Consider the following 91,515-nt stretch of genomic DNA (forward strand, 5'->3'; position numbering starts at 1 on the left):
GGCGCAGTTCATGGCGTACGGTACGCAGGTTTCGACTCCGCAGCCGGGCGACATGATCTATTACGACGATGCTGGTGCCGGTGTGCCGCACATCGCGATCTACGTGGGCAACGGCCAGGCCATCCATGGTGGCTGGACCGGTTACACGACGGCGCTGGCCGATGCTTACATCGGTTCGGGCCCGGTCTTCATCCGCCCCAACGGCTAAGAGCTTCAACAGGGTAGCGCGCTACCTGGACACGTTTCCACAGTCAGAGCAGTACCGCATCCCGGGCGTTCCGCCGTACGGAGGCCTGCCGGCATCTGCCGGAGGCCCCAGTTGCGAACGCCGGCCCGCCCATGGCGGAGCTGGATCAGATCTGGATTAGCGTCTTTACCTTCAGGGTCGTCCTCCGACGAGGACGACCCTGAAGTGGTTTAACGAGTAGGTACGCCGTGCGCTCTTATTTGGCGAGGTCGCCATCTGGCGAAGGCCGGAAGCAACGTTTCATCGACGCTGCGAACACTCCTGCTCAATTTCGAAGGGCGAATAATTAGCGCCGCGGGCGTGATTCCGCTTACTCTAACTCTTGTCAGTGTCGAATCACCATGGCCGGGATGCAGTCGGTCCCGCAGCCCCGGGCGTGGCCGGACGGACAGGAACGTGCATGCGCACACTCGTTCTGAACGCTGGATACGAACCGCTGGCGGTAGTGACCTTCCGCCGGGCGCTGCTTCTTGTGCTCACCGGAAAGGCGAGCATCATCGCTGAGGACGGCGAACCCGTCGTCGGGCCCAACGATATATTCGGCAGGCCATCGGTCATCCTGCTCAACCGCTACATCAAGATTCCCTACCCGCAGGACATGACAGTGACACGCCGTGGCGTGCTGCGCCGGGACAATTACGAGTGCGCGTACTGCGGGAAGACGGCCAATACCGTTGACCATGTGAAGCCGCGTTCGCGCGGGGGAATCGACAGCTGGGAGAACCTCGTTGCCTGCTGCTTGCGCTGCAACAATGCCAAGGGGGACCGGACACTGAAGCAGATGGGCTGGCATTTGCGCATCACCCCGCGCGCTCCCCGCGGCAGCCACTGGCGGATCCGTGAACTGGAGCGCCCGGCACCGGCGTGGAGCGAATTCCTCGACTCCAATCCGGCGGCTTGATGGGCCTGTCCGGATTCGACGCCGTCATCCTGGCCGGCGGCCGTTCATCGCGGCTGGGCGGCGAGCCCAAAGCCCTGCTCCGCTACAACGGCCAATCGCTGCTGCGCCGCACCTTGGATAATGTTCGAGCGGCCCGGCGCATCGCCGTCGTTGGTCCCGATGAGCTTCGCGCGGAACTGGAAGCCTTCATTGACGCCGAGCCCGAAACCGCAGTGGTTCTGACGCGTGAGGATCCTCCTTTTTCCGGCCCGGCGGCAGGAATCGGCGCGGCAGTCAACGCACTGCGCGAAGGCTTTGCCAACGACGACGACGGCGGCGCTGCCTTGAGGGCGCCCCTGACCTTGATCTTCGCGTGCGACATGCCCGCGCTGGGCACACTGCCGCAGCAACTGCTTGATGCGGCTGAACGGAACCCAGCTGTTCAGCTGGTGCTTCCGGTGGACCCCGATGGCCGCACCCAACCCTTGGCGTCTTGCGTCACCAGCGCCGCATTGGATGCAGCAGCGGCCGGATACGGCCCAGACGGGCTGGCCGGAATGCCGGTACGGAAGTTACTCGAGGGGCTGAAATCACTGCAACTCCCGCTCGAGTCGACCGCGACCGCCGACGTGGACACGTGGGATGACGCGCAACGCTTTGGCATAGCACCGCCGGCACCGTAGCCTGAACTCATTATTGAGCTGTTCCTGCACCCGCTTTGTGTGGCGCAGGGCGGAAAGAAACATCGGAGGACCAGGTGGCCGGAGCCGAAGAAATGCTTGAACCTTTCGTGGCAGAGCTGCTCGCAGCCCTGGAGATCGAGGACACCCCGGTGGACCTTGAGGCAGTCCTGGGGCTGGCCGGAGTCGCGGCCCACAGCGTGATCCGCCCGGCGGCGCCTGTGACCACGTTTATTGTCGGATATGCCGCGGGACTGGCTGCCGCAACCGGACAGGCAGCGCCGGCCGTGGCCATGCGTGCCGCCAGCCGAGTGGCGGATGAAGTTGCCCGCCGTCACGCTACCGAAGAAGCAACCGGAGCAACCGGAGCGGTAGGAAACGGAAGCGCCGGAAACGGAACTGGCGAGACCGGACAGGCGTGAGGCACGAAGAACCCTCCGTGAGCTGGGACGCTGCGCGGGAACTGGCTTATAAAACCGGGCAGGACAACCGCGCCCGCCCCGCGTCCGTGGACTTGGCGCATTGCACCGGGCTGACGTTGGCGCAGGACGTCGCGGCTGAGTTTGCCGTGCCGCATTATGCTTCCTCTGCCATGGACGGTTGGGCCGTTGCTGGTGCGCCTCCATGGGAGCTGGTACTGCCCGGCACGGCGCTCTCGCCCGGTGAGGCAGTCTCCGTGGTTACCGGTGGGCTGATACCAGCCGGTGCCGAAGCCGTACTCCGGAGCGAATACGGTGTAGCGGAAAACGCTGCGGCACAAACCATGCTCCACCGCCTCCGGGATATTCCGGCTACGGAGCCCCCGCCCGGGCGGCATATCCGTCCCGCCGGCGAAGAAGCTGCTGCGGGGGAGCGGATCATCACGGCCGGAACCAAGCTCACCCCCGCGCACATCGCCATTGCCGCAGTCTGCGGCCACGACCAGCTCCCGGTGTACCCGAGACCGTCGGCCGCGCTCTTGCTGACCGGGGACGAAGTCGTTACGTCCGGAGTCCCGGCGCCCGGGCAGGTCCGGGACACTTTCGGGCCAACCCTTCCCTCGATCATCCATGTCCTTGGGGGTGAAGCTTCCAGCTCCCGCCGGCTGCCGGACGACTTTGAGGCCACACGCCGAGCCATCCTTGAATGTGGCGGGGACGTTGTGGTCACCACCGGCGGAACCGGTCATTCACGGGCGGACCACCTGCGCCGCGTCCTGGCCGAACTGCAGTCCGAGGTCCTGGCGCCCTCCATCCGGATGCGCCCAGGCCATCCCGCCCTGATGACCCGCCTCGCCGACGGGCGGACTCTGATAGGTCTGCCCGGAAATCCGCTCGCCGCCATGATGGCGCTGCTGACCCTCGGCAGCCCCCTGCTCGCCGGCATGACCGGAAGGCAGCTGCCGGACACGGGCCGTGTTGCGGCCGGAACCCGGTTCGCCCCGTTGGATGGCAGGTACCGGTTGATCCCGTATGCGATGACGGAGGTGGGCGCTGTGCCCGCTGGTCACGTCGGGTCCGCCATGATGCGAGGGCTGGCCAATGCGGACGGTGTCATCGTGGTTCCTCCGGAGGGTGCCGCTGTTGGGCAGGAACTGCGTACCCTGCCGCTGCCTTGGTGAATTAAGCTGGCAGTAGTCAGCAAGGAGATTTTTATGGGACGCGTAACCCAGCGCCGCAAGGTGCTCAGACTCAGCCTCGACGGCCAGACCAACAGCCGGGTGGATACCCTGGCCGCAGAGGAGCCGCTGGAAATCAGGCTCGGCGGCAAAGCCTTCAGCATCACCATGCGCACCCCCGGGGATGACTTCGATCTGGTCGCCGGCTTCCTGGTTTCGGAAGGTGTGGTGTGGGAGGCTGCGCAGCTTGGCGCCATGCGCTTCTGCGCCGGCGAAGACGAACAGGGCCGCCAGACGTATAACGTCATCGAGGCTCAGCTGGCTCCCGGCGTCGCACTTCCCGATACCTCGCTGGAGCGCCACGTCTATACCTCGAGTTCGTGCGGGATCTGCGGAACGGCGTCCATCGACGCTGTCACCAAAAGCTCGCATTTTCCGATCCTGGGGGCGGACACGGCCGGCGCGGATAAGGACACAGAGAACGACGACGGCGCGCTGGCTGGCAGCGCATCGCGGCATTTGCCGTTGGAGACCCTGCTCTCCTTGCCCGATAAGCTGCGTGAACGCCAACAGGTTTTCGACCGGACGGGCGGTGTTCACGCTGCCGGGCTATTCAGCTTCGATGGCGAGCTGCTTTGCCTGCGGGAAGACGTCGGCCGGCACAACGCCGTCGATAAGGTGGTGGGCTGGGCGTTGCGGGAAGGCCGGCTGCCGCTGAATGACACTGTCCTGCAGGTTTCGGGCCGTGCTTCCTTTGAGCTTGTGCAGAAGGCCTACCTCGCCGGAATCCCCGTGTTGGCCGCGGTCAGTGCGCCGTCATCACTCGCCGTCGAACTCGCAGAGGAGTCGGGACTGACGTTGGCAGGATTCAGCCGAGGTAACACTGTGAATATTTATGCTCATCCTGGACGAATTATCGGAGTGAAGGTCGAGATTCCCCTGTGATACGGGATACATTGGGGTCATGGCTCGCCGTGCACCTATTAATGACATAAATGAAGACGCTCTGGAAGTCCAGGATCCGAAGACTGCCGCTGCCGGCGTCAAAGCGGTCATGGTCTCCATGGAACGAGGACTGGCCCAAGCCGGCGTAAGCCGAACCGTCCGTTCGATGCTCCGGGTCAACCAGCATGGCGGCTTCGACTGCCCAGGCTGCGCTTGGCCCGAATCGATCACAGGCAAGCGCAAGCCGGCCGAATTCTGTGAGAACGGTGCCAAGGCCATTGCCGAGGAAAACACCCTCCGGACCGTGGGCCCGGAGTTCTGGGCCGAGCATTCCATTAAGGACCTGGAGGAGAAGACCGAGTATTGGCTCGGCAATCAGGGACGGATTACCCAGCCGGTCGTCATCCGGGAAGGCGAAACCCACTATTCGCCCATCAGCTGGGCTGAAGCGTTCGCCCTCATTGGCGAACACGTCCGGGCGACGACGCCGGACCGCTGTGTTTTCTATACCTCGGGACGTACTGCCAACGAGACAGCGTTCATGTACCAGCTGTTCGCACGGTCGCTGGGCACCAATAACCTGCCTGACTGCTCCAACATGTGCCATGAGTCCTCAGGCTCGGCGATGAACCCCACGATCGGTATCGGTAAGGGCACCGTTTCGCTGGAAGATCTGCATGAAGCCGAGCTGATTTTCGTCGTCGGACAGAACCCGGGCACCAACCATCCGCGCATGCTCTCCGCGCTCAGGGAGTGCAGGGACAACGGCGGAAAGGTCGTGTCCGTCAATCCGCTGCCCGAAGCCGGACTGATGAAGTTCAAGGACCCCCAGAGCGTTGAGGGTCTGGTCCAGGGTGGCAGCCAGATTTCCGATGAATTCCTGCAGATCAAGGTCGGCGGGGACCTGGCCCTGTTCCAAGCATTCGGCCATTTGTTGCTGGAAGAGGAAGATCGCGTTCCCGGCTCAGTGGTGGACAAGGCTTTCATCGAGCAGCAGACCGAAGGGTTCGAAGCCTACCGCGAGGCACGCAAGTCCATTGACTGGGATGAAACCGAGAAGGCAACAGGGCTTTCACGGATGGAAATCGCCAAGATTGCCGACATGCTGGCCAAGTCCAAGGCAACCATCATCTGCTGGGCGCTGGGCCTGACCCAGCAGCCTCACTCGGTGGACACGCTGAAGGAAATCATCAACCTGCTCCTGCTGCAAGGCAACTTCGGCAAGCCCGGAGCGGGCGCTTGCCCGGTGCGTGGGCACTCCAACGTCCAGGGCGACCGGACCATGGGTATCTGGGAGAAGCCCAAGGAATGGCTTCTCGAAGCTCTGGACAAGGAATTCGGCATTGAGTCGCCACGGGAACACGGCTTCGACTCCACGGAAGCCTTGCATGCCTTCGAACTGGGCGACGTTGATGTTTTCGTGTCCCTGGGCGGGAACTTCGCGCTGGCCAACTCGGATACCGAGGCGCTCGAAGCAGGCATGAAGCGGGCCGGATTGACCGTCCATATCTCCACCAAGCCCAACCGGTCGCACGTTGTCCATGGCAAGACCTCTCTCATCCTGCCCACCTTGGGGCGGACCGATACGGATGACAAGCACCCGAAGGGGCCGCAGTTCCTGTCCGTGGAAGACTCGATGTCTGTTGTCCACTCCACGCGTGGACGCCTTACGCCCGTCTCGGAGCATCTCTTGGCAGAGCCGGTAATCATCGCCCGCATGGCACAGGCTGTCCTGGGCGACGACCACGTTGTGGACTGGCGGGCCATGGCGGAGGACTACGACGTCATCCGCGACCACATTTCGCGTGTGCTGCCGGGCTTTGAAGACTTCAACCAGCGAATCCGCAACAAGAATGGTTTTGTGCTGCCCAATCCGCCACGGGACTCGCGCTCCTTCGCCACCGACATCGGCCGCGCCAGGTTCACCGTGAGCCCATTGGAATACCTGTCGGCTCCGGAAGGGCACCTGATCCTGCAGACCATGCGCAGCCACGATCAGTACAACACCACGTTCTACGGCTTGGACGACAGATACCGTGGCATCTCCAACGGCCGCCGCGTCATCCTCGTGCATCCTGACGATCTGAAGGAGTTGGGTTTCGAAGACCGCGAACTGGTGGATGTCATCAGCACGTTCCAAGGCACGGAACGCCGAGCGGACAGCTTCCGGCTTGTTTCCTATCCAACGGCACGTGGCTGCGCGGCTGCTTACTTCCCCGAGGCAAATGTCCTGGTCCATCGGGAGTTGGTTGCACGTGAATCCAACACTCCCGGATTCAAAGCGATCACCGTCCGGTTTGTCCCGGTGAACGAAAGCGATACCGAGCTTGTTGCGGCTGCCGACCAGTCAGAGCACGCTGGGCAGACGGATGGCGTCAGCGAGATGATACTGAGCTAAGTAGGGCTGCTTCACCGTTGGTCAGAATGGTGGTTCTTTTGCAGGTTCCGTCTCGGGTGGTGGTTTTTTGGGTTTGAGGCGGTTGCGGAAGTTGTCGGGCAGGGCGTCGAGGATCCGGTCGGTGAAGGTGGGTGGTCCGGCGCCGGTGTCGCCGGGTTTGGTGGTGTAGGTCTGGTTCCCGGGCGTGGTGGTGGTGTATTCACCGGGTCTGGTTTGGGTGACTTTCCAGCCGGCGAGGGATTTGAGCCGGTGGTCCGAGCCGCAGCGCGGGCCGAGGTTGCCGAAATCGGTGCGGCCGTGGCCGCCGTTCGCATGGTAATCGATGGTGTGGTCCAGGTCGCAGTCCTTCGCCGGGACGGTGCAGCCCGGCGCGGTGCAGGTCGTGTCGCGGTGGCGGACCGCGCGGGCGAGATCGGCCGGCGGGCGGTAGGTGGTTTTGCCGTAGGAGAGGGTGGTCCCGGTCTCGGGGTGGGTCAGGATCCGGTAGAACGAGTCCGCGCCCTCGCAGAGTTTGCGGGCGGTGTCGGCGGGGATCGGCCCGTACCCGTCGAGGGTGGCCGGTTCCTCGTCCAGGCCCATCAGCGTGAACACCGGCACGGTGAGCGCGACTTCGGGCCGGATCCCGGCCGCCGGCCCGGCCTCCATGCCAGCGTGCAGCAGCAAATCGATAAAGACATCGGCGCGCAGCTGCCCGAGCGTGCGGGTCTCGGTCTTGGTTTGCAGGCTCCGGGCGGACTGGGTGAGGCGGTCGTACGCGGCGTACACTTCCTCCGCCGGCAGGTACGCGCCCAGGAACGCCATGCCGTCATCCGCCGGTTCCAGGTACACACCACGGCACTGTTCCTGGCGTTTGCGGCGCACGGTGATGGTTTCCGGGTTCAGTTTCTCGCGCTGTTTCCGCGCCGCGGAGCGCAGCTCGCCCGGCGTTTTATCCGGCGCCTCCACCAGCAGCGCCTGCTCGAAGCCGGGTTTCGCGTCGTCGGGCAGGGTGTCGCCCTGCCGGGTGATCACGCCCGCGCGTTCCAGATCCAGGTCCCCGGCGGTGAGCGCGGCCAAGGTGCCCGGATAGTGTTCGCACAGCTCCTGGGCGGTCTCGTACCGGCCGCGGGCCTGGTGCTCGGTGATCCGGTACAGGCAGGCCAGTTCCTCGACCACGGACTGCTCGGCCAGATCCTCCAGGCCGGCCCGGCCGGCCGGCGGCGTACCCGGATCCGGCGGCGGGAGTTCTTCGACGGCGGTTTGCCCGATGCGGTGGGTCAGGCGTACCAGGCCCGCGTCCAGCCAGGCTGCCAGCCGCCGGCCCGCGGCCAGCTGCTCCACCGCAGACCGATAATCCAGTTCCCCATACCCCGGCACCAACCCCGCGGCCGCCTCAATAGCCTTCGTGGCCGTGCCGTCACCGGCATCAACGGCGTTTCCCACGCCACCGTTGCTGGCCGCATCATGGGCATCATCAGCGTTGGTGCTGCCGCCGTCGCCGGCATCAGCGTCATTGGTATCAGCGGCGTCGCTGGCGTTGGTGCCGGGGTTGTTGGCGGTGGCGGTGGCGTGGAAGAGGCGGAACCAGTCTGCGGGGGTGCCTTCGGTGATCCGGCGCAGGCGCTCGGCGTAGTACTCCCCGTGCGTTTCGGAGAACAGTTCCGCGGGCAGTCCCTCGAGGTCTTCGGCGGGGCCCCAGTTCTCGGGGAACGGACCCGACGGCGGCCAGCTGGACCAGGTTTCCTCGCGTTCCCAGGCCGCGAAGTCATCGAGACCGGCGCTGGCACCCAGATGCTCCGGCTCCCCGACCCGGGCGGGCACCGTTTGGCCGGCCAGCGGGTCTTCGCCGTAGTCCTCCAGCTTCGGCGGGTCCAGGACCGGGCCGCGCGCCTCGGCGTAGATCTCCTCCATGTAGCCGGCCATCGTGGCGTGCTTGGGCGGCTTGCCGGCCGCAATATATTCACGTGCCTGTGCCAGGCCGCGTTTGCGGTCCTGGGCAGCATGGAGGTCCAGCCGCTCCAGGGCTTTGCGCAGGGCTTCCTGCCGCTGCGCGGCAGTCACGGGCCGGCCCGGCTGAAGACAGCGCACCGAAAACCCCTGCCCCGCCGGCCCCTGCCCCGCGGACTCCTGTCCGGGGGCCGGGGAACCGGAAACCGGTGCCGATTGCTCTTCCGTTGCCATGACTTCAGTCCATCATCCGGCCATGACAATACAGAGACTTATTCACATCGTCTGACGGGTCCCACGAAAGTTCTTCAAAATTCTTTTCCGCACCAGTCTTGAGCACGGCAGGAAGCACACCGGCGCCGACCACACGGCACGGCCGGCATTTCGGCAGTGGGTATCCAGCGAGCCAGTAAGCCGCGGGTACCCCGCGGACCGGTGGCGAAAACTTCTGCGTTGCCATGAGTCCAGTCCATCACCTGCCTCCGACGACCAGAGGCGAAATCAGCACCGTCCACACAAACAGCCGGAGCATTTCTGATCTTTTGGACTCTTCCCCTGTGGCCGAGCGGTTACCCGAACGGCACAGCGTCAGTGATGTGCGTAGCGTCGCCGTCGAAAGGGGAATATGGGCCTTCGATTAGAGGTTGCGGCAGGTATGGAACTCGGCATCTACAGCTTCGGCGACATCCACCCCGATCCGCTGACGGGGGAAGGGACATCGCCGCAACAACGGATGGCGGATCTGCTGGAGCGGGCACGGCTGGCAGATGAAGTGGGCCTTCACTATTTCGGGGTCGGGGAGCATCACCGCCCGGACTATGCGGTCTCTGCTCCGGTTCCCGTGCTGGCCGCGGCGGCCGCCCAGACCCAGAACATCAAGGTTGGCTCCGCGGTCACGGTGTTGAGTACCGAGGACCCCGTCCGCGTCTATCAGCAGTTTGCCACGCTGGATCTGCTGTCGGGCGGCCGTGCCGAGCTGACCGCCGGGCGCGGTTCCTTCATCGAGTCCTACCCGCTCTTCGGTGCCGCCTTGACCGACTACGACGAGCTGTACGAAGAGAAAATCGCCCTGCTGCTCCAGTTGGACGAGCAGGAAGTAATAACCTGGAGCGGAAAGTTCCGTCCCGCGCTCGACAACGCCAGAATCCTGCCCAGGCCGACCGGCAGACCAGGCGCTGGGCATTTGGATATCTGGATCGCCACGGGCGGCACGCCGGCGTCGACAATCCGGGCGGCGAAGCTGGGCAAGAACGTCATGTACGCCTTGCTGGGCGGCACCGTCCATAGCTTCGCGCAGCACGCAGAGCTCTACCGCACCGAAGCCGCAAAGGCGGGGCACGACGTCGGGCGTCTGAAGGTGGGTGTCAGCAGCACCGGCCTCGTGGCGAGGGAGGGGGCGGCGGATAAATTCTATCCCCACTGGCTGGACTCGTTGACCCGGATTGCGGCCGAACGCGGTTTTTCCAAGCCCAGCCGTGTCAGCTACAACATGCAGGCGGCGCGGTCCGGCGGTATCTATGTAGGCAATCCGGAGGAAGTGGCCGAGAAGCTGGTGTTGACCCATCAGTACATGCAGCACGACCGGCACATCCTGCAAATGGACCTCTCCTCGGTGCCGCAGAAGACCGTGCTGCAATCCATCGAGCTGCTCGGAACCGAGGTGCTGCCGCTGGTGCAAAGCGAGCTCTCGTCGGAATAAGACCTAGGCTGTATTAGTACATTCGTTCCCAGTTTCAAAAGGAGTCAGCATGTCCATGGAAGGGGCAGCGTGGAGTTCGCTGTACCGGCTCTCCATGTCGGACAAGGCCAAGCACGGGTTCTCCAAGAAGACCGTCAAACGTACCCTGGCGTTCGCCGCGCCGTACAAGGGCAAGCTGATCTTCTTTGTCATCGTCTCCATCATCTCGGCCGCTTTGGCTGTTGCGACGCCGGTCCTCGCCGGCCAGGTGATCGACGCGATCGTCGCGAAGACAAGTATTGAGACGATCGTCTGGCTTGCCGTCATCATCGCCATCGTCGCAATCGCTGACGCGGCGCTGAGCATGGTTACCCGCTGGGTTTCCTCCGGCCTGGGCGAAGACGTGATCCTGGACCTGCGCACGGCGGTGTTCGATCATGTGCAGAAGATGCCGATTGCGTTCTTCACCCGCACGCGCACCGGCGCGCTGGTCAGCCGGTTGAACAATGACGTGATCGGTGCACAGCGGGCCTTCGCCGGCACGCTTTCCGGCGTCGTCAGTAATTTTGTGGCTCTGGTGCTGACACTGATTGTCATGCTCAATACGTCCTGGCAGGTGACGCTGCTGGCGCTGATTATGCTGCCCATTTTCCTGCTGCCGGCCAGGCAGATGGGCTCGCGACTGGCGGAGATGCGCCGCGAGGCCGCCAACCACAACTCCGCGATGAGCACGCAGATGACCGAGCGCTTTTCGGCCCCCGGCGCCACCTTGGTCAAGCTCTTTGGCCGGCCCGAAGAGGAGTCCCGGGAATTCAAGGTCCGGGCCCAACGGGTGCGCAATATCGGTATCAAATCCGCGGTTCTGCAGTGGACCTTCGTAACCGCGCTGACCCTGGTCTCCGCGCTGGCGCTGGCACTGGTTTACGGTCTGGGCGGGTTCTACGCCATCATCGGCCAGCTCGATCCGGGGGACGTGGTGGTGCTGGCACTGCTGCTGACCAGGCTGTATGCGCCGTTGACCGCCCTGGCCAATGCGCGTGTGGAGATCGCCAGCGCCCTGGTCAGCTTCGAGCGGGTCTTCGAGGTGCTGGACCTCGATCCGCTGATTAAGGAGAAGCCCGACGCCGGTGCTGTCCCGCCGGGACCGGTCATCGTTGAATTCAAGGACGTCCGGTTTGCCTATCCATCTGCCGACAAGGTTTCGCTGGCGTCGCTGGAAGAGGTCGCCACGCTGGACACCCGCGGTGGCGAGGAAGTGCTGCACGGCATCAACTTCAAGGTGGAGCCCGGACAGACCCTGGCACTGGTCGGGTCTTCCGGCGCAGGCAAGTCCACCATCGCCTCACTGCTGGCAAGGTTGTACGACGTCGACTCCGGCTCCGTGGAACTTTCCGGCGTCGATCTTCGTGACCTGAGCTTCGATTCGATCCGCTCCACCATCGGGCTGGTGACCCAGGACGGGCACCTGTTCCACGACACCATCAGGGGCAACCTCACGCTGGCCCGCCCGGAGGCTTCGGACGAGGAGATCTGGGACGTGCTGCGCCGGGCCAGGCTCGAGCCGATGGTCCGGTCCCTGCCGGACGGGCTGGAGACCATGGTGGGGGAGCGCGGCTACCGCCTGTCCGGCGGCGAACGCCAGCGGATGACCATTGCGCGGCTGCTGATCGCCCAGCCGCAGGTGGTCATCCTGGATGAGGCAACCGCTGCACTGGATTCGACCAACGAAGCCGCAGTGCAGGCAGCCTTGACCGAAGCGCTCGAGGGTCGCACCGCCGTCGTTATTGCGCACCGGCTGTCCACCATCCGTTCCGCGGACCAGATCCTCGTGGTCGAGGGCGGGGAAATCGTCGAGCGGGGCACCCATCTTGAACTGCTGGCCCGCCGCGGGCGCTATGCGGAGTTGTACCGGACGCAGTTCCGCACAGAAACGACTGAAACGCCGGCCGTGCCCTGAGCAGCAAGAGCCCGCACGCCCTGAGCGGCGCGCGGGCTTTTTTATCAGTGCTATCCGGTCCGTCATTCGTTACAGTGTCATAGGTTGACCTAAGTCACAGCAGAGTTTTGGGGAGCAGGGCTCATTAATGCAGCGCGGTAGCAATCTTGGCCGTCTTGGCGGCTATAACCAAGCGGTGATCCTGGATGCGATCCGTCGCGCGCCCGAAGGCATCGCCCGGGTTGAACTGGTGGAGCGCACGGGCCTGTCGCCGCAGACCATTTCCAACGTAGTGCGCCGCCTTGTCGACGACGGACTGGTGCGGGAAGACCGCAAGACAGTGTCCGGGCCGGGCAAACCCCGGACCGTGCTGGAGCTGGAAGTTTCCAGCCGCATTGCCATCGGCATCCATCTGGATCCTGCCGTTATGACCGTGGTCGCGCTGAACCTGCACGGCGAAGTGGTGGCCAGTACGGACCACCGGATGCCTGATGTGGGTGAACCGAATGGCATCGTGCCCCGGATGGCGGACGCCGTCGAAAATTTGATTGCAACTGCAGGGCTGGACCGCGACCGGATCCTGGGCGTGGGCCTTGCCGCGCCGGGGCCCATCGACGGGATCGAGGGCATGATGGTTTCGCCGCCGATGCTGCCGGGCTGGGACCGGGTGCCGCTGCGGGTGCCGCTGGAGGAACTGATCGACCTGCCGGTGTGGCTGGACAAGGACGTGACCGCGGCTGCAGTTGCCGAGCTCTGGGCGAGTGACAGGGATGCGCCGTCCAGCTTTGCCTTCATCTATCTGGGCACCGGACTTGGTGCCGGCGTGGTGCTGCAGAACGAGGTGCAGCGGGGCTCCTCCGGAAACATCGGCGAGATCGGGCACTTCCCCGTGCAGGACGACGTGCCGCTGTGCGAATGCGGCCGGCGGAACTGCGTTGGCATGAGCCTGAATTTTGTGACCCTCATCCGGCAGGGCATCGCAGCCGGCGTCTTCCCCGAAAACCACGACGAGCAGGGACTGGACGGGACAACTGCGGCTATTTTCGAACTGACCAGCATGGCCGGAGCGGGCAACGCCGAGGCGCAGGCCATCGTGCACCGGGCAGCGCGGAATCTTGCGTTCGTCGTGGCGCAGGTGGCCAATGTGCTCGACGTCCAGCGGATTATCTTTGGCGGGCCGCTCTGGGACGGCCTGGCCGGGGTTGGTCTGCCGCTGCTGCGCGAGGAGGTCCAAAAGCACTTCGTGGCGAGGGACATCCACGAGCTCGAAGTGGTGGGGTCAGACCTCGGCGAGCAGGTTGGGGCCATCGGCGGGGCATGCCTGGTGCTGGACCAGGCCTTCTCGCCGAAGACGCGGGGACTCCTGCTGGAGACGTAATGAAACGTCACATAATGTATTTGACGTCACATACGGCGGAATTTTCCCGGGTTAATCAATTGTTCATCTGCCGGGCTTGATTTAGTCCATCGTATGGATAAACATGGTTACTGACGGCAGGCGTTCGTATGATCGCGCCATCTCTTGAAATGAACGGTTCAAGAGCGGGAGCGGCCCTGGGGAGGGGCGCGTGCCGTCAACCAAGTAGGACAACGGTGATCGCGAGTAGTTCCGGCGAACGGGAAGAAGCCCGGGGCTACAACTTCTCTTTTGAGGGTTCTCGCAGTTGAAATGCTTTGGGATGCACCAAATGCGGTAGCCGCTGGCTGCGCATCCGTGGGGGGATGCGCAGACAGCGGCTTCCCTGTTTAAGTGCCCCTGGCCGGAATCGAACCGACGACCTACCCTTTAGGAGAGGGTCGCTCTATCCAACTGAGCTACAGAGGCGCGAACCTATCCAGCTTACCCTTTTGCCGCCGTCGTTGTTTCATTTTGTTTCCGGCGTGGTCCGCGGAAAACCGCGTAGAGAGCGGCCAGGATGCTCAGGCCGAACAGCACGGATTTCGCGACGGTGAGGAAGCTGGCCAGCGATGCGTCGCCCACCGGATCGGTACTCATGATCGAGTCCAGCACCCAGTTTTCGGCCAGATCCGCAATGACATACAGCAGGACGGGCGCCCAGCAGAGCCAGCGGAGCAGTCCGCGTTTGAGCTGCTGGCCGATCAGCAGCAGCCAGGTGAAGCCGAACAGCAACGGGAAGATCGTGTCGGCGGTTTTGTGCCAGTAGTTGTATTGGCCGGCGCCGTCCTCGCCGAAGGCGGTGCGCACGTCCTGCACGTACTCGGTGCTGTAACCGGTGACCAGCGTGTCCGGCATCGCCAAGCCGCCGCTCAGCTGCTGGAACTGCGGCATGATCAGGATGAACGAGTACCCGAACAGGAACGCCGAGGCCACCGCGCCGGCGATCACAATCATGTTGGCATTGCCTGCCGCCTTGGCCGGCGTGCGGCCGGTGCTCGGATTGACGACGCCGGATGCTGGCTTTGTGGAGGAAGGGTCACCAGTGCGGGCGTCGGCTGCTGCGGGACCGTGCTTGCGGAGGCGCTGCGCGCGGGACTTGGACATATCTCCATTATGGCCCCGGGCCGGCGACGCGCCTCGTGGGCTAGGCCGTGGGCGAATCCGGCGCCGAGTGTCGGTGGGGGCTAATAGACTGATAAGACCATGGATTTTCTGACTGACCCTGCCTACGATGCTCCTGCCCCTGCCTTGCCCGATGCGCAGGAACTGCTGGCTGGGCTGAACCCGCAGCAGGAAGAGGCAGTCAAGCATGCCGGCTCGCCCCTGCTGATCATTGCCGGCGCGGGCTCCGGAAAGACCCGGGTGCTCAGCCACCGGATTGCCCACCTGATGGCCACCAAGCGTGCCCGCCCGGGAGAGATCCTGGCCATCACCTTTACCAACAAGGCTGCCGCGGAAATGCGTGAGCGGATCGAGTCGCTGGTGGGGGACCGGGCGAAGAACATGTGGATTTCCACGTTCCACTCCTCCTGCGTGCGGATCCTGCGCCGGGAGGCCAAGAACGTTGGGCTCAATTCGAACTTCTCCATTTATGATTCGGCGGACACGCTACGCCTGATCACCCTGGTTGCCAAGGGCCTGGACCTGGATCCGAAGCGCTTTCCACCGAAGTCCATCCAGCACAAGATCTCCGCGCTGAAGAACGAGCTGATCGACGACGAAGCCTACGCCGCGACGGCAAACTACTCCGATCCGTTCGAGCAGGCCGTGGCAGAGGTCTATAAGGGCTACACGCAGCGGATGCGCCAGGCCAACGCCATGGACTTCGATGACCTGATCGCCCAGGTGGTCTTCATCTTCCAGGCCTTCCCGGCGGTGGCGGATTCCTACCGGCGGCGCTTCCGGCACGTCCTGGTGGACGAGTACCAGGACACCAACCACGCCCAGTATGTATTGGTCCGCGAACTCACCGGCGGAACGGGCGGATCGGAGCAAAAATTCCCGCCCGGCGAACTGACGGTGGTGGGGGACTCGGACCAGTCCATCTACGCCTTCCGCGGTGCCGATGTGCGCAACATCGTCGAGTTCGAAAAGGACTACGTCAACGCGCGGACCATCTTGCTGGAGCAGAACTACCGCTCCACGCAGACCATTCTGACGGCGGCCAACGCCGTAATTTCCCGCAACCCCAACCGTCCGGCCAAGCGCCTCTGGACCGCGGAAGGGGACGGCGAGCGGATCATCGGCTACGTCGGCGAAAACGAGCACGAAGAGGCCCGGTTCATCGCCAACGAGATCGACCGGCTGCAGGACGCCGAGAACCTGCGCCCGGGGGACGTGGCCATCTTCTACCGGACCAACGCGCAGTCCCGTTCCATCGAAGACCTGCTGATCCGGGTGGGTCTGCCGTACAAGGTGGTAGGCGGAACCCGCTTCTACGAGCGCAAGGAAATCAAGGACGCCCTGGCCTACCTGCGCGTGCTGGTGAATCCGGACGACGTGGTCAACCTGCGGCGGATCCTCAACGAGCCTAAACGCGGCATCGGGGACCGGGCCGAGTACGCGGTGGCCGCGCTCGCCGAGCGGGACCAGTTGTCCTTCATGGAAGCGCTGCGCAAGGCCGATGACGCACCGGGCATGGCAACGCGCTCCGTCAACGCGGTGGCCGGCTTCGTGAAGCTCATCGATGACCTCACCGAAGTGGCAAACGGATCCGGGGCATCGGCCGCACTTGAAGCGGTGCTGGAACAGACCGGCTACCTGGCGGCGCTGCGGCAGAGCAATGACCCGCAGGACGAGTCCCGCGTGGAAAACCTGGCCGAGCTGGTCGCCGTCGTGCGTGAATACGAACGGGACAATGCGGACGGAACGCTCGGCAGCTTCCTGGAACAGGTGGCGCTGGTGGCGGACGCTGACCAGATCCCGGACGCGCCGGATGAGGAAAGCGCTCAGCTGGCCAAGGACCAGGGCGTGGTCACCTTGATGACGCTGCACACGGCCAAGGGGCTGGAATTCCCGGTGGTATTCCTCACCGGTATGGAGCACGGCGTCTTCCCGCACCAACGGTCCATGACGGATCCGAAGGAGCTGGCCGAAGAACGGCGGCTGGCTTATGTGGGGCTGACCCGCGCCCGCAAGCGGCTCTATTTGACCCGCTCGGAATCGCGGAGCCTGTGGGGCCAGAGCCAGTACAACCCGGCAAGCCAGTTCATCGAGGAAGTCCCGCCGGAACTCATCGACTGGAAACGTGAAGGCAGCAAGCGCCCGGCTTTCACGTCCTCCGGCAGCTTCGGCTCCAGCCGGTACAGCGGCTCCCATTGGGGTGCCGGTGCCGGCGGAAACCAGGACGTTTCGTCGCTGCCGGGCTCGGCACGGTCCATGGCGCCCGCCGCCGTGCGGGCCGGCCGGGTCCAGCCGCAGAAGGAGGTCATCGCACTGACCGTGGGCGACAAGGTCAACCACACCAGCTTCGGAAACGGTACAGTCCTCTCGCTCGAAGGCGCCGGGGATAAGACTGTGGCGAAGGTCAAGTTCGACATCGGCGAGAAGCGCCTGCTGCTGCGTTATGCCCCGCTGACCAAGTCGGACTAGGGACGATGCCCCGCCGGCGCGGGAAGGCTCCGCCGCGGGAACTCAGCAGCACATCGCCGAAGACGCCGCGGCGGCGATCCGCATTTGGTCACGCTGGCATAACAACATAGCGTTTTTCCTATGGACTTGAATGTGGCGGACGTGGATGTAGCCCAGCTGGGCACCCTGGGATTTTGGATGGATAAACCGCTGCGGGTCTCCGTGATTCTGATCGGCGGCTTCCTGCTGAACCTGCTGGTGCGGATAGTCATCCGCCGGATGTCGACGAAGATCGCCAATGGCGAGACCGCGAAGCTCGAGAAACTCGACGCCGATGCCATCGGGAAAAGCGTCAAAGACCCGCGCTACTGGCTGATGCAGGATTCGCCGATCGCGGCCGTGCGCCGGGCCCAGCGGGCACAAACCATCGGCTCGGTGCTGCGCTCCATCGCCACCGTGGTCATCGCAGTGATGACCATCCTGATGGTCATGACCGAACTCGGCTTCAACCTCGGACCGCTGCTGGCCAGCGCCGGTATCGCTGGTGTGGCCATCGGTTTCGGTGCGCAGACCCTGGTCAAGGACTACCTCTCCGGCTTGTTCATGGTGGCCGAGGACCAATACGGCATCGGCGACGTAGTGGACCTGGGGGAAGCCTCGGGGACGGTGGAGTCGGTTGGATTGCGCGTCACGCAGGTACGTTCGGTGGACGGTACGCTCTGGCACGTGCGCAACGGCGAAATCCTGCGTGTGGGCAACTCTTCCCAGGGCTGGGCGCGCGCCGTGCTCGATATCCCGGTGCCCTATGATTCCGACGTCGAAAAGGTGAGCGATCTGATCCTGAGCTCGGCCAAGGAGCTGCGATCGGACCCGGATTACCGGCGGCTCATCCTGGATGACCCCGAAATTTGGGGCGTAGAGGCGCTCACGGGAGAATCCGTGGTCATCCGCCTCGCGATCCGGACCAAACCGCTGGAACAGTGGGGCGTGGCACGTGCCATGCGTGCACGTCTGAAGGGTGATCTGGACCGGGCCGGACTACGCATTCCGCTGCTGAACCAGACCGTCATCAAGGATGGGAGCCCCGTGCTGGTGCCGGCAGGCTCGGAAAGCCACGCCGATGCCCCCGCCGATGCCTCTGCCAGCACGCCGGATGAAAGCCGTTAGGCCAAGCGGCAGCGCATGCAAACGGCCCGCCCGGCGGGCCGTGAGCGACGCGTCACAAAGTACCGCAAAGGGTTACTTTTCTACAAACCATAGAACTGTGCCCTTGATCACTAAAGGGGTACTCTAGGACAGGCGTCGCACGCCAAGGGACTAAAGTTCCCCTTGGAGCGCGAACGGATTTGCACCGAAAAAATGTCCGCCTACACAGGCACGAAGTGACGCAGATCCGCGCTCCGAGTCAGAAACGACTTCGACGTAGAAGGACACAACCCGTGGACCTGTATGAATACCAGGCGCGCGATCTCTTTGAGGCACATGCTGTACCCGTGCTTGCAGGAATCGTTGCCTACACTCCAGAAGAAGCCAAAGCAGCAGCCGAAAAGATTGGCGGCGTTGTTGTCGTCAAGGCTCAGGTAAAGGTTGGCGGCCGCGGTAAGGCCGGCGGCGTCAAGGTCGCAAAGACTCCGGACGAAGCGTTCGAATACGCCACCAACATCCTCGGCATGGACATCAAGGGCCACACGGTCAATAAGGTCATGATCGCCCAGGGCGCTGACATTGCCGAGGAGTACTACTTCTCCGTTCTGCTGGACCGGGCCAACCGCAATTACCTGGCCATGTGCTCGGTGGAAGGCGGCATGGAGATCGAGCAGCTGGCTGTCGAGCGCCCCGACGCTCTGGCCAAGATTGCCGTTGACCCCGCCGTCGGCATCGACCAGGCCAAGGCCGACGAAATCGTCGCCGCTGCCGGCTTCGCCGAGGAACTGCGCGGCAAGGTCGCCGAGACCATCGTCAAGCTCTGGGACGTCTTCATCAAGGAAGACGCCACCCTGGTCGAGGTCAACCCGCTGGTCAAGACCGGCGCCGGCGACATCGTCGCCCTGGACGGCAAGGTCTCCATCGACGAGAACGCGGCCTTCCGCCACCCCGAGCACGCTGAGCTCGAGGACAAGGACGCCGCGGATCCGCTCGAGGCCAAGGCCAAGGAACTGGACCTGAACTACGTCAAGCTCGATGGCCAGGTCGGCATCATCGGCAACGGCGCCGGACTGGTTATGTCCACGCTTGATGTCGTCGCCTACGCCGGCGAGAACCACGGCAACGTCAAGCCCGCCAACTTCCTGGACATCGGCGGCGGCGCTTCGGCCGAGGTCATGGCCAATGGCCTGGACATCATCCTGAACGACGAGCAGGTCAAGAGCGTGTTCGTCAACGTCTTCGGTGGCATCACCGCCTGTGACGCCGTCGCAAACGGTATCGTCAAGGCCCTGGAGATCCTGGGCGACAAGGCCACCAAGCCGCTGGTTGTCCGTCTGGACGGCAACAGCGTCGAAGAAGGCCGCCGTATCCTCCGGGACGCGAAGCACCCGCTGGTCACCCTGGCAGTCGGTATGGACGAAGGCGCCGACAAGGCCGCCGAACTGGCGAACGCCTGAGGATCGAGGAAAAAACATGTCTATCTTCATTAACAAAGACTCTAAGGTCATCGTCCAGGGCATCACCGGCGGCGAGGGCTCCAAGCACACCGCCCGTATGCTCCACGCCGGCACCAACGTTGTCGGTGGCGTGAACGCCCGCAAGGCCGGCACCTCCGTGACGCACGGCGAGAAGACCCTGCCCGTTTACGGCACGGTCAAGGAAGCCATCGCCGAGACCGGCGCCGACGTCTCGATCGTCTTCGTTCCGCCGGCCTTCACCAAGGACGCCGTGGTCGAGGCCATCGAAGCCGAAATCGGCCTCGTCGTGGTCATCACCGAGGGTGTTCCGGTCCAGGACTCCGCCGAGTTCTGGGCACTGGCACAGTCCAAGAAGGACGCCGACGGCAACCAGATCACCCGCATCATCGGCCCGAACTGCCCCGGCATCATCACCCCAGGCGAGTCCCTCGTGGGCATCACCCCGGCGAACATCACGGGCAAGGGCGGCGTGGGCCTGGTCTCCAAGTCCGGCACCCTGACCTACCAGATGATGTACGAACTGCGGGATCTGGGCTTCTCCACCGCCATCGGCATCGGCGGCGACCCGGTCATCGGCACCACGCACATCGACGCCCTGGCTGCGTTCGAGGCTGACCCCGATACCAAGGCGATCGTCATGATCGGCGAGATCGGCGGCGACGCGGAAGAGCGTGCGGCCGAGTTCATCAAGAACAACGTCACCAAGCCGGTTGTCGGCTATGTGGCAGGCTTCACCGCGCCTGAGGGCAAGACCATGGGCCACGCCGGCGCCATCGTCTCCGGTTCCGCCGGTACCGCCCAGGCGAAGAAGGAGGCCCTCGAGGCCGCAGGCGTCAAGGTCGGCAAGACTCCGTCCGAGACCGCCCACCTGCTGCGCGAGGTCTACCCCGAGCACGAGGAGCCCTCGAACCTCTAAAGGGTTCGTCCGCGCAAGCGGAAAGTTCCAAGCTAACGACGGCGGCGCTGTCACCTTTATCGCGAAGGTGACAGCGCCGCCGTCGTACTTTACGCAGCGTGACTCCCCGGCGTGCGGCGCTGGCTAGGCTGGAAGCAGCCGTTCCCGACGCTAGGAGAGCACATGCGCGCCACCATCATCCACGGACCCCGCGACATTCGGGTGGAAGAGCGGCCCTATCCCAAGGTGCAGCGACCCACGGACGTGGTGGTTAAGGTGACCGCGGCTTGCGTCTGCGGCTCCGACCTGTGGCCCTACCGGGGCGTCCGCGAGACGGCGGAGCCGCGCGCCATCGGCCACGAATTCGTCGGTGTGGTCGAGAGCATCGGCGATGCCGTGGCGGCACTGGCGCCCGGCGACTTCGTGATCGCGCCGTGGGTGGGCAACTGCGGCGAGTGCCCGCAGTGCCGCAACGGCGTCACGGTGGCGTGCGACCACCGGACCTCATGGGGCAGTACCGATGAGCACGGCTTCCACGTCGACGGCGGCCAGGGCGAGGCCGTGCGCGTGCCGCAGGCTGAGGCAACGCTGGTGAAGGTTCCTGGCGTGGAGCAGCCGGATGCCGAACTGACAGCCAACCTGCTGGCGCTCTCCGACGTCATGGGGACGGGGCATCATGCAGCCGTCAGCGCAGCGGTGGGGCCGGGCCGCTCCGTCGTCGTTGTTGGAGATGGCGCAGTGGGGCTGTGCGGCGTGCTGGCAGCCAAACGCCTCGGTGCGGAACGGATCATCATGATGTCCCGCCATGCGGACCGGCAGGCGCTGGCCAAGGACTTCGGCGCCACCGACATCGTCGAGGAGCGCGGAAAGGCGGGCGCGGAAGCGGTCCGTTCGCTGCTGGGCGGCGTGCCCGCGGATTCGGTGCTCGAATGCGTGGGGACCAAGGAATCGATGGATCAGGCACTGCGGTCCACGCGACCCGGCGGCAGCGTCGGCTTTGTCGGCGTTCCGGCGGGCGGCGCGGAACTGCCCATCGGTGTGCTGTTTGCCAAGAACATCTCGGTGGCAGGCGGGGCTGCGTCCACCCGTGTCTACCTGCCGGAGCTCCTGGCGGACGTGCTGGCCGGCAAGATCAACCCGGGCAGGGTTTTCGACGTCGAAATGCCCCTCGACGACGCGGCCGAGGCGTACAAGGCCATGGATGAACGCCGCGCGATCAAGGTGCTGCTCAAGCCGTAGAGCCGGGCGTCCGACTCATTTGCATCGGCATGGGAGAATGGTGTAGATGTCTGTTTTGAATTCTTCCCCCACCGCCACGTCTTCCCGGCCGCAGGTGCGTCCTGCCGTGGAAGGTGCCGAGCCCGCTGTTTCCAGCGACGGCCGACCGCTGCTGCAGTTCAAGTCGCCGCGCGTGAAGCAGCCGCCAACGCACCTGGCCGACCTCACCCTCGCCGAGCGCCAGGCCAAGCTCAAGGACATGGGCCTGCCCGCGTTCCGCGCCAAGCAGCTCTCCACACACTACTTCCAGCACTTCACCACGGACCCGAACGCCATGAGCGACCTGCCGAAGGACGGCCGTGAAGAGCTGGTCGCCGAAATGTTCCCGACACTGCTGACCAAGGTCAAGCAGCTCAAGACGGACAACGGGGACACCATTAAGTTCCTGTGGCGGCTCTTCGACGGCTCGCTGGTCGAGTCAGTGTTGATGCGCTACTCGGGCCGGATCACGCTGTGCGTCTCCAGCCAGTGCGGCTGCGGCATGAACTGCCCGTTCTGCGCCACCGGCCAGGCAGGGCTGACCCGCAACATGTCTACGGCCGAAATCCTGGACCAGATTGTCCAGGCCAACCGGGTGATCGCCGAAGGCGCGCTGGGCGGCAAGCGCAAGGACGGCGGGCACGACGCCGAGCGCGTCACCAACATCGTCTTCATGGGCATGGGCGAGCCGCTGGCCAACTACAAGCGCGTGATGGCAGCCGTGCACCGCATGGCAGCCGAGGCCCCTGAGGGCCTGGGCATGTCCGCCCGCAACATCACGGTCTCCACCGTGGGCCTGGTGCCGGGCATCAACAAGCTCGCGGACGAGGGGATCCCGGTGACGTTCGCTCTGAGTCTGCACGCTCCGGATGACGAGCTGCGTGACGAGCTGATTCCGGTCAACAGCCGCTGGAAGGTCGACGAGGCGCTGGATGCGGCCTACAACTACTACGCGGTGACCGGCCGCCGGGTCAGCATCGAATACGCGCTGATCAAGGACATGAACGACCACGCCTGGCGCGCGGACCTGCTGGCCAAGAAGCTGAACCAGCGCGGCCGCGGTTGGGTCCATGTGAACCCCATTCCGCTGAACCCGACGCCGGGATCCATCTGGACCTCGTCGGAGAAGTCAGTGGAGACCGAGTTCATCAACCGGCTGATTGCCGCCGGCATCCCGACGACGCTGCGCGACACCCGCGGCAAGGAGATCGACGGCGCCTGCGGGCAACTGGCCGCAGCAGACGACGAGAACGTCGCAGACTAAACGCAGCTAAGCTTAAGCGCTAAGCACAAAGCAGCGGCCCCACTCCTTCCATCTGGAGCGGGGCCGCTGCTGTCCGTTGCGGCGCTAACCTGTCAGTTCTCCGTCACCTGCTACCCGCGCAGCCGTTCCATCTTCGGATCGACCAGCGGCTCGGCGGCGATGGTCGCGGCGACCTTCCGGCCGAAGTAACCGATCTCCACGGAATCACCCTCCGACAGGCCTGCCGGCAGCCAGGCGTAGGCGATGGGCCGGCCAACGGTGAAGCCGTAGGCCGCGCTCGTGACGTATCCCGCGGGCTCGCCGCCGACGAACACCGGTTCCTTGCCCAGCACTACGGACGTACCGTCGTCGACGGTCAGGCAGCGCAGTTCCCTGGAGGCAGGCTCGGCCCGGCGGGCAACCAAGGCCTCGTATCCCACAAAGTCCGTCTTGTCCTTGAAGACGGAGAAGCCGAGCCCGGCTTCATAGGGGCTGTGCTCGGGAGTTACATCCGTGCCCCACAGCCGGTAGCCCTTTTCCAGCCGGAGGCTGTTGAAGGCGCCGCGGCCGGCGGCGATGATGCCGTGCTCCTGGCCGGCCTCGAAGAGCAGGTCCCACAACTTCAGCCCGTTCTCGGCCGAGGTGTACAGTTCCCAGCCGAGCTCCCCGACATAGGACAGCCGCCAGGCGGTGACAGGGATGCCGCCGATGTGGACCTCCTTGGCCCGGAAATAGCGCAGCGAATCATTGGTGTAATCGTCCTCGCTGACTTTGCCGATGACCTCACGCGCCAGCGGTCCCCACAGCCCGATGCAGCAGGTGCCGCCGGTGATGTCGGAGACATGGACCCACTGTGCCGGATCGGCCGCGGACTGCTTGCGGGCCTCGACCCGGAAGTAGTCGAAGTCGATATTGCCGTTGACGCCGAGCTGGAAAGTCTCCTCAGCGAGCCGTGCGATGGTCACATCGCTGCGGACGCCGCCGTCGTCCGCCAGCAGCAGGCAGTAGGTGACAGCTCCGGGCTTCTTGGCAATGTTGCCGGTGCTCAACCGCTGCAGCAGCGCCAGCGCGCCCGGGCCGGTAACTTCAAGCCGCTTCAGCGGAGTCATGTCATAGAGCGCGACGGCGGTACGCGTCTTCCATGCTTCCGCTGCGGAGATGGGGGAGTGGAACATGGCGGACCAGCTGTCCCGCTCCGGTGCCTGCCACTCTTCCGGCAGTTCCTGCAGCAGGGCGTGGTTGGCCTCGTACCAATGCGGACGCTCCCAGCCTGCGGACTCCAGGAAGAACGCGCCGAGTTCATGCTGGCGGACGTTGAACGGGCTGACGCGGAGATCGCGCGGAGATTCCCGTGGCTGCAGCGGGTGGAGCACGTCGTAGATCTCCACGAAGTTCTGCTGCGAGGTTTCGCTGACATACTCCTTGCTGACCTGGATCTTCTCGAAGCGGGTAGCCTCGCATTCGTGCAGGGGCGTGCTGGACTGGCCTTCGACCAGCAGCTCGGCGACGGCCTTGGCGACGCCGGCCGAGTGGGTGACCCAGACAGCCTCCGCGAGGAAGAACCCTTCGACCTCGGGCGATTCGCCGATCAGCGGGCCGCCGTCCGGGGTGAAGGAGAAGATGCCGTTGAAGCCGTCCTCAATCTCTGCGCCACGCAGAGCGGGCAGCAGATCCTGGCTGTCCTGCCACGAAGGCAGGAAGTCGGCTTCGGTAAATTCCAGCCGCGAAGGCATGCGGTGCTCGGACATTTGGTCTGCCCGTACCTGGGGCAGCTCGTCCAGATCCACGGGCATGGGGCGGTGGGCGTAGGAACCTATGCCGATCCTTTCGCCATGCTCGCGGTAGTACAGGTCCTTGTCCTGGTGACGCAGGATGGGCAGGCGGGCGCCATTGGGCAGCTCGTTCTGGCCTGCCAGTTCCGGCACTGCCGTGGTCTTGACGTACTGGTGTGCCAGCGGCAGCAGCGGCACCGGCATGCCGACCATGGCACCGATTTTGGGGCCCCAGAAGCCAGCGCAGGAAACCACGATGTCCGCCGGCACCACGCCGTCAGGCGTCTGCACGCCGGTGACCTTGCCGCTGGCCTGCTCAATGCCGGTCACCGCGGTGGAGCCGATGAACTTTACCCCCGCTTCGCTGGCCTTTTCGATCAGCAGTTGCACCGCCCGCGCGGCGGAAGCCAGACCGTCGGAGGGCACATACAGTCCGCCCAGGACCATATCCCGGTTGATCATCGGGTAGCGCTTCTCGCACTCATCCGGATCGATCAGCCGGCCCTCAAGGCCCCAGGACGTGGCGAAGCCCAGCCGGCGCTTCAGCTCCTGGAGCCGTGCCTCGGTGGTGGCGATCTCAAGCCCGCCGACCTGGTTGAAGCAGGAGCGCCCATCCGCACTGAGCGAGAGCAGCTTGTCCACCGTGTAGCCGGCGAACTCGGTCATCGTCTTGGACGGGTTGGTCTGGAACACCAGGCCGGGAGCATGCGAGGTGGAACCGCCGGCCAGATGCAGCGGTCCCTGTTCGATGACGGTGACATTGTTCCAGCCACGCGTGGCCAGTTCGTCGGCGAGGTTGGCGCCGACAATGCCGGCCCCGATGATGACGACGCGGGGTGTGTGGCTCATAGGTATTCTCCTTGGATCGCGGTTAGCGGAAGACGACGGTGCGGGTGTTGTTGAGCAGGACGCGGTGCTGGCAGTGCCACTTCACGGCGCGGGACAGGGCCTGGGCCTCGGCATCGCGGCCTACCGTGACCAGGGACGCAGGATCCAGGCTGTGGTCAACCCGGAAGACCTCCTGCTCGATGATCGGGCCCTCGTCCAGGTCTGCGGTGACGTAGTGGGCCGTGGCTCCCACCAGCTTCACACCGCGGTCATAGGCCTGGTGATACGGCTTGGCGCCCTTGAAGCCGGGCAGGAATGAGTGGTGGATATTGATCGCGCGGCCGCGAAGGGCCTCGCAAAGGTCGTCCGTGAGTACCTGCATGTAGCGTGCCAGTACCACCAGGTCGGCGTCGTGTTCTGCGACGAGGTCCAACAGACGCGCCTCGGACTCGGCCTTGGTCGCCGCCGTGACCGGCACGTGGACAAAGGGCAGGCCCGCAGCCTCGGCCATGGGGCGCAGATCCTCATGATTGGAAACAACGACGGCGATCTCCGCACCAAGGCTTCCGGCCTGCCACCGGAAAATCAGATCGTTGAGGCAGTGGCCGAATTTCGACACCATGACCAGCAGCCGCTTGGGGCTGCCGTCATGGATATCGAAGTTCATATCGAACCGGTCCGCCACATCCGCAAATTCCTCAGCCAGTGCCGCCGCCATCGCCTGGCGCTTCGCCTCGCCGTCCGGGTCCCGCCCGTCTGATTCATCGGCCGTGTACGCAGGGGCAAAAGCCGTCCGCAGGAACAGCGTGCCGCTGACGTGGTCATCGAACTGCTGATGCTCGGCAATATCGAAACCCCGCTGGGCCAGGAAACTGGTCACAGCGTGGACGATGCCGGGACGTTCCGGACACGAGAGCGTCAGGACAAACGGGGCCGCGTGTTTTCCAGCGTACGCGTGAACACCGCCAGCCGGAAGGTCGTCGTTGAGTAGTTCGGTGGTGGCCAAGGCCGTCATAGTCATTTACCTCGCAAGTTCAGTAGAGAAAATCAGGAGCCGGAGATCGGGGTCGGGCATTTATCGCTGGAAGCGCACTGCTCGTCGCATTCGTGCCTCGTGACGAGGTCGAAATGGACGCCGCCGTGCTGATCTACACCGGACCGAATGGCGCGTTCAACCACTGACGTTGCCAGCCGTCGCCTCAAGGACAGCGGATCCCGGCGCAAGTCCTTGGCCAGGGCGAAGCACATCAGCAGCATCACCAGGACAAAGGGCAAGGCCGCCACAATGGTTATTCGCTGCAACCCGGAGAGAGCTTCAGCAGGCTGATCGCCACCAGCCAGCAACATGACCGCCGCAACTCCGCCGGTCAGCACGCCCCAGAAGATGACTACCCCTCTGGAGGGCTCCTCGGCGCCGTTGGAGCTCAGCGAGCCCATGACCAGCGACGCCGAATCCGCGCCGGTAACGAAGAAGATGCCCACCAGGACCATGGCGAGAACGGCCACCGCACCCGCGATGACGTTCGGCAGCGGCAGGTTCTGCAGCAGATCGAAAAGGGCGCCGTCGAAGGAGATGGTGGGTTCGCCGTCGACCATGTCGACCAGCCCGTCGCCGGTGTCCGCTGTTTCATCCGCCTTGGACTGGACACCGAACGCCGCCCCGCCGAAGATGGCGAACCAGATCACGCTGACAATGCTGGGCACCAGCAGCACGCCGGTGACAAACTGGCGGATGGTCCGGCCTCGGCTGATGCGGGCGATGAACATGCCTACAAACGGCGTCCAGGAGACCCACCAAGCCCAGTAGAAGATGGTCCAGCCGGACATCCAGGTACGGAGAGCCTCGTCGCCGACGGCTTCAGTGCGTGAAGCCATCTCAGCGAGGTCGCGGGCGTAGTCGCCTACCGCGGCGGGAACCAGATTGAGGATGAAGAGCGTGGGGCCGGCTACGAAAACGATCAGCGCGAGGATGACAGCCAGGACCATATTGATGTTCGCCAGCCACTGGATGCCGCGGCGGATGCCGGAGATAGCGGAGGCGACAAAGCAGACAGTCAGCACGGCGACGATGGCCACCAGGATCGGGGTTGCCAGCTCGCCGACCCAGCCGTTGAAGGCAAGGCCGCTGCCGATCTGCAGGGCGCCAAGCCCCAGCGAGGCCGCTGTACCGAAAAGCGTGGCGAAGATGGCCAGAATGTTGATGAACTTCCCGACCGGCCCCTCGACGGTTTTACGGCCGAACAGCGATGTGAAGGCCGCGGAGATCAGCTGCTTGCGGCCCAGACGGTACGTCCCATAGGCCATGGCAACACCGACGACGGCATACATCGCCCAAGGATGCAGCGTCCAATGGAAGAGCGATGTAGCCATGGCGGTCTGGATTGCTTCGGGTGTTTGCCCGTTCACGCTGCCGGGCGGCGGGGCGATGTAGTGGTACATCGGCTCGGCCACCCCGTAGAACATCAGGCCGATGCCCATGCCCGCGGCGAACATCATGGAGATCCAGGAAATGGTCCGGAACTCCGGCTTCTCGCCGTCCTTGCCCAGCGGGATATTTCCGAAGCGGCCGAGCGCGAGCCACAGCACGTAGACCACGAAGAGCGAGGCCAGCAGGATGAAGAGCCAGCCGGTGTTTTCCATAACCCAGTTCAGCGCGTTCTGGGAGGTGGCCGAGAGGTTCGCAGTGCCGAGGAAACCCCACGCGACAAACGCGACGGCGAGGGCACCTGCGACCGCGAAGACCGTCTTGTCCAAGCCGCGGGGAACCCGACTGCGGCGGGCAGCGGCGTGCTCGGTTTCCGATTCGCGCAGTTCCTGCAAGATCTGCTGATCCAGTGCAGTGTGTTCTGCAGTTGCAGGTTTGGCTTGCTGGTCATCGCCCAGCGGCTCCTTGCGGATGAGCTCGGTGAGCTCATCGTCGGGACTGCCATCCTCAATTGCAAGATCGTTGTTCGCTGACATGAAAATCCTTTGCTAGATGACCAGGGCCTCTGCGGTGCACGTGCTGACGGTTTATACGTGTCCGTCTACGGTCAAACCAGGCGGAAGATTCGGAGCATCGTCTGATTCCCGGACCATGATGGTTCCGTCTACTACCTCGACCTCGTGGACCCGGACCGGCAGCTTCGCCGGCGGGGCGTCTACATTGCCCGTGCGTAAATTGAATTTGGAGGCGTGCAGCGGGCACTCCACTTCGCAGCCCTCAACCCAGCCATCGGCTAGAGATGCGTCCTGATGGGTGCACGTATCGTCGATGGCGAAGAGCTCGCCCTCCTCTGTATGGAAAACAGCGATGGGCGGTGACGTATCCAAACGAATCGCATCTCCGGGTGCCAGCTCTTTTAGTGGGCATGCCTTGTGCATGGAGCGAACCTCTTTCATAGCCGGCCGCTCTTTGGCGGCAGTTCCGTAGTGAACAACCTCGTTCACAATAGGCAACAGCCTGACCGTTGGAGGGGGTACCTGTCAAGGGTTTTTTGTGTTCCAGCCCACACGGCTCATCGGCGTCGAAAATTACGTGTTTGTGACTCTTGACACAGCACCTCGCGACCTCCATGCTGTTTCACATAGCGATGCGAGTTGCGTTAGACGCAATTGAGCAATGCTTCTTAGCCAGAAGGTGCAGGAGTGCACCTCTCCAGTGTTGTGAAAGGCCAATCTATGCAGACTCTTGTAGTCGTGGGGGCGTCCCTGGCCGGGCTCTCCGCCGCACGGGCAGCGCGGGCCCAAGGCTTTGCCGGCAGGCTCGTCATCATCGGGGACGAAGCCCCCCGCCCTTATGATCGACCTCCGCTGTCCAAGGACTTCCTGGCAGGCAAGATCGGCCTGGAGGACCTCGCGCTGGAGGAAGCCGGCGAGGACCTGAACGCCGAATGGCTGCTGGGAGTCCGTGCCGAGCGCTTCGACGCCCAGTCTCTAACAATCACGCTCAACGACGGACGCAGTATCACAGCGGACGGAGTGATCATCGCTACCGGCGCCTCGGCCCGGGGCCTGGCCGAACTGCAAGGCATGCAGAACGTTTTTACGCTGCGCACACTTGCCGATGCGCAGGCGCTGCGGCCCCAGCTGCTTCCCGGGCGTCGCCTGGTGGTCATCGGTGCAGGATTCATCGGAGCGGAAACCGCTTCCACGGCCAAGGCAGCCGGCATGGAGGTGACCGTGGTGGAAAGGTCGGTTGCGCCATTGGCAGGCCCGCTCGGCGCGCAGATGGGGGCCGCTGTGGCCGGCCTTCATGAAGCAGCCGGAGTGGAACTGCTCTGCGGGACTGGCGTTTCCTCCTTCACGATGAGCGGAACCTCGGTGAGCGAAGTTGTCCTGGACAATGGCAGGCGGCTGCCTGCCGACGTCGTACTCGTTGGCATTGGAGCGCAGCCCAACGTTGAATGGCTGGAAGGATCGGGCATCGCGCTGGACAATGGCGTCCTGTGTGATGCCATGGGCCGGACTAACCGACCCGGTGTATCTGCCGTCGGCGACTGTGCCGCGTGGTACGACCTCCGGGCCCAAAGCCACCAGCGGGTAGAGCACTGGGCCGGGGCGAACGAACGCCCGGCTCTCGCCGTGGCCGCCCTGCTGGACGAGAACGCAGTGCAGCAGCCGGTTAATCCGCCGTACTTCTGGTCAGACCAATACGGATCGCGAATCCAGTTCGCCGGCCATGCCAAGGGCTACGACAGGATCGAGATCGAGCAAGGCGACGTCGCCGAGCGCAGCTTCCTGGCCGTGTACTACGCCGGCGCCGAACCGGTCGCCGTGCTGGGTGTAGACCAGACCCGGCAGTTCACTAAGTGGCGCAAATTCCTGAACAAGAACGCCCAGCAGTACATGGTCCCGGCAGGGGAGTTCGCTGCCGCCTCTTGAGGCCGGGCAACACTTCCTGCTGCCGCAACCATTCCAGATTCCTGATTGCACCTTCCCGCTTCTCGTATTTCCAAGGAGTATCCCTATGACCGCCGAAATCATCTCGGAAAGCCTGATCTCAACGCTGCCCGGCAATACCTATGTCGACGAGGACATTTTCAGAACCGAACAGGAGCGCATCTTTGAGCAAATGTGGTTCTGCGCCGTGCGTTCGGAGGACCTGGCCAAGCCCGGAGCTTACAAGACCGTCCAGATTGGCCGTGAGTCCGTCATCGTCACCCGCAACCGCAAGGGCGCGATCCGGGCGTACTACAACATTTGCCGGCACCGCGGAGTCAAGCTGTGCATGGAGGAATCCGGTGAGGCCGGCCGTTCCTTCCAGTGTCCCTACCATGCCTGGACGTATGACTTTGATGGCAAGCTGATCGCGGCCCCCAACCTCACGAAGATGCCTGACATTGACCGGGAAAAGTATGGACTTGTCCACGTGGCCGTGCGCGAATACCTCGGCTATGTCTGGCTCTGCCTGGCCGATGAGCCGCCGTCGTTCGAGGACGACGTTGTCGGCGCCATCGAGGAGCGCCTGGGCGATGTCCAGGCTATCGAGAGCTATGACGTTGCCAGCCTGAAACTTGGCCGGCGCATCACCTACGACGTGAAGGCGAACTGGAAGCTCATCATCGAGAACTTCATGGAGTGCTACCACTGCGCCACAATCCATCCCGAGCTGACGGAGGTGCTGCCCGAATTCGCGGATGGACTGGCGGCGCAATACTTTGTCGGCCACGGCGCGGAGTTCGGTGACGACGTCAAGGGATTCACCATCGACGGCTCGGAAGGTGTGGACCGGATTCCCGGCATCGGCGACGACCAGGACCGCCGCTACTACGCGATTACGATCAAACCGACAGTCTTCGTCAACCTGGTGCCGGACCACGTCATCATCCACCGGATGTTCCCGATGGCCGCGGACCACACGATCGTCGAATGCGACTGGCTCTATCTGCCCAGCGTTGTCGAGAGCGGTAGAGATCTCACTTCGTCGGTGGAACTGTTCCACCGGGTGAACCAGCAGGATTTTGACGCCTGCGAACGCTGCCAGCCCGCCATGGGCTCCAAGATCTATGCCAAGGGCGGGGTCCTGGTTCCCAGCGAGCACCATATCGGTGCGTTCCACCACTGGGTGCAGGAGATGCTCGACGGCACCGGCACAGTCTCCGGTCCCGTTGCCGACGCCGTACCCGACGCTCCTGAATCACTCGGGGCTGTGACCCATCCGTGAACTGATATCTTGCCCGGCCTGTTTGAGATCCTCAATCAGGCCGGGCATTTCTCTGGGTTTGAAGCGGAAGGAAGGACCTGAAATGCTGACGGCCCCGATTACTGTCCCGAGATGGTCATATACGGGAACCGCGATGGCGCTGAGGCCGATCTCGAATTCTTCGGAGACGACGGCGTACCCTGAGCTGCCCACCTCGAGCAGCTCCTTCTCAAGTTCCTGCTTGGAAGTTATGGTCCGGGCGGTTTGGGCGAAGAGTCCGGTCTCCTTGAGGATCTTTTGCCGCTGCTCCGATGTGAGCGCCGCGAGGAGCACCTTGCCGCTGGAGGTGGCATGGAGCGGCGTAAGGCTGCCGATCCAGTCATGGGTGGACAGGGTGGAAGGACCCATGGCCTGATCCACGTTGACTGCGTAATTGGAGCGCAGGACGGCCAGATTTACCGTTTCCTTGTACTGGTCGGCCAGAGCTTCCAGGATCGGACGGGCTTCGCGGACCAAGCTGAGCCTGCCGGGAATGGAATTGGCCAGGCGGAGGATGCTGAAACCGAGCTGATACTTGCCGCGCTCGGAGTTCTGCTGGACCATGCCCCGCTGATCGAGCGAGGCCAGGAGTCTGGAGGCAGTGGATTTGTGCACGCCCATTTCCTCGGCAATCTCGCTCACCCCGGCAGACCCGGTCCGCGCGAGTATTTCGAGGACCGTGATGGCTCGGTCGACCGACTGAACGCCGCGGCCGGCCTCCGGACTCTCATCGTCCACATTAAATTCTGTTGCAGGCATATCAACATCGTCTCAGACACGGGGATGCTGCGGTCACCACACGAAGCCGAACCGCGTTATCGCTTCGACGTTCGGACATGGGAACCCCTTTCACCGTGGGGAGTCAGTCCGGGCTGCCGCCGAGGCGGGTGGTGACTTTGTGTGCGGCTGTGCGGCAGGCTTCTACGAGTGTGTGCAGTTGTTGGGTGGATACCCTGAAGCGGGGGGCTGCGAGCATGACGCAGGCTGCGAGGTTGCCGCGGTGGTCGAAGACGGGGGCTGCGACGCCGACTTCGTCCAGGGAGGTTTCTCCGTAGTTGGTGGCGTAGCCTTGCGAGGAGACCTGTTTGAGCCGTGTGAGGTATTCCTCCACGTTTTCCTGGGTGGGGGCGGCGAGGATGATTTGGCCGCTGGTGAGCCGGGTGCGTGCCCTTTCGGTTCCTTCGCCGGCGAGGAAGACCTGGACGGAGGAGCTGACCGCGGTGTTGTAGCGGGTGCCCAGGGGGGTGGTGTGTTTGACTTGTTGGCGGCTGGGGAGCTGTTCTACGCAGACGGATTCGCTGCCGTTCCAGACCATGAGTGCGCTGGTTTCGCCGGTGAGTTCGGTCAGTTCCTGCAGTACGGGGTAGGCGGCGCGGCGTTCGTCGAGGTCGGCCAGCAGCGGTCCCGCGACGGCTATCAGCCCGAGTCCCAGTTTGAACCGGCGTGACGTGGCGTCGCGTTCGACCAGGTTTTCCTGTTCCAGGGTGGCCAGGATGCGTGAGACGGTGCTTTTGTGCAGGGCGACCTGTGCTGCTATTTCCGTGACTCCTTGCAGCGGTTGTTCGGCGGTGAAGCAGCGAAGGACTTCGATGGCGTTGACCAGGACGGACGCGCCGCGCGCGTCGGAGGTGCCGGCGTCGTTCGCGGGTGCGGGTGGACCGGGTGCTGTTGTCTCACTCATGGTGGTGTCCATTCTGGCCGGTAAAAGCGTAAAAGGGTGAACGGGTGGAAGGGTGGATGCGGCGCAGACGGTGTTTCCGTCTGCGCCGCATTCATTCCGGTTCCGCCTTCCGGGGGTGTGGTGTTAGGCGTCGATGATGTTGTTTTCGGGGCCGAAGCCGAATTTGGTGATGTTTTCGACGCCGCCGTCGTCGCCGATGACGAGGATGTCGTGTTCGCGGTAGCCGCCGGCGCCGGGTTCGCCGTCGAGGACGGTGATCATTGGTTCCATGGAGACGACCATGCCGGGTTCGAGGACGGTGTCGATGTCTTCGCGTAGTTCCAGGCCTGCTTCGCGGCCGTAGTAGTGGGAGAGGACGCCGAAGGAGTGGCCGTAGCCGAAGGTGCGGTTCGGGAGGAGGCCGTGGCCGATGTAGATTTCGTTGAGTTCGGCGGCGATGTCCTTGCAGACGGCGCCGGGTTTGATCAGTTCCAGGCCGCGGCGGTGGACCTCGACGTTGACGTTCCACAGTTGCAGGGAGCGTTCGTCGGGCTGGCCGAGGAAGAGGGTGCGTTCCAGGGCGGTGTAGTAGCCGGAGGTCATCGGGAAGCAGTTCAGGGAGAGGATGTCCCCTTGCTGGAGTTTGCGGGTGGTGGCCCAGTTGTGGGCGCCGTCGGTGTTGATGCCGGACTGGAACCAGACCCAGGTGTCGCGGACTTCCTGGTCGGGGAAGGTGCGGGCGATTTCGTGGACCATGGCTTCGGTGCCGATGAGGGCGACTTCGTATTCGGTGATGCCTTCGCGGATGGCGGCCTTGATGGCTTCGCCGCCGAGGTCGCCGATGCGGGCGCCGTGTTTGATGACTTCGATTTCTTCGGCGGATTTGATCATGCGCTGGCGCATGGCGTCCTGGGAGATGTCGAGCAGTTGCGCGCCGGCGAATGCGGCCTGGATCTTTTCGCGGGTCAGGACGGGCAGGGCGTCGTCTTCGACGCCGAGGCGGCGGGCGGTGATGCCGCGCTGGCGCAGGGCTTCCTGGAGGCCGAAGTAGAAGTTGTCGCGGCGCCAGTCGGTGTAGACGATGTTCTCGCCGTAGCTGGTGCGCCAGGGCATGCCGGCGTCGATGTTCGCGGTGATCGTGACGGAGTCTTCGGCGGTGACGACCAGGGCGTAGTTGCGCCCGAACGTGGTGTAGAGGAAGTCGGAGTAGTACTTGATGCCGTGGTAGCTGGTGAGGATGACGGCGTCGAGTTCCTTGACGGCCATGATCTGGCGCAGCCCGGTCAGGCGGCGTTCGAACTCGGCGTCGGAGAAGGTCAGCTTCTGCTTGGTGCCGTTGTGCAGGACTTTCAGGCGCTCGAGCTCGGCGACGGAGTTGGCGGGAGCAGCTGCGATGGACATGGAATCTCCTAAAGAATCAGTTATTGATGTGGTGATGGGTGGGGGAAGCATTTATTCGTGCCGCAGCGGTTCGTTGCTGGTTTCGCGGGAGAGCGAGACGGCGACCAGGGAGATGATCGCGGCGGCCACGAGGTAGAACGCCGGCGCCAGGTTGTTCGCGGTCGCGGCGATCAGCAGTGTTGCCATCATCGGCGCGGTGCCGCCGAAGAGGGCGTTGGAGAGGTTGAAGCTCACCGCGAAGCCGCTGTAGCGCACGCGGGTCGGGAACATTTCGGCCAGGAAGCTGGGCAGCGTGCCGTCGTTGAGGGTCAGCATCGCGCCGAGCAGGATCTGGACCAGGACGATGACCAGGAAGTTGCCGGTGCCCAGCAGGCTGAACGCGGGAACGGTCAGCAGGATGAACAGCACGGAGGCGGAGATGAGGACTTTCTTGCGGCCGAAGCGGTCCGAGAGCATGCCGGTCAGGAAGATGAAGCCGATGTACGTCAGCAGGGCGATCGTCGTCGCGATGTAGGACTCGGTGGCGCCCAGGCCCAGCTCTTCCGAGAGGTAGGTGGGCATGTAGCTGAGGATGACGTAGAAGCCGACGGCGTTGAGCAGCACCGCGCCGACGGCCTGCAGCAGCTGGCGCCAGTGGGTGCGGAACATGTCCTTCACCGGTGCCTTCACGGCGTGGTCTTCGGCGGCCAGCGCCCGGAAGGCCGGGGTGTCTTCCAGCCGGGTCCGGATGTAGCGGCCGATCAGGCCCATCGGGGCGGCCAGCAGGAACGGCAGCCGCCATCCCCAGTCCTGCATCTGGCTGTCATCGAGCAGCCCGGTCAGCAGCGCCGCGAGGAGCGAGCCGAGCAGCAGGCCGGTGGCGGTGCTGGCCGGCACGACGGCGGCATAAAGACCGCGCCGGTTCGGCGGGGCGTACTCGACGAGGAAGGCCGACGCGCCGGCGTATTCACCCGAGGCGGAAAAGCCCTGCACGACCCGGATGATCAGCAACAGGATCGGGGCCCAGATGCCGATGGTCGCGTAGCCGGGGATCAACGCGATGCAGAACGTGGCCGCGGACATGATCAGGATCGACCACGACAAGGCCGTCCGCCGGCCGATCCGGTCGCCGATATGGCCCCAGACAAAGCCGCCCAGCGGCCGCACCAGGAAGGAGATGGCGAAGAGCGCGAACGTCAGCAGGAGCCCGGTCTGCGGATCGGACTCCGGGAAGAACACGGCCGTGATGGTGACCGCGAGATAGCCGTAGACGGCGTAGTCGAACCACTCGACGAAGTTACCGATAAAGCTCGCCGCGATGACCTTGCGCCGGGTATCCCGGCCCACGTTCGGCTCAAGCCGGCGCTGGCCGCTGAGGGAAGGATCGCCGTCATTGGAAAAGGCCACCGCGGGTCCATCTTTCGTTCCTGGAACGGGGGCGCCATTGCCGGCCCGGGTTTTGCTTAGTTTCATGGGGAAAACCATCCAGATTTTGGTGAAGTTGCATTCACTGCAACAGTGTTGCGTCAACAATAGATGTGCCCTGTGTCACTGTCAATCCTTTTCGGCAAAAAAAGCGCCCTTCCTGGAGTTTCCGGGAAGGGCGCGCAACAGCGTTGTTTTTACGGCAATCTACTTGAGGTGGTTCAACTGGTTCTCGGTGAGTTCGCCGATGTCTTCCGCCCACAGCTCCGGCTGGGCCCGCTGGAAGTCCTGCATGAGCTGTGTGCACCGCTCATCGTTGAGGACGATGACCTCAACACCGCGTGACCGCAGAAGGTCCAGTTCACCTGGGAAAGTGGTGGATTCGCCAACGACGACGGTCGGAATTTTGAACTGGATGATCGTTCCGGCGCACATCGCGCAGGGCGCCAGGGTGGTGTAGAGAACGGTGTCCGTATAGGTGGTCTGGCGGCCGGCTGCCCGGATGCAGTCAATTTCTCCGTGGGCAGTAGGGTCCCCTTGCTGAAACCGTTGATTGTGTCCCGTGGCGATCAACTGGCCGTTTCGCTCAAGGGCGGCGCCGATGGGAACACCACCCGTTGACATGCTCTTTCGTGCAGCTTCCACGGCGGCTTCGAAACTGGGTCGTGACAAGGTAGGCATGCTGCTCCGGTTCGGTTAGTTGTGTCTTTAATTGGGAAACGTCTGTACGGCCGGAGCTGAGTGCCAGCTCCGGCCGTACAGGGGAGAGTGTCAAGAAACTGCAGGCATAAGGCCGCACTCCCAAGGATTACTCATTGACTTGCTGATGGGAAGGCAGTCAGGACACGCCGCCGTAGGTTGCATCCAGATGGCGGCCCCGCTCCTTGTCCTTAGGCGCAGCGGCGGGCTCCGGCATGGAAAGGTTGGAGATGCTGGCGGCATAGCGGCGGTGGATGCGCGGGCCGAGGATTGCGTACACCGTGGCGCTGGTCAGTCCGCCGGCGAGCCAGGACAGGTCCAGTCCGCCCATGGCGATGGCTATGGGTCCCTGCGTGGCCGGGAGAATGCCATACATGAACAGCCAGGTGGCGAAGATGCCGGCAAACAGGGCTGTCACTCCTGCCCAGTTCACGACGGGCAGCCTGTGGGTCCCGATCGGGTCGAAGAGGCGGGCCGGGTCCTGGGGCTGGCGGCGCTCAATGCCGTAGTAGTGGACCAGCATAATGCCTCCCCAGGATGCAACCCAGGCGACGAGCCCAATGAGCCACGAGTCGAGTACAGCTGCGAAGTTGGTTTGGTAGATGAAGAAGATGACCGCGATCAGGGCGAAGACTCCGACAATCAGGTTCAGGACGCGTCGCTTGATGCGTACATCGAGGGCCTGTGCTGCCACCGAGAACGTGTAGATGTTCAGGATGTTCGTGGCGATGGGGCCGTGCAGAACCATCAGCAGGACGGGGATGGCCAGAGCTCCGTAGTTTTCCACGATGAGCTGGCCGGGATCGATGCTTCCGCTCTTCGTTGCGAGGCTGGCGCCGAGTACGCCGAGCCATACGACCGGGATGAACTGGCCTAGCACCGAAGCCAGGTACAGACGTTTCTTCGGGATCTTGGTGCTCACGAAGCGTGAGTAGTCCGCCGCGTAAGTGAACCAGGTGATTCCCCAGCCGATTCCGATGGCGGTCATGACGGCGCTCATGGCAGCGATACGTTCGGTGCCCGTGAGGATTTCTCCTGCCGGACCGGCATAGCTCCAGTCGATATCCATGCCGAACCACGCGACAGCGGACATGGCGATGAGGACCAGGATCGTGGGCGGAACGGTCCAGCGTTCGAAGGCGGCGATGGCTTTGTAGCCGAAGAAGGCGATCAGGACCTGCAGCCCCATGATGAGTGCGGCAACGCCGATCTTCCAGGCGTAATTTTCCTGGGTCGGGTCTACCCAGCCGATGCTCCCGAACAGAGCCATGACCAGGTCGAGAATGATCCAGGTGTTGACTGCGCACCAACCGATGCCCAGTGTTGCCTGGATGGTAGCCGGTATGTAGTTACCGCGGCGGCCGAATGCTGCACGTGCGAGGACCATTCCGGTTGCGCCCGTCTTCTGTCCGAGCAGGACGAAGAAGCCGAACAGCACCATGCCGATCAAGTTTCCGAGGACGAGAACTGTTATTGTGTCGGCGAAGCCGAGACCAAGGTTAATTCCGAGTGCTCCGAGAACCCAGTTGATGGGTGCGAGGTTCGCACCCGCCCAGATCCAGAACTGGCCTGAGACTTTTCGCGTGCGGGCGGACTCGGGAATGCACTGCAGGTCTTGTTCCACGTCGTCGTGCGGCGAAGAACCTGTGGCGGGGGAAGAAGGGGTGCCCTGTTGGTTCTGAATCATTGGATTCCTCCGGTGAGTTTTGGGACTGCGTCAATACTATGTGGGCTAAGTCACATAGCCTATATTCGATATGTCGCATAAGCGCTAACTGAATTGGACAGATCGTCAATGAATATTGAGCTCGAAGAGGTGCTCAGCCATGAGGCATTCCGAAGGGCTGGTCCCGTTATCCGTGCTGGCGCCGCATTTGTGCCTGGACGTCAGGTGCGGTGGGTTCATTCAAGCGAAGTCATGGATATCGCTCCGCTGCTCAGCGGCGGAGAGCTGCTCCTGACTGGCGGTGTAGAGCTCGCGGCTGCATCCGCTAAACAGCGGCGGCAGTACATCCGCGACCTCGCCGCCCGAAGTATTGCCGCCCTCGGAATCGAATCCGGCGGACCATTGAAGACGATTCCCGCCGATCTCATCCAGACAGCCGAGGCTTATGAGCTGCCCCTGATTGAACTGAGGAAGGTTGCCCCCTTTGTGCAGATCGCCCAGTCCATCAACAGCCTCCTGGTCACCCGATCGGTCGACCTTCTGCGCCAAGCGGATGTTCTGTCCCAAAATCTGGCAGCCGAGCTGGCGAACGGTGGAGGCTTGAAGGAGCTCCTGCAGCTCCTGGCCAGACAGATCCCGGCCGATGTGACGGTCCTGGACGGGGCAGGAACGGTCATCGAGCAGGCAATGGCGCCGGCGGCTGCCGAAACTCGGTCCGAAGGCGATCTCCCTCCGCTCGAATTCGATATCTCCCAGCGGGGTACGGTGACGGCTTCCTTGCGCCTCTGCCCCAAAAGGGATGGCGACAGCTCATGGGCGCAGGTTGTCGGTGACCGGGCAGCGAGCATCCTGGCGCTGGCGTTGCATGGACGGCACGCACCGGATCTTGTGGACGTGGCGGGCAAGGAGCTGGTGCGATCTATTTTGGGCGGAGTCCAAGGCCAGCGGCTAAGGCAGCTTTGCCGAACAGCCGGAATGGATCCCGACGACCAGTTTGTGGTCGTTCTCGGTAGGCCGCTGGGAGCCGGCTGTCGTTGGGCCGGCGTCGAGCGGCTGGTCCGCAAACACCAGACAAAGGCCATTGTTTATGTCCAGCAGCAAGAAATGGTCGCTGTGGCAGCCCTTCCCGCAAAGAGGTCGCGTGCCCGCCGGGCAACGTTATTGTCTGAATTGAAAGCGGGTGTCGTCGACCAGCCCCAGGTGTTGGTGGTCGGTCCCGTGTCGGCCGGGATTGCCGATGCCGCGCGGTCCCTTGCGGAGACGAGGCTGACTTTCGATCTGGCCCCCGCGGGGACTGGGCCTGGTTCCGTTATCGACGCAGATGCCTTCGTGATAGAACGTTTGGCGTCTCAAGCTTCCGGCGACGAAGCAATACATCACGTGGTGGATGAGCTCCTCGGCGGGCTCATTGCACACGATGACGCCCGACGTTCGCGCTTGCTCGAAACGCTTGACGAATGGTTGGCCTCCGGCTGCAACACGGCGGAAACTGCGCGGGTGATGCACCTGGAGCGCCAGTCTTTGTACAACCGGTTGGAGAAGATTTTCGAGCTCATCGGCGGGGACCCCCGCGGTACCGACAGACTAGCGGGGCTTCATCTGGCCGCACGGCTTGGACGCTATCTCCGTTCGTCCTGAGCCGGATTGGCACCACCGGATGCCCGGTCTTCCGTCGAAAACTAGAGAACCTTCCGGATGGTCTCTTCGAAACTTGTGACGTGTTCCAACGCTAAAGTGCCGGCTTTGTCTGTATCGCCGGCAACAATCGCGTCCAGCAGTTCCACGTGTTCGGTGATGTGGCCGGCGATCGATGGTACGCGGTCGAGTACCAGGCACCAGATGCGCGTGGCGAGATTGTCCAGCCGGATGAGGGTTTCTTCCAGATGCTGGTTGCCTGCGGCTTTGTAGATTAGCCGGTGCACGCTCAGGTCGTAGCGCATCAGCGCATGCTTCTGGGGCTTCTGGCCGTCGAGGCGTTCAATGTCGCGGGCCAGACTGTGCAACTCTTCCTTGACCTCGGGACTGGCCATCCGGGCGGCCCGCCGGGCAGCCAGGGGCTCAAGCGCCTGCCTCAGTTCCGAAACATCGGCCAGGGCGGTGATGTCAACGATGGTGGCAAAGGTTCCCCTGCGCGGATAGGAGGTGACCATGTGGTCGATCTCCAAACGCTTGAGCGCCTCGCGGACAGGCGTACGGCCGATACCCATCTCGGCGGCCAGCTGCCCGTCATTGATCGGTTCCCCGGGGCGGATGTCCAGCATGATGAGTTTGTCTCTGAGTTCACGGTAGGCGCGCTCGGCCAGCGAGAGGGACAGATCGGCACTGTGGGCCGATTCAGCAATGATGCTCATGGGCTCGCTCCTTGGCTGGGCGGGATTCTTGCGGGCAAATTTTACGGCTGTTGACAGGCTGTGATCACCATCATACTATTACAACCAGTTCTGATATATCAGATACACATTAGTTGTTTTTCAAAGGAGAGAACGAATGGTGTCTACCCTGACCACCCCCCTGGCAAGCGCCGATCCAGAGGTCGCCGCAGCCATTGGCCAGGAGTTGGATCGCCAGCAGTCAACGCTGGAAATGATCGCTTCCGAGAACTTTGCCCCGACCGCAGTGATGGAAGCCCAGGGCTCTGTCCTGACCAACAAGTACGCCGAGGGCTACCCCGGACGGCGCTATTACGGCGGCTGCGAGCACGTCGACGTAATCGAGCAGTTGGCTATCGACCGGGTCAAGGAACTCTTCGGCGCTGAGGCCGCCAACGTCCAGCCGCACTCCGGTGCGCAGGCCAACGCCGCCGCTATGTTCGCGCTGCTGAACCCGGGCGACACGATCCTCGGCCTGGACCTGGCCCACGGCGGCCACCTGACCCACGGGATGAAGCTCAACTTCTCCGGCAAGCTCTACAACGTTGTTTCGTACGGAGTGTCCGAGGAAGACCACAAGATCGACATGGCAGAAGTTGAGCGCCTCGCGGTCGAGAACAAGCCGAAGCTCATCGTGGCCGGCTGGTCCGCTTACTCCCGGCAGCTGGACTTCCCGGAGTTCCGGCGCATCGCCGATCTGGTCGGCGCCTACCTCATGGTCGACATGGCGCATTTCGCCGGGCTGGTCGCTGCCGGGCTGCACCCGAACCCGGTGCCCTACGCCGACGTCGTTACTACCACCACCCACAAGACCCTCGGCGGTCCCCGCGGCGGCGTGATCCTGTCCACGCAATCGCTGGCCAAGAAGATCAACTCGGCCGTTTTCCCCGGCCAGCAGGGTGGCCCGCTGGAGCACGTGATCGCCGGCAAGGCCGTTGCGTTCAAGATGGCCGCGTCACCCGAGTTCAAGGAACGCCAGCAGCGGACGCTGCAGGGCGCGCGACTGCTGGCCGACCGCCTGCTCCAGGACGATGTGGCCTCGGCCGGCATCAGCCTGGTCAACGGCGGAACCGACGTCCACCTGGTGCTGGTGGACCTGCGCAACTCGGAACTGGACGGCAAGCAGGCCGAAGACCGGCTGCACCGTGTGGGCATCACCGTCAACCGCAATGCCGTCCCGTTCGACCCGCGCCCGCCGATGGTTTCCTCCGGCCTGCGGATCGGTACGCCGGCGCTGGCTACGCGTGGCTTTGGCGATGCCGAATTCACCGAGGTCGCCGACATCATTGCCACGGCTTTGACCCATGAACTAACCGAGGAACTGACCTCGGAGCTCCAGGACCGGGTCACCGTCCTGGCCGATAAATTCCCCCTCTACCCGAACCTGAATGCTGATACTTCGAACGGAGCACTGTAATGGCTGATCTGCTGCCAGAGCACCCGGATTTCCTGTGGCGGAATCCTGAGCCCAAATCTTCGTACGACGCCGTTATTGTTGGCGGCGGCGGACATGGCCTGGCTACCGCGTACTACCTGGCCAAGAACTTCGGCATGACCAACATCGCCGTGCTGGAGCGCGGCTGGCTGGCCGGCGGGAACATGGCCCGCAACACCACCATCATCCGCTCCAACTACCTGTGGGACGAGAGCGCGGGCATCTACGAGCACTCGCTGAAGCTGTGGGAGCAGCTGCCAGAGGAACTGGAATACGACTTCCTCTTCAGCCAGCGCGGCGTCATGAACCTCGCGCACACCCTGCAGGACGTGCGCGAGAGCGTGCGCCGCGTCAACGCCAATGTGCTCAACGGTGTGGACGCGGAGTGGATCACCCCGGAACAGGTCAAGGAACTCTGCCCGATCATCAACACCGGGGATGACATCCGCTACCCGATCATGGGCGCGACCTACCAGCCGCGCGCCGGCATCGCCAAGCACGACCATGTGGCCTGGGCCTTCGCCCGCAAGTGCGACGAGATGGGCGTGGACATCATCCAGAACTGCGAGGTCACCGGTTTCATCAAGGACGGCAACCGCGTGGTCGGCGTCGAAACCAACCGCGGCCGGATCAACGCCGGCAAGGTGGCCCTGGCGGGGGCCGGACACAGCTCCGTGCTGGCCGAACTGGCCGGTTTCGAACTGCCCATCCAGTCCCACCCGCTGCAGGCCTTGGTCTCCGAGCTGCACGAGCCGGTCCACCCGACGGTCGTCATGTCCAACCACGTGCACGTCTATGTCTCCCAGGCCCACAAGGGCGAACTGGTCATGGGCGCGGGCATCGACAGCTACAACGGCTACGGCCAGCGCGGCGCTTTCCATGTGATCGAGGAGCAGATGGCTGCCGCCGTCGAGCTCTTCCCGATCTTTGCCCGTGCCCACGTGCTGCGCACCTGGGGCGGCATCGTGGACACCACCATGGACGCATCCCCGATCGTGTCCAAGACCCCCATCGACCAGCTCTATGTGAACTGTGGTTGGGGCACCGGCGGATTCAAGGGCACCCCGGGCGCCGGCTTCACCTTCGCCCACACCATCGCGATGGACGAGCCGCACCCGCTCAACGCCCCGTTTGCCTTGGACCGATTCGAAACCGGGCACCTGATCGACGAACACGGCGCCGCAGCCGTAGCCCACTAGGAAGGAAAACCACGATGCTTCTGATTGAATGCCCCTGGTGCGGGCCGCGTGACGAAACCGAATACCACTACGGCGGCGAGGCCCATGTGGCCTACCCCGCAGATCCGAGCCAGCTCAGCGACGAGGAGTGGTCGAAGTTCCTCTTCTACCGCGCCAATCCTAAGGGCCTCTTCGCCGAACGCTGGGTGCACAGCACCGGCTGCCGGCGCTGGTTCAACGCGGTGCGTGACACCGTCAGCTATGACATCAAGGCCGTGTACAAACCCGGCGAGAAAAAACCACAGATCGACGCCGGTAACGTAGCCGGCGCCAAGGTCCAGTCAGTTAAAGGAGGAGCGAAGTGACCGCCCCCAGTGCCAACCAGTCCCAGCGGCTCGCCGTTGAAGCGACAGCCGCTGCGCGGATCGACCGCACCAAGCCCCTGGCCTTTACGCTCGACGGCGAGGCATTCAGCGGCTTCGCCGGTGACACGCTTGCCTCGGCCATGCTCGCTGCCGGCAAGGTCACGGTAGGGAATTCGCTGTACCTCGACCGTCCCCGCGGCATCCTCTCCGCCGGTGTGGAAGAAGCCAATGCCCTGGTCAAGATCAGCGCGCGCTTCGAAAGCCACGTGGACGAGTCCATGCTGCCGGCAACCACCGTGGAGCTGACAGACGGCATGGACGCCAAGCTGCTTCAGGGCCTGGGCCAGCTGGACCCGCGCACGGACAAGGCCGTGTACGACCGCAAGTACGTGCACACCGACGTCCTGGTTGTCGGTGCGGGCCCCGCCGGCCTGGCCGCCGCCCGCGAAGCTGCCAAGAGCGGCGCCCGCGTCATCCTGATGGACGAGCAGCCCGAAGCCGGCGGCTCGCTGCTGTCCGGCCGGGATGAAGTCATCGATGGCCTGCCCGCCCAGGACTGGATCGCCCGGACCACCGCCGAACTGGCTGCCGCCGAGGAAGTCACCTTCCTGTCGCGTACCACCGCGTTCGGCAGCTACGACAGCAACTTCATTGTCGCTGTGCAGCGCCGTACCGACCACCTGACCGGCGAACTCGGCTCCGGCGTTTCCCGCGAACGCATCTGGCATGTCCGCGCCAAGCAGGTGGTGCTCGCCACCGGTGCGCACGAGCGCCCGATCGTCTTCGCGAACAATGACCGCCCCGGCATCATGCTGGCCTCCGCCGTGCGCAGCTACCTGAACCGCTACGCCGTGGCGGCCGGACACAAGGTTGTCGTCGCCACCACCAATGACTCCGCCTACAAGCTGGTAACGGACCTGCAGGCGGCCGGCGTCGGAATTGCGGCCGTGGTCGACTCCCGGCCCGAGGTCAGCGGCGACGCGGCCGACGCTTTGGCAGCGGCGGGCATCCGCCTCATCACCGGCAGCGCCGTGGTGGACACCGAAGGCAACAACGACGGCGGAAGGATCAGCGCCGTCGTCGTGAGCAGTCTGGACGCCGACGGGCAGCTGGCCGGTGAGCCGGAAAAGATCGAAACGGATCTGCTGGCAGTCTCCGGCGGCTGGACCCCCGTGGTCCACCTGCACAGCCAGCGTGAGCGCCAGCTGAAGTGGGACGAGGCGCTCGCCGCGTTCATCCCCGGCCGCGAGGTCAAGGACCAGCAGACCGCAGGTGCCCTCAACGGCAACCTGGATCTGGCCGGATGCCTCGAGGAAGGAGCCCAGGCCGGTGCCGAGGCCGCCACCCGGGCAGGCTTCCGCGCCAACGCACTGGTTCCCGCCGCCGCACCCGAGACCTTCGCCCGGAGCCGCCCGCTGTGGCTGGTTCCCGGACTTGAGGGCGAGGCCGCCGGCTGGACGACCCACTTTGTGGACTTCCAGCGCGACCAGACCGTGGCCGACGTACTGCGGTCCACCGGTGCCGGCATGCGCAGCGTGGAGCACGTGAAGCGCTACACCTCGATCAGCACTGCCAACGACCAGGGCAAGACGTCCGGCATCAACGCCATCGGCGTTATCGCGGCGGCGCTGAACAACACCGACGTCGGCAGCATCGGCACCACCGCCTACCGCGCCCCTTATACGCCGGTGGCCTTCACGGCACTGGCCGGGCGCCAGCGCGGGGAGCTCTTCGACCCGGCGCGGCTGACCTCGATACACCCGTGGCATGTGGCCCACGGCGCCTTGTTCGAGGATGTCGGACAGTGGAAGCGCCCCTGGTACTTCCCGCTGCCGGGCGAGGACATGGACACGGCCGTGCTGCGCGAATGCGCCGCCGTGCGTGAGAGCGTCGGCTTCATGGACGCCACCACGCTGGGCAAGATCGAAATCCGCGGCAAGGACGCCGGTGAGTTCCTCAACCGGATGTACACCAACGCGTTCAAGAAGCTCAAGCCGGGGCTGGGCCGCTATGGCCTGATGTGCACCCCTGACGGCATGATTTTCGACGACGGCGTGACCCTGCGCCTCGACGAGGACCGCTACTTCATGACCACCACCACCGGCGGAGCCGCCAAGGTGCTGGACTGGCTGGAGGAATGGCTGCAGACCGAATGGCCGGAACTGGACGTAGTCTGCAACTCCGTCACGGAGCAGTACACCACCGTTGCCGTGGTTGGACCGAAGTCCCGCGCCGTGATCGCCAAGCTGGCGCCGGAGCTGGACCTGGACAACGACGCCTTCCCGTTCATGGCCTTCAAGGAAACCACGCTCGCGTCCGGCATTCCGGCACGCATCTGCCGGATCTCGTTCTCCGGCGAGCTGGCGTTCGAGATCAACGTGTCCTCCTGGTACGGACTCAAGGTCTGGGAAGACGTGGCCGAAGCCGGTGCGGAGTTCAACATCACCCCGTACGGCACCGAAACCATGCACGTGCTCCGCGCCGAAAAGGGCTTCATCATCGTCGGCCAGGACACGGACGGCACCGTCACCCCGCAGGACGCGGGGATGGAATGGGTGGTCTCCAAGGTCAAGGACTTCGTGGGCAAGCGCTCCTACTCGCGGGTGGACAACCTGCGCGAGGACCGCAAACAGCTGGTCGGCGTCCTGCCGGTGGACAAGTCGTTCCGCCTGGAAGAGGGTGCACAGCTGGTCAACCAGGGCACCCGCATCGCCCCGGCCGAAGCGCCGGTGCCGATGGAAGGCCACGTGACCTCCAGCTACCACAGCGCCGCGCTGGGCCGCAGCTTCGGCCTGGCCATGATCAAGAATGGCCGCAACCGCATCGGTGAGACGCTGCAGGCCCCGCTCGGCGGGCAGCTTGTGGACGTCGTCATCGCAGAACCCGTACTTTACGATCCCGAAGGGAGCCGTCGTGATGGCTGAACAGGTATTGACCGATATTGCAGCGCTGCGCCGCAGTCCGCTGGCACATCTGGAAGAGGCAATCCGTGAAGGAGCCGTGTCCGGCGAACGGGGCGTGAGCCTGCGCGAAATCCCGTTCCTGAACATGGTTGGCCTGCGGGCCGAGCCTGGTTCGGCCGGCGCCAAGGCACTTGAGGCAGCCCTGGGCCTGCCGCTGCCGGCCGGCCATGGACAGGTGACGGGCGCCGTTGACGCAACCGCGCTGTTGTGGCTGGGCCCGGACGAGTTCCTGCTGGTCGGTCCGGAAGGCTCCAACGCCACCACGGCGCTGACCGAAGCCCTCGGGGGCGAGCCGGGCGCCGTCGTCGATCTCTCGGCGAACCGCACCACGGTGGAACTGACCGGACCCTCGGCACGCGCCGTGCTGGAGAAGGGCTGCCACGTGGACCTGCACCCGCGGGCCTTCACGCCCGGCACCGCGGTCATGACCCAGCTCGGCCCGGTACCGGTGCTGCTGTGGCAAACGGCTGAGGAAGGCGGGTCGCAGACCTACCGGGTCCTGCCGCGCGCCTCCTTCGCGGACTACACCGCCCGCTGGCTGCTGGACGCCATGACGGAGTTCGCCTCGCCCGAGGTACCGTAATGGCGCTCAGCGCACTTGATCTGTTTTCCGTCGGCATCGGCCCCTCCTCATCGCACACGGTGGGGCCGATGCGGGCGGCCAAGCGGTTCACCGACGGCTTGGTCCGGGACGGGCAGCTGACCGCAGTTGCCCGCGTCCGGGCCGAGCTGTTCGGCTCCCTGGGTGCCACCGGCTTCGGCCACGGCTCGGACAAGGCCGTGGTGCTCGGCCTGCAGGGCCAGGACCCGGAGACGGTGGACACGGACACGGCCGACGCCCAGGTCCGCGACGCCGTCGCGGCACGGAAGCTGGCGCTGGCAGGTGAGCATCCGGTGTCCTTCGACTGGGACGCCGACGTGATCCTGCACCGGCGCAAGGCCTTGCCGGCGCACCCGAACGGCATGACCTTCTTCGCTTACGACGACGCCGGCGACCTGCTGCGCGAACGCACCTACTATTCGGTAGGCGGCGGCTTCGTGGTGGACGAGGATGCGGCCGGAGCGGACCGGATCGTCGAAGACACCACCGCCCTGCCCTACCCGTTCACCACCGGCGCCCAACTGCTGGCGCACTGCCGGGCCGAAGGCCTCTCCATCGCCCAGGTCATGCTCGCCAACGAGCTCACCTGGCGCAGCGAAGCCGAACTCCGCTCGCAGCTGCTGCACATCTGGTCAGTCATGCAGCAGTGTGTGGAGAACGGCTGTACCCGCACAGAGGAGAGGTTGCCCGGGGGACTAAAGGTCCGCCGTCGTGCTCCTGAATTGCGGCGCAAGCTGCGCCAGATCGAGGCAACGGCCGCCACCAGCGGCAGCCCGCAGCCGGATCCGCTCTGGGCCATGGAATGGGTCAATCTTTACGCGCTGGCGGTCAACGAGGAGAATGCCTCCGGCGGCAGGATTGTCACCGCGCCGACCAACGGGGCGGCCGGCATCATCCCGGCCGTGCTGCACTTCTATACCCGGTTCGTCCCGGGTGCGGATGACGACGGCGTGGTCGAGTTCCTGCTCACGGCGGCGGCAGTGGGTATCCTCTTTAAGGAGAACGCGTCCATCTCCGGTGCAGAAGTTGGTTGCCAGGGCGAAGTAGGCTCGGCCTGCTCCATGGCCGCCGGCGCGCTGTGTGCGGTGCTGGGCGGGACACCGGAACAGGTTGAAAACGCTGCCGAAGTCGGCATCGAGCACAACCTGGGGCTGACCTGTGATCCTGTGGGAGGGCTGGTGCAGATTCCGTGCATCGAGCGCAACGCGATCGCCAGCGTCAAGGCGATCAACGCCGCGCGGCTCTGCCTGCAGGGCGATGGTGAGCACAAGGTCTCCCTGGATCAGGCCATCAAAACGATGCGCGAGACCGGCAAGGATATGAAGATCAAGTACAAGGAGACCTCCCGTGGTGGCTTGGCCGTCAACGTCATTGAGTGCTGAACAACAACCCGCTCCGGGGGCCGAAGTGGTGAGTGAGCTGGTGCTGACCCTGGACTGCCGGGAGGCGCCGGGCATCGTGCACGCCGTCAGCGGGGTGCTGCTGGAACACGGCTGCAACATCGTCGAACTCAAGCAGTTCGACGACAGGCGCCTGGGCCACTTCTTCATGCGGGTCCACGTGGCATCCTCGACCGGGGAGGCGCTGGACGAGGAAGCCCTGCGCAAGGACTTCGGGCCGGTGGCCGAACGTTTCGGGATGAGCTGGGAGCTCGACCGGCACGGGGCCAAGCGGCGCGTGATGATCATGGTCTCCAAGTTCGGGCACTGCCTGAACGACCTGCTGTTCCGCGCACGCACGGGGGAGCTGCCGGTGGAGATCGTCGCCGTGGTGTCCAACCACCGCGACCACCAGCGGCTGGTGGAGTGGCACGGCATCCCGTTCTTCCACATCCCGGTCACCCCGGACACCAAGCCGGAAGCCGAGGCGAAGCTGCTGGAACTGGTGGACCGCTTCGAGGTGGACCTGGTGGTCCTGGCCCGCTACATGCAGGTGCTCAGCGACTCGCTGGCCACCCGGATGGCTGGCCGCGTGATCAACATCCACCACTCCTTCCTGCCCAGCTTCAAGGGGGCCAAGCCCTACCACCAGGCGTACGACCGCGGCGTGAAAACCGTGGGCGCCACCGCACACTACGTCAACAGCGAGCTGGATGAGGGCCCGATCATCGCCCAGCAGTTGGTGGACGTAGACCACACCTTCGGCCCCGAGGACCTGGTCGCGGCCGGGCGGGACACCGAATGCAAGGCGCTCTCCAACGCGGTGAGGTGGCACTGCGAAGGCCGCGTCATCCTGCACGGAAACCGGACCGTAGTGCTGCGCTGACACGACCTGATCTGACCTGACACGTCAGCGGGCCTACGGCAGCGCTGGCAAACAACGACGGCGGCTCTTACCTTTTGAGGTGAGAGCCGCCGCGGTCATTTAACTGCGTTTTGGGGTTCTGCTGACGCGGCGAAAGGTCAGCAGATTCCCGGAACGCAGTCTTCCCCCATTCCGAAGCATCTCCGGCCGGGAGGTCCCCGAACCGACGTGAGCTATTGCACTCCTGAAACTTTGCAGTTGTGTATTTTTGCAGTGACTGCAATAATGGTTCGGTGAGTCAACTACTTTCCCTGCGGGACCGCAAGCGCGCCGAAACCTGGGCCGCACTGCACCTGTCCGCGTCCGGTACAGCCCTGGACAAGGGCCTGGAATGCGTGACGGTGGATGCCGTCGCGGCGGACGCAGGCGTTTCCCCCCGCACCTTTTTCAACTACTTCGCTTCCAAGGAAGACGCCGTGCTTGGGCTGCAGGAACCTTTCGTGGGCGAGTCCATGCTGGCGGACTTCGACGTTGACGGGGACCTGCTGGCAAGCGTGAGCCATCTGATGCACGCCGTCACCCGGACCATCCACGGCAGCGCAGACGAGGACGGCAACCGGTGCCGCGAGGTCATCTGCAGGTATCCGCAGCTGATGCACCGCAGGTTCCAATACATCGTCAAAGTGGAGCAGCTCGTCACCGATGCCGTGGCCGAAAGGCTCGCCCAGTCGAGCAGGTGGGCCACCGCCCCGGCCGGCTACAACGTAGAGGACGTCGCCAAGATGCTTGTCCTCGTCGCCGGTGCGAGCCTCCGCTTTGCCATCCAAAAAACCACTTCCCACCCCACCCGCGAATCGCAGTCCGAGGCCCTCGATCAGGGCATGGAACTGATGCGCAACATTCTGAAGGAACTTCTGTGAGCAAACCCGCAACTGTCGAAAGCGGCGCGCAGCACGGCAAACTTGCGCTGGTCTTTGTGGCCCTGGTGATGGCCATGCTGCTTGCCGCACTGAACCAGACCATCCTGGGCACGGCCCTGCCAACCATCGTCGGTGAACTCAACGGCGCCAACCTGATGCTGTGGGTGATTACCGGCTACATCCTGGCCTCCACCATCATGATGCCGATCTACGGCAAGCTCGGCGATCTGATCGGCCGCAAGTCCCTGCTCATCGCGGCGATACTCGTCTTCCTGATCGGTTCCATCATCGGCGCGCTGGCCCTCGACATGGCCTGGCTCATTGCCGCCCGCATCGTCCAGGGCCTGGGCGGCGGTGGCCTGATGATCCTCTCGCAGGCCATCATTGCCGACGTGGTTCCCGCCCGCGAACGCGGCAAGTACATGGGCTGGATGGGCGGGGTCTTCGCCTTTTCCTCCGTGGTGGGCCCGCTGATCGGCGGCTGGCTGACCGAGGGGCCGGGCTGGCGCTGGACCTTCTGGTTCAACGTACCGGTTGCCGCGCTGGCCCTGCTGGGTGCGATCTTCTTCCTCAAGACGCCGCCGAAGACCAGCCGGCCCAAACTCGACATCTGGGGCATCCTGCTGATGGCCACTGCCACCACCGGACTGGTGCTGGTCAGTAGTTGGGGTGGGAGCACCTACGACTGGTCCGACCCGGTCATCATCTCCCTGATCGCCGGCACCGTGCTGGCAGCGTTCCTCTTTGTTCTGGTGGAGCGCCGCACCGCGGAACCGATCATCCCCATGGAGCTGTTCCGGGACCTCAACTTCAACTTGACCACCATTTCCGGCCTGCTGGTTTCGGTGGCGATGTTCGGCGCCATCGGCTACATGCCTACCTATCTGCAGATGGCCACCGGGGCCACAGCCACCGAGGCCGGCCTGCTGATGATCCCGATGATGGGCGCGCTGCTGGCGGCCTCCGTGATCTCGGGCTCGCTGGTGTCCAAGACCGGCCGGTACAAGTGGATGCCCATTGTCGGTTCGGCCATCCTCGCGGTCGCCCTGGTGCTCATGGGGCTGGTCCACGCCGACACCGCGGTCTGGCATATCTGCCTGAACCTTGGCCTGCTGGGTCTGGGGCTGGGCCTGAACATGCAGATCCTCGTGCTCATCGTGCAGAACTCGTTCCCCGCGCGGCAGGTGGGGACGGCGACGGCGGCCAACAACTTCTTCCGCCAGATCGGCGCCACGCTGGGCTCCGCCGTCGTCGGCAGTCTCTTTGCCTCGCGGCTGGTGGGCTTCCTGAACGAACGGCTGCCTGCTGATGCCGTTGCCGCCACCGGTGGCGGCAACTCGTTGACCCCGGAAATGGTCCACGGCCTGCCCGAAGCCATCCAGACACCGATCGTCGAGTCCTATAACGAGGCACTCATGCCGCTGTTCGCCTTCATGTTCCCGCTGGCCCTGGCTGCCGCCGTGCTGTGCCTGTTCATCAAGGAGAAGCCGCTGGCAACCTCGCTGGAGCCGGAAGTGATGCCGGAGGCGCTCGCGGAGGGCAACGTGCTGATCACAGCCAACGACGACGGCGAGGCTGCCCGGCAGGCCGAACCCAGCCGGCGCTGAACCGCGGCTGGACAAACGGTTGAGCCTCGCCGGACCACGGCTGGGACATAACCGCCGGCCCCTGGCGGCAGTCCGCAGCCGGGGCCCGATGGCTAAGCTTGCTCCATGGGCGCATCACCAGCACTGCATAAAGAGCCGCGTGTCCTCGAAATCGAGACGCTTGAGCAGTTCGACCGGCTCGTAGCGGAGGGCGCGAAGACGCTGCGGGCCGGGGCAGGGCAATCCTTGAGCGGCTGGCACTTCCAGTCCGTGGACCTGCGGGAACGGACCGGCGTGCTGCGGGACCTGGATCCCTCCGGCGCGATCTTCCTCGGCTGCGACTTCCAGCCCGGGATGGAGGAGTGGCTGCGGTCCCGCGGCGCGCTGCTGTTCCCCGTTCTTCCCGGTATCCCGTTCGATGCCTACCGCGCCGCGGTGTATACGCCCGCCGAACTCTTCGATGGTCTGTCCGAGGCGGAGTATGAGGCGACGCCGGACGCGCTCATCTACGCCTGGTCCACGCAGCCGGCTGCCCGGGTGAATCTCGATGCCACCCTCGCGGCCAGCCTCCATGACCACGCGGTCGGCGATGCCATGGACGCGTTGTTCGACGGCCCGGGCTTCAACGGCCGGAAAGTGGTCGGCGTGATGGGCGGGCACGCTGCGGCGCGGGGAAGCGCAACGTACGACGACGCGGCCCGCCTGGGCAGGCAGCTTGCGAATGCAGGGTGTGCAGTGGCGACCGGCGGTGGACCGGGTGCAATGGAGGCCGCGAATCTGGGGGCCTACCTGTCATCGGCGGAGGACAGCGCTTTCGCACAGGCGCTTGCCTCGCTGGCCGAAGTGCCTTCCTTCCGCCCTTCCGTAACGGCCTGGGCCAGGGCTGCGGCGCGGGTCCTCGAGCAGCACCCCGCCGGCGTCGTTAATCTTGGCATTCCGACCTGGCACTACGGGCACGAACCGCCGAATCTCTTCGCCACGCACATAGCCAAGTACTTCGCCAATGCCATTCGTGAGGCCGTGCTGCTGGAGCGGTGCAACGGCGGCATCGTCTTCCTGCCCGGCGCCGGCGGAACAGTGCAGGAGATCTTCCAGGACGCGTGCGAAAACTACTATGCCACGCCGGAGAAGCTCTCGCCGATGATCCTGGTCGGCGCTTCGTACTGGACCGAGGAGCTTCCCGTGTGGCCGCTGCTGCAGTCGCTGGCCCGCGGACGGGCGATGGAGGAGGCTATCCATTTGGTCGACTCGGTGGAGGCGGCAGTGGCGCTCACGGCTCCATAGTTTCCGGGGCAAGCGCGGTCCCTCGGCCCGCTCAGTCCCTCGGCCAGCCCGGAAGGTGTCAGGCGACCCCAGTCCCGAACAGCAGGCCCAGGAGATAGGTTGCCAAGGCTGCCCCAAAGCCGATCCCCAGCTGCCGCATCGCCCGTTTAAACGGCGAAGCTCCGGAGAGCAGGCCGACGATTCCTCCGGTCACGAGCAGCGCCAGGCCAACAAGAACCAGCGAGACCAGTATGGCCGGCAGTCCCTGCAGACCGAAGATGTACGGCAGGATCGGAACGAGCGCACCGCTGGAGAAGAAGAGGAAGCTGGAGAGGGCGGCATTCCAGCCGGTCCCGATCTCCTGGTACTCGACCTCCTCAACCCCGGGGTGCAGGGACAGGCTTGGATCACAGTCGCAGTCCAGATAGCCCATCCGTTCCGCTGCCCGGTGCTCGGCGGCTTCAGGAGTCATGCCGCGTGCCCGGTAAACCAGAACCAGTTCATTGGCTTTCAGATCCAGGTCCGGAGCCGCGGTCAGCGTGATCTGGGTGGGTTTTGTTGCACTGAGCAGTTCGCGCTGGGAACGCACGGAAACGTACTCGCCCGCGCCCATGGACAGCGCCCCGGCCAGCAGGCCGGCGATGCCGCTGAACAGGATGAAGCCGCTGGAGACGCCGGTGGCGCCGATGCCCATGATCAGGGCCAGGTTGGAGACGAGTCCGTCATTGGCACCGAAGACCGCGGCGCGGAAGTTGCCGGACAGCCGTGCCCGGCCGCGGGTGGCGAGACCACGGATGACTTCTTCGTGGATCAGTTCGTCGGCGGCCATCGCATTCGTGGCGGCCGGTTCGGAGCTGTAGGGGGAGCGGCCCTCGGCACGCTGCGCCAGCGCCATGACAAAGACCGAGCCGAACCACCGAGCCATGGTGCGCAGCAGACTGCGCCGGAAGGAAGGGCGGGCGGGCTTGTCCGCGTGCTCGCCGAGCAAGTCGCGCCAGTGCTGTTCGTGCCGGCCCTCGGCTTCGGCCAGTTCGAGCAGGATGGCGCGTTCTTCGCCGTCGCGGCGCCGGGCCAGATCCCGGTAGATGGCCGCTTCGGCGCGTTCGTCGGCCAGATAGCGGCGCCAGAGTCTGATATCCCGGTTCGACGGCGGGGCCTGGCTGGAATGGGTGGGTCCTTCGCGGGAAGGGCTCATGGTGGCGATGCTCCTGATCATGGACCGGAGACGGGATGGCTCCGGCCAGCTATACGGCAAACTGACCGAAGGTCTCGCTCGCCCGAAGCCTGCCGGATTGATGCAGGATCAGGTGGACTGCCGGGCCACAATCGTGCTGGCCAGTATGTCGACAGGCCTCCACGCCGTTCCATCGCGGAATTTCCCGATAGACCGGAAATCCCTGACAGGCGGTGGAGCTACTCCCCTTCGCAACCTCCATCATACCGTGGCACGCCGCGAAGTTCCCTGAGGCAGGGCGTTAGCCGGCACAGGCCAGGGTTCATGGGGGTGGACCCCGGGGTAATGGGCGGCCCGCAATGCCGGGATGAAGACAGGCCACCGTTAGGATGGAGCCGTGGCTACCTCGGCATCTCCTACCCCGGATCCCGCACCCGGACGCGGCAAGTTCTCCACCAGGCTTTTGCGCGGCGGCGCCGAACCGGACCCGCGGTTCACCCTGGCCAACGAGCGCACCTTCCTGGCCTGGATCCGCACCTCGCTGGCGCTGCTGGCCGGCGGCATCGCCGTCGAGGCGTTCACCACCGAACTGTTCATCACCGAGGTCCGCAAGACCGTAGCCATCCTCCTGCTGGTCCTGGCCATGGTGATCGGTGCCGGCGCCTTCTTCCGGTGGCTGAACGTGGAGCGGGCCATGCGGCACAAAACCCCGCTGCCGTTGCCGCTGATCGCGCCCATCCTGGCCATCGGCGGGGCAGTTGTCGCGGCGATCCTGGTGGTCTTCGTGGTCCTGAGGCCACTCTGACCATGGCCCTGCGCCAAGGTCCCGCACCCGAACACAACGACGCCGGACTCCAGCCCGAGCGCACGTCCCTCGCCTGGGGCCGGACCACCATGGCGATGGTTGTTGCCGCCGCGATCTTCCTGCGCTGGATGCCGCACCACGGCTGGTTCGCCGGGATTCTGGTAGCCGTCACGCTCATGACGGCCCTGGCCATCAACCTCACCCAGAAAATCCGGTATCACCGCGCCGTCCGCGGCATTGCCTCCGAAACGGTACACGCCGACGTCGTTGGTGTCCTTTTTACCTCCGCCAGCGTCTTCGTCCTGGGGGCGCTGGGTATTTACACGGTGCTGTTCCTGCCCGTGGGTGGCTAGCCGGCGGGCAGGAACAACAGGCTCAGCAGGAACAACGCAGGTCAGCGGTTGCGGACCTCTTCCGGGCCTTCCACCGGGACTTCTTCCGGAACAGCGCCGGCGACGCGCAGGTCCCAGGCCTCGCGCACGGCCGGGTCGGTCGGCTTGGTGGCCAGGGACACCACTATGTAGGCGACCAGCGAGGCGATCAAGCCATAGTAGATCGGCTCGTTGGCGTAGATGCCGTCGTACTGATTTTCCGCGTTGACCTCGAGGATGATCATGGTGGTCAGGGTGACCACGCTGCCGGCGGCCATGGACGCCGCGGCGCCGAGGCCGGTTCCGCGCTTCCACAGCAGGCCGCCGAGGATGGCAATGAGCAATCCGCCGACCAGGATGTCGTAGGCAATAGTCAGGGCGGCGACCACGTCCTGGACCAGAATGGCCAGCACAATCGCCACGACGCCGAGGCCGAGGACATACCAGCGGCTGCCCTGCACATCGTGCTCCGGGTTTTCGCCGTGCTCGTGGTGGGCCGGTTTGCCGAGCCAGGAGCGGACAAAGGGCACCACATCGGCCTTGGCCACGGTGGCGGCGGCAATCAGCGTGCCGGAGGCGGTGGACATCATCGCGGCCACGGCGGCGGCCAGCACAATACCGCCGACGCCGATGGGCAGCAGGTTCATCGCGACGTCCGCATAGACATCGTCCTGGTTCTCCAGGCCCGGAATAACGACGGCGGCTGCCATGCCGATCAGGGCGCCGGCCGCACCGTAGAAGATGCAGTAAATGCCGGCGGTCGCACCGCCCCAGCGGGCAACCTCCGGAGACCGGGCGGTGAAAACGCGCTGCCAGATGTCCTGCCCGATCAGCAGGCCCAGGGTGTAGACCACGAAGTAGGTGATGATGGTCTGCGCGCCGATGCCGCCGAGGTCGAAGAAGGAGGCGTCAACGCGCTCGCGGATCCCGTGCAGTCCGCCGGCGGCGTTCCAGGTGAACGGCAGCATGAGCAGGAAGACGCCGATGGTCTTGATGACAAACTGCGCCATGTCCGCCAGCGTGATGGACCACATGCCGCCGATTGTGGAGTAGATCAGCACAATGGCTCCGCCTACGGTGATGGCCAGCCAACGTTCCCAGCCGAAGAGCACCACCAGGATGGTCGCGTAGGCGCCGGTCGACGTGGCGCACAGCATCAGGGTATAGGCGAGCATGACGATGCCGGAAACCTTGGTGGCGCTGACGCCGTACCGCAGGGTCAGCATCTGTGCCACCGTGTAGATTTTCAGTTTCTGCAAGGTGGGCGCGAAGAGCAGGCTCAGCAGCAGCACGCCGGTGCCGATGGCAACCACCAGCCACATGCCGGAAAGCCCGAACGTGTAGCCAAGACCAACGCCGCCGACAGTGGAGGCACCGCCAAGAACGACGGCGGCCATCGTGCCTGTGTAGAGTAGCCCGCCGAGTCGGCGGCCGGCCACGAGATAATCGCTATTGTTCTTGGTGCGGGACTTGCCCCACCAGCCGAATAGCAGCATCGCGGCCAAGTAGGCGACCACAATGATGACGTTGATGATTTGACCATCCATGGGAAGAAGACTCCTGAAGCAGGAAATAAAGAAATTGCCTGTTAGGCAACAAGTGTTGAGTGTTAGGCTAATTGTGATGTGGGCGACACGTCAAGAAATGTCGAAGATCCGGGGGAGTACGCCTCTCCTGCCGCGAGAAAGAGTTGCTCAGTGAAAGCACTGCCTGTTGAGCCCAGCAATGCCCCGGTGGCGATCGGATCCCGGATCCGGGCGGCGCGGCAGGAACAGCGCATGACTATTGAGCAGGTTGCGGACTCCACGGGCTTGACTAAGGGCTTCCTGAGCCGGGTGGAGCGGGACCTCACGTCGCCGTCGGTAGCTTCATTGGTGACGTTGTGCCAGGTTCTGGGCATCTCCATCGGCGACCTGTTCCTGATGCCGGATACGCATTTATCGCGCGCAGGGGAGGGTCCGCGGATCAGTCTCGGCGGCCAGGGCATCAAGGAAGAGCTGCTGACCGCGCGGCACGAGCGCCGCCTGCAGATCATCCGGGCGGTCATCGAGCCGCGGGGGCGGGGCGAATCCGAGCTCTACTCGGTGGATTGCGAAGTGGACGTCCTGCATGTCATCGCCGGCCGCATCACGCTGATCTTTACATCGGAACGCTACGAGCTCAATGCGGGCGATACTATCTCGTTCTCCGGCCGCGAGCCGCACACCTGGATCAATGAGACGGACGAGCAGGCCATCGTCACCTGGACCCTGGTTCCCGCCGCCGCGCGGTAATTCTTCCGGTTGGGTTCTGCAGCTACTCCTGCTGCAGGTCGATGACCACCTTCACATCATCGTCGCGTTGTTCGAAGGCCTGGGCGAAGTCTTCGAGCCGGGTCCGCCGGGTGATCAGGCGTCCGAGCCAGGCCTGGTCCGCCTGTGCCAGCGCCTCCGCCGCTTGGAGGTAGTGGCGGCGGTTGGCGTTGACCGTGCCGAACACGACGTCGTTCTCCAGCACCGCCGTGCGGTTGAGCTGGCCCAGGTCGACCGATGTCCGGCGCCCGGTTCCGGAAACGCCGGTGAGGCAGGTGATGGCGTTGTTTGCGCTGCAGTTGATGGTGTCGAGCACCACGGAAGGAACCCCGGTGCATTCGAGGAGCACGTCGGCTTCCACGCCGGATTCCGGGAGCGAGTCGGTGTGGAACACTGCGCCGAGGTCCTTCACCAGCCCAGGTTTCGGCCCTTCCTCGACCAGATCGTAGACGTGGACTTCCAGCCCGCGCTGCACTCCCAGCAGTGCGGCCAAAAGGCCCACGGGTCCCGCGCCGGTTACCGCGACGATTTTGGGATCGAAATAGGCGCGTGCGCCGATGCGCTCGATCTGCTCCCAGGCCTTCGCCACAATGGTGGTTGGTTCCAGCAGCACCCCGACGTCGGTCAAGGAGGCATCGAGCTTCACCATCGCGTCCGGCCCGGCCCGCCATTGCTGCCGCGCGAACCCGTCCAATGACTTGATGCCGTGCTCGGTGTAGCGCCCGTTGAGGCACATGTCCCACTCTCCGGTGGCACACGCGGCGCAGGGTTCCGGATCGGGACGTCGGACGATGCCGACCACGAGATCGCCCGGCGCCAGGCCGGACTCAGGCGGCGCCTCGCGGACCCGGCCCAGGTTCTCGTGCCCCAGCACCAGATGCTCCCGGCCTTCCGGCGCGGAGCCGTATTCGGCGGCGATGATCTCGCGGTCCGTGCCGCAGAGGCCGACGGACAGCGCATCGACAAGGACCGCGCCCTCGCCGGGGTCCGGTTCCGCCACGTCCCGCAGCACGAGGGAATCCTTTACTCCGGGTGTAACCGTCAGTGCCTGCAATGCTGCCTCCTGGGCTGGTGCTGCAACTTCAGCTTCCTGTCAGGCTATACACGCCCCTTTCCTGTTGGCCAGAAGCCGACCGGTCTTGACTGAGACGCTGACCACAATTAGCCTATTTCAAAACACTTGATGCTTATTGGGCAACTTTTTCTCAGGAGAGACCACATGGAAGAACTCCGCGTCGAGGCCAACGGCAAGCTCGGCCCCATCGATTCATCCCGGATTCCGCGCTTTGCCGGCGCCGCCACCTACGCCCGTCTCCCGCGGCTGGACCAGGTGGCCCACGCCGATGTCGCCGTCGTCGGTGTTCCCTTTGATTCCGGGGTTTCCTACCGCCCGGGTGCACGCTTCGGCGCCAACCACGTCCGTGAAGCCTCGCGGTTGCTGCGCCCTTACAACCCGGCGTGGGACGTGAGCCCGTTCGAGAGCCTGCAGGCTGCCGATGCCGGCGACATGGCGGTCAACCCGTTCAACATCAACGAGGCGATCGAGACCATCCAGCAGAACGCGCTGGATCTGACCGAAAATGGCACCAAGCTCATCACGCTCGGCGGGGACCATACCATCGCCCTGCCGCTGCTGCGCGCCGCCGCGGAGCGCGCCGGCCAGCCGGTGGCCATGCTGCACTTCGACGCGCACCTGGACACCTGGGACACCTACTTCGGCGCCGAGTACACCCACGGCACCCCGTTCCGCCGCGCGGTGGAGGAGGGCATCCTGGACACCGAGGCCATCTCGCACGTGGGCACCCGCGGCCCGCTCTACGGCAAGAAGGACCTCGACGACGACCACCGTTTCGGCTTCGGGATCGTGACCAGTTCCGATGTCTACTACCAGGGCGTCCGCGAAGTGGTGGCCAAGCTGCGCGACCGGATCGGCGACCGCCCGCTCTACATCTCGGTCGACATCGACGTGCTGGATCCTGCCCACGCGCCCGGCACGGGAACGCCCGAGGCCGGCGGCATGACCAGCCGCGAACTGCTGGAGATCATCCGCGGCTTCCGCGGCATGAACCTCATCGGCGCCGACGTCGTGGAAGTGTCGCCGGCTTACGATCATGCGGAAATCACCGGCGTCGCCGCCAGCCATGTGGCCTACGATCTGTTGACGCTGATGGCCGCGAACGCCGCGGACAGCCAGAACAACGACGGCGGCGCTTCCGTTGGCCGCGGTGCTTCCGTTGCACGCGGGGGAGCGGACCAGCGCGACGCCGAGGCGCAGGGTGGCGATACGCCGCCGCACGGGGATCCGTTGGCCGCCAACGCCCTGCGCGGTGGGGAAGGCTCCTGATCGTGACGGCACCCAGCACCAGCGGGACCAGCGCCGGTGAAACAATCGTCGCGGCTCGCAACGGCGGGGACCTCGTCGTCGAAACCCTGAGCGCCCTGGGTGCAACCACCGTGTTCGGCATTCCCGGCCAGCACGCGCTCGGCCTCTTCGATGCCCTGAGCCGGTCCAACCTGCACTTTGTTTCTTCCCGGGTGGAGAACAACTCGGCCTTCGCCGCGGACGGCTTCTCGCGCGCCACCGGCGACGTCGGCGTGCTCTTCCTCTCCACGGGACCGGGTGCGCTGACCTCGCTGGCCGGACTGCAGGAGGCCTACGCCACCGGCGTGCCGATGGTGGTGGTGGCCAGCCAAATTCCGCTGGAAGGGCTCGGTGCCCGGCGCAAGGGCATGCTGCACCAACTCGATGACCAGAAGGCCTCCGCCGCCAATGTCACCAAGAGCCAGCGGCTGATCCAGCACGCCTCCGGCATTCCGTCGGCGATCCAGGACGCCTGGACGGAGGCCATTTCCTCGCCGCAGGGCCCGGTCTGGGTGGAAGTGCCGCAGAATGTCCTGCTCGATCCGATTATGGTCCCGCCCGTTGAGGATGCGCTCGCCGAAGCATTTGATAATCCGCCGCGTACCGAGCTGGTGAAGGAAGCGGTGAAGTGGCTCGCTTCCGCCGAACGCCCGGCCATCATCGCCGGTGGCGGGGTGCGCCGGGGCAGGGCAGAGCCGTGGCTGCGCTCCATCGCGGAAAAGCTGCGCGCTCCCGTGGTCTGTTCGCCGGGCGGCAACGGGGCTTTCCCCTGGCAGCATGAACTGTCGCTGCAGTCCTGGGTGGAGGACCGGTACGTCACCGATGTCCTGGAAGACGCCGACGTGCTGGTGGTGGTCGGCTCCTCGCTGGGCGAGGTCACCAGCAACTACTTCACCTTTGAACCGCGCGGCAGGATCATCCAGATCGACGCCGAACCCAGGGTGCTCGAATCCAACAGGCCGGCTTTGGGGATCCGCGCCGACGCCGGCCAGGCGCTGCAGGCGCTGGACGAAGCGCTGATCGCCTCGGCCCGGCCGGAAACGGAACCGGCGTTCTCGCCCGACTGGCACGGCAAGACACCGGAGCAGCTGGTGAAGGAAACCCTGGCCAACGTGCAGGCGCGCCTCGATGCCCAGGACCTGGCCAAGGAACGGGCTTTCATGGCCGACATCCGCGAGGCTGTTCCGGATGGCATGCAGACCTTCTGGGACATGACAATTTCCGCGTACTGGGCGTGGAGCTGCTGGGACTCGCGCGACGGCCAGTTCCACTCGGCGCAGGGTGCCGGCGGGCTCGGCTTCGGCTTCCCGGGAGCGCTCGGCGGTTCGGTCGGCCTCGCCAGCAAGGGACTGCCGGCACGCGTGCTGGCCGTTTCGGGCGACGGTTCTGCAATGTATTCCATCAGCGAGTTGGCCACCGCCAAGCAGCACAATCTCCCGGTCACCTGGCTGATTGTCGACGACGGCGGCTACGGTATCCTGCGCGAATACATGGAGGACGCCTTCGGGCAGGCCACCGCCACCGAACTCGCGCGGCCGGACTTCGTGAAGCTGGCCGAAGCCTTCGGGGTTCCGGCTCGCCGGGTGGAGCCCGGGAACGTCCGCCAGGCCCTCGAGGAGAGCTTTGCGGCGGAGGGTCCCAACGTCGTCGTTGTTGAGACGTTGCTCAAGATGTTCGCCCCGACGCACCTGGCAACCTGAGGGAGGCTGGAAAGAACTCCCCATCGAGGACTTCCGGAGGTTCGGTTAGACTCGGCGGAGGGGGCGGCGATCGATGCTGCTTCCGCATCACCCGCATCTAGCCCAGGGGAATCCTTGTCTAACCAGTCTCCCGAAAATCCGTCGAACCAGCCGCAGGAAGGTGCAGACCAGCCCGCCGCGAACTACCCGTCGAACCAGCCTTACGGCCAGGCGCCGCAGCAGAATTCACCGTATGGCCAGTACCCGGACCAGGGTGGCTACGGCTACCAGGCGTCGGTGCAGGAGAAGAAGGGCCTGGCCATCACGGCGCTGGTGCTCGGCATCGTGGCCATTGTGCTCGGGGTGATCCCGGGTATCGGCGTCGTCAGCTTTATCCTTGGCCCGCTGGCGATCATCTTCGGCATCATCGCGCTGGTCAAAAAGCAGAAGAAGGGCCTGTCCATCACGGGCATTGTCCTGGGCGCGCTCGGCGTGATCGCAGCCATCGTCATCACCTCGATCATCGCCATGTTCTTCACCCAGGCGGTGGGTGAGCACACCGTGCAGTACAAGGTGACCTCGGAGGGACCTGCAGGCGTGGTGTACTTCGACGGCGCCCAGCCGGTGGAAGAGCAAATCGACGGGGTCTGGGAGGAAGAGATTTCCTACACCGGGCTCCCGATTGGCGCTGTCAGCGTCACGTCCGAAAGCGGCACCGTGACCTGCGAAATCATCATGGATGGACAGAGCGCCGCCACGAACTCCGGCAGCGGCCAGGTTGAGTGCGCCTCGGGTGACGAGTTCGCCCAGTAGGCGCAAGGACCATCAGAATGAGCAGCCCCTCCCGCGCTGGAGGGGCTGCTTTTTTGTCGTTCCGGGGAGTGGTCCGGACGGTCGCCCGGTCTGGTCTTATTCGCTCGGCAGCGGCTCGCCGGGATGTTCTTGTGCCCACAGGCTGCTCATTTCCTCGATGGCCTGCTGCATGATGCGCAGCATGGCTGCGTGTGCCTCATCCGGCTTGCGGCGCTGGATGGCGCTGGCGACGTCGGCATGCAGTTGCAGGGCCTCGTCGCTGGGATGGTGCGGCATGAGCCCGTACTGGGTCCGGCCGGAGAGCACCTCAGCGACCAGTGAATCCAGCTTGGTGAACATTTCGTTGCCCGAACTCTGCAGCACCAACCGGTGGAACTCGATGTCCAGGGCGAGGAACTCCTCGGAGTCGCCGGCCTGGCCCGCGGCCCACATTTTGGCCGCCAAGCCCACTAGATCCGATCCATCCGAGAGCGGGGCGCGTTGCGCGGCGAGCAGCGCGGCCTGGGGTTCGACGGCGCTGCGCAGCTCGGTGAGCGAGCGCAGCTGCTTCAGCCGCCCGTTGGTGGCCAGGCGCCAACGGATGACCAGCGGGTCGTAGAGGTTCCAGGCCGTGGCGGGCTGGATGGTCACGCCCACCCGGCGCCGTGATTCGACCAGCCCCATGGAGCCGAGGATGCTAAGCGCCTCCCGGATGACGGACCGCGACACGTGGTAGCGCTCTTCCAGCGCGTCGCTGCGCAAGACCTCGCCTGGACGCAGGCTTCCCCCGCAGATTGCCATGCCGAGCTGTTCCAGCACACGCCCCTGCAGGCCGGGCGGGCTAGCCGCCGTCGTGGCCGGTGTCGATGCAGCCGGTGTCGATGCGGCTGGCGTCGAGGCCGAGGCCGGGCTAGCCGACGCGTCGGCCGTCGATGTGCGCTCGCTCATTTTGCCGCCTGCCTCTCGCCACTCATCTTTTTAATTCAACCACGCCTCTTGAATAAGTATGATCTTAGTCACTATTGTTCAAGTAATCGGCAGATGTAAAGAGGCATCTGCTGCGGGTCCGTGAGAGTCGATCAGGGCCCCATCCAGAAACGGAGTCAGCGTGAAACGACAGAATGTAATGCGCGCTACGGCGGTGGCAGCCCTGCTCTCCCTCGGGCTCACGGCTTGCGGCAGCGGCGGCGGGGGCAGCGAAGAGGCCTCTAGCACGCTGCGGGTAACCCTGGCCAACCATGTGTGGACAGACATCATCAAGGAAGCCATTCCGGAATTCGAAGCGGAGAGCGGTCTCAAAGTAGAGCTCACCCAGCTGGGCGAAGACCAGCTGTCCGACCAGTACAACGTGAAGCTCAACGCCGGTACGGACGAGATCGACGTGATGATGTACCGGCCGCTGCAGGAGGGCAAGCTCTTCGCGCAGAACGGCTACCTGGCCGATCTCACCGAGCGGGTCGAGGGCAACGCGGAGTGGGACTGGTCCGACTTCCAGTCCGGTCCGGTGGAGGCCACCACCTTCGAGGACAAGGTGGTGGGCGTGCCGCTGATCACCGAGCGCGAGGTGCTCTACTACCGCAAGGACCTGCTGGAAAAGGCCGGCCTTGAGGTGCCCAAGACCCTCGAAGAGCTGGAGGCCGCGGCCAAGCAGATCAAGGAAGAGAACCCGGACACGGCGGGCTTCGTTGCGCGCACCGGCCGTTCGGCCGCGGTCACGCAGTTCTCCTCGTACCTGTACTCCTTCGGCGGGGACTTCATTGACGATTCCGGCAAGTCGGCAATCGGCACTCCCGAGGCCAAGGAGGCCTACGACTATTACGGCCGGATGATCCGCGAATACGGGCCGGAGAACGTCAGTACGGACATGAGCTGGCCCGAGGCCATGGCCATCTTCACCCAGGGCGGGGCCGCGTTCTACACCGAGGCGGACAGCCTCTACAAGAACGCCACGGATCCCGCCGACTCGAAGGTGGCGGAGACGGTCGGCTTCGCGCCGATGCCCGAAGGCCCGGCAGGCTCCAAGCCGTACAACGTTCCCTCCTGGGGCCTGGCCATCAATGAGGCCTCGGCCAATCAGGACAACGCGTGGAAGTTCATCGAGTGGGCCACCAGCAAGGAAAAGACGCTTGAGGTCCAGAAGGCCGGCGTGCCCGGACCGCGTTCATCCGTCTGGGAGGACCCGGAAGGTATCTCCACCTACCCGAAGGACCTCGCGGAGGCCATTGCGGTCAGCGCCGAGAACGGGGTTGGCTATGACCGCCCGCTGGTGGTCTCGGTAGCCGAGGCCCGCGAAATTGTCGGCGATCCGATCGTTGCGGCCATTACCGGCGAGGATGCGGCCAAGGCCGCGGAAGCCGCCAACACGTCGTTCGAGGCCTTCCTCGAAGACGAAAAGTAGCCGAATCAAAGGCTGACGGAGAACGACGGCGGCAACGCGCCGCCGTCGTTCTCCCACCACTCCGACCCAGGGTGAGAGATGACTGCACTATCCACTGAAACCCCGCAGCCCGGGCCCGCCCCCAAGGGACCGAAAAAGACCGGTTGGCAGGCCTATTCGGACTGGGCCAACGACCACCGCAAATGGCTTTTCGCCGCGCCCGCGATGGTCTTCGTGGGCATCCTGATTGTCTTCCCGCTGGCGTGGACCCTCTACCTGAGCCTGACGGATGCCTCCGGCTCCGTCCGGGCCGAATCCGACTTCATTGGGCTCGAGAACTATGCGGAAGTCCTGACCGATACCCAGCGGTTCTGGCCAGCCGTCGGGCGCACCTTCTACTTCACTATCGGCGCGTTGGCCATCCAGATGGTGCTGGGCATGTGCATCGCGCTGCTGCTCTGGCGGCCGTTCAAGGGCGAAAAGTTTGTCCGCGTGGTGATCCTGCTGCCGCTGGTGGCAACTCCCGTGGCGGTCGGCATGATGTGGCGGCTGATCCTGGATCCGAACATCGGGTTCGCCAACCAGTTGCTGAACTTCTTCGGGATCCCGGGCCAGCCCTGGCTTTCCAGTCCGGAGACGGCGCTGACCACGCTGCTCTTCGTGGATGTGTGGCAGTGGACGCCCATGGTGGTGCTGATCCTCCTAGCCGGACTGACGTCCCTGTCCGATGAGCCGGACGAGGCGGCGCGGATCGACGGCGCCACCGCTTGGCAGCGGTTCTGGTACGTGACGCTGCCGCTGATGATGCCCACGGTGATCGTGGCCGTGCTGCTGCGCGGCATCGATGCGCTGAAGACATTCGACATCCTCTATGCCACCAAGGGCAAGGGCGGCGGTTCCTTCAATGAAGTGGAAACGCTGAACATCTACGCCTACGGCCTCAGCTTCGACTACATGGACTACGGTGTGGCCTCGGCCGTGCTGATCCTGTTCTTCATGATCATCGTGGCCTGCATGTGGCTCGTGACCTTCCGCCGGAAGGGGAGCAAGTAATGAACGCCCTGACAGATACCCAACGCAACGCCACCACGGCAACCGGCGGTTCCGGCAACGGAACCGGCACCGCGAAGCCCTCCGCCCGCCGTCGTAAGCCGATCCGAACACGTGCCTACAAGTGGTTCCGGGTGGTGGCGCTGGTGGCGATTGTGCTGACCTTCCTGGCGCCGCTGGTGTGGATGCTGCTGGCCTCGCTGAAGACCAATGTGGACATCTACGACGCGTCCAAGGCGGTCTTTTTCAGCCCCACATGGGAAAACTACGACAACGTCCTGGGCCGGAACAACTACTTCACCTTCATCTTTAACAGCTTCTGGGTGGCCTTCGTGTCCACCGCGCTGTCCCTGATCATCGGCATCCCGGCTGCTTACTCGATGAGCCGGTTCGCCATGCGGCGCTCTGCGCTGGTGGTGCTGATGGCGCGCATCATTCCCGGCGTCTCGCTGCTGGTGCCTTGGTACTACGTGTTCTCGAACCTGCGGATGGTCGGCGGGTACGAGGTGCTGATCCTCTCGCACATGTTTGTGGCCCTGCCGCTGATCGTCTACATCATGATGAGCTACTTCGACTCGATGCCGCTGGAGCTGGAGGAGGCGGCGCAGGTGGACGGGCTGACGCCGATCGGCGCGTTCACCCGGATCACGCTGCCGCTGTCCGTGGCCGGTATTGCTACGGCCGGCATCCTGTCCTTCATCTTCTCGTGGAACAACTTCATGTTCGCCCTGGTGCTGTCCGGGGCCAACACCAAGACCCTGCCCGTGGCCATCTTCAACTTCGTCTCCTACGCCTCGATCGACTGGGGCGGCCTGATGGCGGCGGCCACCGTGGTCACGATTCCGATCATGATCATCGCCCTGTTCACGCAGAAGTACATCGTCTCCGGCCTGACCGCCGGCGCCACCAAGGGATAGGCAAGGGGAGGGATCGTGCCAGATGCGCATCGTCAAGGTTGAGACTTTCCTGGTGCCGCCGCGATGGCTCTTTGTCCGGATCGAGACGGACACCGGCATTGTGGGCTGGGGCGAGGCCACCTGCGAGGGCCACTCCGAAACAGTGCGGACGGCGGTCGCCCAGTTCGCGGAAGTGCTGCTGCAGACGGATCCGCTGCGGATCGAAGACCACTGGCAGGTGATGACCAAGGCCGGCTTCTACCGCGGCGGCCCCATTCTGGCTAGCGCCGTCTCCGGGATCGACCAGGCGCTGTGGGACATTGCCGGCAAGCACCTCAATGTGCCGGTCCACCAGTTGCTGGGCGGCCACGTGCGGGACCGCATCCGCGTCTACGGCTGGGTGGGCGGCGATGACCCCAACGAGGTCAAGGACCACATCCTCGAGCAACTGGACGCCGGGCTGACCGCCGTCAAAATGAATGCCTCGGGCAAAATGGGGCGGCTGGGCACCATGGCGGAGATCGACGGCGTGGTCTCCCGCGTGGCGGCGGCCCGGGAAGTTTTGGGGGAGCACCGGGACGTGGCGGTGGATTTCCACGGGCGCTTCACCTTGGCCAATGCCCGCCGCGTGGCCCCGCTGCTCGAACCGCTGCGCCCGTTCTTCCTGGAAGAACCCGTGGTGCCGGAAAACTCGCACCTGATCGGCGAGCTGGCCCGCTCCACCTCCATCCCGGTCTCCACGGGCGAGCGGCTGTACTCCCGGCAGGAATTTTTGCCCGTGCTGCAGTCGGGCATCGCCGTCGCCCAGCCGGACCTCAGCCACGCCGGCGGCATATCCGAAGTGCGCCGGATCGCGTCCCTGGCCGAGGTCTTCGATGTCCAGCTCGCCCCGCACTGCCCGCTCGGCCCGCTGGCGCTGGCCGCCTGCCTCCAGGTCGGCTTCGCCACGCCCAATTTCCTGATCCAGGAGCAGAGCATCGGCATCCACTACAACCAAGGCGCCGAGGTGCTGGACTACGTGCTGGACAAGACGCCGCTGAAGTTTGTGGACGGGCACATTGAACGGCTGACCGGACCCGGTCTGGGTATCGAGATCGACGAAAACGCGGTGCGGGTGGCCGACAAGCTGGAGCACCAGTGGCGTTCGCCGCTTTGGCGCCACCCCGACGGCTCCCACGCGGAATGGTGATGATGATGCAACCGATCCCTCTGAAACCAGACGACCTGGTCGCCGGACTGCGCGAGGCCCGGCTGCTGGCCGTGATCCGCGGGAACGACGCCGATGCCTCCATTGCTTCGGCCCTCGCCTTGGTGGAGGAGGGCGTCAAGTACCTGGAAATCGCCATCACCACACCGGATGCCCAGCGGGTGATCGAGACCGTGTGCGAGCATGCCGGTCCGGATGCCGTCATTGGTGCGGGGACGGTCCTGACCGTTGACGACGTCGCGGCGGTCCTGGGCGCCGGTGCGCAGTTCATCCTGACACCGTCGCTGGCACCGTCCGTTGCGGAAGCAGCCGAACGCGGCGTCCCGGTCATCGCCGGTGCCTTTACTCCGAGCGAGTGCTACCAGGGCATGGAACTCGGCGCCTCCGCCATCAAGCTCTTCCCCGCCTCGGCCGGCGGCCCGGAGTACCTCAAGGCGGTGCGCGATCCGTTCCCGGAGATCCCGTTCATCGCCATCGGCGGCGTGGGACAAGCCGAAGCAGTGGAATACTGGCGGCGCGGCGCGCTCGCCGTCGGCGTGGGCAGCCCGCTGGTCGGCGACGCCGCGTCCGGCGGAGACCTGGCGGAACTGCGCAACCGGGCGCGCGCCTACCTGCAGCTGGCAGCGGACGCCCGGGGCTGACGGTGGAGCCAGTTGATGTCCTGACCTTCGGCGAGTCCATGGGCTCGTTCCGCCACCCCGGCCTGCTGCGGATGGGCGGCAGTGCACAGCTGTGCCTGGCCGGTGCGGAATCCAACGTGGCCATCGGCCTGTCCCGGCTGGGGCACACGGCCCGCTGGGCCGGGCGTCTGGGGCAGGACGAGATCGGCGCCTTCGCGCTGCGGCAGCTGCGGGCCGAGGGCGTGCTGACGGATGCCGTCAGCCACGACGACCACCGTCCTACAGGATTGATGCTGCTGGAGCAGCGGACCGCGGATCTAGCCCGGGTGCAGTACTACCGGGCGGGCTCTGCCGGTTCCGCCTTGACCGTTGACCTGGTCCGGCCCGCAGTGGCGGCCGGTGCCCGGGTCCTCCACCTGACGGGCATTACCCCTGCATTGTCGGACTCTGCTGCCGAGGCAGTGCTGTGGGCGGCCCGGGCCGCGCGCGATGCCGGCATCCTGGTCTCCTTCGACGTCAACTTCCGCGCCAAACTATGGACGGCGCAGCGAGCTGCCGCAACGCTGCCCACCATCGCCGCGTGCGCCGACGTCGTTATTGCCTCGGAGGACGAGCTGGCGCTCGCGGTCCCCGAAGCTTACAACGGCGAGGCCGCGGCGGCCGCCGCACTGGCCGCTCTGGGCGTGGGCCAAGTGATCATCAAACGCGGGGCCGACGGCGCCACGGGCTGGATCGATGGGAGGCCGCATCATGTGGCGGCCCATCAGGTCGTCGTACGCGACACTGTGGGGGCAGGGGATGCCTTCACCGCCGGCTACCTGTCGGGGCTGTTGGACGAGCTCGATGTGCAGGCGCGGCTGGAGCGCGGAGCTATTCTGGGCGCGTTCGCCGTCGGCTATCCGGGGGACTGGGAGGCGCTGCCCACGCGCGGGGAACTGCGGCTGTGGGAACAGCAGGCCGGCACTACGGTGAGGTAGACGCTGCCGGACCGGCCGGCAGGAGTGCCGCGTCTAGCCCAGGAACCCGATGAGTCGTTCTTCCAGACTGCCCAGATCACTGGACTTCTTGAACTCACACTCCCACACCGTCAGCACATCCCAGCCTGCCGCGTGCAGTTCCTGCCGTTGCGCTTCGTCCCGGGCCGCGGTCCGGGACCGCTTGGCCTGCCAGAACTCGGTATTGGACTTGGGCTCGTGCTGGCCGACCTTGCAGCTGTGCGCATGCCAGAAGCAGCCGTTGACGAAAATGACCTTGCGCCGCCCAGAAAAGACCAGATCCGGCCGGCCGGGAAGCTTGGCCCCAGCGGCCGAGCCGTGCAGCCGGTACCGGTAGCCCCTGGCATGCAGCAGCCGGCGGACCACGAGCTCCGGTTTGGTGTTTTTGCCGCGGATCCTGGACATGTTGGCGCTGCGTTGCTCAGGGGTGAGCGAATCGGCCATGCACCTATTTTAAGCTGCTGGACAGCAGCGTCCCAATGGCGTGCCGCAAACCCCTATGCAGATAGTTATTGAGCGATAGAATCGAATGACTGTCGCCGGCGCCCGAGGTCCTCGGCGAGATCCGACGGAAGAAGGAATGCTATGGCTAACCCCAGTCCAACAAATCCCGACGCCGTGCGCTCGCTGCTGGAGGACTTCTCCCTGGAGATGACGGGCAAGGATGTGCCGGCGCTGGAAGAGGCAGCAGATTTCATCCCGCCGGGCACCAGGATCTCCGTGACGTTCCTCGGCAACGAAGACCTGCCGATGCGGGTCGGCGCGGCGGCTGCCGTCAAGCGGTTGGGGTTCGTCCCGGTTCCCCACATCTCCGCGCGCAGACTTGCCTCGCAAGCCGAGCTGGAAGGATTCCTCGACGCGTTGGCAACGGAGGCGGCCCCTGAGGACGTGTTTGTAGTCGGCGGTGACCCCGCCCAGCCCGAAGGGCCATATGAGGATTCACTCGCCCTCATCCGGACCGGCCTGCTGGGCCAGTACGGTTTCACACGCGTGAGCATCAGCGGCTACCCGGAAGGCCACCCCGACATCAGCGACGAGGTGCTGTGGGAGGCGCTCATGGAGAAGTACGCAGCGCTGCAGGAACTCGGTCTGGAATGCTCCATCATCACGCAGTTCGGTTTCGACGCCGACCCGGTTTTCGCCTGGCTGTCGGAACTTCGGCGGCGCGGTGTGCAGGCCCCGGTGGAGATCGGCGTGCCCGGACCCGCCGGCGTTAAGCGGCTGCTCAACTATGCGCGTCGTTTCGGTGTCGCTTCCTCCGCGGGAATTGTGCACAAGTACGGGTTCTCCCTGACGAACCTGCTCGGTACCGCCGGCCCGGACAAGATCATTACGGAGTTCGCGCAGCGTCACAACGAGGCGGAGCATGGCCGGATCCTGCTGCACTTCTATACTTTCGGCGGGCTGAAGACCACGGCGGAGTGGGTCCGCGAGTTCCGCGCCGGCGGGTAAGCGTCCAATCACCCGCCCTGCGCCGCATACCGGCGAAGTCCAGGAACGCAACGGCTGGCGGGCACCCGGCCCGCCACCCGTCGTCGTTCTTCGGAGGATTTTCCGGCGGGGCCTGGATGACTTTCCAGGCCCCGCCGGTTCCGGTTAGCTCTTCTGGCCGGAGCGCCAGCCGCCCTGGTAGTCTTTCCGGACCGTCTCGGAGTACGGCACCGGGCTGACCACGGCGCGCACCTCGAGTTGCTGGTGCGGCTCCACCGTGGTCTTGCGGGTGCCGCCGTCCGGCTCGCCCCAGATGACCTTCAGCTCCGTTCCTTCGGGCACGGACGGATCCACGGTGGCCAGCGAGAGTGCACGCCGCTCGTTGGCGCTGTAGCCGGTGAACATGGACAGGCCCACGTTAGTATCGTCCGCGTCGATCACGGCGTCGTAGTTCGAGGAGCCGTAGTTGGCCAGCGGCAGGTCGAAGTACTTGTACGGCGTGCCTTCGGTGTCGAACAGGGAGGCGAAGATCTTCGCCATATCCTCGGGGTTCCACGCCAGCGTGACCTTCTTGCGCTGGGTGGCCGGATCGATCTTCTCCAGCGCCTCGCGGCCGATGAAGTCATGGTCGAATTTCACGAACGAGCCGTAGCCTAGCTCCCACGGGGTCAGATAGTAGTCCTCGATCTTGTCCGCGACGAAGCTGCCGGCCACCGCGTTGGTCGCCTCGTAGCTGTCCGCGCCCAGCCATTCGCGGTAGGGCCGCATTTCTTCGCCGGTGTAGATTGCCGGCAGCGGGGATGGGATCCAGCCCGACTCCAGCGTGTTGGACGGGTAGGCGCGCGAGCCGACCGCCAGCATGCCGAACTCCTGACCGATCTGCAGGATCGTATCGCGGGCCTTGTCGTAGGTTTCGTACGGCCCCCATAGCTCCAGCCCGGGAGCGCCGGCCATCCCGTGGCGCAGCGTGCGGACCTGCGCGCCGGCCACATTCATATGGTCCATGTTGAAGAACTTCAGCTGCTCCACCGGGCCGCCGTTGATCTTCTCGATGATCTGCCAGGCGTTGGGCCCCTGGATCTGGAAGCGCCAGTACTTGCGCTTGACCGGCTGGCCCATCGGGCGTGACGGCGAGCGGCGGTCGACGACGATTTCGGCGTCATAGCCGCCGGTCTCGCCGTGGTAGAGCAGCCAGTTAGCCGCGGGCGCACGGCCCACGTAGATGTACTCGTCCTCGTCCTCGTGGAAGAGGATGCCATCGCCGATCACGTGCCCTGCCGGCGTCGTCGGCACATACTGCTTGGCCTTGTTGACCGGGAAGTTGGCCACGCTGTTGATGGCCGTGTCGGAAATCAGCTTCAGCGCGTCCGGGCCCTTGATGAACAGATTGTCCATGTGATGGGACTGGTCATAGAGCACGGCCGTCTCGCGCCAGGCCCGCTGCTCGCTGCGCCAGTTGGTGAATTCCGGGGCGACCACCGGGTAGATGTAGGCGCCGAGCTGGGAATTGCGCAGGAGCTCAACGGTGTTGCCGGAGGCATCCAGGACTTCCTGCAGATTCTTCGCATTCATCGTTGCTGTTCCTCTCCTCGATCAGTTCTTGATGTAGCCGTTCGGGTTCAGGACGTACTTGGTCGCGGCGCCGGCGTCGAACTCGGCGTAGCCCTTGGGCGCGTCTTCGAGCGGGATGGCCTTGGCATTGACGGCCTTGGCGATCTGGACCTTGTCGTGCAGGATCGCCATCATCAGCTGGCGGTTGTACTTCATGACCGGGCACTGGCCGGTGGTGAAGGACAGCGACTTGGCCCAGCCGGTGCCGAGGCTGATGGAGAGCGAACCGTGCTGCGCGGCTTCATCCGCCGCGCCGGGATCGCCGGTGACATAGAGCCCGGGGATGCCCAGCGCACCGCCGGCGGCGGTGATGTCCATCAGCGAGTTCAGCACGGTGGCCGGCGCCTCGTGCGAGGAGTCCTTGCCGTGGCCGCGGGCTTCGAAACCAACGGCATCGATACCGGAGTCCACTTCGGGCACGCCCAGGAGCTGCTCGATCTGGTCCTTCGGATCGCCCTTGGACACGTCCACGGTTTCACAGCCGAAGCTGCGTGCCTGCGCGAGCCGTTGTTCGTTGAGGTCCCCCACAATAACGACGGCGGCGCCGAGTAATTGCGCGCCGACCGCGGCAGCAAGGCCAACCGGCCCGGCACCGGCCACATACACGGTGGAGCCGACTCCGACGCCGGCGGTGACGGCGCCGTGGAATCCGGTGGGCAGGATGTCGGAGAGCATGGTCAGGTCCATGATCTTCTCCAAGGCCTGGTCGCGGTCCGGGAACTTCAGCAGGTTCCAGTCCGCGTAGGGCACCATGACGTATTCGGCCTGGCCGCCGACCCAGCCGCCCATATCCACGTAACCGTAAGCGCTGCCGGGGCGGTCCGGGTTCACGTTCAGGCAGATGCCGGTCTTGCGTTCCTTGCAGTTGCGGCAGCGGCCGCAGGAAATGTTGAACGGGACCGAGACAATGTCGCCGACCTTGATGAATTCGACGTCGGGTCCGCATTCGATGACCTCGCCGGTGATTTCGTGTCCGAGTACCAGGTCGGTCGGGGCGGTGGTGCGGCCGCGGACCATGTGCTGGTCCGAGCCGCAGATGTTGGTGGTGACTGTTCGCAGAATGACGCCGTGGGGAACCTTGCGGCCAATGTTGGCCGGGTTGATCCCCGGGGCGTCCCTGAGGTCGAAGGTGGGGTAGTCGGTGTCGATGACCTCGACTTTCCCTGGTCCTTTGTAGGCAACGGCTCTGTTTCCTGACACGGGGCATGACTCCTTATTCTGGACCGCACGGTGATAGCCATCACGCTAGCGGACTTCACTCACTATGGCTATAGGTACTTCGGAACGCAGCTGTCAGAGCGCGGCGGCGCCGGCCTCCGCAACGGTCTGATCCTGCTCACCGCTGCCGCCGCTGACACCAATCGCGCCGACAACCTGGCCTTCCCGGCTGAGCGGCACGCCGCCGGCGAAAATCATGATCCGGCCATGGTTGCTGGCATGGATGCCGTAGAACTGGTTGCCCGGCTGCGAGTTGTCGCCCAGGTCCTTGGTCTGGATATCGAAGGCACGGGAGGTGAAGGCCTTGTTGATAGAGATGTCGATGCTGCCCAGCCAGGCGCCATCCATCCGCACGTGCGAGATGAGGTTGCCACCGGCATCGACGACGGCGATGTTCATCGGCTGTCCGATTTCTTCTGCGCGGGCTTCGGCGGCCGCGATGATGCTGCGGGCATCGGCAAGGGTAAGGGCGTTCATTCTTGTCTCCTAGCGCTGGTTCCGCCGGCATGGCTCGACTCGATTCGACACGGCGCTGGTGCGGCTCTGCGCCAGTCCTCGGATGCGGCGGGTATGCCCCACGCTAGTCCTCTTGTCCAGTGGTGACTAGGGACAAAAAACGGGGCCACGCGGCTTGTGCCGCGCAGCCCCGTTCGGGTCTGGCCGTGGATCCGCCGAGGCGGATGTTGTGGCTAGAGGTACTTTGCCGGGTCTACTTCCGCGCCGTCGACGACGACCTCGAAGTGCAGGTGGCAACCGGTGGAATTTCCGGTGGTGCCCAGATCGGCGATGGAAGCGCCGGCCGAGACCCGTTCGCCCTGGCTGACGCCGATGCTCTGCAGGTGGTTGTAGGTAGTCTTCATGCCATTGCTGTGCTCAATGACAATGCGGTTGCCGTAGCCGGCGGCGCTGGAGGAAGCTTCGACGACCTTGCCGGCAGCAGCAGCCTTGACGTCGGTGCCGCAGGCGAGGGCGTAATCGGAGCCGTTGTGGAACTCGCCGGCTGCCCCGGTGACCGGGTTGATCCGGTAGCCGAAGCCCGAGGACTGGTTCAGGTCGGCGACGGGGGAAGCCAGCCCGCTGGCGGCAGTCTTCTTCGGAGCAGGCTTGGACTCCTTCTTCGGTTCGGCCTTCTCGACGGAGGCGGCCTTGACCTCGGTCTTCGGCTCACCCTTCCGCTCCGGGGCAGCCTTGCTGGTCACTTCGATGCGCTCGAACTTCATCTCGCTGTCCTGAGCTGCAGTCACCGGGGCCGAAGAGATGCTGGCGGCGCCGGCGGCGTTCAGGTCTTCGTTCCCGGAGACCGCCTGGGCGGTAGGAACGGCGGCCAGGGCAATGATGCCGGTGGCAGCCAGGGCGAGGCCGGCCTTCTGGGAGGCGGTGGCGGAAAAGCGGCGCTTCGACGCTCGGCGGCGGCCTTCGCTGTCATGGTTCCGCACTGCGGTCGGCAAGGAAGTATCGGTGGCGCGACGGCGTCCGCGCGCAGGCTTATTAGTGAGCAAAGGGGAGGTCCTCTCGTATGCGCCTGCGAAGTTAGCTGTCGGATTCGAGAGAGAGTTCACTCGGTTCGGTCAGCGGCAGCAATGTGCCTCGATGTTGCTGACAGAACTTCACCCCAAGGCGCCCCCAAGCGCCGTGTGTGGTTCCTCCGCCCCTGTCTGGAAAAAATTGAACGGGCTGATCCGCTGACAGGGCTAGGCGTACGGATCAGGCTCTTACCACTGGTTGCGTAAGAATGCCTTACAAAAGTATCGTGTCGGCGTGTCTTGTTACAAATTCGTTATGCGTGTTTGTGGACACACGAAGCACTGACGGTGTAAATGCTCGGCCGGTCACACGGCGTCGGATGGGGCGTTTTAGTGATTATGTCGCCTGATGCTGCCGGGCCCAGGCGTTGTAGCCGCCCGCAACATCGGCGACGTCGGCATAGCCGAGCGCCTTCAGTGCGCTTGCGGCAACGCTGGAGCGCCAGCCGCTGGCGCAGTGCACTACGATGCGTTTGTCCGCCGGGAGCTCGTCGTGGCGTTGCGGCAGTTCGGCCAGCGGAATGTGCACGGTTCCGGGGATGGAGCCGTCCTCCCGCTCCCCGGCATTGCGGACATCGAGCACCACTGTTTCCGGATCGGCCAGGGTGCGGTCCAGCGCATTCGCCGCGACCCGCTCCGTGCGGCCTGCCAGCTGAGGCTGCGCCGCGAGCAGGTCGGGAAGATTCGGGACGAAGCCGACCACTCTGTCGCAGCCAATTCGGGCAAGACCTAGTTGGACTTCGGTTTCCTTGCCCGGCTCGGCCACAATGATGATTACATCCCGGTGGTCGAAGAACATGCCCGCCGTTTCCTCAAAGCGCCCGTCGATGCCCACATTGATAGAGCCTGCCAGATGGCCTGCGGCGAACAGTCTCGGCGGCCGCGCATCAAGAATCCGTGCCCCTGAAGACAGCGCGCGTTCCAGCGCATCCGTCGGTAGAGCCGCGGGATGCGGCCTGCTGACCATCACCGGATGCCGGCTGCGGTTCAGCCTGGCGTCGGTGGCAAAGTAGGTCGGGGCGGACGGCTGGCCGCTGGTGATAAGAGCCACGAATTCGTCCTCGCTCATTGGCTGGACGGAAGGGTTCGCGGCCTGCTGTTGGCCGATGGTTGATTCGCGCTCGGACGAGAGGTTCTTGCCGCATGCGCTTCCTGCGGTGTGCGCGGGCAGCAGGCGCACGCTGCCATCAAGCTTCATCAGGTCATCGTGCACCGAGTGATAAAGCGCGCGGGCCAGTTCCACGGGATCGGCGCCGACGGAGGCGGCAAGGTCAGGCCTGCCCACATCGCCAATGAAGAGTGTGTCTCCGGTCAGAGCGGCATGCGGAGTCTTATCCGTTGCATGCTCGCGGACCAGCACGGTAATGGACTCCCAAGTGTGGCCGGGGGTCTCATGGATTTCCAGTTCAACCTCGCCCAGCGAGATCTTTTCCCCGTGGTGCAGTTTACGGAAATCGTAGGCAGCTTCCGCCCGGGCGCCGAGCCCTATCCAGGCTCCGGTTGCGGCCGCCAGCTCGAGGTGTCCGGCAACAAAATCGGCATGGAAGTGAGTGTCGATCACTCCCGCGATCGTGAGGTTGTTCCGGGAGGCGTCCTCCAGGTACTGATCGATGTCCCGCTGCGGGTCCACAACAACGGCATTTCCGGTGGTCTCGTCCCCTATCAAATAGGAACTCAACGACAGGGAACTGAGGTGGTATTGGTTCAGGATCACCGGTCCTCCTGGCGGGAGAAGACCCTTGCCGGGGGCCTTGTTGGATGATGGTTATCCCAGTGTGGCACCGTTTGTATGCGCGCAACAGGAACACCATCCCTCCGGCAGGAATAATCCGCCAGCACTCCCGGTTGTGAAGATAGATGCAATCGCATAAACAAAGAATGCATAAGGAGAAACCGGTGTCAGAGCGAAAAATCGTGGTGTTGTCCGCAGGGCTGGGCGTACCGTCTTCCAGCCGCCTGCTGGCGGATCAGCTGGCAAAATCCACCGCGGACCGGTTCCGTCAAGAAGGGGCCGATACTTCGGTGAAGACCTTCGAACTGCGTGAGTACGCCGTGGATATCGCCAACAACATGGTGGCGGGCTATGCCGCGCCAAGGCTCCAGGAACTGATCGATGCTGTCACCGCAGCAGATGCGCTCATCGCTGTCACACCGGTCTTCAGCGCCTCCTACAGCGGACTCTTCAAGTCCTTCTTCGACGTCATAGACAAGGACGCCCTGGCTGGTAAGCCCGTACTCGTTGGCGCGACCGGCGGCACCGCGCGCCATTCGCTGGCCCTGGACTACGCCATCCGCCCGCTCTTCAGCTACCTGCGCGCCCGCACCACTCAAACCGTGGTGTTCGCTGCGCCGGAAGACTGGGGTGGCGCGGATGAGGCTGGCGGCGGCATCGTGCGTCGGGCAGGCCGTGCAGCAGCGGAACTGGTGGCGCTGGTCCAGGATGTACCCGCTGAAGAGCAGGGCCGCGGCGGCATCGAGTCAATGAGTTTCGAAGAAATCCTGGCCAACGTGGGCCGCTGACCGCAACTACTCAAAGTGTGTCGCCTCGCAGTCAGGTAACGACGGCGGCAGGTTGCCCGGGAGAGTCAGGCCCGGGCAACCTGTCTGTCAGTAGCGCTCCGGCTGGTCGCCTAGATTGAAGTGGCGGCCGCTGAGCTGCGCCGGTTTAAGCTCAATGTAGAAATCCTTGAGCGTGGGAATCCAGGACTTGAGTCCGAGCTTTTCTGCGGCCTCGATTTCATCGCCGGCCTGCAGCACCCGTGCGGTTCCTTTGACCACGACGCTCCACGCCTCATCGCTGGTGATCCCGTCCGTTTCGAATACAACGTTCTCATTGATCGTGACTTCAGCCAGCTTGGTGCCTGGTGCGCTGCGCATCAGCAGCTTGCCATCGTGAGCGAGGTAGTTGATGGGGAAGATATCCGTCTCTCCGGCGGCGGTCAGGACAATGCGGCCGTGTTGGGTCTTTTCCAGCAGTTTCCAAGATTGCTCGTCGGTGAGTTCTAGGACCGGTTCATCGTGTTGGAACATCATGCACCCATTCTTCTACACCGCGTAGAAAAAAGAAATGGTTATCGTCCGCAATGCCAGCAGGTCAGGGACTCAGTCCGGCAGGCACAGTCCAATGAAGGCGCCCAGCTCTTCAAGTCCCACCGGCTTACTGGGGAGATAGCTGGTCAGCTCGCGGGAGCGGACGATGACGGCCCGCCACTGCCCGCGGGAAACAGCTACGTTGGTCCGATTGCGGTTGAGTACGAAGTCCATTCCGCGCGGCGCTTCGGACGGCGCCGATACTGCCGTCGATACGATCACCACCGGAGCTTCCTGGCCCTGGAACTTATCCACGGTTCCCACCCGGACACCGTCCAGCCCGGCTGATTCAAGCTGATGCCGGATCAGCTGGACGTGGGCGTTGTAGGGCGCCACCACCAGAATGTCCGCCGGGGCCAGCGGACGGGTTGTGCCGCCGTCCGTCCATTGCAGGCCGAGGTGCCGCTGGACCTGCCGGAGAACTTCAGCGGCCTCCTCGGCAGACGACGTCGAATTTCCCTGATGGTCCAGCAGGACACATTCCACGCCTGCAGGCACCCCCTGAAGTCGACGTCCGTCGGCCGCTGGCGCGCTAAGCAGGCGGCCCTCGTAGGCGAGCCGGGAAACTGCGGCGCACAAATCCGGGTGCATCCGCCAGGTCAGGGCGAGAAAATATCCCAGGTCCGGCGGCAGCGTGGCGTGCCCCGCCGAAAGCCAGCCCAGGGCAGAGGTGTCCACCGGTTCCGGATGGGTGGCCTGGGTGACCTGCGGCAACTGCTGCGGATCTCCCAGCAGGAGCAGGCGGTGGGTGGCGCGGGAGACAGCCAGGGTGTTGGCCAAGGAAAACTGTCCCGCCTCGTCAATGACCAGCAGGTCCAGCGAACCCGATGGGACTTTGCTGCCGGTCATCGTCCAAGCCGTGCCGCCTACTAGCGCCCCGCCCGGTTCCGTGAGCAGCCGTTCCACCTCGGCGTCCGTGCGGTTCCGCCACGGAACGTTCTCCCCATTGAGTTTCTTGGCCACCCGCTCCAGCGGAACGCGGCCCTTCTCTACGGCCGCCTTCATCATGTTTTCCACGACGGCGTGGGACTGTCCGACCACGCCAACCTTCCAGCCCTGCGCCACTAAGCGGCCGATGACATGAGCGCCAACGTGCGTCTTGCCGGAGCCGGGCGGACCTTGGACGGCCAGGTACGAACGGTCCAATGCCTCGACAGCTGCGGTGATCGCGTCGATGTAGCAGTCCGGCTCTTGTGCAACGACCGGCAGTGACGCGAGGTTGCGCAGTCGCGGCGGAACACGGCGAAGCAGATCGAGTGCCGGATGCGGCGGCAGCTGAGGCAATCCGCTGCTCACGAGTCCGGCAAGCTCCGCCAGCGCTTGCTTCAGCGACGTGGTTGCCGGCGGCTGGTTCGGAGACAATGCCATCGGCAGCTGGTCATACGGATCCGCCTTGGAAGGCAGGCGCTCCTGGACCAGCAGGACATCCTTGTCCCCGGCCGCGTCCAACTCGATGACCTGCGTTTCAAAGCAGTAGCTGCGCTGGTCAACGCCGGTGTCCTTGGCCTGCAGGAAGTCCGGAAACGGCCGGTCATAGAGCCGGCACAGCGAGGTGCCTTCCTTGATGGTCGAGCCGGGGGCCAGCGTGCCGGTCAGCCGGAGCACGCGGACCTGATTCCGCTTGCCCGGCGGCACGGCCCACTCCTCGACGATCTCCGCGTCCTGCACGATGAACACGTCCCGAGTGTCGGCCCAGTCCGGCACCGGCGCGTTCAGCCGGTCGAAGTGGGTCCACCAGAACTGCTTGTCTTCGCGCCGGTGGTAGCCGACCGCCGCGGCAACCATGGCGATGGCTTGGTCATCAGCGGACAACGGCTCGTCCGTATGTGCGGCCCTGGCCGCAGCTGCCTCCACATGGTCCAGCAGCCGCTGCTCGTCCTGGGACGGCTCGTCCGGAACTTCAGCTGCCTTTCCGCCGTCGATCGCGGTAGCGTTTGCGGCGGCGTCATCGGCGGTCGAGCCGGGCTGGATGCCCCGTTCGGCCGCCAGCTTGAGCAGCCAGTTGCGCAACTCGAGGGTGGAGACGCAGTCGTATTCGTTGTAGTCGCTGATGCCCGCGAGGATTTTCGCCGCGTCATCGGTCCGGCCGGCGTCGCGTGCCTCGCAGTAGTGGGCGTACGCCACCACCGATGCGCCGGCGTCTGTCACATCACCGCTGCGCAGATTGTCGCCCATGTACAGCGGCTCGAGTTTCTTGATGCTGTAGGAGTTCTCCGAGATCCGCAGGCTGTTGCGCACCGTGTCGTAGAGGTCAACCAGCACGCCTTCGCGAAGCAGTCCGTCCACGGCGTCCTCGCCCAGGACATGCTGCAGCGACAGCCGGCGCAGGGCCGCCTTTTCGTAATTGGCGTAGTGGTAAATGTGCAGGTCAGGGTATCGTTCGCGCCGCTGCGCCACGTAGCCGAGGAAGTCAGCCAGCGCCTGGCCTTCCTCCGCGCGGCTGTGGGCCCAGAACGGCAGGAATGGCGGCTTGTCCCGCGGGGAGACCGGGTTCTCCACCACGCCGAAAAGGTATTCGAGACCCCAGGCACCGGCGCCATCCTGCCACAGCGGATCCCCCTCGAAATCGAAGAAAATGTCACCCTCGCTGGGGCGGGGGAGCGCGGCCAGCGCGTTTTGCTCCAGCACCCGGTAGGAGACCTTATGCGGCTCGCCGTCTTTGTCGATGAACATGACCGATCCGTCCGGCTCCTGGACCCCGGTCTGCATGCGCGCCTGGTCCCGCAGCCTGGCCAGTGTTCCGCCGGAACCTTCGCCCGCCGGCAGCGTCATGGAGGCGAAGTCATCGATGGTGCGGATGCCGTCTGCCATCAGCTGGCGCCGGCGCGTGGTGCTCATGTGTGAAACCAGCAGCAGGTCCCGGTGCAGTTTGACCTGCTCGGAGCAGTATTCGCAGCGGCCGCAGGCCGTGTAGCGCTCGTCATTCCAGACGACCGGATCCGGCTGCGCGCGGTGTTGGTCGGTGATGGCCAGGAACCGGGTCCGGCGCTCTTTGAAAGCGGGCAGGATGTCTGTGAGGCTGTGGTTGCTGTGCACGCCGTTCCCCAGCACCAGCGTGACTGTGGGGGAGGGAACGATTCCGGCTTTGGCGAGTTGGTCGCCGTAGGCGGCGAGCTGCAGCAGGGCAGTTACCTTGGCGTGGCGGGCCAGTTTGGTGTCATACACCGCGTAACGCAACGTTCCGCCGTCGTTCTCCTTGACCAGGAAATCCGAGCGGCCGTGGAAGCTGCCGTCAAAAAACGAGGCTTGGAACACGACGTCGGCCCCGGACTCCAGGGCGGCAATGGATTCGGCATGCTTGGCGGTGAGCACCGGGCGGGTGTACCCGGTGGTCTCGGCAATCTCCACGACGCCGGAGCCGAACCGGTCCTTGAACTCCTGCAGCACTCGGTGCTCATGCACATCGCCGAGCACCGCCGTTCGCTCAAGCATCTCGTCCGGAGCGAAGACGGTCTTCGGCATGCGGCCCAGTTTTTCATCCAGCTTCCGCAGCAGTTGGTACTCGCAGCCGGCAGCGACCACCAGATCACTGGCGGTGAAGACCAGTTCCGGTTCGGTGCCGGCTGATTCTGATTCAAGCAGGAACACAAGGCCTCCCGGGCTGACGGTACCGCCGGCGTCGGAATCCCTGAGCTGATTTCCGGCGTCTGCGGGTATTGATAGACGTAATTAACTTCTACCAGCCCGGTCTGACAATTAATGACGATGCCGAAGCCATGACGATGCTGCTGCGGCTACCTGCTTGCGGGATCCATTTCCATCCGGACCAGCGAAAAGAAGCGGTTGCCGGCGCCGCTGCGGGTGCTGGGAATGAGCAGTTTTGCGTACTTCTCGCACCATAGAGCGGTGCCATCGGAATCCAGGGCGGCCTTTTGTACAGCGTCGATGTCCTCTGAGTAGAACATCTTCTGTACGCCCTGCTGGCAGAACTGCACCAAGCTGAGCTCGGCTTCAATGTGGATCCGGACATCTACCCATTCGTCAAAGATGCTTTCGTCCGGAAGGCTCGCGGCCTGGTCGGCGTGGTTGCGGTCATGTGCTGTTGAGTATGTATTCATCATTTCGTTCTCTCGATAGTTCTTGCCCGCACGGGTCCCCCTTAGAACCTCGTCGTTCTGCGAATATGCAGGCCGCTTCGTCATCCGAACCACCCGCGAACATGGGGTTGGTGCGTGACCGGTCGGAGCCTTTGCAACACCACCGGCTAGCCGACTGTGTTGCCCGTCACATCTCGTGAAGCACTCCCACTATATGGTCACGGACGCAGATAGCCAAACGATTGCCCACAGGTAAACATTCAGATTCCGTATAAATGTCGCTCCGAGTCGCTGGTTATCGTCCTGTTACCCATCATGAACAACGGCGCGTGACGCAACGCCCAAACCCATGGCATACTCTCAACAGCTTCAGGAACTGCGGCCGCTAAGCTCCGACTTGGCCGCATACCAACCCCACGCTCTCTGGGTGGTTCGGATGACGAAGCGGCCTGCATTCGCCGTTGGCAGATGGTGCGGGCAAGAGCACGCGAAAGGACCGGTGCCCGGCACCGTTTTTCATGACCAATATTTCCACTGCGCGCCAGGATCTGCGCGTAATGAGCCTCCATGACTACGAGCAGGTAGCAGCCGCCCGGGAGGATTTTGTCGATTTCCTCCTCCGCACCGGCCGCGCTGCCGCAGCCCGGTCTGCCGTCGCCAGCCCGATCAACACCGGCTCGTGAGGGAGCAACCCGGCCTGCTGCTTGATACGGACGTGGTGACGGAGGTGCGTAGCGCCGAGCCGCACGCCGCCGTCGTCGATTTCCTGCAGCAGCGCAAACACCTGCGCATCTTCATCTCCGCGCTGACCGTTGGGGAGCTGCGCGCCGCGCACGCCCAAGCGGGAACTGAGCGAAACAACGACGACGGCCGCTGGCTTGCGGAACTCACCAAGCGTTTTGAAGGCTTCATCCTGCCGGTGGACCTGAAAGTCGCAACGGTTTGGGGGCCCATGTCCAGCCGCCCGGATGTTCCGGCCGTGGAGTCGCTCATTGCGGCCACGGCCGTCCGGTACTGCCTGACGGTGGTGTCACGCAACGTCGCCGGCTACAGCAAACTCGCCGTGCCGGCCATCGATCCGTGGCAAGTGGGCCGGTACGCCGTGGCGCAGGAGCCGGCACCGGATCATCGGCCCGGGTAGCGCCCGCCAAGGGGAACTGTGGAAGCTGGCGGAACTGGATAGGCTTTCCTTATGTTCCGGTACACCTTGCGCCAGATCCAGTACTACGTGGCCGTCGCGGAGTCCGGCTCCATCAGCGGTGCCGCGCTGGCCTGCCATGTGTCGCAGGCGGGAATGTCGCTGGCCATCAACGAGCTGGAAAAGGCCGTCGGCACCCAGCTGATCGTCCGGCGGAAGGCGAAGGGCATTACCCTGACCACCGCGGGGCGGGGTTTCCTCAAGGACGCCCAAGTGCTCCTGCGTGAAGCGGAGGAGATCCAGGCGCGGATCGAAGAGCGGCACGGGGAGCTGGCCGGGCCGCTGGCGATCGGCTGCTACACCACTCTCTCCGCGTTCTGGGTCCCGTTGATGACGGCCGGATTCGCGGCACCGAATCCCAAACTGGAACTCACCATCACCGAGGGCGCGGCCGACGAGCTGCAACTGCAGATGCTGGAGGGCCGGCTCGATGCCGTGCTGACCCACACGCGGCATGTCACCGGCGGCGCGGAAATGCGGGTGATCAAGGAGGGACGGCCGTATATCCTGCTGGGCGCGGAACACCGGTTGGCCGGCCGCAAGAAAATTGCCCTGCCGGAACTCGCCGAGGACGACATGGTGCTGCTGGACATCCCGGCCGTGCGGGACAACCAGCTGCCGAACCTGCGCGACGCCGGGCTGGACCCGAAAATCGCCTGGCGGTCCACCAGCTTTGAGGCGGTGCGCGGGATGGTGGCCCGCGGGTTGGGCTACACGGTCCTGGTGCAGCGGCCTCCGCTGGATGTCAGCTACGAAGGCCTGCCGCTGGTTTGCGTTCCCATCGACGGGCACATTGGCCACAGCGACATCTGTTTCGCCTACCCGGGGCGGCAACGGTTAAGCCGGCGCTTGACCGCGCTGATGGATTATTGCGCCCAGAGCGTCGACGCTGGCGACGGCGCGGCGGGGAGGCAGGGCTGACCGGGCGGCCGAACCGGAACGCCGCTTAACCGAAAGCCCGCTTAACCAAGTGGTGCCGGCTCCCGCAGGAACCGGCACCGCCGTCGTCGTACTTTTACCGTTGTACTTTTATTTCATTTCACTGCTCAGGTCCATGTTCTTGCCTTCCTTCGTGGCCAGCACACAGACGGCCGCCACGACGAAGGAGAGCAGCCAGACCAGGCCGACCAGCCACAGTTCCCCGCCGGCGAGGAGCACGAGTCCGGAGGCGATCATCGGGGTGAAGCCGGCGCCGAGGGTCGAGGAAGACTGGTAGGTCAGCGAGGCGCCCGTGTAGCGCATCCGGGTGGGGAAGAGCTCGGCCACGAAGGCGCCGAACGGCCCGAAGATCACACCCTGGATGACGCCGTTGGCCAGGAACAGGCCGATGGCGAAGCCCCACAGCGTGTCGGTCTGCAGCAGCCACAGGATGGGGTAGGCCAGGACGGCTCCGGCGATCATGCCGGCCAGCATGACCGGCTTGCGGCCGTACTTATCGCTCAGGCGGGACGCGAACCAGATGGCCACGATGGTCAGGGTGGCACCGACCGCCTTGATGTTGAGGACCGAGGTGGTATCTACGCCGGCCTCGATGATGTAGGAGACAGCCCACACCGTCATCAGGCCCTGCACCGTGTAGGAGCTCATGCCGGCCAGCACACCCAGAACCAGGTTCTTCGGGTACTTGGTGACGACCTCGACAAAGGGGATCTTCTTCTTTTCCGCGGTGGCTTCGAGTTCCAGGAACAGCGGCGTTTCGGCGACCTTGAGCCGGATGACCAGGCCCACGGCGATCAGCACGAGGCTCAGCAGGAACGGGATCCGCCAGCCCCAGCTCATGAACGCTTCCTCGGGCAGGGTGGAGAAAGCCGAAACGGTCAGGGTGGCCAGCACGGCGCCGGCGGGACCGCCCATGTTGGCGAAGCTGGCGGCGAAACCGCGGCGCTTTGCCGGGGCATGCTCGAGGGCAACCAGCATGGCTCCGCCCCATTCACCGCCGACGGCGAGTCCCTGGACAAGCCGCAGCACCACCAGCAGGATGGGTGCCGCCATGCCGATCTGCGCCGTGGTGGGCAGCAGGCCGATCAGGGTGGTGCCCGCACCCATCAGGGTCATCGACACGATGAGTACGGTCTTGCGGCCGATCCGGTCGCCGAAGTGGCCGAAGATCGCGCCGCCCAGCGGACGGGCAACGTAACCGACGGCGAGGGTGCCGAAGGACATGAACAGCCCGACGGCGGGGGAGACGTTGGCGAAGAACACCTGGTTGAAGACGATGGACGCTGCCATCGCGTACAGAATGAAGTCGTAGAACTCGATGGCGCTGCCGATGAAGCTGGAGGCCAGAATGCGGCGCATCTGCTTCGTGTTCAGGCTCTCCGAGATGGATGATGCCTGGGGCTGCGGGGGAGTCATGGTATTAGCACTCATTGGACAGAAGCCATTTCTTCCAGAATACGGTCAGTGGAGTCAGTACCGAAGGGAATAACGTCCAGATCGTTCGGGACGTAGAAGCGGCCGTCGAAGTCGGCGCCGGCGCTTTCCCACACGGACACGGGAGTGGTGCCTGGTACTAAATGGTGCAGGGCCAGAGCTTTTGCCCCTGCACGGTTGGCCAGTGCGACTGCTTCAGCGGCACTGGTGTGCGATTTCTTGTGGTGGTCGATGGAGGCCTGGCCGGTGGAATTTGCAGCCGAGCCATACGCGCGCTGCACCCAGTCGAAATCGATCGCCTCATGGAGCAGCAGATCGGTGTCCGCTGCGAGGCGGACCAGGTTCTCGCACGGTGCAGTGTCGCCGGAGATGGTGACGGAGCCGTGCTCGGTATCGAACCGGAAAGCGAAGGCGGGGGCGACCGGCGGATGCTTCACCAGCGTGGCCGTCACCGTCACGTTTTCGTCCCGGTAGATCTCGAAGCCCTCCATGGCGGGAGTGGGATTTTCGTTCGGGTGGTAACCACTCGCCATCGGAATTTGGATGTCTTCGGGCACAAAGTAGTCGAAGGGCGAGGGCCGCAGCGCGTCCAGAATCCGGTCGTTCAGGTCCGTGGCGTAGGCGGCCATCAGGTGGGTGAACATTGACTTGGTGCCGGGAGTCGGGTTCTCGGGGAAGACCGGCGAAGGCGCGACGGCGGCACGGGATGAAACCGGGGGAAGCTCGCCGCGGTCGCCGGGGCCGATGATCTTGATCTGGTGCTGGTTGTCCTTCAGGGTGAACATGCCGAAGATGGCCAGGCTGCCCAGATCGATCGTGTGGTCCGAATGCAGGTGCGTGATGAAGATGCCGCGCAGGGAGTTGACCGGAAGCCCGGCCAGCATGAGCTGGCGTCCCACGCCGTGCCCGGCGTCCACCAGGTAGGTGCTGTCGCCAACAACGACGGCGGTGGCGATCCCCGAGCGCTTCCCGGCGTTCTCGCCGGTCCACCAGCGCGGACCGCCGGCAGTGCCTAGAGTGACGACGCGTGGCGTCAGATCGGTACCGGTCATGTTGCAGATCTCCTTGGATGTGTTGCCTACCACTTCCTATCGATACTCCGATATCTGCAAAGACCTGTAAAACTGTTTAAACCGGAGATCTAAAATAGTTTTGCTTATGTGGTGCGGGTTTAGCCGAGGTGATGGAGCTGACTAGCCTGCCGCGCAGGCCGTCTAACCCATGGTGATGAGGCCGACGGCGGCGCCGGCGCCCATCAGCCCGACGAGCTGCCGTCCGGTCAACCGCTCCCTCAGCACGGTGATGCCCAGGACCACGGGGAGCACCGGATAGAGGGACGAGAGCACCACCGCGATGCTCATCAACTGCAACTGGGCCGCGAGCATGTAAAGCGTGAGGGCCAGTGCCGCCATGCCTCCAATCAGTGCGGCAGCCAGGACCGTCCGCGCCCCGATACCGCGCAGCTTGACGGCCGACGGCCGGGCGAGCGGCAGGATGGCCAGGGCGGCGGCGACGCGGCCGGCAACAATCGGCCACAGTCCTGCTTCTGCCCCCGCCTGGGCCAGGGCGATGTACTGCACGGCGATTCCAATGCTCGAGAACAGGGCGTCGAGCGTGCCGGCGGCTCTTGGGCCCTGTGCGCCGTTCCTGGTGACGGAGATCAGCCACAGTGCCGGGATGGCCAACGCGATTCCCAGCCAGGCCGGAACGGTTGGCCGGTCACCCAGGACCGTTACGCCGATGAGGATGGGAAGGGCGGTGCCGCCGACAGCGACAAAGGGAACGACGACGCTCATGCTGCCGCGGCTGAGGCCGCGGTAAAGGAACACCATGCCCATGCCCGTCCCGATGCCGGACACCGCGCCCCAGGTCAGGTCCGCCGGCTCAACGGACGGAGCCGGGAAGAACGGCGCGGCAGCCAGGCTGAGCAGTAGGGCGCCCAGCTGGCCGATGAGGGCGATGGTTGTCGGATCGGCCCGTCGCGATAACAAACCGCCGACGAAGTCCGCGACGCCATAAAAGAACGCCGAACCAAGAGCGAACAGAATTGCCACGGCTCAGGCTGCCCATGCCGAATACTGCATGCCTCATGCAACCATCAGCGGCGGCTCGTGGCAACGGCCCGGATGCATCGACTGATCCTCGGGAGCATGATTGGGTTGGCTCATGGATATGGCCGCGGGACGGGCGATTGTTGGCTATGAGTAAGCACCTAGGGCAAGCCTTGCGGATTGGGCTGCCGGTGGCCGCGGTGCTGCTCATGGTTGTTGGTGTCGCGCTGACGTTTGTCGTTGCCGGAAACGAAACGTTCGGCTGGTTCGCCTATGCGCCGCTGGCCGAGGAGACCATGACCGGCGGCGGCAGCCTGTTGTTGCTGACGGGATGGGACCAGCTAGGCCTGGCCCTGACGGTTCTGGGCCTGCTGCTGCTGACCTTCTGGTCCGGGTACTGGACTGGACGGCGCCGTCGTCGTTCTTGAAAAGTCCTTGGAAACTGGGCCGGGTTCTGTTCCTCTACCGCGGATCATCCTTTATTCCTACACTGCAGTATGAGCATAGATGTTGAGCAGCTGTACCGGGACCTGCACGCCCACCCCGAGCTCTCCTTCCAGGAGCACCGGACCGCCGGGATTGTGGCTGAGCATCTTCACGCCCTGGGGTTCACCGTGCACCCCGGGATAGGAGTAACGGGTGTGGTCGGCATCCTCACCAACGGTCCGGGCGGGACCGTCCTGCTGCGCGCGGACATGGATGGCCTGCCCGTAGAAGAGGCAACAGGACTGGACTATGCCAGCACCGCGCGTGGAGTCGACCAGGATGGCAAGGACGTACCGGTCATGCATGCCTGCGGCCACGACGTTCACGTCGCCTGTCTGATCGGGGCGCTGGAAAGGCTCGTGGACGAGCGGGCAAACTGGCAAGGAACGGTCGTCGCGGTATTCCAACCCGCCGAAGAGTCGGGCGGCGGAGCTCAGGCCATGGTCGACGCCGGCCTCTTCGACCTTGTTCCTCACCCCGACGTGGTCCTCGGGCAGCACGTCGCACCGTTTCCGGCGGGTTGGATCGGCATTCGGCCCGGCGTCGCCATGGCATCAGCGGATTCGATCAACGTCACGATGTTCGGTGCGGGCGGTCACGGTTCCAGGCCGGAAACAACCGTCGATCCGGTGGTCATGGCAGCTGCCACAACCATGCGGCTCCAGGGGATCGTCTCGCGGGAGCTGGCAGCCGGCGATTCGGCCGTTCTGACCGTCGGGCAGCTTCACGCCGGAACCAAGAACAACATCATTCCCGCGGAAGCCACCTTGGGGATCAGCCTGCGCACCTTTGATGAGCCGGTACGGACGAAGATGGTGAACTCCATCGAGCGGATCGTCCGAGGTGAAGCATCGGTATCGGGTGCCGTCAAGGAACCGCTGTTCAGCTACGACGAACACTTCCCACTGACCCGCAACGACGAACAGGCAACCATTCGAACGACGGCGGCACTGGGCAACGTCTTCGGCCAGCAGATTATTGATCCCGGCCCGATATCCGGAAGCGAAGATGTCGGAGTGCTCGCCACTGCTGCCGGGGTGCCGCTTGTTTTCTGGTTTCTCGGGGGTGCCGATCCGTCCCTGGCTGAGGCCTTGGCGTCTACCGGCAGGCTGCCTGAAGATATTCCTTCGAACCACTCGCCACATTTCGCGCCCCTCGTCCAGCCGACTCTCGGACTAGGGATTGATGCGCTGGTCGCTGCGGCACGCGAATGGCTGGATTAGCGAGGAATCCTAGCGGGGGCGGCTGACCCGAAAATTTTTGAAGAACTTCCGCGAAACCCGTCAGACGATGTGTTTAAGCGTCTGTATTGTCATGGCCGGATGATGGACTGAAGTCATGGCAACGGAAGAGCAATCGGCACCGGTTTCCGGTTCCCCGGCCCCCGGACAGGAGTCCGCGGGGCAGGGGCCGGCGGGGCAGGGGTTTTCGGTGCGCTGTCTTCAGCCGGGCCGGCCCGTGACTGCCGCGCAGCGGCAGGAAGCCCTGCGCAAAGCCCTGGAGCGGCTGGACCTCCATGCTGCGCAGGACCGCAAACGCGGCCTGGCACAGGCACGTGAATATATTGCGGCCGGCAAGCCGCCGAAGCATGCCACGATGGCCGGCTATATGGAGGAGATCTACGCCGAGGCGCGCGGCCCGGTCCTGGACCCGCCGAAGCTGGAGGACTACGGCGAAGACCCGCTGGCCGGCCAAACGGTGCCCGCCCGGGTCGGGGAGCCGGAGCATCTGGGGGCCAGCGCCGGTCTCGATGACTTCGCGGCCTGGGAACGCGAGGAAACCTGGGCCAGTTGGCCGCCGTCGGGTCCGTTCCCCGAGAACTGGGGCCCCGCCGAAGACCTCGCCGGGCTGCCCGCGGAACTGTTCTCCGAAACGCACGGGGAGTACTACGCCGAGCGCCTGCGCCGGATCACCGAAGGCACCCCCGCAGACTGGTTCGCCCTCTTCGAAGCCACCGCTAACTCCAGCAACCCTGGCACCAACGCCAGCGACGCCGGTGATGCCGCTGATGCCAATGATGCGGCCGACACTGGTGACGCCAGTAGCACCAACGACGCGGCTGATGCCGAGGCCGCCACCGCCATCA

At 64.6% G+C, this 91,515-nt stretch carries 78 protein-coding genes, 1 tRNA gene and 3 riboswitches; of the genes, 49 read left to right on the forward strand and 30 right to left on the reverse strand.

Annotation, left to right across the window (positions count from 1 at the left end):
• From HGO92_RS17565 to HGO92_RS17595, 7 genes are all read left to right on the forward strand, one after another.
• Positions 1–208 (forward strand): NlpC/P60 family protein (locus HGO92_RS17565; protein ID WP_205834632.1); only part of this gene is annotated, 208 nt, incomplete at its 5' end.
• A gap of 439 nt (positions 209–647) precedes the next feature.
• The gene (locus HGO92_RS17570; RefSeq protein ID WP_074699732.1) at positions 648–1,148 is read left to right on the forward strand and encodes an HNH endonuclease; all 501 of its coding nucleotides are present in this window, start codon (positions 648–650) and stop codon (positions 1,146–1,148) included.
• A complete protein-coding gene (gene mobA / locus HGO92_RS17575; protein ID WP_169997124.1) occupies positions 1,148–1,810 on the forward strand; it encodes a molybdenum cofactor guanylyltransferase in 663 nt (220 codons plus the stop codon). Before HGO92_RS17570 ends, mobA begins: the two co-directional genes overlap by 1 nt.
• A 92-nt stretch (positions 1,811–1,902) precedes the next feature.
• Positions 1,903–2,229 carry a DUF6457 domain-containing protein gene (locus HGO92_RS17580; protein ID WP_205834633.1) on the forward strand — a complete coding sequence of 109 codons (327 nt, stop codon included), beginning with the start codon at positions 1,903–1,905 and terminating at the stop codon, positions 2,227–2,229.
• 17 nt (positions 2,230–2,246) lie between these two features.
• Positions 2,247–3,407, forward strand: a complete 1,161-nt coding sequence (locus tag HGO92_RS17585; RefSeq protein ID WP_346769003.1) for a molybdopterin molybdotransferase MoeA — start codon at positions 2,247–2,249, stop codon at positions 3,405–3,407.
• A gap of 33 nt (positions 3,408–3,440) precedes the next feature.
• Positions 3,441–4,349, forward strand: a complete 909-nt coding sequence (gene fdhD, locus HGO92_RS17590; RefSeq protein WP_169997128.1) for a formate dehydrogenase accessory sulfurtransferase FdhD — start codon at positions 3,441–3,443, stop codon at positions 4,347–4,349.
• Between the two features lie 19 nt (positions 4,350–4,368).
• A complete protein-coding gene (locus HGO92_RS17595; RefSeq protein WP_169997130.1) occupies positions 4,369–6,747 on the forward strand; it encodes an FdhF/YdeP family oxidoreductase in 2,379 nt (792 codons plus the stop codon).
• A 21-nt stretch (positions 6,748–6,768) separates the two neighbouring features.
• On the opposite strand, the gene HGO92_RS17600 is transcribed toward HGO92_RS17595, so the two are convergent.
• A complete protein-coding gene (locus HGO92_RS17600; protein WP_169997132.1) occupies positions 6,769–8,907 on the reverse strand; it encodes an HNH endonuclease signature motif containing protein in 2,139 nt (712 codons plus the stop codon).
• A 391-nt stretch (positions 8,908–9,298) separates the two neighbouring features.
• Here HGO92_RS17600 and HGO92_RS17605 point away from each other — a divergent pair, with 391 nt between their 5' ends.
• From HGO92_RS17605 to HGO92_RS17615, 3 genes are all read left to right on the forward strand, one after another.
• On the forward strand, positions 9,299–10,372 hold the full coding sequence (locus HGO92_RS17605; protein ID WP_240974724.1) for an LLM class flavin-dependent oxidoreductase: 1,074 nt from the start codon (positions 9,299–9,301) through the stop codon (positions 10,370–10,372).
• 49 nt (positions 10,373–10,421) lie between these two features.
• Positions 10,422–12,308: an ABC transporter ATP-binding protein gene (locus tag HGO92_RS17610; RefSeq protein WP_169997133.1), complete on the forward strand. Its 1,887-nt coding sequence runs from the start codon at positions 10,422–10,424 to the stop codon at positions 12,306–12,308.
• Between the two features lie 127 nt (positions 12,309–12,435).
• Positions 12,436–13,665: an ROK family transcriptional regulator gene (locus HGO92_RS17615; RefSeq protein ID WP_169997135.1), complete on the forward strand. Its 1,230-nt coding sequence runs from the start codon at positions 12,436–12,438 to the stop codon at positions 13,663–13,665.
• Positions 13,666–14,038: 373 nt separating this feature from the next.
• On the opposite strand, the gene HGO92_RS17620 is transcribed toward HGO92_RS17615, so the two are convergent.
• Together HGO92_RS17620 and HGO92_RS17625 are read right to left on the reverse strand one after the other, a co-directional pair.
• Positions 14,039–14,112 (reverse strand) — tRNA-Arg (locus HGO92_RS17620).
• A 15-nt stretch (positions 14,113–14,127) separates the two neighbouring features.
• Positions 14,128–14,790, reverse strand: a complete 663-nt coding sequence (locus tag HGO92_RS17625) for a hypothetical protein (protein ID WP_169997137.1) — start codon at positions 14,788–14,790, stop codon at positions 14,128–14,130.
• Positions 14,791–14,889: 99 nt separating this feature from the next.
• Between HGO92_RS17625 and pcrA the strand changes: the two genes are divergently transcribed.
• The 6 genes from pcrA (at position 14,890) to rlmN (ending at position 23,296) form a co-directional block, all read left to right on the forward strand.
• A complete protein-coding gene (gene pcrA, locus HGO92_RS17630) occupies positions 14,890–17,277 on the forward strand; it encodes a DNA helicase PcrA (RefSeq protein WP_169997139.1) in 2,388 nt (795 codons plus the stop codon).
• 120 nt (positions 17,278–17,397) lie between these two features.
• On the forward strand, positions 17,398–18,423 hold the full coding sequence (locus HGO92_RS17635; protein ID WP_205834634.1) for a mechanosensitive ion channel family protein: 1,026 nt from the start codon (positions 17,398–17,400) through the stop codon (positions 18,421–18,423).
• A gap of 272 nt (positions 18,424–18,695) precedes the next feature.
• A complete protein-coding gene (gene sucC / locus HGO92_RS17640; RefSeq protein WP_169997140.1) occupies positions 18,696–19,859 on the forward strand; it encodes an ADP-forming succinate--CoA ligase subunit beta in 1,164 nt (387 codons plus the stop codon).
• 16 nt (positions 19,860–19,875) lie between these two features.
• Positions 19,876–20,796 (forward strand): succinate--CoA ligase subunit alpha, encoded by a 921-nt coding sequence (gene sucD, locus HGO92_RS17645; RefSeq protein ID WP_169997142.1) that lies wholly within the window; start codon positions 19,876–19,878, stop codon positions 20,794–20,796.
• 162 nt (positions 20,797–20,958) lie between these two features.
• Positions 20,959–22,014 carry a zinc-dependent alcohol dehydrogenase family protein gene (locus HGO92_RS17650; RefSeq protein WP_169997143.1) on the forward strand — a complete coding sequence of 352 codons (1,056 nt, stop codon included), beginning with the start codon at positions 20,959–20,961 and terminating at the stop codon, positions 22,012–22,014.
• Between the two features lie 46 nt (positions 22,015–22,060).
• Complete coding sequence (rlmN, locus tag HGO92_RS17655) at positions 22,061–23,296, forward strand: dual-specificity RNA methyltransferase RlmN (protein ID WP_169997145.1); 1,236 nt, start codon at positions 22,061–22,063, stop codon at positions 23,294–23,296.
• Positions 23,297–23,406: 110 nt separating this feature from the next.
• Here rlmN and HGO92_RS17660 read toward each other — a convergent pair whose 3' ends face one another.
• The 4 genes from HGO92_RS17660 to HGO92_RS17675 are packed head-to-tail and all read right to left on the reverse strand — an operon-like array spanning position 23,407 to position 29,238.
• On the reverse strand, positions 23,407–25,896 hold the full coding sequence (locus HGO92_RS17660) for a GcvT family protein (protein WP_169997146.1): 2,490 nt from the start codon (positions 25,894–25,896) through the stop codon (positions 23,407–23,409).
• Positions 25,897–25,918: 22 nt separating this feature from the next.
• On the reverse strand, positions 25,919–26,896 hold the full coding sequence (gene purU, locus HGO92_RS17665; protein ID WP_440915787.1) for a formyltetrahydrofolate deformylase: 978 nt from the start codon (positions 26,894–26,896) through the stop codon (positions 25,919–25,921).
• A gap of 26 nt (positions 26,897–26,922) precedes the next feature.
• Positions 26,923–28,836 (reverse strand): BCCT family transporter, encoded by a 1,914-nt coding sequence (locus tag HGO92_RS17670; protein WP_169997148.1) that lies wholly within the window; start codon positions 28,834–28,836, stop codon positions 26,923–26,925.
• 51 nt (positions 28,837–28,887) lie between these two features.
• Positions 28,888–29,238 carry a bifunctional 3-phenylpropionate/cinnamic acid dioxygenase ferredoxin subunit gene (locus tag HGO92_RS17675; protein ID WP_169997245.1) on the reverse strand — a complete coding sequence of 117 codons (351 nt, stop codon included), beginning with the start codon at positions 29,236–29,238 and terminating at the stop codon, positions 28,888–28,890.
• Positions 29,239–29,535: 297 nt separating this feature from the next.
• Between HGO92_RS17675 and HGO92_RS17680 the strand changes: the two genes are divergently transcribed.
• Entirely contained in the window at positions 29,536–30,738 is a 1,203-nt protein-coding gene (locus tag HGO92_RS17680) for an NAD(P)/FAD-dependent oxidoreductase (protein WP_169997149.1), read from the forward strand.
• Between the two features lie 85 nt (positions 30,739–30,823).
• Positions 30,824–32,020, forward strand: a complete 1,197-nt coding sequence (locus HGO92_RS17685) for an aromatic ring-hydroxylating oxygenase subunit alpha (RefSeq protein WP_169997151.1) — start codon at positions 30,824–30,826, stop codon at positions 32,018–32,020.
• Here HGO92_RS17685 and HGO92_RS17690 read toward each other — a convergent pair.
• The 6 genes from HGO92_RS17690 to HGO92_RS17715 form a co-directional block, all read right to left on the reverse strand.
• The gene (locus HGO92_RS17690) at positions 31,994–32,797 is read right to left on the reverse strand and encodes an IclR family transcriptional regulator (RefSeq protein WP_169997153.1); all 804 of its coding nucleotides are present in this window, start codon (positions 32,795–32,797) and stop codon (positions 31,994–31,996) included. The two genes, HGO92_RS17685 and HGO92_RS17690, sit on opposite strands and share 27 nt — an antisense overlap.
• Positions 32,798–32,900: 103 nt before the next feature.
• On the reverse strand, positions 32,901–33,719 hold the full coding sequence (locus HGO92_RS17695) for an IclR family transcriptional regulator (RefSeq protein ID WP_240974725.1): 819 nt from the start codon (positions 33,717–33,719) through the stop codon (positions 32,901–32,903).
• Positions 33,720–33,842: 123 nt separating this feature from the next.
• Positions 33,843–35,099, reverse strand: coding sequence for an aminopeptidase P family protein (locus HGO92_RS17700; RefSeq protein ID WP_169997155.1), 1,257 nt, complete (start codon positions 35,097–35,099; stop codon positions 33,843–33,845).
• Positions 35,100–35,150: 51 nt separating this feature from the next.
• Complete coding sequence (locus tag HGO92_RS17705) at positions 35,151–36,551, reverse strand: MFS transporter (protein WP_169997156.1); 1,401 nt, start codon at positions 36,549–36,551, stop codon at positions 35,151–35,153.
• Positions 36,552–36,710: 159 nt separating this feature from the next.
• Positions 36,711–37,184: a nucleoside deaminase gene (locus HGO92_RS17710; protein WP_169997157.1), complete on the reverse strand. Its 474-nt coding sequence runs from the start codon at positions 37,182–37,184 to the stop codon at positions 36,711–36,713.
• Positions 37,185–37,341: 157 nt separating this feature from the next.
• On the reverse strand, positions 37,342–38,889 hold the full coding sequence (locus tag HGO92_RS17715) for a purine-cytosine permease family protein (protein ID WP_169997158.1): 1,548 nt from the start codon (positions 38,887–38,889) through the stop codon (positions 37,342–37,344).
• 108 nt (positions 38,890–38,997) lie between these two features.
• On the opposite strand from HGO92_RS17715, the gene HGO92_RS17720 reads away from it, so the two are divergent.
• A complete protein-coding gene (locus HGO92_RS17720) occupies positions 38,998–40,506 on the forward strand; it encodes a PucR family transcriptional regulator (protein WP_169997159.1) in 1,509 nt (502 codons plus the stop codon).
• 41 nt (positions 40,507–40,547) lie between these two features.
• Here the strand turns inward: HGO92_RS17720 and HGO92_RS17725 are convergent, their stop codons facing one another.
• Positions 40,548–41,219 (reverse strand): GntR family transcriptional regulator, encoded by a 672-nt coding sequence (locus tag HGO92_RS17725; RefSeq protein WP_169997160.1) that lies wholly within the window; start codon positions 41,217–41,219, stop codon positions 40,548–40,550.
• Between the two features lie 136 nt (positions 41,220–41,355).
• Here HGO92_RS17725 and glyA point away from each other — a divergent pair, with 136 nt between their 5' ends.
• The 10 genes from glyA to HGO92_RS17775 all read left to right on the forward strand — a co-directional run bounded on the left by glyA (position 41,356) and on the right by HGO92_RS17775 (position 53,813).
• Complete coding sequence (gene glyA, locus HGO92_RS17730; protein WP_205834635.1) at positions 41,356–42,654, forward strand: serine hydroxymethyltransferase; 1,299 nt, start codon at positions 41,356–41,358, stop codon at positions 42,652–42,654.
• On the forward strand, positions 42,654–43,871 hold the full coding sequence (locus tag HGO92_RS17735) for a sarcosine oxidase subunit beta family protein (RefSeq protein WP_169997161.1): 1,218 nt from the start codon (positions 42,654–42,656) through the stop codon (positions 43,869–43,871). Before glyA ends, HGO92_RS17735 begins: the two co-directional genes overlap by 1 nt.
• Before the next feature lie 14 nt (positions 43,872–43,885).
• Positions 43,886–44,215: a sarcosine oxidase subunit delta gene (locus HGO92_RS17740; RefSeq protein ID WP_169997162.1), complete on the forward strand. Its 330-nt coding sequence runs from the start codon at positions 43,886–43,888 to the stop codon at positions 44,213–44,215.
• Positions 44,212–47,139, forward strand: coding sequence for a sarcosine oxidase subunit alpha family protein (locus tag HGO92_RS17745; protein ID WP_169997164.1), 2,928 nt, complete (start codon positions 44,212–44,214; stop codon positions 47,137–47,139). The genes HGO92_RS17740 and HGO92_RS17745 overlap by 4 nt, the downstream gene beginning before the upstream one ends.
• Positions 47,132–47,761, forward strand: coding sequence for a sarcosine oxidase subunit gamma (locus HGO92_RS17750; protein ID WP_169997166.1), 630 nt, complete (start codon positions 47,132–47,134; stop codon positions 47,759–47,761). The genes HGO92_RS17745 and HGO92_RS17750 overlap by 8 nt, the downstream gene beginning before the upstream one ends.
• Positions 47,761–49,161 carry an L-serine ammonia-lyase gene (locus HGO92_RS17755; RefSeq protein ID WP_169997168.1) on the forward strand — a complete coding sequence of 467 codons (1,401 nt, stop codon included), beginning with the start codon at positions 47,761–47,763 and terminating at the stop codon, positions 49,159–49,161. Before HGO92_RS17750 ends, HGO92_RS17755 begins: the two co-directional genes overlap by 1 nt.
• 28 nt (positions 49,162–49,189) lie before the next feature.
• Positions 49,190–50,044 (forward strand): formyltetrahydrofolate deformylase, encoded by an 855-nt coding sequence (gene purU, locus HGO92_RS17760; RefSeq protein ID WP_346769004.1) that lies wholly within the window; start codon positions 49,190–49,192, stop codon positions 50,042–50,044.
• Positions 50,045–50,316: 272 nt separating this feature from the next.
• Positions 50,317–50,943 (forward strand): TetR family transcriptional regulator, encoded by a 627-nt coding sequence (locus tag HGO92_RS17765; protein ID WP_169997172.1) that lies wholly within the window; start codon positions 50,317–50,319, stop codon positions 50,941–50,943.
• Positions 50,940–52,550, forward strand: a complete 1,611-nt coding sequence (locus HGO92_RS17770) for an MDR family MFS transporter (RefSeq protein WP_346769005.1) — start codon at positions 50,940–50,942, stop codon at positions 52,548–52,550. The genes HGO92_RS17765 and HGO92_RS17770 overlap by 4 nt, the downstream gene beginning before the upstream one ends.
• A gap of 105 nt (positions 52,551–52,655) precedes the next feature.
• On the forward strand, positions 52,656–53,813 hold the full coding sequence (locus tag HGO92_RS17775; RefSeq protein WP_169997174.1) for an LOG family protein: 1,158 nt from the start codon (positions 52,656–52,658) through the stop codon (positions 53,811–53,813).
• Positions 53,814–53,871: 58 nt separating this feature from the next.
• On the opposite strand, the gene HGO92_RS17780 is transcribed toward HGO92_RS17775, so the two are convergent.
• Positions 53,872–54,987, reverse strand: coding sequence for a VIT1/CCC1 transporter family protein (locus HGO92_RS17780; RefSeq protein WP_169997176.1), 1,116 nt, complete (start codon positions 54,985–54,987; stop codon positions 53,872–53,874).
• A gap of 376 nt (positions 54,988–55,363) precedes the next feature.
• On the opposite strand from HGO92_RS17780, the gene HGO92_RS17785 reads away from it, so the two are divergent.
• The gene (locus HGO92_RS17785) at positions 55,364–55,771 is read left to right on the forward strand and encodes a DUF202 domain-containing protein (protein ID WP_169997178.1); all 408 of its coding nucleotides are present in this window, start codon (positions 55,364–55,366) and stop codon (positions 55,769–55,771) included.
• A 2-nt stretch (positions 55,772–55,773) separates the two neighbouring features.
• Complete coding sequence (locus HGO92_RS17790; RefSeq protein WP_169997180.1) at positions 55,774–56,124, forward strand: DUF202 domain-containing protein; 351 nt, start codon at positions 55,774–55,776, stop codon at positions 56,122–56,124.
• Between the two features lie 41 nt (positions 56,125–56,165).
• Here the strand turns inward: HGO92_RS17790 and HGO92_RS17795 are convergent, their stop codons facing one another.
• Entirely contained in the window at positions 56,166–57,689 is a 1,524-nt protein-coding gene (locus tag HGO92_RS17795; protein WP_169997182.1) for a sodium:solute symporter family protein, read from the reverse strand.
• 150 nt (positions 57,690–57,839) lie between these two features.
• Between HGO92_RS17795 and HGO92_RS17800 the strand changes: the two genes are divergently transcribed.
• Entirely contained in the window at positions 57,840–58,415 is a 576-nt protein-coding gene (locus HGO92_RS17800) for a helix-turn-helix domain-containing protein (protein WP_169997184.1), read from the forward strand.
• 22 nt (positions 58,416–58,437) lie between these two features.
• Here HGO92_RS17800 and HGO92_RS17805 read toward each other — a convergent pair whose 3' ends face one another.
• Complete coding sequence (locus HGO92_RS17805; RefSeq protein WP_169997186.1) at positions 58,438–59,487, reverse strand: glucose 1-dehydrogenase; 1,050 nt, start codon at positions 59,485–59,487, stop codon at positions 58,438–58,440.
• A 165-nt stretch (positions 59,488–59,652) separates the two neighbouring features.
• Between HGO92_RS17805 and speB the strand changes: the two genes are divergently transcribed.
• The 3 genes from speB to HGO92_RS17820 all read left to right on the forward strand — a co-directional run bounded on the left by speB (position 59,653) and on the right by HGO92_RS17820 (position 63,287).
• Positions 59,653–60,777 (forward strand): agmatinase, encoded by a 1,125-nt coding sequence (gene speB / locus HGO92_RS17810; protein WP_240974726.1) that lies wholly within the window; start codon positions 59,653–59,655, stop codon positions 60,775–60,777.
• Between the two features lie 2 nt (positions 60,778–60,779).
• A complete protein-coding gene (locus tag HGO92_RS17815; protein WP_346769006.1) occupies positions 60,780–62,495 on the forward strand; it encodes a thiamine pyrophosphate-binding protein in 1,716 nt (571 codons plus the stop codon).
• 114 nt (positions 62,496–62,609) lie between these two features.
• Entirely contained in the window at positions 62,610–63,287 is a 678-nt protein-coding gene (locus tag HGO92_RS17820; protein WP_169997188.1) for a DUF4190 domain-containing protein, read from the forward strand.
• Between the two features lie 96 nt (positions 63,288–63,383).
• Here the strand turns inward: HGO92_RS17820 and HGO92_RS17825 are convergent, their stop codons facing one another.
• Complete coding sequence (locus HGO92_RS17825) at positions 63,384–64,214, reverse strand: FadR/GntR family transcriptional regulator (RefSeq protein WP_169997190.1); 831 nt, start codon at positions 64,212–64,214, stop codon at positions 63,384–63,386.
• 160 nt (positions 64,215–64,374) lie between these two features.
• Here HGO92_RS17825 and HGO92_RS17830 point away from each other — a divergent pair, with 160 nt between their 5' ends.
• The 6 genes from HGO92_RS17830 (at position 64,375) to HGO92_RS17855 (ending at position 70,393) form a co-directional block, all read left to right on the forward strand.
• Positions 64,375–65,664 (forward strand): ABC transporter substrate-binding protein, encoded by a 1,290-nt coding sequence (locus tag HGO92_RS17830; protein ID WP_346769007.1) that lies wholly within the window; start codon positions 64,375–64,377, stop codon positions 65,662–65,664.
• Positions 65,665–65,742: 78 nt separating this feature from the next.
• Positions 65,743–66,696, forward strand: coding sequence for a carbohydrate ABC transporter permease (locus HGO92_RS17835; protein WP_240974727.1), 954 nt, complete (start codon positions 65,743–65,745; stop codon positions 66,694–66,696).
• The gene (locus HGO92_RS17840; RefSeq protein WP_169997192.1) at positions 66,696–67,610 is read left to right on the forward strand and encodes a carbohydrate ABC transporter permease; all 915 of its coding nucleotides are present in this window, start codon (positions 66,696–66,698) and stop codon (positions 67,608–67,610) included. Before HGO92_RS17835 ends, HGO92_RS17840 begins: the two co-directional genes overlap by 1 nt.
• A 22-nt stretch (positions 67,611–67,632) precedes the next feature.
• Positions 67,633–68,778, forward strand: a complete 1,146-nt coding sequence (gene dgoD / locus HGO92_RS17845) for a galactonate dehydratase (protein WP_169997194.1) — start codon at positions 67,633–67,635, stop codon at positions 68,776–68,778.
• On the forward strand, positions 68,778–69,437 hold the full coding sequence (locus HGO92_RS17850) for a bifunctional 4-hydroxy-2-oxoglutarate aldolase/2-dehydro-3-deoxy-phosphogluconate aldolase (protein WP_240974728.1): 660 nt from the start codon (positions 68,778–68,780) through the stop codon (positions 69,435–69,437). Before dgoD ends, HGO92_RS17850 begins: the two co-directional genes overlap by 1 nt.
• Before the next feature lie 2 nt (positions 69,438–69,439).
• Entirely contained in the window at positions 69,440–70,393 is a 954-nt protein-coding gene (locus tag HGO92_RS17855; protein ID WP_346769008.1) for a sugar kinase, read from the forward strand.
• Positions 70,394–70,426: 33 nt separating this feature from the next.
• Here the strand turns inward: HGO92_RS17855 and HGO92_RS17860 are convergent, their stop codons facing one another.
• Positions 70,427–70,855: a very short patch repair endonuclease gene (locus tag HGO92_RS17860; RefSeq protein WP_169997196.1), complete on the reverse strand. Its 429-nt coding sequence runs from the start codon at positions 70,853–70,855 to the stop codon at positions 70,427–70,429.
• A gap of 141 nt (positions 70,856–70,996) precedes the next feature.
• On the opposite strand from HGO92_RS17860, the gene HGO92_RS17865 reads away from it, so the two are divergent.
• Entirely contained in the window at positions 70,997–71,863 is an 867-nt protein-coding gene (locus HGO92_RS17865; RefSeq protein WP_169997198.1) for a methylenetetrahydrofolate reductase, read from the forward strand.
• 144 nt (positions 71,864–72,007) lie between these two features.
• On the opposite strand, the gene ligM is transcribed toward HGO92_RS17865, so the two are convergent.
• The 5 genes from ligM to HGO92_RS17890 form a co-directional block, all read right to left on the reverse strand.
• Complete coding sequence (gene ligM, locus HGO92_RS17870) at positions 72,008–73,414, reverse strand: vanillate/3-O-methylgallate O-demethylase (protein ID WP_169997200.1); 1,407 nt, start codon at positions 73,412–73,414, stop codon at positions 72,008–72,010.
• A 21-nt stretch (positions 73,415–73,435) separates the two neighbouring features.
• Positions 73,436–74,653: a formaldehyde dehydrogenase, glutathione-independent gene (gene fdhA, locus HGO92_RS17875; protein ID WP_169997202.1), complete on the reverse strand. Its 1,218-nt coding sequence runs from the start codon at positions 74,651–74,653 to the stop codon at positions 73,436–73,438.
• A 93-nt stretch (positions 74,654–74,746) separates the two neighbouring features.
• The gene (locus HGO92_RS17880; protein ID WP_169997204.1) at positions 74,747–75,148 is read right to left on the reverse strand and encodes a GlcG/HbpS family heme-binding protein; all 402 of its coding nucleotides are present in this window, start codon (positions 75,146–75,148) and stop codon (positions 74,747–74,749) included.
• Between the two features lie 212 nt (positions 75,149–75,360).
• Positions 75,361–76,170, reverse strand: coding sequence for a M23 family metallopeptidase (locus HGO92_RS17885; protein WP_169997205.1), 810 nt, complete (start codon positions 76,168–76,170; stop codon positions 75,361–75,363).
• 5 nt (positions 76,171–76,175) lie between these two features.
• Positions 76,176–76,357, reverse strand: a riboswitch (cyclic di-AMP (ydaO/yuaA leader).
• A gap of 174 nt (positions 76,358–76,531) precedes the next feature.
• Entirely contained in the window at positions 76,532–77,908 is a 1,377-nt protein-coding gene (locus HGO92_RS17890) for a rhodanese-like domain-containing protein (RefSeq protein WP_169997207.1), read from the reverse strand.
• A 182-nt stretch (positions 77,909–78,090) separates the two neighbouring features.
• On the opposite strand from HGO92_RS17890, the gene HGO92_RS17895 reads away from it, so the two are divergent.
• Positions 78,091–78,714, forward strand: a complete 624-nt coding sequence (locus HGO92_RS17895) for a CE1759 family FMN reductase (RefSeq protein ID WP_169997209.1) — start codon at positions 78,091–78,093, stop codon at positions 78,712–78,714.
• A gap of 87 nt (positions 78,715–78,801) precedes the next feature.
• On the opposite strand, the gene HGO92_RS17900 is transcribed toward HGO92_RS17895, so the two are convergent.
• The 3 genes from HGO92_RS17900 to HGO92_RS17910 all read right to left on the reverse strand — a co-directional run bounded on the left by HGO92_RS17900 (position 78,802) and on the right by HGO92_RS17910 (position 83,342).
• Positions 78,802–79,227, reverse strand: a complete 426-nt coding sequence (locus HGO92_RS17900; protein ID WP_169997211.1) for a pyridoxamine 5'-phosphate oxidase family protein — start codon at positions 79,225–79,227, stop codon at positions 78,802–78,804.
• 69 nt (positions 79,228–79,296) lie between these two features.
• On the reverse strand, positions 79,297–82,872 hold the full coding sequence (locus tag HGO92_RS17905) for a TM0106 family RecB-like putative nuclease (RefSeq protein ID WP_169997213.1): 3,576 nt from the start codon (positions 82,870–82,872) through the stop codon (positions 79,297–79,299).
• A gap of 146 nt (positions 82,873–83,018) precedes the next feature.
• Positions 83,019–83,342: a hypothetical protein gene (locus HGO92_RS17910; protein WP_205834640.1), complete on the reverse strand. Its 324-nt coding sequence runs from the start codon at positions 83,340–83,342 to the stop codon at positions 83,019–83,021.
• A 13-nt stretch (positions 83,343–83,355) separates the two neighbouring features.
• Positions 83,356–83,523, reverse strand: a riboswitch (SAM riboswitch).
• 165 nt (positions 83,524–83,688) lie between these two features.
• Positions 83,689–83,811: riboswitch (SAM riboswitch) on the forward strand.
• Between the two features lie 67 nt (positions 83,812–83,878).
• Between HGO92_RS17910 and HGO92_RS24315 the strand changes: the two genes are divergently transcribed.
• Genes HGO92_RS24315 through HGO92_RS17920 form a run of 3 tightly spaced genes read left to right on the forward strand, consistent with a single transcriptional unit; the run spans position 83,879 to position 85,440 of the window.
• A complete protein-coding gene (locus HGO92_RS24315; RefSeq protein WP_277351918.1) occupies positions 83,879–84,004 on the forward strand; it encodes a hypothetical protein in 126 nt (41 codons plus the stop codon).
• Entirely contained in the window at positions 84,001–84,462 is a 462-nt protein-coding gene (locus HGO92_RS17915; RefSeq protein ID WP_169997217.1) for a PIN domain-containing protein, read from the forward strand. The genes HGO92_RS24315 and HGO92_RS17915 overlap by 4 nt, the downstream gene beginning before the upstream one ends.
• A gap of 51 nt (positions 84,463–84,513) precedes the next feature.
• Complete coding sequence (locus HGO92_RS17920; RefSeq protein ID WP_169997219.1) at positions 84,514–85,440, forward strand: LysR substrate-binding domain-containing protein; 927 nt, start codon at positions 84,514–84,516, stop codon at positions 85,438–85,440.
• A 108-nt stretch (positions 85,441–85,548) separates the two neighbouring features.
• Here the strand turns inward: HGO92_RS17920 and HGO92_RS17925 are convergent, their stop codons facing one another.
• The 3 genes from HGO92_RS17925 to HGO92_RS17935 all read right to left on the reverse strand — a co-directional run bounded on the left by HGO92_RS17925 (position 85,549) and on the right by HGO92_RS17935 (position 88,946).
• Complete coding sequence (locus HGO92_RS17925) at positions 85,549–86,889, reverse strand: MFS transporter (protein ID WP_169997221.1); 1,341 nt, start codon at positions 86,887–86,889, stop codon at positions 85,549–85,551.
• The gene (locus HGO92_RS17930; protein ID WP_169997222.1) at positions 86,886–87,944 is read right to left on the reverse strand and encodes an MBL fold metallo-hydrolase; all 1,059 of its coding nucleotides are present in this window, start codon (positions 87,942–87,944) and stop codon (positions 86,886–86,888) included. The genes HGO92_RS17925 and HGO92_RS17930 overlap by 4 nt, the downstream gene beginning before the upstream one ends.
• 162 nt (positions 87,945–88,106) lie before the next feature.
• A complete protein-coding gene (locus HGO92_RS17935; RefSeq protein ID WP_169997224.1) occupies positions 88,107–88,946 on the reverse strand; it encodes an EamA family transporter in 840 nt (279 codons plus the stop codon).
• Between the two features lie 146 nt (positions 88,947–89,092).
• Here HGO92_RS17935 and HGO92_RS17940 point away from each other — a divergent pair, with 146 nt between their 5' ends.
• From HGO92_RS17940 to HGO92_RS17950, 3 genes are all read left to right on the forward strand, one after another.
• Positions 89,093–89,371, forward strand: a complete 279-nt coding sequence (locus HGO92_RS17940; RefSeq protein ID WP_169997226.1) for an LPXTG cell wall anchor domain-containing protein — start codon at positions 89,093–89,095, stop codon at positions 89,369–89,371.
• 69 nt (positions 89,372–89,440) lie between these two features.
• Entirely contained in the window at positions 89,441–90,652 is a 1,212-nt protein-coding gene (locus HGO92_RS17945) for an amidohydrolase (RefSeq protein ID WP_169997228.1), read from the forward strand.
• Between the two features lie 115 nt (positions 90,653–90,767).
• Positions 90,768–91,515 (forward strand): hypothetical protein (locus HGO92_RS17950; RefSeq protein ID WP_205834641.1); only part of this gene is annotated, 748 nt, incomplete at its 3' end.

It is taken from the genome of Crystallibacter degradans, from assembly GCF_012952295.1.
In the GTDB taxonomy this organism is placed as follows: domain Bacteria; phylum Actinomycetota; class Actinomycetes; order Actinomycetales; family Micrococcaceae; genus Crystallibacter; species Crystallibacter degradans.

Coding starts and splice junctions, on each gene's coding strand:
- HGO92_RS17925 (WP_169997221.1), bottom strand. CDS start 86,889: ATGAGTGCTAATACCATGACTCCCCCGCAGCCCCAGGCATCATCCATC.
- HGO92_RS17625 (WP_169997137.1), bottom strand. CDS start 14,790: ATGTCCAAGTCCCGCGCGCAGCGCCTCCGCAAGCACGGTCCCGCAGCA.
- dgoD (WP_169997194.1), top strand. CDS start 67,633: ATGCGCATCGTCAAGGTTGAGACTTTCCTGGTGCCGCCGCGATGGCTC.
- HGO92_RS17660 (WP_169997146.1), bottom strand. CDS start 25,896: ATGAGCCACACACCCCGCGTCGTCATCATCGGGGCCGGCATTGTCGGC.
- speB (WP_240974726.1), top strand. CDS start 59,653: ATGGAAGAACTCCGCGTCGAGGCCAACGGCAAGCTCGGCCCCATCGAT.
- HGO92_RS17605 (WP_240974724.1), top strand. CDS start 9,299: ATGGGCCTTCGATTAGAGGTTGCGGCAGGTATGGAACTCGGCATCTAC.
- HGO92_RS17595 (WP_169997130.1), top strand. CDS start 4,369: ATGGCTCGCCGTGCACCTATTAATGACATAAATGAAGACGCTCTGGAA.
- mobA (WP_169997124.1), top strand. CDS start 1,148: ATGGGCCTGTCCGGATTCGACGCCGTCATCCTGGCCGGCGGCCGTTCA.
- HGO92_RS17940 (WP_169997226.1), top strand. CDS start 89,093: ATGAGTAAGCACCTAGGGCAAGCCTTGCGGATTGGGCTGCCGGTGGCC.
- HGO92_RS17715 (WP_169997158.1), bottom strand. CDS start 38,889: ATGATTCAGAACCAACAGGGCACCCCTTCTTCCCCCGCCACAGGTTCT.
- HGO92_RS17790 (WP_169997180.1), top strand. CDS start 55,774: ATGGCCCTGCGCCAAGGTCCCGCACCCGAACACAACGACGCCGGACTC.
- HGO92_RS17755 (WP_169997168.1), top strand. CDS start 47,761: ATGGCGCTCAGCGCACTTGATCTGTTTTCCGTCGGCATCGGCCCCTCC.
- HGO92_RS17910 (WP_205834640.1), bottom strand. CDS start 83,342: ATGAATACATACTCAACAGCACATGACCGCAACCACGCCGACCAGGCC.
- HGO92_RS17900 (WP_169997211.1), bottom strand. CDS start 79,227: ATGATGTTCCAACACGATGAACCGGTCCTAGAACTCACCGACGAGCAA.
- HGO92_RS17835 (WP_240974727.1), top strand. CDS start 65,743: ATGACTGCACTATCCACTGAAACCCCGCAGCCCGGGCCCGCCCCCAAG.
- HGO92_RS17710 (WP_169997157.1), bottom strand. CDS start 37,184: ATGCCTACCTTGTCACGACCCAGTTTCGAAGCCGCCGTGGAAGCTGCA.
- HGO92_RS17695 (WP_240974725.1), bottom strand. CDS start 33,719: ATGAGTGAGACAACAGCACCCGGTCCACCCGCACCCGCGAACGACGCC.
- HGO92_RS17685 (WP_169997151.1), top strand. CDS start 30,824: ATGACCGCCGAAATCATCTCGGAAAGCCTGATCTCAACGCTGCCCGGC.
- HGO92_RS17720 (WP_169997159.1), top strand. CDS start 38,998: ATGAATATTGAGCTCGAAGAGGTGCTCAGCCATGAGGCATTCCGAAGG.
- HGO92_RS17670 (WP_169997148.1), bottom strand. CDS start 28,836: ATGTCAGCGAACAACGATCTTGCAATTGAGGATGGCAGTCCCGACGAT.
- HGO92_RS17865 (WP_169997198.1), top strand. CDS start 70,997: ATGGCTAACCCCAGTCCAACAAATCCCGACGCCGTGCGCTCGCTGCTG.
- sucD (WP_169997142.1), top strand. CDS start 19,876: ATGTCTATCTTCATTAACAAAGACTCTAAGGTCATCGTCCAGGGCATC.
- HGO92_RS17700 (WP_169997155.1), bottom strand. CDS start 35,099: ATGTCCATCGCAGCTGCTCCCGCCAACTCCGTCGCCGAGCTCGAGCGC.
- HGO92_RS17945 (WP_169997228.1), top strand. CDS start 89,441: ATGAGCATAGATGTTGAGCAGCTGTACCGGGACCTGCACGCCCACCCC.
- HGO92_RS17840 (WP_169997192.1), top strand. CDS start 66,696: ATGAACGCCCTGACAGATACCCAACGCAACGCCACCACGGCAACCGGC.
- HGO92_RS17580 (WP_205834633.1), top strand. CDS start 1,903: ATGCTTGAACCTTTCGTGGCAGAGCTGCTCGCAGCCCTGGAGATCGAG.
- HGO92_RS17920 (WP_169997219.1), top strand. CDS start 84,514: ATGTTCCGGTACACCTTGCGCCAGATCCAGTACTACGTGGCCGTCGCG.
- HGO92_RS17740 (WP_169997162.1), top strand. CDS start 43,886: ATGCTTCTGATTGAATGCCCCTGGTGCGGGCCGCGTGACGAAACCGAA.
- HGO92_RS17570 (WP_074699732.1), top strand. CDS start 648: ATGCGCACACTCGTTCTGAACGCTGGATACGAACCGCTGGCGGTAGTG.
- HGO92_RS17725 (WP_169997160.1), bottom strand. CDS start 41,219: ATGAGCATCATTGCTGAATCGGCCCACAGTGCCGATCTGTCCCTCTCG.
- HGO92_RS17650 (WP_169997143.1), top strand. CDS start 20,959: ATGCGCGCCACCATCATCCACGGACCCCGCGACATTCGGGTGGAAGAG.
- HGO92_RS17780 (WP_169997176.1), bottom strand. CDS start 54,987: ATGAGCCCTTCCCGCGAAGGACCCACCCATTCCAGCCAGGCCCCGCCG.
- glyA (WP_205834635.1), top strand. CDS start 41,356: ATGGTGTCTACCCTGACCACCCCCCTGGCAAGCGCCGATCCAGAGGTC.
- HGO92_RS17880 (WP_169997204.1), bottom strand. CDS start 75,148: ATGAACGCCCTTACCCTTGCCGATGCCCGCAGCATCATCGCGGCCGCC.
- HGO92_RS17690 (WP_169997153.1), bottom strand. CDS start 32,797: ATGCCTGCAACAGAATTTAATGTGGACGATGAGAGTCCGGAGGCCGGC.
- HGO92_RS17610 (WP_169997133.1), top strand. CDS start 10,422: ATGTCCATGGAAGGGGCAGCGTGGAGTTCGCTGTACCGGCTCTCCATG.
- ligM (WP_169997200.1), bottom strand. CDS start 73,414: ATGAATGCGAAGAATCTGCAGGAAGTCCTGGATGCCTCCGGCAACACC.
- HGO92_RS17750 (WP_169997166.1), top strand. CDS start 47,132: ATGGCTGAACAGGTATTGACCGATATTGCAGCGCTGCGCCGCAGTCCG.
- HGO92_RS17680 (WP_169997149.1), top strand. CDS start 29,536: ATGCAGACTCTTGTAGTCGTGGGGGCGTCCCTGGCCGGGCTCTCCGCC.
- HGO92_RS17635 (WP_205834634.1), top strand. CDS start 17,398: ATGGACTTGAATGTGGCGGACGTGGATGTAGCCCAGCTGGGCACCCTG.
- HGO92_RS17705 (WP_169997156.1), bottom strand. CDS start 36,551: ATGAAACTAAGCAAAACCCGGGCCGGCAATGGCGCCCCCGTTCCAGGA.
- pcrA (WP_169997139.1), top strand. CDS start 14,890: ATGGATTTTCTGACTGACCCTGCCTACGATGCTCCTGCCCCTGCCTTG.
- purU (WP_440915787.1), bottom strand. CDS start 26,896: ATGACTATGACGGCCTTGGCCACCACCGAACTACTCAACGACGACCTT.
- HGO92_RS17795 (WP_169997182.1), bottom strand. CDS start 57,689: ATGGATGGTCAAATCATCAACGTCATCATTGTGGTCGCCTACTTGGCC.
- HGO92_RS17860 (WP_169997196.1), bottom strand. CDS start 70,855: ATGGCCGATTCGCTCACCCCTGAGCAACGCAGCGCCAACATGTCCAGG.
- HGO92_RS17615 (WP_169997135.1), top strand. CDS start 12,436: ATGCAGCGCGGTAGCAATCTTGGCCGTCTTGGCGGCTATAACCAAGCG.
- HGO92_RS17775 (WP_169997174.1), top strand. CDS start 52,656: ATGGGCGCATCACCAGCACTGCATAAAGAGCCGCGTGTCCTCGAAATC.
- HGO92_RS17735 (WP_169997161.1), top strand. CDS start 42,654: ATGGCTGATCTGCTGCCAGAGCACCCGGATTTCCTGTGGCGGAATCCT.
- HGO92_RS17600 (WP_169997132.1), bottom strand. CDS start 8,907: ATGGCAACGGAAGAGCAATCGGCACCGGTTTCCGGTTCCCCGGCCCCC.
- HGO92_RS17930 (WP_169997222.1), bottom strand. CDS start 87,944: ATGACCGGTACCGATCTGACGCCACGCGTCGTCACTCTAGGCACTGCC.
- HGO92_RS17825 (WP_169997190.1), bottom strand. CDS start 64,214: ATGAGCGAGCGCACATCGACGGCCGACGCGTCGGCTAGCCCGGCCTCG.
- HGO92_RS17675 (WP_169997245.1), bottom strand. CDS start 29,238: ATGCACAAGGCATGCCCACTAAAAGAGCTGGCACCCGGAGATGCGATT.
- fdhD (WP_169997128.1), top strand. CDS start 3,441: ATGGGACGCGTAACCCAGCGCCGCAAGGTGCTCAGACTCAGCCTCGAC.
- rlmN (WP_169997145.1), top strand. CDS start 22,061: ATGTCTGTTTTGAATTCTTCCCCCACCGCCACGTCTTCCCGGCCGCAG.
- HGO92_RS24315 (WP_277351918.1), top strand. CDS start 83,879: ATGAGCCTCCATGACTACGAGCAGGTAGCAGCCGCCCGGGAGGATTTT.
- HGO92_RS17850 (WP_240974728.1), top strand. CDS start 68,778: ATGATGATGCAACCGATCCCTCTGAAACCAGACGACCTGGTCGCCGGA.